The 115,343-nt window shown below is 68.0% G+C and carries 92 protein-coding genes (2 of these 92 cut by a window edge); 35 read left to right on the top strand and 57 right to left on the bottom strand.

The features are described 5' to 3' along the window. The 4 genes in view from GWI72_RS15545 to GWI72_RS15530 are tightly spaced (at most 11 nt apart) and all read right to left on the bottom strand, a layout consistent with a single transcriptional unit that may run on beyond the window. Positions 1 to 1,016: the 5' portion of a branched-chain amino acid ABC transporter permease gene (locus GWI72_RS15545; protein ID WP_161709286.1), read on the bottom strand. It extends 61 nt beyond the left edge of the window; the window shows 1,016 of its 1,077 coding nt (coding positions 1-1,016); it begins with the start codon at positions 1,014 to 1,016; its stop codon lies off the left edge, out of view. 10 nt (positions 1,017 to 1,026) lie between these two features. Further along, entirely contained in the window at positions 1,027 to 1,980 is a 954-nt protein-coding gene (locus tag GWI72_RS15540; protein WP_161677309.1) for a branched-chain amino acid ABC transporter permease, read from the bottom strand. Between the two features lie 11 nt (positions 1,981 to 1,991). Next, a complete protein-coding gene (locus GWI72_RS15535) occupies positions 1,992 to 2,822 on the bottom strand; it encodes an ABC transporter ATP-binding protein (protein ID WP_161677310.1) in 831 nt (276 codons plus the stop codon). Next, positions 2,819 to 4,801: an AMP-binding protein gene (locus GWI72_RS15530; RefSeq protein ID WP_161709285.1), complete on the bottom strand. Its 1,983-nt coding sequence runs from the start codon at positions 4,799 to 4,801 to the stop codon at positions 2,819 to 2,821. Before GWI72_RS15530 ends, GWI72_RS15535 begins: the two co-directional genes overlap by 4 nt. Positions 4,802 to 5,104: 303 nt before the next feature. Between GWI72_RS15530 and GWI72_RS15525 the strand changes: the two genes are divergently transcribed. Together GWI72_RS15525 and GWI72_RS15520 are read left to right on the top strand one after the other, a co-directional pair. Continuing rightward, positions 5,105 to 7,078: a PAS-domain containing protein gene (locus GWI72_RS15525; RefSeq protein ID WP_161709284.1), complete on the top strand. Its 1,974-nt coding sequence runs from the start codon at positions 5,105 to 5,107 to the stop codon at positions 7,076 to 7,078. Next, positions 7,075 to 7,803 carry a response regulator transcription factor gene (locus GWI72_RS15520; protein WP_161677313.1) on the top strand — a complete coding sequence of 243 codons (729 nt, stop codon included), beginning with the start codon at positions 7,075 to 7,077 and terminating at the stop codon, positions 7,801 to 7,803. Before GWI72_RS15525 ends, GWI72_RS15520 begins: the two co-directional genes overlap by 4 nt. Before the next feature lie 346 nt (positions 7,804 to 8,149). Here GWI72_RS15520 and GWI72_RS15515 read toward each other — a convergent pair whose 3' ends face one another. From GWI72_RS15515 to GWI72_RS15490, 6 genes are all read right to left on the bottom strand, one after another. Beyond that, positions 8,150 to 11,629: an indolepyruvate ferredoxin oxidoreductase family protein gene (locus GWI72_RS15515; RefSeq protein WP_161709283.1), complete on the bottom strand. Its 3,480-nt coding sequence runs from the start codon at positions 11,627 to 11,629 to the stop codon at positions 8,150 to 8,152. Positions 11,630 to 11,832: 203 nt separating this feature from the next. After that, a complete protein-coding gene (locus GWI72_RS15510; protein ID WP_161709282.1) occupies positions 11,833 to 13,410 on the bottom strand; it encodes a TRAP transporter large permease in 1,578 nt (525 codons plus the stop codon). Between the two features lie 11 nt (positions 13,411 to 13,421). Continuing rightward, positions 13,422 to 13,955 (bottom strand): TRAP transporter small permease subunit, encoded by a 534-nt coding sequence (locus GWI72_RS15505; protein ID WP_161709281.1) that lies wholly within the window; start codon positions 13,953 to 13,955, stop codon positions 13,422 to 13,424. 81 nt (positions 13,956 to 14,036) lie between these two features. Beyond that, on the bottom strand, positions 14,037 to 16,703 hold the full coding sequence (locus tag GWI72_RS15500; RefSeq protein ID WP_161709280.1) for a TRAP transporter large permease subunit: 2,667 nt from the start codon (positions 16,701 to 16,703) through the stop codon (positions 14,037 to 14,039). A gap of 19 nt (positions 16,704 to 16,722) precedes the next feature. Further along, the gene (locus GWI72_RS15495) at positions 16,723 to 17,730 is read right to left on the bottom strand and encodes a TRAP transporter small permease subunit (protein WP_161709279.1); all 1,008 of its coding nucleotides are present in this window, start codon (positions 17,728 to 17,730) and stop codon (positions 16,723 to 16,725) included. Positions 17,731 to 17,815: 85 nt separating this feature from the next. Next, on the bottom strand, positions 17,816 to 18,916 hold the full coding sequence (locus GWI72_RS15490) for a TRAP transporter substrate-binding protein (protein ID WP_161677319.1): 1,101 nt from the start codon (positions 18,914 to 18,916) through the stop codon (positions 17,816 to 17,818). A 200-nt stretch (positions 18,917 to 19,116) separates the two neighbouring features. Between GWI72_RS15490 and GWI72_RS15485 the strand changes: the two genes are divergently transcribed. The 8 genes from GWI72_RS15485 to GWI72_RS15450 all read left to right on the top strand — a co-directional run bounded on the left by GWI72_RS15485 (position 19,117) and on the right by GWI72_RS15450 (position 24,643). Further along, the gene (locus GWI72_RS15485) at positions 19,117 to 20,490 is read left to right on the top strand and encodes a cache domain-containing protein (RefSeq protein WP_161677320.1); all 1,374 of its coding nucleotides are present in this window, start codon (positions 19,117 to 19,119) and stop codon (positions 20,488 to 20,490) included. Between the two features lie 116 nt (positions 20,491 to 20,606). Next, entirely contained in the window at positions 20,607 to 21,257 is a 651-nt protein-coding gene (locus tag GWI72_RS15480; RefSeq protein ID WP_161677321.1) for a response regulator, read from the top strand. A gap of 90 nt (positions 21,258 to 21,347) precedes the next feature. Next, the gene (locus GWI72_RS15475; RefSeq protein WP_161677322.1) at positions 21,348 to 21,629 is read left to right on the top strand and encodes a type II toxin-antitoxin system RelE/ParE family toxin; all 282 of its coding nucleotides are present in this window, start codon (positions 21,348 to 21,350) and stop codon (positions 21,627 to 21,629) included. 18 nt (positions 21,630 to 21,647) lie between these two features. Beyond that, positions 21,648 to 21,962 carry a HigA family addiction module antitoxin gene (locus GWI72_RS15470; RefSeq protein WP_161709278.1) on the top strand — a complete coding sequence of 105 codons (315 nt, stop codon included), beginning with the start codon at positions 21,648 to 21,650 and terminating at the stop codon, positions 21,960 to 21,962. 116 nt (positions 21,963 to 22,078) lie between these two features. Beyond that, entirely contained in the window at positions 22,079 to 22,849 is a 771-nt protein-coding gene (locus GWI72_RS15465; RefSeq protein ID WP_161677324.1) for a gamma-glutamyl-gamma-aminobutyrate hydrolase family protein, read from the top strand. Between the two features lie 24 nt (positions 22,850 to 22,873). Then, positions 22,874 to 23,605 (top strand): nitrile hydratase subunit alpha, encoded by a 732-nt coding sequence (gene nthA, locus GWI72_RS15460; protein ID WP_161709277.1) that lies wholly within the window; start codon positions 22,874 to 22,876, stop codon positions 23,603 to 23,605. Further along, positions 23,602 to 24,261: a nitrile hydratase subunit beta gene (gene nthB, locus GWI72_RS20215; RefSeq protein WP_161677326.1), complete on the top strand. Its 660-nt coding sequence runs from the start codon at positions 23,602 to 23,604 to the stop codon at positions 24,259 to 24,261. The genes nthA and nthB overlap by 4 nt, the downstream gene beginning before the upstream one ends. Further along, positions 24,248 to 24,643 carry a nitrile hydratase accessory protein gene (locus tag GWI72_RS15450; protein ID WP_244314366.1) on the top strand — a complete coding sequence of 132 codons (396 nt, stop codon included), beginning with the start codon at positions 24,248 to 24,250 and terminating at the stop codon, positions 24,641 to 24,643. The genes nthB and GWI72_RS15450 overlap by 14 nt, the downstream gene beginning before the upstream one ends. 96 nt (positions 24,644 to 24,739) lie before the next feature. On the opposite strand, the gene GWI72_RS15445 is transcribed toward GWI72_RS15450, so the two are convergent. Then, positions 24,740 to 26,551: a HoxN/HupN/NixA family nickel/cobalt transporter gene (locus tag GWI72_RS15445; protein ID WP_161709275.1), complete on the bottom strand. Its 1,812-nt coding sequence runs from the start codon at positions 26,549 to 26,551 to the stop codon at positions 24,740 to 24,742. Between the two features lie 295 nt (positions 26,552 to 26,846). On the opposite strand from GWI72_RS15445, the gene GWI72_RS15440 reads away from it, so the two are divergent. Next, positions 26,847 to 27,923, top strand: coding sequence for a Glu/Leu/Phe/Val dehydrogenase (locus GWI72_RS15440; RefSeq protein WP_161709274.1), 1,077 nt, complete (start codon positions 26,847 to 26,849; stop codon positions 27,921 to 27,923). Positions 27,924 to 28,012: 89 nt separating this feature from the next. Here GWI72_RS15440 and GWI72_RS15435 read toward each other — a convergent pair whose 3' ends face one another. The 5 genes from GWI72_RS15435 to GWI72_RS15415 are packed head-to-tail and all read right to left on the bottom strand — an operon-like array spanning position 28,013 to position 33,337. Beyond that, positions 28,013 to 28,921 (bottom strand): LysR family transcriptional regulator, encoded by a 909-nt coding sequence (locus GWI72_RS15435; RefSeq protein ID WP_161677329.1) that lies wholly within the window; start codon positions 28,919 to 28,921, stop codon positions 28,013 to 28,015. Positions 28,922 to 28,965: 44 nt separating this feature from the next. Further along, positions 28,966 to 30,555 (bottom strand): gamma-glutamyltransferase family protein, encoded by a 1,590-nt coding sequence (locus tag GWI72_RS15430; RefSeq protein WP_161709273.1) that lies wholly within the window; start codon positions 30,553 to 30,555, stop codon positions 28,966 to 28,968. 55 nt (positions 30,556 to 30,610) lie between these two features. Continuing rightward, positions 30,611 to 31,117: a DUF2937 family protein gene (locus GWI72_RS15425; protein ID WP_161677331.1), complete on the bottom strand. Its 507-nt coding sequence runs from the start codon at positions 31,115 to 31,117 to the stop codon at positions 30,611 to 30,613. 10 nt (positions 31,118 to 31,127) lie between these two features. After that, positions 31,128 to 32,102 carry a WD40 domain-containing protein gene (locus tag GWI72_RS15420; RefSeq protein WP_161709272.1) on the bottom strand — a complete coding sequence of 325 codons (975 nt, stop codon included), beginning with the start codon at positions 32,100 to 32,102 and terminating at the stop codon, positions 31,128 to 31,130. 14 nt (positions 32,103 to 32,116) lie between these two features. Further along, positions 32,117 to 33,337: a CobW family GTP-binding protein gene (locus GWI72_RS15415; protein ID WP_161709271.1), complete on the bottom strand. Its 1,221-nt coding sequence runs from the start codon at positions 33,335 to 33,337 to the stop codon at positions 32,117 to 32,119. Between the two features lie 252 nt (positions 33,338 to 33,589). Here GWI72_RS15415 and GWI72_RS15410 point away from each other — a divergent pair, with 252 nt between their 5' ends. Beyond that, complete coding sequence (locus GWI72_RS15410; RefSeq protein ID WP_209000151.1) at positions 33,590 to 35,341, top strand: vWA domain-containing protein; 1,752 nt, start codon at positions 33,590 to 33,592, stop codon at positions 35,339 to 35,341. A 9-nt stretch (positions 35,342 to 35,350) separates the two neighbouring features. Here GWI72_RS15410 and GWI72_RS15405 read toward each other — a convergent pair whose 3' ends face one another. The 11 genes from GWI72_RS15405 to GWI72_RS15355 all read right to left on the bottom strand — a co-directional run bounded on the left by GWI72_RS15405 (position 35,351) and on the right by GWI72_RS15355 (position 45,847). Next, complete coding sequence (locus tag GWI72_RS15405) at positions 35,351 to 36,439, bottom strand: LacI family DNA-binding transcriptional regulator (protein ID WP_161709269.1); 1,089 nt, start codon at positions 36,437 to 36,439, stop codon at positions 35,351 to 35,353. A 122-nt stretch (positions 36,440 to 36,561) separates the two neighbouring features. After that, entirely contained in the window at positions 36,562 to 37,098 is a 537-nt protein-coding gene (locus GWI72_RS15400; RefSeq protein ID WP_161709268.1) for an OmpA family protein, read from the bottom strand. Between the two features lie 107 nt (positions 37,099 to 37,205). After that, positions 37,206 to 38,129 (bottom strand): DMT family transporter, encoded by a 924-nt coding sequence (locus tag GWI72_RS15395; RefSeq protein WP_161677337.1) that lies wholly within the window; start codon positions 38,127 to 38,129, stop codon positions 37,206 to 37,208. 168 nt (positions 38,130 to 38,297) lie between these two features. Continuing rightward, positions 38,298 to 38,819, bottom strand: coding sequence for a MarR family winged helix-turn-helix transcriptional regulator (locus tag GWI72_RS15390; protein WP_161677338.1), 522 nt, complete (start codon positions 38,817 to 38,819; stop codon positions 38,298 to 38,300). A gap of 125 nt (positions 38,820 to 38,944) precedes the next feature. Beyond that, positions 38,945 to 39,532, bottom strand: coding sequence for an NAD(P)H-dependent oxidoreductase (locus tag GWI72_RS15385; protein WP_161677339.1), 588 nt, complete (start codon positions 39,530 to 39,532; stop codon positions 38,945 to 38,947). A gap of 2 nt (positions 39,533 to 39,534) precedes the next feature. Further along, positions 39,535 to 40,116 carry an NAD(P)H-dependent oxidoreductase gene (locus GWI72_RS15380; RefSeq protein WP_161709267.1) on the bottom strand — a complete coding sequence of 194 codons (582 nt, stop codon included), beginning with the start codon at positions 40,114 to 40,116 and terminating at the stop codon, positions 39,535 to 39,537. 153 nt (positions 40,117 to 40,269) lie between these two features. After that, positions 40,270 to 41,676 (bottom strand): FAD-binding oxidoreductase, encoded by a 1,407-nt coding sequence (locus GWI72_RS15375; RefSeq protein WP_161709266.1) that lies wholly within the window; start codon positions 41,674 to 41,676, stop codon positions 40,270 to 40,272. Beyond that, entirely contained in the window at positions 41,676 to 43,025 is a 1,350-nt protein-coding gene (locus tag GWI72_RS15370; protein WP_161709265.1) for a cytosine deaminase, read from the bottom strand. The genes GWI72_RS15375 and GWI72_RS15370 overlap by 1 nt, the downstream gene beginning before the upstream one ends. 4 nt (positions 43,026 to 43,029) lie before the next feature. Next, a complete protein-coding gene (locus GWI72_RS15365; protein ID WP_161709264.1) occupies positions 43,030 to 43,926 on the bottom strand; it encodes an ABC transporter permease in 897 nt (298 codons plus the stop codon). Next, entirely contained in the window at positions 43,923 to 44,759 is an 837-nt protein-coding gene (locus tag GWI72_RS15360) for an ABC transporter ATP-binding protein (RefSeq protein ID WP_161709263.1), read from the bottom strand. The genes GWI72_RS15365 and GWI72_RS15360 overlap by 4 nt, the downstream gene beginning before the upstream one ends. Before the next feature lie 83 nt (positions 44,760 to 44,842). Then, entirely contained in the window at positions 44,843 to 45,847 is a 1,005-nt protein-coding gene (locus tag GWI72_RS15355) for an ABC transporter substrate-binding protein (RefSeq protein WP_390806844.1), read from the bottom strand. 365 nt (positions 45,848 to 46,212) lie between these two features. On the opposite strand from GWI72_RS15355, the gene GWI72_RS15350 reads away from it, so the two are divergent. Beyond that, positions 46,213 to 46,602, top strand: a complete 390-nt coding sequence (locus GWI72_RS15350) for a RidA family protein (RefSeq protein WP_161677346.1) — start codon at positions 46,213 to 46,215, stop codon at positions 46,600 to 46,602. Between the two features lie 66 nt (positions 46,603 to 46,668). Here the strand turns inward: GWI72_RS15350 and GWI72_RS15345 are convergent, their stop codons facing one another. Genes GWI72_RS15345 through GWI72_RS20020 form a run of 3 tightly spaced genes read right to left on the bottom strand, consistent with a single transcriptional unit; the run spans position 46,669 to position 52,422 of the window. Further along, on the bottom strand, positions 46,669 to 50,115 hold the full coding sequence (locus tag GWI72_RS15345; protein WP_161709262.1) for an error-prone DNA polymerase: 3,447 nt from the start codon (positions 50,113 to 50,115) through the stop codon (positions 46,669 to 46,671). After that, entirely contained in the window at positions 50,112 to 51,602 is a 1,491-nt protein-coding gene (locus GWI72_RS15340) for a Y-family DNA polymerase (protein ID WP_348272707.1), read from the bottom strand. The genes GWI72_RS15345 and GWI72_RS15340 overlap by 4 nt, the downstream gene beginning before the upstream one ends. Before the next feature lie 13 nt (positions 51,603 to 51,615). Continuing rightward, positions 51,616 to 52,422 carry an ImuA family protein gene (locus tag GWI72_RS20020; RefSeq protein WP_161709261.1) on the bottom strand — a complete coding sequence of 269 codons (807 nt, stop codon included), beginning with the start codon at positions 52,420 to 52,422 and terminating at the stop codon, positions 51,616 to 51,618. Positions 52,423 to 52,793: 371 nt separating this feature from the next. Here GWI72_RS20020 and GWI72_RS15330 point away from each other — a divergent pair, with 371 nt between their 5' ends. Continuing rightward, the gene (locus GWI72_RS15330; RefSeq protein ID WP_161709260.1) at positions 52,794 to 54,137 is read left to right on the top strand and encodes an 8-oxoguanine deaminase; all 1,344 of its coding nucleotides are present in this window, start codon (positions 52,794 to 52,796) and stop codon (positions 54,135 to 54,137) included. A 33-nt stretch (positions 54,138 to 54,170) separates the two neighbouring features. Here GWI72_RS15330 and GWI72_RS15325 read toward each other — a convergent pair whose 3' ends face one another. Together GWI72_RS15325 and GWI72_RS15320 are read right to left on the bottom strand one after the other, a co-directional pair. Continuing rightward, complete coding sequence (locus GWI72_RS15325) at positions 54,171 to 55,325, bottom strand: MFS transporter (RefSeq protein WP_161677351.1); 1,155 nt, start codon at positions 55,323 to 55,325, stop codon at positions 54,171 to 54,173. Positions 55,326 to 55,439: 114 nt separating this feature from the next. Further along, positions 55,440 to 56,435, bottom strand: a complete 996-nt coding sequence (locus GWI72_RS15320; RefSeq protein WP_161709259.1) for a putative metalloprotease CJM1_0395 family protein — start codon at positions 56,433 to 56,435, stop codon at positions 55,440 to 55,442. Positions 56,436 to 56,607: 172 nt separating this feature from the next. Here GWI72_RS15320 and GWI72_RS15315 point away from each other — a divergent pair, with 172 nt between their 5' ends. Further along, complete coding sequence (locus GWI72_RS15315) at positions 56,608 to 57,414, top strand: creatininase family protein (protein ID WP_161709258.1); 807 nt, start codon at positions 56,608 to 56,610, stop codon at positions 57,412 to 57,414. A gap of 437 nt (positions 57,415 to 57,851) precedes the next feature. On the opposite strand, the gene GWI72_RS15310 is transcribed toward GWI72_RS15315, so the two are convergent. Together GWI72_RS15310 and GWI72_RS15305 are read right to left on the bottom strand one after the other, a co-directional pair. Then, positions 57,852 to 59,156 carry a TRAP transporter large permease subunit gene (locus tag GWI72_RS15310; RefSeq protein ID WP_161677353.1) on the bottom strand — a complete coding sequence of 435 codons (1,305 nt, stop codon included), beginning with the start codon at positions 59,154 to 59,156 and terminating at the stop codon, positions 57,852 to 57,854. Further along, positions 59,153 to 59,656: a hypothetical protein gene (locus tag GWI72_RS15305; RefSeq protein WP_161677354.1), complete on the bottom strand. Its 504-nt coding sequence runs from the start codon at positions 59,654 to 59,656 to the stop codon at positions 59,153 to 59,155. Before GWI72_RS15305 ends, GWI72_RS15310 begins: the two co-directional genes overlap by 4 nt. Before the next feature lie 198 nt (positions 59,657 to 59,854). Between GWI72_RS15305 and GWI72_RS15300 the strand changes: the two genes are divergently transcribed. The 4 genes from GWI72_RS15300 (at position 59,855) to GWI72_RS15285 (ending at position 62,873) form a co-directional block, all read left to right on the top strand. Beyond that, entirely contained in the window at positions 59,855 to 60,838 is a 984-nt protein-coding gene (locus GWI72_RS15300; protein ID WP_161677355.1) for a 2-hydroxyacid dehydrogenase, read from the top strand. A 163-nt stretch (positions 60,839 to 61,001) separates the two neighbouring features. Further along, positions 61,002 to 61,358 carry a PilZ domain-containing protein gene (locus GWI72_RS15295; RefSeq protein WP_161677356.1) on the top strand — a complete coding sequence of 119 codons (357 nt, stop codon included), beginning with the start codon at positions 61,002 to 61,004 and terminating at the stop codon, positions 61,356 to 61,358. Positions 61,359 to 61,449: 91 nt separating this feature from the next. Further along, positions 61,450 to 62,211 carry an FKBP-type peptidyl-prolyl cis-trans isomerase gene (locus tag GWI72_RS20340; protein ID WP_161709257.1) on the top strand — a complete coding sequence of 254 codons (762 nt, stop codon included), beginning with the start codon at positions 61,450 to 61,452 and terminating at the stop codon, positions 62,209 to 62,211. Between the two features lie 242 nt (positions 62,212 to 62,453). Further along, a complete protein-coding gene (locus GWI72_RS15285) occupies positions 62,454 to 62,873 on the top strand; it encodes a D-Ala-D-Ala carboxypeptidase family metallohydrolase (RefSeq protein ID WP_161677358.1) in 420 nt (139 codons plus the stop codon). A 93-nt stretch (positions 62,874 to 62,966) separates the two neighbouring features. On the opposite strand, the gene GWI72_RS15280 is transcribed toward GWI72_RS15285, so the two are convergent. Further along, on the bottom strand, positions 62,967 to 63,326 hold the full coding sequence (locus GWI72_RS15280; RefSeq protein ID WP_161677359.1) for an ArsC family reductase: 360 nt from the start codon (positions 63,324 to 63,326) through the stop codon (positions 62,967 to 62,969). Between the two features lie 170 nt (positions 63,327 to 63,496). Here GWI72_RS15280 and GWI72_RS15275 point away from each other — a divergent pair, with 170 nt between their 5' ends. From GWI72_RS15275 to GWI72_RS15240, 8 genes are all read left to right on the top strand, one after another. After that, positions 63,497 to 65,194 (top strand): adenylate/guanylate cyclase domain-containing protein, encoded by a 1,698-nt coding sequence (locus GWI72_RS15275; protein WP_209000149.1) that lies wholly within the window; start codon positions 63,497 to 63,499, stop codon positions 65,192 to 65,194. A gap of 342 nt (positions 65,195 to 65,536) precedes the next feature. After that, on the top strand, positions 65,537 to 67,075 hold the full coding sequence (locus tag GWI72_RS15270) for an ABC transporter substrate-binding protein (protein ID WP_161709436.1): 1,539 nt from the start codon (positions 65,537 to 65,539) through the stop codon (positions 67,073 to 67,075). Between the two features lie 55 nt (positions 67,076 to 67,130). Continuing rightward, positions 67,131 to 68,102, top strand: a complete 972-nt coding sequence (locus tag GWI72_RS15265) for an ABC transporter permease (protein ID WP_161677361.1) — start codon at positions 67,131 to 67,133, stop codon at positions 68,100 to 68,102. Continuing rightward, the gene (locus GWI72_RS15260; protein WP_161709256.1) at positions 68,099 to 69,040 is read left to right on the top strand and encodes an ABC transporter permease; all 942 of its coding nucleotides are present in this window, start codon (positions 68,099 to 68,101) and stop codon (positions 69,038 to 69,040) included. The genes GWI72_RS15265 and GWI72_RS15260 overlap by 4 nt, the downstream gene beginning before the upstream one ends. A 4-nt stretch (positions 69,041 to 69,044) precedes the next feature. Beyond that, the gene (locus tag GWI72_RS15255) at positions 69,045 to 70,835 is read left to right on the top strand and encodes a dipeptide ABC transporter ATP-binding protein (protein ID WP_161709255.1); all 1,791 of its coding nucleotides are present in this window, start codon (positions 69,045 to 69,047) and stop codon (positions 70,833 to 70,835) included. 344 nt (positions 70,836 to 71,179) lie between these two features. After that, a complete protein-coding gene (locus GWI72_RS15250; protein ID WP_161709254.1) occupies positions 71,180 to 73,396 on the top strand; it encodes a heavy metal translocating P-type ATPase in 2,217 nt (738 codons plus the stop codon). A 114-nt stretch (positions 73,397 to 73,510) separates the two neighbouring features. Beyond that, a complete protein-coding gene (locus tag GWI72_RS15245) occupies positions 73,511 to 75,130 on the top strand; it encodes a GMC family oxidoreductase (protein ID WP_161709253.1) in 1,620 nt (539 codons plus the stop codon). 120 nt (positions 75,131 to 75,250) lie between these two features. After that, a complete protein-coding gene (locus GWI72_RS15240) occupies positions 75,251 to 76,243 on the top strand; it encodes a DctP family TRAP transporter solute-binding subunit (protein ID WP_179956196.1) in 993 nt (330 codons plus the stop codon). Positions 76,244 to 76,600: 357 nt separating this feature from the next. On the opposite strand, the gene GWI72_RS15235 is transcribed toward GWI72_RS15240, so the two are convergent. The 5 genes from GWI72_RS15235 to GWI72_RS15215 form a co-directional block, all read right to left on the bottom strand. Then, entirely contained in the window at positions 76,601 to 76,882 is a 282-nt protein-coding gene (locus GWI72_RS15235; RefSeq protein ID WP_161677367.1) for an SCP2 sterol-binding domain-containing protein, read from the bottom strand. A gap of 289 nt (positions 76,883 to 77,171) precedes the next feature. Beyond that, positions 77,172 to 78,971, bottom strand: coding sequence for an IlvD/Edd family dehydratase (locus tag GWI72_RS15230; RefSeq protein ID WP_161709251.1), 1,800 nt, complete (start codon positions 78,969 to 78,971; stop codon positions 77,172 to 77,174). Positions 78,972 to 79,037: 66 nt separating this feature from the next. Next, complete coding sequence (locus GWI72_RS15225; RefSeq protein WP_348272701.1) at positions 79,038 to 79,736, bottom strand: FadR/GntR family transcriptional regulator; 699 nt, start codon at positions 79,734 to 79,736, stop codon at positions 79,038 to 79,040. 289 nt (positions 79,737 to 80,025) lie between these two features. Continuing rightward, on the bottom strand, positions 80,026 to 80,844 hold the full coding sequence (locus GWI72_RS15220; RefSeq protein WP_161709250.1) for a tellurite resistance TerB family protein: 819 nt from the start codon (positions 80,842 to 80,844) through the stop codon (positions 80,026 to 80,028). Positions 80,845 to 80,972: 128 nt separating this feature from the next. Further along, positions 80,973 to 81,446, bottom strand: coding sequence for an Lrp/AsnC family transcriptional regulator (locus tag GWI72_RS15215; protein WP_161677370.1), 474 nt, complete (start codon positions 81,444 to 81,446; stop codon positions 80,973 to 80,975). A gap of 126 nt (positions 81,447 to 81,572) precedes the next feature. Here GWI72_RS15215 and hppD point away from each other — a divergent pair, with 126 nt between their 5' ends. Together hppD and GWI72_RS15205 are read left to right on the top strand one after the other, a co-directional pair. Beyond that, complete coding sequence (gene hppD / locus GWI72_RS15210) at positions 81,573 to 82,685, top strand: 4-hydroxyphenylpyruvate dioxygenase (RefSeq protein ID WP_161677371.1); 1,113 nt, start codon at positions 81,573 to 81,575, stop codon at positions 82,683 to 82,685. Between the two features lie 194 nt (positions 82,686 to 82,879). Continuing rightward, positions 82,880 to 85,210, top strand: coding sequence for a putative bifunctional diguanylate cyclase/phosphodiesterase (locus GWI72_RS15205; RefSeq protein ID WP_161709249.1), 2,331 nt, complete (start codon positions 82,880 to 82,882; stop codon positions 85,208 to 85,210). A gap of 487 nt (positions 85,211 to 85,697) precedes the next feature. Here GWI72_RS15205 and preA read toward each other — a convergent pair whose 3' ends face one another. The 5 genes from preA to GWI72_RS15180 form a co-directional block, all read right to left on the bottom strand. After that, positions 85,698 to 87,008 carry an NAD-dependent dihydropyrimidine dehydrogenase subunit PreA gene (gene preA / locus GWI72_RS15200; RefSeq protein ID WP_161677373.1) on the bottom strand — a complete coding sequence of 437 codons (1,311 nt, stop codon included), beginning with the start codon at positions 87,006 to 87,008 and terminating at the stop codon, positions 85,698 to 85,700. Between the two features lie 31 nt (positions 87,009 to 87,039). Continuing rightward, on the bottom strand, positions 87,040 to 88,398 hold the full coding sequence (locus tag GWI72_RS15195) for an NAD(P)-dependent oxidoreductase (protein WP_161709248.1): 1,359 nt from the start codon (positions 88,396 to 88,398) through the stop codon (positions 87,040 to 87,042). A 300-nt stretch (positions 88,399 to 88,698) separates the two neighbouring features. Continuing rightward, the gene (locus GWI72_RS15190) at positions 88,699 to 90,345 is read right to left on the bottom strand and encodes a CRTAC1 family protein (RefSeq protein WP_161709247.1); all 1,647 of its coding nucleotides are present in this window, start codon (positions 90,343 to 90,345) and stop codon (positions 88,699 to 88,701) included. Beyond that, positions 90,342 to 91,874 (bottom strand): di-heme oxidoredictase family protein, encoded by a 1,533-nt coding sequence (locus tag GWI72_RS15185; RefSeq protein ID WP_161709246.1) that lies wholly within the window; start codon positions 91,872 to 91,874, stop codon positions 90,342 to 90,344. Before GWI72_RS15185 ends, GWI72_RS15190 begins: the two co-directional genes overlap by 4 nt. An 83-nt stretch (positions 91,875 to 91,957) precedes the next feature. Next, positions 91,958 to 93,103: an ROK family protein gene (locus GWI72_RS15180; protein ID WP_208995917.1), complete on the bottom strand. Its 1,146-nt coding sequence runs from the start codon at positions 93,101 to 93,103 to the stop codon at positions 91,958 to 91,960. Positions 93,104 to 93,437: 334 nt separating this feature from the next. Here GWI72_RS15180 and xylF point away from each other — a divergent pair, with 334 nt between their 5' ends. From xylF to xylA, 5 genes are all read left to right on the top strand, one after another. Beyond that, positions 93,438 to 94,469 (top strand): D-xylose ABC transporter substrate-binding protein, encoded by a 1,032-nt coding sequence (gene xylF / locus GWI72_RS15175; RefSeq protein ID WP_161677378.1) that lies wholly within the window; start codon positions 93,438 to 93,440, stop codon positions 94,467 to 94,469. Positions 94,470 to 94,610: 141 nt separating this feature from the next. After that, positions 94,611 to 95,906 (top strand): sugar ABC transporter permease, encoded by a 1,296-nt coding sequence (locus GWI72_RS15170; RefSeq protein WP_161677379.1) that lies wholly within the window; start codon positions 94,611 to 94,613, stop codon positions 95,904 to 95,906. 24 nt (positions 95,907 to 95,930) lie between these two features. Continuing rightward, entirely contained in the window at positions 95,931 to 96,731 is an 801-nt protein-coding gene (locus tag GWI72_RS15165; RefSeq protein WP_208995936.1) for an ATP-binding cassette domain-containing protein, read from the top strand. A gap of 174 nt (positions 96,732 to 96,905) precedes the next feature. Beyond that, positions 96,906 to 98,351: a xylulokinase gene (gene xylB / locus GWI72_RS15160; protein ID WP_161709245.1), complete on the top strand. Its 1,446-nt coding sequence runs from the start codon at positions 96,906 to 96,908 to the stop codon at positions 98,349 to 98,351. Position 98,352: 1 nt separating this feature from the next. Continuing rightward, positions 98,353 to 99,669: a xylose isomerase gene (gene xylA / locus GWI72_RS15155; RefSeq protein ID WP_161677381.1), complete on the top strand. Its 1,317-nt coding sequence runs from the start codon at positions 98,353 to 98,355 to the stop codon at positions 99,667 to 99,669. A 59-nt stretch (positions 99,670 to 99,728) separates the two neighbouring features. Here the strand turns inward: xylA and GWI72_RS15150 are convergent, their stop codons facing one another. Further along, complete coding sequence (locus tag GWI72_RS15150; RefSeq protein WP_161677382.1) at positions 99,729 to 100,724, bottom strand: ABC transporter substrate-binding protein; 996 nt, start codon at positions 100,722 to 100,724, stop codon at positions 99,729 to 99,731. Positions 100,725 to 101,282: 558 nt separating this feature from the next. Here GWI72_RS15150 and GWI72_RS15145 point away from each other — a divergent pair. Beyond that, the gene (locus GWI72_RS15145; protein WP_179956207.1) at positions 101,283 to 102,074 is read left to right on the top strand and encodes a DeoR/GlpR family DNA-binding transcription regulator; all 792 of its coding nucleotides are present in this window, start codon (positions 101,283 to 101,285) and stop codon (positions 102,072 to 102,074) included. 136 nt (positions 102,075 to 102,210) lie between these two features. On the opposite strand, the gene GWI72_RS15140 is transcribed toward GWI72_RS15145, so the two are convergent. The 11 genes from GWI72_RS15140 to GWI72_RS15090 form a co-directional block, all read right to left on the bottom strand. Further along, positions 102,211 to 103,188 carry an NAD(P)/FAD-dependent oxidoreductase gene (locus GWI72_RS15140; RefSeq protein ID WP_161709244.1) on the bottom strand — a complete coding sequence of 326 codons (978 nt, stop codon included), beginning with the start codon at positions 103,186 to 103,188 and terminating at the stop codon, positions 102,211 to 102,213. A gap of 56 nt (positions 103,189 to 103,244) precedes the next feature. Then, on the bottom strand, positions 103,245 to 103,952 hold the full coding sequence (locus GWI72_RS15135) for an ABC transporter ATP-binding protein (protein ID WP_161709243.1): 708 nt from the start codon (positions 103,950 to 103,952) through the stop codon (positions 103,245 to 103,247). Next, a complete protein-coding gene (locus GWI72_RS15130) occupies positions 103,949 to 105,685 on the bottom strand; it encodes a branched-chain amino acid ABC transporter ATP-binding protein/permease (RefSeq protein WP_161709242.1) in 1,737 nt (578 codons plus the stop codon). Before GWI72_RS15130 ends, GWI72_RS15135 begins: the two co-directional genes overlap by 4 nt. Continuing rightward, positions 105,672 to 106,541: a branched-chain amino acid ABC transporter permease gene (locus GWI72_RS15125; RefSeq protein WP_161709241.1), complete on the bottom strand. Its 870-nt coding sequence runs from the start codon at positions 106,539 to 106,541 to the stop codon at positions 105,672 to 105,674. The genes GWI72_RS15130 and GWI72_RS15125 overlap by 14 nt, the downstream gene beginning before the upstream one ends. A gap of 57 nt (positions 106,542 to 106,598) precedes the next feature. Beyond that, positions 106,599 to 107,786 carry an ABC transporter substrate-binding protein gene (locus GWI72_RS15120; RefSeq protein WP_161709240.1) on the bottom strand — a complete coding sequence of 396 codons (1,188 nt, stop codon included), beginning with the start codon at positions 107,784 to 107,786 and terminating at the stop codon, positions 106,599 to 106,601. 50 nt (positions 107,787 to 107,836) lie between these two features. Then, positions 107,837 to 108,979 (bottom strand): CobW family GTP-binding protein, encoded by a 1,143-nt coding sequence (locus tag GWI72_RS15115; protein ID WP_161709239.1) that lies wholly within the window; start codon positions 108,977 to 108,979, stop codon positions 107,837 to 107,839. Further along, positions 108,976 to 110,655, bottom strand: a complete 1,680-nt coding sequence (locus GWI72_RS15110; protein ID WP_161709238.1) for an amidohydrolase — start codon at positions 110,653 to 110,655, stop codon at positions 108,976 to 108,978. The genes GWI72_RS15115 and GWI72_RS15110 overlap by 4 nt, the downstream gene beginning before the upstream one ends. 289 nt (positions 110,656 to 110,944) lie before the next feature. Next, complete coding sequence (locus GWI72_RS15105) at positions 110,945 to 111,718, bottom strand: SDR family NAD(P)-dependent oxidoreductase (protein WP_161709237.1); 774 nt, start codon at positions 111,716 to 111,718, stop codon at positions 110,945 to 110,947. Then, complete coding sequence (locus GWI72_RS15100) at positions 111,715 to 112,527, bottom strand: SDR family NAD(P)-dependent oxidoreductase (RefSeq protein ID WP_161709236.1); 813 nt, start codon at positions 112,525 to 112,527, stop codon at positions 111,715 to 111,717. Before GWI72_RS15100 ends, GWI72_RS15105 begins: the two co-directional genes overlap by 4 nt. Then, positions 112,524 to 113,933 carry a transaminase gene (locus tag GWI72_RS15095; RefSeq protein ID WP_161709235.1) on the bottom strand — a complete coding sequence of 470 codons (1,410 nt, stop codon included), beginning with the start codon at positions 113,931 to 113,933 and terminating at the stop codon, positions 112,524 to 112,526. Before GWI72_RS15095 ends, GWI72_RS15100 begins: the two co-directional genes overlap by 4 nt. After that, positions 113,930 to 115,343: the 3' portion of an aldehyde dehydrogenase gene (locus GWI72_RS15090; protein WP_161709234.1), read on the bottom strand. The gene runs 77 nt beyond the window's last position; the window shows 1,414 of its 1,491 coding nt (coding positions 78-1,491); its start codon lies off the right edge, out of view — the gene reads right to left on this strand; the stop codon is at positions 113,930 to 113,932. Before GWI72_RS15090 ends, GWI72_RS15095 begins: the two co-directional genes overlap by 4 nt.

Below are 115,343 nucleotides of genomic sequence, written 5' to 3'. Positions count from 1 at the left end.
CCATGCGGCTCGACAATCAGGAAGAAGATGATCAGCGCGCCGACGATCATGAACTGGACGTGGTGCACGGCCTCCGCCGCCACGTCGATGCCCACGAGACCCGGCAGGAAGCGCAGGATCAGCGGCAGGATCCAGATGAAGGCAGCCCCCAGGAAGGCGCCCGAGATGGAGCCGAGGCCGCCGAGGATCACCATGAACAGGATCTGGAACGACAGGGTGATCGAATAGGATGAGGGTTCGGCCGCGTTGAGCCAGAAGAACACCATCATCGCACCGGCCACGCCGCAGATGTAGGACGACACGGCGAAGGCCAGCAGCTTGGCGCGGAGCGGACGGATGCCCATCAGCTCGGCCGCGATGTCCATGTCGCGGATCATCATCCAGGAGCGGCCGATGCGGCCACGGATGACGTTGGCGACGAGGAAGGCGATGGCCACGACAATCGTGAGCACGATGAAGTAGCGGGTGATCGGTGCGGCCTCCGCGCCGGAGACGATGATCCCGAACATCTCGCGCTGCGGGATCTCGATCGCACCCGAGGCGTTGTAGTTGTAGAGCCACGGAATGCGGATGAAGCACCACTCGAGGAAGAACTGCGCGGCGAGCGTCGTCACGGCCAGGTAGAGGCCCTTGATGCGCAGCGACGGCAGACCGAAGATCGCGCCGATGCCGGCCGAGAAGAACCCGGACAGCAGGACCAGCAGGATCACGTTCACATCGGGGAAGATGGAGGTGAGCTTGTAGGCCGCATAGGCGCCTACCCCCATGAAGGCACCGGTGCCAAGGGACAGCTGTCCGCAGAACCCCGTCAGGACGTTCAGGCCGATGGCAGCCAGGGAGAACACCAGGAACGGGATCATGATCGAGGTCAGGAAGAAGTCGTTCGCCAGGGCCGGGATGCCGATGAAGGCAACGGCCAGGATGAGACCCATGGCGATCCGGTCCTGACGGATCGGGAACAGCGCCTGATCCGCCTCGTAGCTCGTCTTGAACTGGCCTGCTTCGCGGTAGAACATGGATCTTTCCTCACACGCGCTCGATGATGCGTTCGCCGAACAGGCCCTGCGGACGGAACAGCAGGAAGATCAGCGCGATGATGTAGGCGAGCCAGCTCTCGATGCCGCCGCCGACAAGCGGACCCCAGTAGATCTCGCCGAGCTTCTCGCCGAAGCCGATGATGAGACCGCCGATGATGGCGCCGGGGATCGAGGTGAAGCCGCCGAGGATCAGCACGGGCAACGCCTTGAAGGCGACGATCTCCAGCGCGAAGGACACGTCCGACCGCGCGCCCCACATGATGCCGGTGGCCAGCGCCACGATGCCGGCGGCGAACCAGACGATGGCCCAGATCTGGTGCAGCGAGATGCCGACCGACAGCGCCGCCTGGTGGTCGTCGGCGACGGCGCGCAGGGCCCGGCCGATGCGCGTCTTGTTGAAGAACAGCGCCAGCGCGCCGACCATCAGGATGGCGATGACGGCCGCGGCAATGTCGATGTGCTGCAGGATGATCAGGCCGCGCTCGCCGAACTCGATCGCGGTGGAGCCGGTCGGCAGCCACAGTTCCTCGGTGATCATGCGCTTGGGCTCGCCGCCGAAGACGAACTCGCCGAAGCCGATAAGGAAATAGGTCAGGCCGATGGTCGCCATCAGCAGGATGATGTCGGGCTGGTTGACCAGCGGCCGCATCACCACCCGCTCGATGCCATAGGCCAGCACGCCCATGACGCCGATGGTCAGGATCAGCGCGACGAAGGCCGGGATGCCCTGCTCGTGCAGGCCGACCAGCGTCAGGCCGGCAAACACCACCATGATGCCCTGCGCGAAGTTGAAGACGCCGGACGCCTTGAAGATCAGCACGAAGCCCAGCGCGATCAGCGCGTAGAGAATGCCGGAGACGAAGCCTTCCCAGAGCACCTGGATGAGGAAGTCCGGCTGGGATCCCATCTGCACGAAGGGATCAACGAAGATGTCGTAGAGCATGACGGGACCCCCTAGTGCGACACGCCGAGATAGGCGTCGATGACTTCCTGGCTGGCCTGCACTTCGGCCGGGGGGCCGTCGGCGATCTTCTTGCCGTAGTCGAGCACGACGACCCGGTCGGAGAGGTCCATGACGACGCCCATGTCATGCTCGATGAGGGCGATGGTCGTGCCGAACTCCTGGTTCACGTCGAGGATGAAGCGGCTCATGTCCTCCTTTTCCTCGAGGTTCATGCCGGCCATCGGCTCGTCGAGCAGCAGCAGCTCCGGCTCCATGGCGAGCGCCCGGCCCAGCTCGACGCGCTTCTGCAGGCCGTAGGGCAGCTTGCCCACCGGCGTCTTGCGGATCGCCTGGATCTCGAGGAAGTCGATGATGTCCTCGACCTTGCGCCGATGCTCGATCTCCTCGGCCCGGGCCGGTCCGTAGTGCAGCAGCTGCCAGAAGAAGTTGCGGTGCATCTTCAGCGACCGGCCGGACATGATGTTGTCGAGCGTGGTCATGCCCTTGAACAGCGCCACGTTCTGGAAGGTGCGGGCGATGCCCTGGCTGGCCGCCTCGTAGGGCCGCATCTTGCGGCGCACTTCGCCGCGCCAGGTAATGGTGCCTTCCTGCGGGTGGTAGAAGCCGTTGATGACATTGAGCATCGACGTCTTGCCCGCGCCGTTCGGACCGATGATCGCGCGGATCTCGCCCTTGCGGATGTCGAAGGAAATGTTGGTGATCGCCTTCACGCCGCCGAAAGCCAGCGACACGTTGTCGACCTTGAGCAGCACCTCGCGCCGGGGTTCGGGCGCGGCGACCGGTTCGGCCGGAAGGACCCTTGCAGACGTCACGGCGTTCATTCGGCGGCCTCCCGGAGCTGGTGTCGCGGTGCGTGGGGTGTCATGTCGCGGATTTCCACCGTGCCTTCGATGATGCCGGTGCGGCCGTCCTCGAAGGTCACTTCGGTGCGCACATGGCGCGAGGTGGAGCCGTCGTAGAGCGCCTCGATCAGCGGCGCGTAGCGGTCGGCGATGAAGGAGCGGCGGACCTTCTGCGTGCGCGTCAGCTCGCCGTCGTCGGCATCCAGCTCCTTGTGCAGGATCAGGAAGCGGCGAATCTGCGCCCCGGCCATCATCGGTTCGGCGGCGAGATCCCGGTTCACCTGGTCGACGTGGTCGCGGATCATGTCATAGACCTGCGGATTGGCCGCCAGCTCCTGGTAGGAGGCATAGTTGACGTTGTTGCGCTCCGCCCAGCTGCCGACCGAGGTCAGGTCGATGTTGATGAAGACGGTGGCATAGTCGCGCCCGTTGCCGAAGGCCACGGCCTCCTTGATGTTGGGGAAGAACTTGAGCTTGTTCTCGATGTATTTCGGCGCAAACAGCGCACCATCGTTGAGCTTGCCCACGTCCTTGGCGCGGTCGATGATCTTGAGGTGGCCGTTGTCCGCGATGAAGCCGGCGTCGCCGGTCATCACCCAGCCGTCCTCGGTCTTGGTCGAGCGGGTGGCCTCGTCATTCTTGTAGTAGGCGACGAAGACGCCCGGCGAGCGGTAGAGCACCTCGCCGTTGTCGGCGATCTTCAGCTCGACCTGGGGCGCCGGCTTGCCGACCGTATCACCGTAGATCTCGCCGTCCGGCTGCAGCGTGATGTAGACGCTGGCTTCCGTCTGGCCGTAGAGCTGCTTCAGGTTGAGCCCGAGCGAGCGGTAGAAGCGGAAGATTTCCGGACCGATCGCCTCGCCGGCCGTGTAGCCCACCTTGAGCCGGGTGAAGCCGATGCGGTTCTTGAGCGGCCCGTAGACGAAAAGCTCGCCCAGCCGGTACAGCAGCCGGTCGGAGAACGGCACGCTCTCGCCGTTGAGGATCTTCTCGCCCGACCGGCGCGCCACGCCCATGAAGAAGTCGAACATCTTCTTCTTGAGGCGGCCGGCGTCCTCCATGCGCACCATGATGCGCGTCAGCATGCCCTCGAAGACGCGCGGCGGGGCGAAGAAATAGGTCGGCGCGATCTCCAGACGGTCGAGATCGACGGTCTCGAGGCTCTCCGGGCAGTTGACGCAGTAGCCGGCGGTATAGGCCTGGGCCAGCGAGAAGACGTGGTCGCCGATCCAGGCCATCGGCAGGTAGGCGAGCACTTCCTCGGTCTCGTCGAGCCGGTCGAAGGCATTGCCGTTGCGGGCCGAGATGACGAGATTGTCGAAGGACAGCATGACGCCCTTGGGCCGGCCGGTGGTGCCGGACGTGTAGAGCATCACCGCGATATCGGAGCCCTTGTGCCCGGCAAAACCCGCTTCCCAGGCGCGGGCCGCCGACGGATCCTGCGCCAGCAGGCCGCGCCCCAGGTCCTGCACGGCGGCGAAATGGCTGAGATGGGTGTGGTCGTAGTCGCGCAGGCCCCGCGGCTCGTCATAGACGATGTGGCGGAGACAGGTCAGCTCCTCCATCGACTGGAGCTTGTCGACCTGCTCCTGGTCCTCGACGATGGCGAAGCGCACCTCGGCATGGCCCAGCACGTAGGCCATCTCTTCCGCCACCGAATCCGCATAGACCGGAACGGGAATGGCCCCGAGCGCCTGCGCGGCGACCATCGACCAGTAGAGATGCGGCCGGTTCGCCCCGACGATGGCGACCTTGTCGCCCGCCTGGAGCCCCAGCTTGCGCAGCCCGAGGGAAAAGGCGCGGGTCTCTTCAAGGACTTCGGCCCAGGTCCAGCTCTGCCAGATCCCGAAAGCCTTCTCCCGCACCGCGGTCCGCTCCCCGAGATCCCGCGCGTTGCGCAAAAGGATCTTCGGGAAGGTGTCCACGTCGCCTCCCGCGACGTCGGCCAGCCTTGCCATAGCGTGTTCCACCCTTGATGTGCGCCCCGTTGGTCGGGGTCGCGCTTGTTCACGCATGGAACGACGGCTCCTCCCCGCTGTACAGCCCCCCAATCGAGGGAGGGGTGCAGCGGGCCGTCCCCACACGCAGGACAGACGCTAGGGCAGGCAGATTTCGCCAGTATGTGCAGATTGTGACGAAATGTTTCGTTAACCCTGGAAACCTGTTGCAGGGCAGCATGACCCTGCCGCCCGCCCCACCGCAGTGCGGTCCGCCGCATGGGTGACTGGCGCCGGCGCGCAGGCTTGCCTACAGTCGACAGCATGAGCGAGACCTCGTCCCAGCAGGCCCAGATCGACCTGATGCAGGCTGCCCTTGACCATATCAGTCAGGGCTTCTCGGTGTTTGACGCGGACCTGCGGCTGGTGGCCTGGAACCGGGGCCTCTACGAGATGCTGGACCTGCCGCACGCACTGGCGCGGCGCGGGACGCATCTCGAGGCCTTCCTGCGGGTGAATGCGGAGCGGGGCGAATACGGCCCCGGCGACATCGAGGGCAAGATCCAGCGGCGGCTGGAGCGCGCCGCGCGATTCGAGCCGCACTACTTCGAGCGCGTGCGCCCCAACGGACAGGTGATCGCGGTCAGCGGCACACCGCTGCCGCAGGGCGGCTTTGTCACCACCTACACCGACATCACCGCCGAGCGGCGGCGGCAGGAAAAGCTCGAGCGCACCGTCGCGGAGCGCTCGCGCGCGCTGCAGCAGAGCGAGGACTGGCTGCGGCTGGTCACCGACAACGTGCCGGCCCTGATCGCCTATGTCGGTTCGGGGCCGGTGTTCCGGTTTGCCAACCGGCGCTATGCCGACTGGTTCGGACAGTCGGTCGCCTCGATCGTCGGCCGCTCGCCGGCGGAAGTGCTGGGACCGGATCTCTATGCCGAGCTGAGGCCCTACATCGAATGGGCCTTCGAGGGCAACGCGGTCTCCTACGAGTACAGCCGCGCCAAGCCCGATGGCGAGCTGGCCTACATGCGCTCGACCCTGATCCCCGACATGACCGCCGACGGCCGGACGCTCGGCATCTTCGTGCTGTCGCTGGACGCCAGCGACCAGAAGCGCAGCGAGGCCGCGCTGGTGCAGTCGCAGCGCATGGACGCCGTCGGGCAGCTGACAGGCGGACTGGCGCATGACTTCAACAACCTGCTGGCGATCCTGACGGGCAACCTGCTGAGCCTGAAACGCAAGGGCGCCGCCGTCAGCGCGTCGGACGTGGAGGCACATCTGGCCCCCATGCTGCAGGCGGCACAGCGCGGCGCGGACCTGACCCAGCGCCTGCTCGCCTTCAGCCGGGGCAAGGCCCAGGACGTGATCGACACCTCGCTGAACAAGGTGCTCGACAACACGGCGACGCTGCTGGCCGGCTCGCTGCCGCCGACCATCCGCCTGCGCTTCGAGGCCTGCACCGACCCGCTGACGGCGCGGCTGGACCCCTCGCAGCTCGAAACGGCACTGGTGAACCTCGTTTTCAACGCCCGGGACGCGCTGCCCGACGGCGGCGAGATCAGCGTCAGCCTGACGCCGGCCACCCTGGCCGCCAAGCACGCGGTCGCGGCCGGCGTGACGCCGGGCACCTACGCCCGGATCGTCGTGCGCGACACCGGCCATGGCATGGACGACGACACGCGGATGCGGGTCTTCGAGCCGTTCTTCACCACCAAGCCCTTCGGCACCGGATCCGGCCTCGGCCTGTCGATGGTCTATGGCCTCGCTAAGCAGGTCCGCGGCTCGGTGCGGATCGAATCGGCGCCCGGCGAGGGGACCGCCGTGATCCTGCTGCTGCCGGCGCGCCTGAGCGCCAGCGGCACCGGCAGCCGGGCAGCGGACGCGGGCGGACCGCTGCCGCATGGCGCCGGCGAACTGGTGCTGCTAGTGGAGGATGACCCGGCGGTGGCCGAAACGGTGGCGCAGCAGATCAAGGATCTGGGCTACACCGTGCTGACGGCAGAAGGCGCGGCCGACGCCGCCGATCTGGCCGCAGACGTGGGCGAGATCCGGGCCATGCTGAGCGACATCGTCATGCCCGGGCAGATGAATGGCCTTGCGCTGGCCCGCAAGGTGCGCGGCCTGCGCCCCGACATTGGCATTGCCCTGATGACCGGCTATGCCGATCTGGGCGAGGGCGGCGCGGGCGAGACCGGGGCGTGCAGCGCGGGCGGCGACACCGGCTTTCCCGTGCTGGCCAAGCCCTTCGACAGCCGCAAGCTGGCCGAAACCCTGAAAGCCATCGTGAGCCCATGAGCCAGCAGATCCCGAGCCCCGCCCCCACCGCCGGTCTGGTCTATGTGGTCGACGACGAAGCCGCGATCTGCGCGCTGCTGGCGGAAACGCTGGCGCAGTTCGGGTTCAGGACGGAGAGTTTCGCAACCGCCGCCGACATGCTGAAAGCGCTGGACCGGCAGGTGCCGGAAGCCTGCCTGATCGACCTGGGCCTGCCGGACATGGAGGGCATGGTGCTGATCAACGAGATCCGCCGCCGGACCTTCGTCCCGATCCTGGTGTTGTCGGCCCGCAGCCATTCCTCCGACCGGGTGATGGGACTGGAACTGGGCGCCGACGACTATGTGGTGAAGCCCTTCGACCCGCGCGAGGTGGTGGCCCGGCTGCGCTCGGTGCTGCGGCGCGCCGCCGACCGGCCGAAGCCGGCCGGGAACGGTCGCGTGGCGCGGTTCTCCGGCCATGTGTTCGACCCCTCGTCCCACCGGCTGGTGAGCCCGAACGGCGAGGAGAGCTTCCTGTCCACCGGCGAGGCAACGCTGCTGGAGGCGCTGCTCAAGGCTCCGAAACGGGTGCTGTCGCGCGACTATCTCCTCGAACACGGCGGCCGGGACGAAAGCCTCGACCGGTCGATCGACGTCCGCGTGTCACGCCTGCGCAAGAAACTGTCCGGCGAGGGCGGAACGCCGCTGATCCGCACGATCTACGGCTCCGGCTACATGCTGACCTCGACCGTCGACTGGACCTGAGGCGCCTGTCCAGCCGGGCATCCTGTGAAGGAGGCGGCTATTCAGCCGGGCATCCTGTGAAGGAGGCGGCTATTCAGCCGCCTCGCAGACTGCTGACAAACCCACTCACAGTCATCCCGGCCCAGCTGAGCGTGAGCGAAGCGCCGAGCCGGGATCCAGACATCAGCCGCGCGAAGCGCGACAAGCTTGTCAGTCACAAGTCTTGTCGCATTGATTTGTCTACGAGCTCGCTTGCGCTCGCACAGACATGCTGGTTTCCGGATCTGCGGTTCGCTGAACGCTCACCTTGTCCGGAATGACGGCAAACTGACGAAACGCCGAAGTTTGTCAGCAGTCTGGGAGGCGGCTATTCAGCCGCCTCGGGAACACGTCCGGCGGTGCGGAAGGCCGCGAGTGCTGCCGCCTGCCGGCTGCGGGCGGCCGGCACACTGGCCTCCTTCACCGGGCCGAAGCCGCGGATCTGTTCCGGCCAGGCGACCAGTGCCCGGGCCGCCTCGGCCCGGTCAGCGGTCAGGTCCGCCGCGATCTCGTCGAGGGTTGCCTCGTAATCGGCCAGCAGCCCCCGCTCCATCCGCCGCTCGGCCGTGCGGCCGAACAGATCCAGCACCGTGCCGCGCAGCCGCTTGCCCTTCGCAAGCAGCCGCAACAGCGGCAGGATCCAGGGACCGAAGGCGCGTTTGGCCGGACGACCGGTGCGGGGATCGACGCGCGACAAGAGCGGCGGGGCCAGATGCAGCACCATCCGCCCCGGCGTCTCGAACCCGGCCGCAAGACGCGCGGCAAACTGGCCATCGGTGTAGAGCCGCGCGACCTCGTACTCGTCCTTGATCGCCATCAGGCGGAAGAGCTGCTGTGCGGCCACCCGGGCAATGCCGGCCTCCGCCCCGCCTGTCGTCCCGAGCACCGCCGCCTCCCGGGCGGCGAGCGTCTCGATCCGGCGGCGGTAGCGCTCCGCATAGGCGGGATCCTGATAGGCGGTCAGAAACGCGACGCGACGCGCAAGGAGGGTCTCGAGGCTCTGCTGCGCCGGATCGTTGCTGCCGACGGCTTGCGGGACGCCGGCACCGGCCAGCGCCCGCTGCAGCGCCGCGGGATCGGCAACCGCAACCCGGCCCCAGCGGAAGGCGGCGAGATTCATGGCAACAGCCACGCCATTGAGCCGGATCGCGGCTTCGAGACTGTCCGGCGACAGGGGCACGGCCCCGGTCTGGCAGGCTGCGCCGAGCATCATCAGGTTGGCGGCGATGCTGTCGCCGAACAGGCGTTCGGCCGCCGCATGCGCATCGAGGAACAGCGCCTGCCCGGGACGGCAGCGCGCCCGCAGCGCCCGTTCCAGCCGGCGACCCGGCAGCGAGAAGTCGGCATTGCGGGCGAAATCGCCCGGCATGACCTCATGGGTGTTGACGACCGCCACCGTGCGGGCGGGATCGCAGGCGGCCAGCACCCGGGCGCTGCCCGCGACCACGATGTCACAGCCGATCAGCACATCGGCACCGCCGGCCGCGATCCGCAGCGTGGAGATGTCCTCCGGTCGCGGCGCAAGCTTGAGATGGGTCGTCACCGCGCCGCCCTTCTGCGCCAGGCCGGCCATGTCGATGAGGCCGCAGCCCCGCCCCTCCAGATGGGCAGCCATGCCGAGGATCGCGCCAACCGTGACCACGCCCGTCCCGCCGACGCCGGTGATCAGGATGCCGCGCACGCCGTCGAGCGCGGACGTCTCGGGCGCCGCAACGGCCGGCGGTTCGGGGATCGCCCGCGCGCCCCTGAGCACCGCGCCCTCCAGCGTGACGAAGCTGGGACAGAAGCCCTTGAGACAGGAGAAGTCCTTGTTGCAGGCCGACTGGTCGATGCGCCGCTTGCGGCCCCATTCGGTCTCCAGCGGCTGGATCGCGACGCAGTTGGACTGGACGCCGCAGTCGCCGCAGCCCTCGCAGACCAGGTCGTTGATGACGACGCGACGGTCAGGGTCGGGCATGGCACCGCGCTTGCGGCGGCGACGCTTCTCGGCCGCGCAGGTCTGGTCGTAGATCAGCACCGACAGGCCCGGATGGGCAGCCAGCTCCCGCTCGACGGCCAGGAGATCGTCGCGGTGGTCGATGGTCGTGCCCTGCGGCCAGGCGGTGGCGGACGGGTACTTGGCCGGCTCATCGGTGACCACGGCAATGCGGCCGACGCCTTCGGCGGCGACCTGGGCCGCGATCTGCGGCACCGTCAGGCCACCGTCGTTGCGCTGTCCGCCGGTCATGGCGACGGCATCGTTGAACAGGATCTTGTAGGTCATGGTGACGCCGGCGGCCCGGGCCGCGCGGATCGCCATGGAGCCGGAGTGATTGTAGGTGCCGTCGCCAAGGTTCTGGAACACATGCGCGCGGGTGGAGAAGGGGGCCTCGCCGATCCAGTTGGCGCCCTCCCCGCCCATCTGGGTGTAGCCCTCGGTGTTGCGGTCCATCCACTGCACCATGTAGTGGCAGCCGATGCCGGCATAGGCGCGGCTGCCCTCCGGAATCGGGGTGGAGGAATTGTGCGGGCAGCCCGGACAGAAATAGGGGATGCGCGTGGCCACATCGCTGCTGGCGGCCAGCGCCTGCTGCAGCCGGTCCACCTCCGCCAGCCGGGCGGCAAGGCGCTCGTCCGGCCGGCGGGCGAGAAGACGCCGGCCGATGGCCAGCGCGATCCGGTTGCTGTCGAGCGCGCCGTGGCTCTGGAACAGGCTCTCCTGCGCCTCGTCGCGCTTGCCGATCACCACGGGCGCGTTGGCCCGGCCGTAGAGCGCCTCCTTCACCTGAGGCTCGATGAGGGCGCGTTTCTCCTCGATGACCAGCACCAGCTCCAGCCCCTCGGCGAAGTGGCGCACGGCCTCGGCATCGAGTGGCCAGGGGCAGCCGATCTTCAGGAGCCGCAGGCCGTGACGCGCTGCCTCTCCCTCGTCGAGACCGAGATCGGCAAGCGCCTGCAGCGTGTCCAGGTGGCTCTTGCCGGTGGTGAGAAGGCCGATGCGCGGCGACGGCCCGCCGGCGAGCACCAGCCGGTCCACCGCGTTGGCGGACAGGAAGGCCCGCGCCGCCGGCAGCTTCACCTGGTGCAGCCGCGCCTCCTGGGCGAGGGGATGGTCGCGCGGACGGATGCTGACGCCCTCGGGCGGCAGGACGAACTCCGGAAGCCTAAGGATGACGCGGTCGGGACGGCCGTCGACGGTGGCCGTGGATTCGACCGTATCCTTGACGCATTTCAGCCCGGCCCACACGCCGGCATAGCGTGACAGGGCAAGGCCGATGAGGCCGAAGTCGAGGATCTCCTGCACCCCGGCCGGATTGAGGATCGGCATCATCGCGTCGACGAAGGCAAACTCGCTCTGGTGCGCGGTGGTCGAGCTTTCGCAGGTGTGATCGTCGCCCATCAGCGCGAGCACGCCGCCGAGCGGAGCGGTGCCGGCCAGATTGGCGTGGCGGAAGGCATCGCCGCTGCGGTCGACGCCCGGCCCCTTGCCGTACCAGAAGCCGAAGACCCCCTCGAACCGGCCCTCGCCGCGCATCGCGGCCTGCTGTGTGCCCCAGAGCGCGGTGGCGGCAAGATCCTCGTTGATGGCCGTCCGGAACAGGATGTCCTCGGCGGCAAGCTGACGCGCGGCGCGCTCGAACTGCTGGTCGAGACCGCCGAGCGGTGAGCCGCGGTAACCGGTGACATAGCCGGCGGTGTGGTGGCCGGCGGCGCGGTCGCGTGCCTTCTGCATCAGCGCCAGGCGGATCAGCGCCTGGGTGCCGGACACATAAATGCGCCCGGCCGTCAGGTCATACTTGTCGTCAAGGGCCACCGTCTTGCGTGCCATGCCGCCTCCTCCACAGGCGAGGCCACCGACACGCGGCAGGGCGCCCCTCCGGCCGCCCCGCGCATCCGCCCTCCTCCCTGATGCTGGTCCCTGACCCTGCTGCGCCGGTCAGGGGACCCGTGTGGCGGCCAGTGTGACCGGCAGGGACGGGGCCGATCAAGCCGTCCGGCATGACGCAGCGCAACAACCGTCGCGCCGCCGCGTCAGCCGTAGATCGCCCGCGGCAGCCAGGTGGCAAGCGCGGGGACGTACCAGAGGATCACCAGCATCAGGAGCTGCAGGATCACGAAGGGAATGATGCCGCGGTAGATGTCGGAACTCTTCACCTCCGGCGGGGCGACGCCGCGCAGGTAGAAGAGGGCAAAACCGAAGGGCGGCGTGAGGAACGAGGTCTGCAGGTTCACCGCCATCATCACCCCGAGCCAGGCCGGATGCATGGCCGAGCCGTCCGGCATCGGCAGCTGCAGCAGCACCGGCGCGACCAGCGGCACGACGATGAAGACGATCTCGAGAAAGTCGAGGAAGAAGCCCATGAGGAACATCACGGCCATCACCACCAGCATCGCCCCGACGGCCCCGCCCGGAAGGTCCTTCAGCAGGGCGTGGACCAGCTCGTCGCCGCCAAGATCACGGAAGACGAGGGAGAAGAAGGTGGCGCCGATCATGATGGTGAAGACCATCGCCGTGATCTGGGTGGACGACCGCAGCACGGCCCTGAGCACGCCGCCGCGCGCCACGCTGCGCAGCGCCAGCCCGAGACAGACCGAGCCAACCAGCGTGAGGACCGCTGCCGCACCGATGGCAATCCAGTCGGACAGCGGGATCTCGAGCCGGGCGACGCGCAGGTCGAACAGGCGCGACAGGACGAGCGCGCCAAGAAGCGACAGGGCAGCGCCGGGAACGACCCAGGGCCGGGCCCCCTCCGCCCGCTGCGCCGCCAGAAGCGCGGCACCGACCGCGCCGACCGCCGCAGCCTCCGTCGGCGTCGCGACGCCGGCGAGGATCGAGCCGAGCACGGCGACGATCAGCGCAAGCGGCGGGATGAGCACCCGGACCAGGGCAGAGAGCGACACGCGCTCGCCGGAGGCCATCTGCATCGGCGGCGCGTCCTGGGGCCGCACGACCGCGATCACCAGCTGGTAGAGGATGTAGAGGCCGACAAGGCACAGGCCGGGAATGAGGGCGGCGGCGAAAAGGTCCCCGACGGAAAAGGGATCGGGTGACCAGTTGCCCAGCTCGCGCTGCGCGGTCTGGTAGGCATTCGACAGCTGGTCGGCCAGGAACACCAGCACGATGGAGGGCGGGATGATCTGGCCGAGCGTGCCGGATGCGGCAATCGCCCCGGTCGCCAGGCGCGGATTGTAGCCGTTGCGCAGCATGGTCGGCAGCGACAACAGGCCCATGGTGACGACCGTGGCGCCGACGATGCCGGTCGAGGCAGCCAGCAGGCCGCCGACGAGGAACACCGACAGGCCAAGCCCGCCCGGCATCTTGCCGAACATCCGCGCCATGGTCTCGAGCAGGTCCTCGGCCACGCGCGAGCGTTCGAGCATCACCCCCATGAAGACAAACAGCGGCACCGCCAGAAGCGTCTCGTTGGTCATGATGCCGAAGATGCGCAAGGGGATCGCCCCGAGCGACAGCGACGCGCCGGCCAGATGGCCCAGCAGCGCGAAGACCAGCGCCACGCCGGCAAGCGTGAAGGCAACGGGAAAGCCGGACATCAGGCAGGCCACGACCGCCACGAACATCAGGACGTCAAGCAGGGGAACGAGCTCCATGGCCGGGCCCTTCAGCTCTGGTGGGTCGGGAAGGTGGCCAGCGCCTCGCGGTCGCCGCGCAGCGCCGCGATGGCCCTGAGCATCAGCGCCACGCCCTGCAGCGCCAGCAGGCCGGCGTAGAGCAGGATCGCCGCCTTGAGCAGGTAGAGCGCCGGCAGACCCGAGGTCTCGCGGGAGCCTTCGCGGATCATCCAGGACATCATGAAGAAGGGCCAGGACTGCCAGAGGATGACCGCACACATCGGCAGCAGGAAGAGGATCGAGCCGGCGCAGTCGACCAGCGCCTTGGTCCGTGGCGCCGCATCCCGATAGAAGATGTCGACCCGCACGTGACCGTCAAGGGCAAGGGAATAGCCGGCCGACAGCAGGAACAGGAAGCCGAACATGTAGATGATCCCCTCCTGCACCCAGATCGAGCCGGTGCCGAAGACATAGCGCAGGATCACCACCCCGAACTGCACGAGGACGATGGCCAGCATCAGCCAGGACACGGCATGGCCGACTGCATGGTTGAGCCCGGACAGGGCACGCGCGACCCTCAGCATGGACGGGTTCCCTTCGAAAAAACGAAAACGGCGGGGAGAACATCAGTTCTACCCCGCCGCCTTCAGGTCAAGTATCGCCGATCAGAAGTTCAGCGAAATATCCCGGTGCTGCGACAGGCAGCCCACGAGGCCGGTGGCCACATGATCCGGCAGACGCGGCAGCTGACGCAGGCCGATGGTGTCGCCGGTGACCTTGTCATAGGCATCCAGCTGCGGCAGCAGCTCGGCCGCGCCCTTCTGGCGCCAGACCAGATCCGCCTTGAGCGCCGCAATCGACTTGTCGATCTCGGCAATGGCGGCCTGGGCATCCGGCGTCGACGTGCGCAGGATCTTGCGGGCCTCGTTGATGCCCTTGCGGATCTCGGCCGTCCCCTCGATCGCCGTCACGTCGGTGCGCAGCAGCTCGAGCTGGGCCTGAACCGCAGCGTTGTCCTTGGACAGGATCGCATCCTTGAGGTCGTTGAACCGCGGCTCCATGGCAGCCAGCGGTGCAGCCCCGGTCAGGACGGCACGGACCTTGGCCAGGGGTTCGCCGGCGTCATCGACGGTGCGACGGTACAGGTTGCGTGCCTTGTTCTCGGCATCCTGGATCTTGGCGAAGGCATCATGCTTGGCCGTCCATTCTGCCGGGATCTGGGCGAGCAGGGCCGCCTTCTCCGCCCGCAGCTCCTCGATCCGGGCCTTGGCGGCCGCGCCGCGGGCCTCGGAATAGATGCCGCCCGGACCGGAGCGCTGCACGATGACTTCCAGCTCCTTGAGCTGTTCGTCGATCTTGCGGGCATCACGCTCGAGGGCCCGGACGAGGCTGTGCATCGGCCGGTAGTCGACCGCCGCAGCCGCAACGGCAGCCTTGGTTGCCTCGATGTCCTGCATCAGCGGGATCACCTTGCCGGCCGCCGTCCAGGCAGACTTGATTTCCTTCTGCAGGTCATCCGGCAGGTAGGAGACATCCAGTTGCGAGGCCGTCTCGATGGCGGCGAGGATGCCCGGGCCTTCCGCCTTGAAGCGTTCGCCGACATAGGTGTCGAGGCAGTACTGCAGGCGCGGGTTCTTCGGCGGCGGCGCGGTCTCGGCCAGAAGCGCGGTGCGGTTCGGCAGATAGTTGGCAAGGATCGGGTTGAGGCCAACGATGGCCAGGGCGATCAGCTGAAGGCAGATGAAGGCGATGACACCCTTGTAGATCTGGATGGTCTTGACCGTCGCCGGCGCGACACCACGCAGATAGAAGAGGGCAAAGCCGAAGGGCGGGGTGAGGAACGAGGTCTGCAGGTTCACGCCCATCATCACGCCGAGCCAGACGGCGGTGACGTTGGCCGACGGATCGGCGAGCAGGATCGGGGCCACGATCGGCACGACCACCACGGCGATCTCGATGAAGTCGAGGAAGAAGCCGAGGATGAACATGACGAGCATGACCATGAAGAACTGGGCCCAGAACCCGCCGGGCAGACCCTGCAGGAAGTCGCGAACCAGGTCTTCACCGCCAAAGGCGCGGAAGGCCGAGGTCAGCATGGCCGCACCGATGAGGATGATGAACACCAGGCACGAGCCCTTGGCGGTCTCCATCATCACTTCGCGCAGCGTGTTCTGCATCTTCAGGGTGCGCCAGCCGCTCCAGATCGAGGCAATGAGCAGCAGCGAGACGGCGATACCGGCAAAGGTCAGGCCGATCACGTCGTCCGAGGTGGTGATGCGCTTGATGTTGAGGTCATAGAAGCTGAGCACCACACCCAGGCCAAGCAGGGCGATGATCGCCAGAATGGCCGGCGTGTACTTGCCCCGCTCCTCGCCCTCGCGCAGACGGTAGCCGGCCATGATCATGGCACCGATGGCACCCACCGCACCGGCCTGGTTCACCGTGGCCACGCCCATCATGATCGACCCGAGCACCAGCACGATGAGCGCCAGCGGCGGAACCAGGGTGACGAAGACCTCGGCCAGGAACTTGCGGTCGAACTTGCCTTCCTGCGGAACGGCCGGGGCCGCCTTGGGATTGATCAGGGCAAAGCCGAGGATGAAGAGGATGTAGAGACCGACGAGCAGAAGACCCGGGATCAGCGCCCCGAGGAACAGCTCGCCCGCGCTGGTGGAGGCAATGGCGAAATCCGACGGCATCTGACCCGAGCCGGTCGTCTCGCGGTACAGCGCCTGGCGGATGTTGCCGGCCTGGTCAACACCGCCCGACAGCTGGTCGGCGAGGATGATCAGCACGATCGACGGCGGAATGATCTGCCCGAGCGTCCCCGAGGCCGCAATCGTGCCGGTGGCCAGCGGCACCGAATAGTTGTTGCGCATCATCGCCGGCAGCGAGATGAGGCCCATGGCCACGACGGTCGCACCGACGATGCCGGTGGTGGCTGCCAGAAGGGCACCCACCAGAACGACCGAGATGCCGAGACCACCCGGCACGGGGCCGAACAGCTTGGCCATCGTCACGAGCAGATCCTCGGCGATCTTCGACCGCTGCAGCATGATGCCCATGAAGATGAACAGGGGGATCGCGATCAGCGTGTCGCGATCCGCCTCCCAGTACACCCCTCGGAAGTTGGTCACGCCGGCGCTGAGCCACTGGCCCGGCCCGCCATGGGTGAAATAGGCGTCGACATCACCGGCAAAGAGATAGCCGGCGCCGGCCGCAAGGCCGATGGAGATGATCGCGGAGCCGGGCAGGGCGAAGGCCACCGGGAACCCGGAGCCAAGCGCTGCCGCCATCAGCACGATCAGCAGAATGAGGAAAAACAGTTCCATGATGCGTATCCTGCGGGGGTCAGTGCTGCGCGGTACCGGACAGATCGCGGCCACCCGGATCGCCGCGCATGTCGGCGACGGCGGCAAACAGATAGGCGACGAACTGGATCATCATCGTCACGGCGAAGACGCCGAGGAAGCCGGCCATGAGATACTTGACGTAGAGACCGAAGCCGGCCTGCGTCGTCTCATAGGCGAGCATGGGGCTGTTGATGATCGACTGACGGTTTCCGAGGCCGACGATCAGGATCGTCCAGCAGAAGATCAGGCCGAAGAAGATGCAGCCAAAGGCGTTGGCAAAGCCCTTCCAGGTGGTGCTGAAGCCGGCATAGAGCACGTCGACGCGCACGTGACCTTCCTCGAGCAGCGTGTAGGCCGCGGCGAAGAGGAACAGGGCCGCATACCAGAAGCGCACCAGATCCGAGAGGAACGCCTGCTCATAGGAGAACACGAAGCGGCCGAGCACGATCAGGAACTGCGAGATGACGACGAGCAGGCCGAGCCAGTGAAAGCCGAGGGTGCGCGTCACGGCGGCCAGCAGCAACGACAGACCGATCAGCGGCATGTGCACATAGGCACCCCGGAACTGCGACCGGCCGAGGTCGGAGGCGAGCTGGGTGCCGACGACGGTCTCCAGCATCCCCTCGACACGCAGGAACGAGATCGCGCTGTCGACAAGACCGACGAGGACGACGGCCCAGAAGGCCCAGCGGATCAGATACGTGTTGATCGCCGTGACCCGGTCGCTGTCGACGCGCAGCGCAAGGCCGCGGCTGCTGAGCACCAGCGCCACGGCCAGCAGCACGAGCACGCCGTAAAGCGCCGTCTGCGCCATGGCCAGCGGCGAACCGGTGCCGGCCCCGGGCAGGCCCTGCCAGTTGGTCAGGTAGTTGTTGAGCAGATAGGCGGCCATCACCGCCAGGTTGATCCATCCGAACAGGCGGATGGCGAGAACACCACCAGATTGGGCTTCCAGCGCGCGCGCGCCAATAGGCGCGGCGCCCTGACCCGGAGTCATGGCCATCATGTTGAAGCGCCCCGTCGTCTTGGTTCTTGTTTGCCAAAAAAAGGGATGGGGCCGTGCCCCATCCCTGGTCCGGACGCGCCTGGCGTCAGACCTTGATGCCGAGCACGCGGTTGCGCTGGATCGTGTAGCCGGTGTCGGCGAGCAGCATCCAGCGGCCGACTTCCGAGCGGGCCTTCACGAAGCTCTCGTGGACGCGCTTGGTCAGGTCGGAGTGCTGGATCGTCTCCTCGAACACGGCGGCCGAGGCATCACCGAAGGCATCATAGACCTCGTCGGAGAACTGACGCAGTTCCACGCCGTGATCGGTCATGAGCTTGTTGAGGTACAGGCCGTTGTTGCCGTTGGCTTCCGCCATCGAGAAGGCGTTCTCCTCGTTGCAGGCCGCCTCGATGATCAGCTGGTCGATCTTCGAGAGCTTGGAGAACCAGGACTTGTTCAGGCCCATCGACAGCATCGCGCCCGGCTCATGCATGCCCGGGTAGTAGTAGTACTTGGCGGCTTCGTAGAACTTCATGAAGTAGTCGTTCCACGGACCGACCCACTCGGTGGCGTCAACCGCGCCCGACACGAGGTTTTCGTAGATCTGGCCGCCCGGAAGGGCCACCGGAGACGCGCCCAGCTTGGCCATGACGTCGCCGCCGAGGCCCGGGATGCGAATCTTCAGACCCTTGAGGTCGTCAGCGGTCTCGATTTCCTTGTTGAACCAGCCGCCCATCTGCACGCCGGTGTTGCCGGCGTTGAAGTTCTTCATGCCGAAGCCATCCGCAAGCTCGTCCCAGAGCTGCTGGCCACCGCCGACCTTGATCCAGGCGTCGATCTCGGCATAGGTCAGGCCGAACGGCACGGCCGTGAAATAGGCCCAGGCCGGGTGCTTGCCCTTCCAGTAGTAGTCGGCGCTGAGATAGGCCTGCGCATTGCCCGACGACACTTCGTCAAACACGTCGAAGGCGCCCACGCGCTCGCCGGCCGCGAAGTACTGGACCTTGATGCGGCCCTCGGTCAGCGTCTCGATGCGGGCAGCAAGACGCTGTGCGGACACGCCGAGACCAGGCATGTCGCGCGGCCAGGACGACACGATCACCATGTCGGTTGTGGACTGGGCGATCGCCGGAGCTGCAAGAGCAGTCGCAGCAACGGCACCGCCAGCACCAAGGCCAGCAGTCTTGATAAACGAACGACGATCCATGCTTTATCCTCCCAGATATGGACCTTGGTCCATCGGCGCCAACAGTTGCACCGATCAGCACTTGTGTCTAGGTGATCCTTTGTGGGAGGCGCTAGTCGTGTTTCTGCGCAGTTTCTCAGTAGTAGTACGGAAACCGCGCATGAATTGCGCGTAACCGCCGCATCAGAGCGTAAGGAACGACAAGGGAAGGTGGTCGAAACGTGCCATTCAAGACAAAACTGTTCCTGATCACGGTGCTGCCCCTGGTTGCGGTGTCGCTGCTGATCGGCGGGATCACCTTCCTGCAGGCCTCCCGCCTGATCGAGGAACAGACCCGGGCGGTGGAGGAGCGGATCCTGGCCTCGAAGCGGCAGGAGATCCAGAACATCGTCAGCCTGACGCTGACCAGCATCGGCAACCTGATCGAGGAGGAGCCGGGCGGCCGGGAGGCGGCACAGGCGGAGGTCAAGCGCATCCTGACGCAGATCAACTTCGGGGATGACGGCTACTTCTTCGTCTACAGCCGCGACGGCACCAACCTGGTGCATCCCAAGCTGCCCCACCTCATCGGTCACAAGTGGTGGGACCTGCAGGATCCGGAGGGCGACTTCGTCATCCGCAATCTGATGGCGGCCGCCGAGGCCGGCGGGGCCTTCCACCGCTATGTCTGGAACAAGCCCAGCGCCAACGAGGATGCCGAGAAGCTCGGCTATGCGGTGATGCTGGAGAAGTGGGGCTGGATGCTGGGCACGGGCGTCTACATCGACGACATTGCCCGCGAGGTCGCCATGGTCCGCGCCGACTTCACCGAGAACGTCGGCCAGACGCTGCTCGTCATCTTCCTCATCACCATGATCGCCATCCTGCTCAGCCTGACCGCGGTGGCCACCGTCAGCTTCTCGGAACAGAAGTTCGCCGACAGCAAGCTGAAGGACCTCACCAACCGCATCGTCGACATCCAGGAACAGGAGCGCAAGCGCGTCTCCAGCGAGCTGCACGACAGCATCTCGCAGCTGCTGGTCTCGGTCCGCTACGGCATCGAGATGATCCACTCGCGCGCCGGCGGCAGCGTGCTGCTGCAGCAGCAGGCAGAGAAATGCCTGCGCGTCCTCGACGACGCCATTGCAGAGGTGCGGCGCATCTCCAAGGACCTGCGCCCAAGCGTTCTCGACGACATGGGCCTGTCGGCCGCCCTCGTGAGCCTCGCCAAGGATTTCGAGAGCCAGTCCGGCATTCACGTGCGCATCTCGGCCGACCGCTGCCGCCGGCGGCTGTCGGACAAGGCCAAGACCGCCCTCTACCGGGTGGTGCAGGAGGCCCTGACCAATGTGGCGCGCCACGCCCAGGCCGACGAGGTCATCATCGACCTGAAGGCGGGAACGCACACCCTGTCGCTGACCATCCAGGACAATGGCGTCGGCATCCCGGTGCCCTTGCGGGCCGGCGGTGGACTTGGCATCCGCAACATGCTGGAACGGATCGCCGCCCACGGCGGCACCATGACCATGTCACGCCTGGCGATGCGCGGAACGCTGATCCGGGTGTCGATGCCGCTCGGCCCGGACGAGGACATCCTCGACGGGACGGCGGCCTGAGCGGCACTGGCGCCGGGAGCGGCACGCAGGCAAGGGTCGCAGGACCCGAGGACAGGACCAGAAGACAGGACACGGGACCGGCCCCGAGGACCGGTGATGAGCAGGAGACAGGACAAGTGAGCGAACGCGACCCGAACAAGCCCATCCGCCTGCTGCTGGCCGACGACCACGAACTGGTGCGCGCCGGCATCCGGGCCCGGCTGGAAGGCGTCTCGCCGCTGGAGGTGGTGGGCGAGGCCACGGATGGCCGGCAGGCGGTGCAGATGGCCGAGACGCTGGAGCCCGACATCCTGATGATGGACATTTCCATGCCGGAGATGAACGGCCTGCAGGCCACGGCCGAAGTCCGCCGCCGCTTTCCGAAGATCAACGTGCTGATCCTGTCGATCTACGACAATCCGGAGTATGTCCGCGGTGTCATGCAGGCCGGCGCGCGGGGATATCTGCTCAAGGACATTTCGGCCAAGGAGATGATCAACGCGATCCTGGCCGTCGCCAATGGCGGCTACTACTTCTCCTCCCGCGTCGGGCCGAGCCTGATGGACAACCGGCCGGCCCCGCCGCCCAGCGACCCTTACGGCCTGACGGACCGCGAGCGCGAGGTGCTGCAGGGCGTGGCGCGCGGCCAGACCAACAAGGAGATCGCGCAGGCGCTCGGCATCAGCGTGCGCACGGTGGAATCGCACCGCCTCAACATCCGCGACAAGGCCGGCAGCGGCAACGCCGCCCACCTTTACCGCATAGCCCAGGAGCTGCGGCTCATCTGAGGCTTGATGGCGGGATGTATCATGATATGATACACGCTGTACAAAACTCGACAAGTCTGGCCTGTCCGGCTCGATGACGGGTGAAGCTGGATGATCCAGAGCTACCGGAACAAGCAGACCGAAGCCGTCGCCCGCGGGAAAGCGGGCAAGGGCTTTCCGCCTGATCTGGTCAATCGGGCGCAGAAGCTGCTTGCGGTCCTCAATGCGGCCGTGCGGCTCGAAGACCTGAGACTGCCGCCGGGCAACCGGCTGCATCGTCTGTCCGGAGATCGCCAGGGTCAGCACGCGCTGGCAATCAACGACCAGTGGCGCATCTGCTTTGTCTGGACAGAAATCGGGCCGTCTGACGTCGAGATCTGTGACTATCATTAAGGCTGGAGGAAAACCGTCATGTCCGTTCATGTCCCGGCTTTTCACCCGGGGGAGTTGCTCAAGGAGCTGTATCTTGAGCCCGCAGGCTTGACGGCCGGTCGGCTTGCCAAGCTGCTGAACCTCCCAAGGACCCGGATTGAACGCCTGATCAAGGGCGAGACCGCAATGACGGTCGACACGGCCATGCGGCTGGCCGCGTTCTTCGAGACAACGCCCCAGTACTGGCTCAACCTTCAGACGAACTTTGATCTGGAGCAGTTCGTGGCCAAGCTGGACGGGCCTCTGGACGTGCCGACGACCTTCTCCACCCTGCGCGACCAGTCTGCGGCGTGAAGGCAGCCTGAAGACGGTCCGCCGCCTCCTCTTGGCGCGGGCGCCGGATCGTGGCAGGGTCAGACCAGTTGCGCCGGCCGGGCCGGCGCGCCTGCCAAGAGTTCAAGACCCGATCCATGTCGAAATCCGTTGTCCTCGTCACCGCCGACGTGAAGCCGATCGACGGCTACCGCTGGCATGCCGCCCCCTCCACCTATCTGGAAGCCGCGCTGAACGGCGCCAATGCCATTCCGCTGATCCTGCCGTCGCTCGGCGGCGCCATCGACCTCGACGCCGTGCTGGACCGGGTCGACGGCGTGCTGGCGACCGGGTCGCGTTCCAACGTCAATCCGGATCTCTACGGCGCAGAGGCCACCGAGGCCAATGGCCCCTATGACCCCGACCGCGACGCCACCTCGCTGCCCTTGCTGCGGCGGGCGCTGGAGCGCGGCATTCCGGTCCTGGCCATCTGCCGCGGCATGCAGGAGCTGAACGTCGCCCTCGGCGGCACGCTGCTGACGGAAATCCAGGAGCTGGAGGGCCGCAAGGATCACCGCGCCCCCGTCTCAGAGCGCCAGGAAGAGCGCTTCGCCATCGCCCACCCCATCGACGTGCGCGCCGGCGGCGCCTTGCACCAGGCGGTCGGCAACACCTCGTTCGAGGTGAACTCGCTGCACCGGCAGGCCCTCGGCGACCTCGGCAACCGGCTCGTGGTCGAGGCCGTGGCCGAGGATGGCACCATCGAGGCCGTGTCGGTGGAGGGCGCCAAGGCCTTTGCCCTCGGCACCCAGTGGCACCCGGAGTACTGGGTCTCCTGCGATGTGCCGTCGCAAAAGATCTTTGCCGCCTTCGGTGCCGATGTGGCCCGTTACCGGAACGCCCGGCACGGCGCCGTCGCCGCCGAATAGGGCACGACACGAGGAGGGACCCCGATGACGTCTTCAACCGGTCATCCGCAGGGCGGCGGGGGCCACCATGATCACGGGCATGACCATGGGCATGGGCACGACCATGACCATGACCATCACCATGACCATCACCACGGTGACCACTCGGACCTGTCGCCGATCGAGCTGCGCGTCCGGGCCCTCGAGACCCTGCTGACGGACAAGGGCTACATCGACCCGGCCGCGCTGGACGTGCTGATCGAAACCTACGAGACCCGCGTCGGCCCCCGCAACGGCGCCCGGGTGGTGGCCCGGGCTTGGACAGACCCGGCCTACCGCGCGCGCCTGCTGCAGGACGCGACCGCGGCCATTGCAGAACTGGGCTACACCGGCCGGCAGGGCGAGCACATGGTGGTGGTCGAGAACACGCCCGACCGGCACAATCTCGTCGTCTGCACCCTGTGCTCCTGCTATCCGTGGACCGTGCTGGGCCTGCCGCCGGTCTGGTACAAGTCGCCCCCCTACCGCTCCCGGGCGGTGCGCGATCCGCGCGGCGTCCTGGCCGAATTCGGCCTGACCCTGCCTGCGGAGACCGAGATCCGGGTCTGGGATTCCACCGCCGAAATGCGCTACCTGGTCCTGCCGATGCGCCCTGCCGGCACCGAGGGCTGGAGCGCGGAGGCGCTGGCGGATCTGGTCAACCGGGACAGCATGATCGGCACGGCGCTCGCCACCTCGCCCGGTGCCGGCCCGCAACCGGACGGAGCCGGAGCATGAACGGCGGCGCGGATCTGGGCGGCATGATGGGCTTCGGCCCGATCGGCATCGAGGCGGACGAGCCGCTGTTCCATGCCCCCTGGGAGCGGCGGGCCTTTGCCATCACGCTCGCCATGGGGGCGACCGGCAGCTGGACGCTGGACACCTCGCGCTTCACCCGCGAGAGCCTGCATCCCGTCGACTACCTCTCCTCCAGCTACTACGAGATCTGGACCAAGGGTCTGGAACGCCTGTGCCTCACCGCAGGCCTCATCAGCCCGGAGGAACTGGCCGGCGGCCATGCGACCGGCCCGGGCAAGCCGCTGAAGCGGGTGCTGAAGGCTGCCGATGTGGCAGCCGTCCTGGCGAAGGGCAGCTCGGTGGAACGGCCGGCAACGGCTCCGGCGGCGTTTGCCGTCGGCGACCGGGTGCGCGCCCGTATCCGGCATCCGGAAGGGCATACCCGCTTGCCGCGCTATCTGCGGGGCGTGTCCGGCACCATCGAGGCGATCCACGGCTGCCACGTCTTTGCCGACGACAATGCCATGGGCAAGGGCGAGAACCCGACGTGGCTCTACGGCGTCGCCTTCCGGGGGCTGGACGTGTGGGGCGCGGACAGCGATCCGACGCTGGTGCTTCGAGCTGATCTCTGGGAGCCGCATCTTGAGCGCCTCTGACCTCGTGACGGCCTCGCCGGCCATTCCGGTGGCCGACGCGGGACCGGTGTTCCGCGCGCCCTGGGAGGCGCGGGTCTTTGCCATGACGCTGGCCGCGCATGAGGCCGGACTGTTCAGCTGGAGCGACTGGGCCGAGACGCTCGGGGCGGAGCTGAGGCGGCAGGAGGCAGGGGCGACGGCATCCGGCACGGCCGCCTGCCGGGCTGACGACGGCAGCGACTATTACCTTGCCTGGCTGGCCGCCTTCGAGACGATCCTGACGCGGCAGGGCCATGCCTCGCCCGAGGCACTGGCGAGGCTGCAGGACGCCTGGGATCAGGCGGCCCGCGCAACGCCGCACGGCCAGCCGATCGAACTCCGCCGCCGCGACGATCATACCTGACGCAGGCACACCTGACGCGGGCACACCTGACGCAGGCATACCTGACGTGGGCACACCTGGCGCGGGCCGGCCGGGCCAGCCGGCGCAGGCGTCGCCTCAGGCCCAGCCCAGATTGGCGATGAGCAGCGTCGCGCCGACGACGAACACCGTCACCGCCGCGGCGATCTCGATGCCGCGATGGATCCGGTCCGGCCAGACCCCCTCGCTGCCGGCCAGACGCGCGGCCAGACCCTTGGCGCCGACGGCAATGAAGGCCAGCAGCGCGACCGTGATGCCGGTTCCAAGCGACATGGCAAGGGTGGATGCCACGCCGGCCAGCACCATGCCCTGCGACAGGGCGAAGACCAGAACGATCAGCGCGCCGGAACAGGGCCTGAGGCCGATGGCCAGGATGATGGACAAGGCCCGCGCCGGCGTCAGCGGCTCGGCCAGCATGGCCGGCGTCGGCGCATGGACATGGCCGCAGGCATCGCAGCCGGCCTCGTCGCCAGCAACATGCACATGCCCCGGGGCCCCGTGGGGAATGGCGGCCCGGCCCGGCAGGTAGGGCCGGATCGCCTTGACCCAGACCAGCCACACACCCAGCCCCGTGACCAGCGCGAAAGACAGGGTCTCGAAGGTTCGGGCGGTTTCCTGCAGCGCGAGCGAGGTGAGGTTGAAGATCCACGCCGCTCCGCCGACCAGCAGGATCGCCGTCAGGGCCTGGGCAAAGGCGGAGACGAAGGACAGCATGACGCCCTTGCGCAGCGTGTCGCCGCTGGCGAGCACATAGGACGAGATGATCGCCTTGCCGTGGCCCGGACCCACGGCGTGGAACACCCCGTAAAGAAACGAGATGCCGGCAAGCAGCCAGGCGGCCTCCGGGTTGGTGCGGAAGCCGCGCAGGGCCGCAATGAGCTTCTGGTAGAACTCCGTCTGCAGCAGCGCGACATGGCCGAAGAAGGTCGAGACAAGCGAGCCGGCCCCGGCGGCGGGCGGGGCGGGCGAGGCCACCGGCTCGACGCCGACGGCCGCCACGTCCGGCGCCCCCGCATCGACATTGGCCGCCTCTTCGGCCGCCGCAGCCCGATCGCGGTTGAGCGGCGTCACATCGGGGAAGGGCGGGGTTGCGGCCACGCTGGCCGCCTCGCCGCAGGTGACGATCATCTGGTTGACCAGCTGGGCGGCGGCCTCCTCCAGCTCCGGCGGCAGGTCGCGCTGATCCGGGCCGATGGCGGCAAGGGCGGCGGCGGTGGCGGCATCCAGCGACGGCGGATCGCGCCGCTCGACCCGGCAGGTGTCGGGCGCGCCGTCGATGCCGATCGCCCCGTCGACGCGCGAGAAACGGAAGTCGACATAATAGGTCGGGTCATAGACATCGAGTGTGACCGGCGCCGACAGGTCGGTCGGTTCCTTCAGCGGCAGCAGGAAATGCAGCTCCAGCAGCTGCGCGGTCTCCGGCATGGGCCGGCCGAGCCGGACGCTGTCCTGGCGGATCGCCTCGATATCCTCCGGCTTCATCGCCCAGTAGTCGGCGAGCGGCACGTCGACGACCTCGAGCCAGTAGGTCTGCGGCAGGGTGAAGTCGAGTTCGACCCGGCTGTTGTCGCCGAAGGTGAAGAAGCCGAACTCCTCCATGCTCTCGACATTGACCTTGGCCAGTTCCGCCAGTTCCTCCCGGCTGTAGCGGCCGTCATTGTCGGCATCGAAGCCCTGGATGGCGAACGCCGTGTAGGCATCGTCGAAGCGGAAGACCTGGCGCACGGCCGTGACCTTGCCGGTCTCGTCGACCACGAGACGGCTGCGGGCCTCGACGAAGATGTGCGGGTGGGCCAGCGCCGGACCGGCCACGACCAGCCCGGCCAGCGCGACGACCAGCCCCCACAGCGCGGCAAGCGCAAGCGCCACCCGGCGCGAACGCTGCGTCATCCGGGCGTTCGGCAACGGGGACGGGAAAGAAGCGATGGAGGCGCGCATCGGCAGATCGGATCCGGACGAGGTGATTCTTGCAGGATTGGCAATGACCCCAGAAGGCGGCAGGAACATGACTGCCGCAAGCCCGTTTCGCACCGCACCCGGACGACACGCCGGATTGTTCTCAATTTCAAGGCATTGAAGGAGAAGTTTCCCGATTCCGTGAAAGATACCGGAAGATTGATCATCTCTTTCCGCCGAAGACGGGCAATTTCTGGTGCGCATTTTCCCTCAGGACGCGAGAGTGCCCATGAATGCCCTGACCCGTCCCGCAGCCCCTCTGGCAGGCGCGGCCTTCGATCATCCGGAATTCGACGCCCACGAGCAGGTGGTCTTCGCCCACGACCGGGACACCGGCCTGATGGCGATCCTCTGCGTGCATGACACCCGGCTCGGACCTGCGCTCGGCGGCTGCCGGGTGTGGCCCTACGCCAGCGCAGCCGACGCCCTGACGGACGCCCTGCGCCTGTCGCGCGGAATGACCTACAAGAACGCGCTCGCCGGCCTCGACCTCGGCGGCGGCAAGGCAGTGATCATCGCCGATCCGCGCAAGGACAAGACCGCCGACCTGATGCGCGCCTTCGGCCATCATGTGGAGCGCATGAATGGCTCCTACATCACCGCCGAGGACGTGGGCGTCTCGCCGGCCGACATGGAAGCGGTCGCCGAGCGCACCGACCACGTGCGCGGCACGGCCCGCACCGGTCTCGGGGATCCCTCGCCCTACACCGCACTCGGCGTCTTTGTCGGCATCCGCGCCGCGCTGGCGCATGTCTACGGCAGCGACACGCTGGCGGGCCGCACCGTGTCCGTGCAGGGTCTTGGCCATGTCGGCTTCGACCTGGCCAGCCAGCTGCACGCGGCCGGCGCGAAGCTGATCGTCTCCGACATCCACGCCCCGGCGGTGGACCGGGCGGTGGCCGCCTTCGGGGCCATTGCCGTCGATCCGGGCGAGGCGCATGCGGTCGAGGCGGACGTGTTTGCCCCCTGCGCGCTTGGCGCCGGGCTCAATGCCACGACCATCCCTGCCATCCGCGCCCGCATCGTCGCCGGTGCCGCCAACAACCAGCTCGCCACTCCGGCAGACGGCGAGGCACTGAAGGCACGCGGCATCCTCTATGCGCCCGACTATGCGATCAACGCCGGCGGCGTGATCTCCATCGCGCTGGCCCGCCCGGGCGGCGACGACGCGCTGGTCCGGGAAAAGACGCTGGCCATTGCCGCGACGCTGACGCGCATCTTCGAGCGCGCCCGCGCCGAAGACGTCACGCCCGAGCGGATTGCCGACCGCATGGCCGAGGAGCGACTGGCCGCCGCCGGCCGCTGACCCGCACCACGGACCCGGAGCGGGGGCAGAGCCCGGCGCGACGGTGCCGTCCCGACAGGACATTCCCGGCCCTCGCGGGCCCGGGGATGTCAGCACATCTCGCCGGCCTTGCGCCGGTCGGCAAACCATACGGCGAGAAAATCGACGAAGGAGCGGACCTTGCCGGACAGGTGCCGCCGATGCGGATAGACCGCATAAATGGCCGGACCATCATGCTCGAAGCCCTGCAGCAGCGGGACCAGACGGCCCGACTGGATGTCCTGGTGCACGAACATGCGCGGCGTGCGCAGGAAGCCGAGTCCGCAGAGCGCCGCATCGCGGGCCGCAGAGGCGCTGTTCACCTCGATCCGGCCGCGCACGGACACGGCAAAACGCTCACCGTTCTCGGCGAAGTGCCAGTTGGTCTTGTGCCGATAGTTGGTGTCGACAATGCAGGGCCGGCTGGCAAGCTCGGAGGGATGCTGCGGCGTGCCGTGACGGGCGAGCACCTCGGGCGTGGCACAGACCACCGTGCTGAAGGGCGCGATCTTGCGGGCGATCAGGCTGGAATCCTCCAGATCCGTGACGCGGATGGCCACGTCGAAGCCTTCTTCCACCAGATCGACGAAGCGGTCGTCGAGGCGCAGGTCGATGGTGATCTCGGGTTCGGCGACGAGGAACTCCATGATCGCCCGGTTGATCAGGCCGTCGCCCATCGACCGCGGCGCGGACACCCGCAGGCGACCGCGGGCCTCGTGATGGGTGGACTGGACGGAGGCCTGCAGGTCGTCGATCCGCTGCAGGATGTCGGAGGCTTCCTTGTAATAGGCCTCCCCCACCTCGGTCAGCGAGATCTGGCGCGTGGTGCGGTTGAGAAGCCGCACGCCGAGCTCATCCTCCAGCTCGCCGATGTATTTCGAGACAAGCGCCTTCGAGCGGCCCATCTCCCGGGCTGCGGCGGAAAAGCCGTTGCTGTCCACCACCTGGATGAAGCAGCGCATGCGCGTGATGGCGTCCATCGCCGTGTCTCCCCCTGCCCGGTCAGCTCGTCATCGGGCCGTCCTCAGGCCGTCGCCGCGCCGCCGTCGGCGCGCGGATCATGCGCGCCCTCAAGCCCGCCCCGCACGTTGCGGATGATCATGCCCGCGTGGCCCATCGTATCGGAATAGTCCTCGCCGAGCACCACCACCTCGTGCCCGGCCCGCTCCAGCGCGCGCACCAGATCGGGATCGAACCGCGCCTCGAGCCTGAGCGCCGTCGTCGCATCGCCCCAGGTGCGGCCAAGCAGCCAGCGCGGCGCGTCGATCGCCTCGCCGACCGGCAGGCCGTTGAGAATGGCGCGGGTGAAGATGGCCGCCTGGGTCTGCGGCTGCCCCTCCCCGCCCATGGTGCCGTAGGTGACGACGCGGCCATCGGACAGGCGGGCCAGCGCGGGGTTGAGGGTGTGGAACGGCAAGCGTCCCGGCTCCAGAACGTTCAGCGCCTCCGGGTGCAGCGAGAAACTCGCCCCGCGGTTCTGCCACAGGATGCCGGTCTTCGGCAGCAGGCAGCCCGAGCCGAACTCCCAGTAGATCGACTGGATGAAGGAGACGGCGCAGCCCCTGGCATCGACCGCCCCCATCCAGATGGTGTCGCCGAGGCTGGACCTGACCGGCCAGTCCAGCGCGCGGCCCGGCGAAATGCCGGCCGCTTCCGCATCGAGCCAGCCGGCCTCGAGGAATCTGGACGGCGGTTCCGGCAGGCGGTCCGGGTCGGTGACGATGCGGTCCCGGACGAGGAAGGCACGCTTCGTCGCCTCGACAAGACCATGCAGCATCGGGAACCCTTCCCGCGCCGGGACGGTCAGCCGGTCGTAGAGGCCAAGGATGATCAGCGAGGCCAGCCCCTGCGTCGGTGGCGGGGCGTTGTAGATCGTGCCTGCCCTTGTCTGCAGCTTGAGCGCATGACGGATGCGGGCCTCGTAGCGCTCCAGATCGCCCTTGGTGACCGGCGCGCCGATGCGCTCCAGATCGTCGGCAATCGAGGCGCCGACATCGCCGCGATAGAAGTCGTCGAAGCCGGCAACGGCGAGATGGTCGAGCGTGTCGGCCAGCCGCTCCTGGCGGATCACGTCGCCGGTCTCAGGTGGCTTGCCGTCCTTGAGGAACACCGAGGCAAAGCCCGGCTGGGCCTCGAGCTCGGCCAGCTTCGCCGCCGTCAGATATGCCTGGCTGCGCGAGACGGGGATGCCGTCCTTGGCATGGGCGATGGCGGCAGAGAGCAGCTCGCGGCGCGGCATGCGGCCGCCGAGGCTGGCGGCGGCCTCATGGGCCTTCTGCCAACCGCCGACGGTGCCGGCAACCGTGAGCGCGGCAAGCGGTCCGCGCGTCGGCACCGTGCCGTGACCGGCGCGATTGTAGGCAGCAAGGGTGGCTTTCGCGCCGGCCGGACCGCAGGCAGCGATCACCTTGGGGTCCTCTCCCGGCGGCGCGATCAGCCAGAAACCGTCGCCGCCGATGCCATTCATGTGCGGATAGACCACCGCGATGGTGGCAGCCGCCGCGATCATGGCCTCGATGGCAGAGCCCCCCTCGGCGAGGATCTCCGCCCCCGCCCGCGCGGCAGCCATGTGCGGGGCGACAACCATGCCGCCCGTCGAGGTGACCGTGTCCATGCACTCCTCCAGGACCGAATGAAAGCTCCCCGACGACGGGGGCATGACGTGAGGCTCAGCCGGGGCGGACCGCCAGCACGCGCCAGAGACCGCGCAGGACAGCGCCGATCAGCCGCAGCGCCCCGACGCCGGCAAGCCCTCCGAGCAGCGCCGTGACGAAGCCTTCGGCGGTCGCGGGAACGGCCGGCCTGAACTCCTCGTACGTGCCGCGGACCACGTCCGGATCGGAGGTGGTGAGGAAAAGAAGCATCTGGCCGAAGGCGTCGGACCGTTCATAGGCATCGCGTTCCGCCCGCATGCCTGCCAGCTTCTCGCGCATCTCCTCCAGCGACCGCCCCTGCGCGGCCACGAGCGGGTCCGGGTTGCGCTTGAGATGCTCCAGCGCCCCGTCGACATCAAGGCCATTGCGGGCCGCATCCTCGGCCGTTGCGGCCATCACGAGCTGCAGCGCGTCAATCGCCCCGCCGAGGCGCTGGCGATACTGCTGGGCGAACTCAGGCAGCTGCGAGGAGACGACGCCCGCCATCAGGCCCACGGCAAGCGCGAAGGGTCTGGCGAGCATGGCGGTCTCCCTATTCGAGCGCGATCACGCCAGCTTCCCCGTCTTCGGTGCCGAAGGCAAGGCGCAGACCGTGCCTGTCCCAGGCAAGACTCGAGACGGGGGCCTTGCCGGGCCGGCGCATCAGCACTTCCGCATTGTCGGAGAAGCGGCAGAGGATGATCATGCCGTCCTGATAGCCGACGACCGCCACATCCTCCTTCGGATGGCAGGCGACCGCCGTCACGAGCGAATCCGACCGGGCGCCAAGCTGGAGCGGCGCCTGCCCCATCGGGCCGGTCTTGCCGAAGAAGGGCCAGACGATGGCGGCGTTGGCGCCGGAGGTCGCCAGATACTTGCCCTTCACGGACCAGCTCACGGACTTCACCTTGGCCGGATAGCCGGTCATGCGCATGTCCTGTCCGTCGGAGAGGCGCCAGCCGTGCAGCGCCGTCTCCTGCATGGTGGTGACGACATACTTGCCATCCGGCGAGAAGGTGACGGCATGATGGGCACCCGGCCAGTCAAGCTGCTGCGGCGCGCCCTGGGTGTTGACCCACCACAGCGTCACGCCCTCGTAGCGCGCCACCGCCAGACGCAGCCCCTTGGGCGCGAAGGCAAGGCCGCCGACGGCGCGGGCATGGGCAAACTCCTTCTCCTTGCCATCGGAGAGGCGCACGAAGGCCGTGCGGCCACTGGCGAAGGCAACGGCCCCGGAGGGACCGCAGGCCACGAGGTCGATCCACTTGCGCGGACGCTCCGACAGGACCGCGACGGACCCGTCGGGCCGGACCTCGGCGACGCGACCATCGTCGCCACCGGTGACGAGCGCCGAGCCATCCGGCCGCTCGTCGGCGGCAAGCAGGCCGCCGCGATGCGCCGCCGCCCGGATCTGGGTTCCGGCAAGGAACACGACCTCGCCGCCGCCGAGGGCGAAATAGGGCGTGTCGTGGAGGAAGCCGGCCCGGACCACGAAGCCCGAGACATCGGCCGCTGCAAGCGTCGGCACGTCGAGGTCTCCCGTCAGACCGCGCAGGCGGCAAAGCCCTGCTTCAGGGCGTCGAAATCCAGCTCGCGGCCAATGAAGACGAGGCGGCTTTCATGCGGCTCGCCCTCCTTCCAGTCACGCTGGTGATCGCCCTCGACGATCATGTGCACGCCCTGCAGCACGTAGCGCTGCGGATCATCCCTGAAGGCCAGGATGCCCTTCAGGCGCAGGATCCTGGCGCCGTCTTCCTGGGTCACGCGGTTGATCCAGGGGAAGAAGGTGTCCGGATCCAGCTCGCCGGCGCGCAGGGAAATGCTGCGGACGGAATGCGGGTCGTCATGATCATGGTGGTGATGGTCGTGATCGCAATCCGGGCCGCAGACGTGATCATGGCCGTGATCATGGTCGTGGTGATGATCATGGTCATGCGCGTGATGCCCGTGATCATGGTCATGATCGTGGTGGTGGTGATGCTCATGCGTGCAGTCCGGACCGCAGGCATGGTCATGGTCATGATGGTGATGATCATGATCATGGTGGTGATCGTGGTCGTGGTCGTGGCCGTGATGATGATGGTCATGGCCATGACCAGTGTTCAGGAACTGCGGGTCGAGCGACAGGATGCGGTCAAGGTCGAAGGCACCACGGTCCAGCACCTTGGCGATGTCGATGGCGCAGCGCTCGGTGCGGTGACGCACGGCATAGGGGTTGATCTTGTGGATCCGCGCCTCGACGGCGGCAAGCTCCTCCGGCGACACGAGGTCGGTCTTGTTGAGGAGGATCACGTCGGCAAAGGCGATCTGGTCCTCGGCCTCGCGCGTGTCGGCGAGGCGCTGCAGCACGTGGCGGGCGTCGACCACGGCGACAACGGCATCAAGCCGCGAGGCGGCGCGCACGTCGTCATCCATGAAGAAGGTCTGGGCCACCGGGGCCGGATCGGCAACGCCGGTGGTCTCGACGATGATGGCATCGAAGCTGCCACGGCGCTTCATCAGGTTCTGCACGGTGCGGATCAGGTCACCGCGCACGGTGCAGCAGATGCAGCCGTTGTTCATCTCGAAGATCTCCTCGTCGGACTCGACGAGCAGGTCGTTGTCGATGCCGATCTCGCCGAACTCGTTGACGATCACGGCATAGCGCTGGCCGTGGTTCTCCGAGAGGATGCGGTTGAGCAGCGTCGTCTTGCCGGCGCCCAGATAACCGGTCAGCACGGTCACCGGAATCTGCTTGGTCGGCTCGGTAGCGGCAGAGGTCATGAGATGGGGTCCTGAGAATGGGCCTGAACGGGTGTCCCGGGCCGGCGGCGGAATGCCGGTCCGATTCGCACCGTGCAGGCTGAGGTCGAATTTGGACGCAATATAGGGTGTCGCGCCACGAAGTTCACGCCTTTCGCATCAATCGCCGGCCGCCTTTGAAAAAACACAGACACACGACCAAGCTTGTCGCTGCCGACCCTGTCGGCCCAGTTGGGCAGGAACTGGGAAACCGCTTGCGCGAGGATGCCTGGCATGACCCTTCACCCCACCCCGTCGGAGCCCCGCAACGCCGGCTGGCTGCGGCTTGCCGGCGCCGGCCTTGCGGCCGGAACCGTCGGCCTGATCGTGCTGCTCGCCCCCTGGCAGCACAGCGAGCCAGAGGCCACCTCGCAGACGACGGCCCAGAATACGGCCCAGACGACGACACCGCAGGCGGACACGCAGGCAGCGGCCACCGATGCCCTGCCCCCGCCGAGCCCCCAGCCTCTGCCCCAGGCGATCCCCCGACCGGTTGTGCTGCATGGCAAGCCCGCCGTCCCGGCAGCGGACCTTGCCTACGAGGCCCAGGGCCGCGACCGGTTTCCGCAGGCCGACGACAATCCGGTGCACCGCGTGACGGACACGCCCGTCTCGACCTTCTCCGCCGATGTGGACACGGCCTCGTATGGCGTGATGCGCGCGGCGCTGATGGACGGCGTGCTGCCGGTGCCGGACGCGATCCGGCCCGAGGAACTGATCAATTATTTCAGCTACGGCTATCCGGCACCGGCGAAGGACGCAGCGCCCTTTGCCACCCGCCTCTCCATCGCCCCCACGCCCTGGAACAAGGACACGCGGCTGTTGCGCATCGGGCTGAAGACGGCGCTGCCCGAGCGCGGCGCGATGCCGCCGGCGCGGCTGGTGTTCCTGATCGACACCTCCGGCTCGATGGACGCCCCCGACAAGCTGCCGCTCCTGAAGAACGCCTTCCGCCTGCTGCTGACGACGCTGAAGCCGAAGGACACGGTGGCGATTGTTGCCTATGCCGGCAGCGCAGGCACGGTGCTGGAGCCCACGCCGGCGACAGAGGGCGCCCGGATCCTCGAGGCACTGGAGCGGCTGCACGCCGGTGGCTCCACGGCCGGCGGCGAAGGCCTGCGCCAGGCCTATGCGCTGGCGGAGGCCGGCAGGACGGACGGCAGCGTCAGCCGGGTCATCCTGGCGACCGACGGCGACTTCAACGTCGGCTTCACCGACGTCGCCGACCTGACCGCCTTCGTGGAACGGCAGCGGGCGAGCGGCGTGACCCTGTCGGTGCTGGGCTTCGGCCAGGGCAACTACAATGACGCGCTGATGCAGGCGCTGGCGCAGAACGGCAACGGCAACGCTGCCTACATCGACAGCCTGACCGAGGCCCGCAAGGTTCTGGTGGAAGAGGTCGGCGCGACGCTGTTCACGGTGGCAAGCGACGTCAAGCTGCAGGTCGAGTTCAACCCGGCCGAAGTGAAGGACTACCGGCTGATCGGCTACGAGACACGCGCCCTGCGCCAGGAGGATTTCAGCAACGACAAGGTGGATGCCGGCGACATCGGCGCGGGCCACACGGTGACGGCGCTGTATGAGTTCACGCCCGCAGGCGTGACCGGCGGGCTGAGCGAGCCCCTGCGCTATCAGGGGACGCCGCCCGCAGCGCCTGCGACCAGCCCGGGCGAACTGGCGTTCCTGCGCATCCGCTACAAGACGCCCGGCGAAAGCGACAGCAAGCTGATCGAACAGCCGGTGACACAGGCAATGGCGGTCGAGAGCTTCGAGGCGGCCGACGCGGACTTCCGCTTTGCCACGGCCGTGGCGGCCTTCGGCGACATCCTGAAAGGGGGACGGTTCACCGGGGACTACAGGCTGGAGGACGTGGCCGCCCTGGCCCGCAGCGCGAAGGGCGAGGACAGCGCCGGCCACCGGGCAGCCTTCATCGGCCTCGTCGAGCTGGCCAGGACCGCAAGGCCCCTGGCGCCCTTGCCGCAGTAGGAGGGAGCCTCACGCCCCGAGGCGGCGGCCGTGGCGGACGCCGGGGGGCGGAGAGGAATCGCGGATCTTCACGTCCGGCTCGATCAGGTGGCGCGTCGCCGGCACGTCCTCGCCGCCGACCTGACGCAGCATCAGCGAGGCGGCCATGGAGCCGATGCGGTCCGGATGGCTGGCGACCGTGGTGAGCGAAGGCGTGCGGGCGGCCGCGCCATCGACATCGTCATAGCCGGTGACGGCCATGCCGGGCCCGGGCTCGACACCGGCCCAGCGCAAGGCCGGCATCATGCCGAGCGCCACCATGTCGTTGAAGCACATGACCGCCGAAGGCCGCTCGGGCGCCGCCAGCAGACGCGGCACCACCGACTGGCCGTCGGTCTGGCTCATCAGTTCGGGGATGTCGAGCTGGCTGGCCGGGTCGATCCCAGCCGTCTCCAGCGCCCGCCGCCAGCCGGCGTTGCGGTCACGGCCTGTCGAGGTTTCCCGCCGTCCGCCCGCCATGGCAATGCGCCGGTGGCCCTGGCGGATCAGATGCTGGGTGACAAGAAAGGCCCCCTTCTCGTCATCGCCGCGCACCGTCGGCGCCCGCGCCCCGTCCAGATCACGGCAGATCAGCGTGACCGGAATGCCCTGGTCGGTCAGGCGGTTGATCTCCTCGGCCCGGGTGCCGACCGAGGCGCAGAGGATGAGGCCGTCGGCACGGTGCTGCAGCAGCGTGTCGATGAAGACGCGCTGGCGCTCGACGTTGTCGCGGTGATTGCAGATGAAGACCATCTGCCCCTGCCGCTCCAGCTCATCCTCCAGGGTGGAGAAGATCTCGGCGAAATAGGGGTTCATGATGTCGTGGACCGCGACGCCGACGATCTGCGTGCGCGAGGTGCGCAGCGAGGCGGCAGAGCGGTTGTAGATGTAGCCCACCTGCCGCGCCATGTCCTTGACCTTGTCGCGGGTGGTCTTGGCGACGAGCGGGGAATCGCGCAGGGCAAGCGAGACCGTGGCGGTGGAGATGCCGAGCCGTTCGGCGATGTCGCCCAGCGTCAGGCGGCGGCCGCGCGGTTCGTCGGGGTGCGCCCCAGACCCAGACCCCGGATTGTCGCTCATGCGCGCCACCTCAAACGTTACCCCTGCGGAGACGGAGGCCGGCGCAGAACGCCGCGCCGACGTGATTCCCGCAAGCTTTCAGTTTGCCGCGCGATCGTTGCCAGCGCAACCGACGTGGGGGCTCAGCGCTGCGGCGCGGTGTCGTCATACTCCTCGCGCAGGTTGACCACCACGCGGCGGTTCATGCGCGGACAGTCGGCCGGGTCGCAGTCGGTTTCCGGCCGTTCGATGCCGTAGCCCTTGGTCCAGATGCGTCTGGGATCGACGCCCTGGGCGACGAGCAGGTCATAGACGGCCTGCGCCCGGCGCTCCGACAGGCGCTTGTTTGCCGCCTCGCCACCCGGCTCCTGCGCATGGCCCTGGATCTTGGCAAGCCAGCGGGTGTTGGTGTTGAGCCACTGTGCCTGGCGCAGCACGATCTGCCGGCTTTCCGCGTCAAGCTCGGCCGAGCCCTCGGCGAAATAGATGCGGCGCCCCACGTCCAGCATGAAGGCTTCCTCGGTGCCGGGTGCAAAGCCGGCCGCCTGGGACGGCGACTGGGGCCGCTCCGCCTCGCCGATCGCCTGGCATCCGGAGAGACATCCGGCGAGCAGGACGAGCGCGGCGACAAGGCCGGCTCCGGCCTGCGAAAATTCCCGGACCTTGCGAACCGCCTGCATGTGTTCCCCCCGAAAGCGCACGCCTGAACTGCGGCGTCATTTGGCAAGGCGAACGCGGTCGCGTCAACTGCCGAACGGACGGCGGACGCAGCCGGCCCGACCTGCGCTCAGCGTTTCTTCACCACCTGCTCGCGGTAGAGGATGTAGAGACCCGAGGCCACGACGATGCTGGCGCCGATCAGCGTCGAACTGCCGGGCACGTCGCCGAAGACAAGAAAGCCCAGCCCGATCATCCAGATGATCTGCAGATAGGTGAAAGGCGCAAGCAGCGGCGCCGGCGCCCGGCGATGCGCGGCGATGAAGATCCAGTGGCCAAGCCCGCCCCAGACGCCGGTCGACAGCAGCAGCACCCAGTGGAACAGGTCCGGCGGCGCGACCCAGACGGCAAGCCCCGGCCCGGTCATGGCAATGGACGAGATCACCGCCGGGATGACCAGCATGCCGATGGTGGAATTGGTGGCCGTGAGCATGCGGGTCATCAGCGCATAGAGCGCGTAGCACAGCATCGACAGGATCGAGTAGATCACCGCCCAGTGCATCGCCCCGCTGCCCGGCTGCACGATGATCAGCACGCCGATGAAGCCGACGAAGATCGCCGCCCAGCGCCGGATGCCGGCCCATTCGCCAAGCAGCGGCCCCGCCAGCGCGGTGACGACAATGGGTCCGGCGAAGAAGATCGACATGGTCTCGGCCAGCTGCAGGTGCTGCACGGCGAGAAAGTTGAACGAGGTGGTGCCAAGCATCGTCAGGCCGCGGACGAACTGCAGCCAGGGCCGGTCGGTGCGGAACACCTCCGGATGGGCCCAGAGGCGGAACAGGAAGAAGGCAATCACCAGATGGCTGACGAACCGCATCCAGACGATCTGAAGCGGCGGCAGATGGCTGTAGGTGGTCAGATACTTGGCCGTGGCATCAAGGATGGAGAAGCACAGGCAGGTCAGCAGGATCATGCCGATGGCGATGAGCTGCGACCGCCGTTCTGCCGCCGCCTCGCGTTCGGGCTGCGACAGCGGCGTGATGGGCTCGGTCATGGTCTGGTGTCCGCAGGCGGGAGGGCATGTCATCCGGCGACGCAGGCCCGCCACCGGATGACCAGACTAGACGTCTCCCCGCCTGGCTGAAAGATCTTGCCGGGCGAAAGCGGTACGCCACGCCCGGAACCTGTCTCAGGCCGTGATCAGGCCGCGATCAGCCCGCGATCAGGCCTCGACGGCGAGCGGCACCACGGTGGCCGTCGGCGTCTCGTCGTCGAGATCGTCGGTGTCGTTGTCGAGCTCGGGATCGATCTCGGTGGTCAGCGACAGGTTCTTCTCGATCTGGCGCAGCAGCTTGCGCAGCTTCTTGCGGTCCTTATCGTCAAGGCCGGCAATCGCTTCCTTCTCGAGCCGCTTCCAGGCCTTGTCCACGTCCTGCACGCGGTTGCGGCCCTCGTCGGTGAGGAACACGCGGGCGAGACGGCCGTCGGTTTCGGAAACCTGGCGGCGCACCAGACCCTGGGCGGACAGCCGGGTCACCATCTTGGTGACGGTGGGCGGCTGCACGCCGAGCGCCAGGGCCAGCTGGCTCATGGTCCGACCGTCCGCATCGGCGAGCACCTTGAGCACGAGTTCCTGACCGGGATGCAGACCAATGCGCATCAAATGACCGCCTGAGCGAGCCCGCTGGGCCTTGGCCGCCTGCAGCAGGCGGAAAGTCACGCTCTTCTTGTAACTGAATGCCATCGTCGATCACTCCACTGCCGGTTGGCACAGCCTAGCCTGTGACCGCCGGAGACACGAGCCCCGGCGATTCGACGCGACACTAGCGGCGTTCCTTAACCGTCAAATGACACTCGCGTGGCGGCTGCTCAAAAACGGGCGAGCTTGCGACGCACCTTGTCCAGATATTGCCGCCGGCTGTCGGGGGTTGAGCTGTCCATCTTGTAATGAGCCAGATAAAGGGTCTTGCAGCGCGGCGCGCAGAGGACGCGCATGCCCCTGAGCAATGTCTTGCGGCCAGGCTCGCCCATCAGCTTCGACACCCACCAGGTGGCCCCACAGGTGGTGATGACCGCGATCTTGCGGATGTGCTGCATCTTGGGCCGCATGCCGGTGGTCTCGGTCGGCACCTCGAAGGTCACGTGCGGCACCCAGACCCGATCCAGCCACCCCTTCAGCATGGCCGGCAGACCGAACCACCAGGTCGGATAGATGAAGGTGATCATCTCGCACCACAGGATGGCTTCCACGTGACGCTCCACGGGACGGACATTGCTGCCCTGCGCGTGGTATCCCCGCCGCTCGTCCGCGCCCATCGCCGGCTGGAAGTTCTCGCCGTAAAGGTCAATGACCCGGAGCTCGTGGCCTGCCGACACCAGCGTCGACAGCACGGTTTCCTTTACGGCGGCGTTGAAACTTTCCGGGCAGGGATGGCAGTAGACGACCAGCACCCGCATGTTCAGAAGACCTCCATTGTCTTGCGGACCTTATCGAGAAAGGCGGAACGGGTCGCATCGCTGACCCGGTTCATGTCGTAGAGCGCCAGATAGCGCAGGCGTGCGAGGGGATGGATGACGGCCCTGAGCACGCGGGTCCCGACCTTGCGCGGCGGATCACCGACAAGGAAGGCCCGCAGCCGCGAGCCCCCATAGGTGGTGACGATGGCCAGCTTGCGGATGTTGGCGAGCGCCGGGACGACCTTGCCGTCCTGCAGCCGGAACGACACGCCCGGCAGGAACACCCGGTCGAAGAAGCCCTTGAGAATGGCGGGATAGCCGAAGTTCCACACCGGATGCACGATGACCAGCGCCTCGGCCGACAGCAGCCGCTCCACATAGGGGCTGACGGTGGCGCGGTTGCGGTCGAGATCGTGATAGGCCAGCCGCTCCTCGCGCGTCAGCCGCGGATCGAAGCCCTCGGCGTAGAGATCGCAATCATCGACACTGTGCCCGGCCTTCTCGAGCGTCTCGCGCACGGTTGCATGCAGCGCCGCGGCGAAACTGGTCTCGACGGGATGGGCATAGAGCAGCAGGATCTTCATGGCGCATCACCGGCAGGAGGAGGTTGCCCCGGACCGGGGCCTTGCCCAGCCGTCAGGGACGGCCCGGGCGCGGTGGCATCGGGCGGTCTCTTCCGGAGCAGGACATGTGGAGGGGCCTGAGCGCGTGAGCACGGGTTCAGGCCAGAGCCAGGGTCAGGCGGGCGTGAGGCCCGAGAACAGGAACACCTTGCTGGAACTGAAATCATAGTCCGGATCTTCCCAGGCGATCATCTTGCCCGGGTTCAGAAGCCCCTTGGGATCGGCCTCGCGCTTGAAGGCGAGCTGCAGCGCGTCGGTCTGCTTCATGCCGCCCTCCTCCAGCGTGTAGCGATGCGGATTGAAGATCGGACAGCCCGCCTCCTCGTGCAGGCGGATGATCTCGTCCAGCCGCGCCTCGGTGGTGTAACGCACCACCGGCAGGCCGAAGCAGGTGATCTTGCCGTCAAAGCGCACGAATTCCAGATGGCCCGGCACCTCGTCGCCGAACAGCTCGGTCATGCGGCGGACCTTCTCGACCTGGTCCGGATAGGGATAGAGAACCTGCAGATAGGTAATGGTCGGATCGACGCGCAGGCCGCGCAGGGTGGTGTGGTTCCAGGCCAGCTCATAGGCCGGCGGCAGGGTCTTCAGCGTTGCCTCGTCGGCCTGGTCCGACCGGTAGAGGATCGAGGCCCGGCCCTGCGAGGCGGTGAAGGTGGCGAAGGCGTCCATGGCGAAGGGGGCCACCATGATCACCACCACGGACTGGTCGCGGCGGATGTACTTCTGGTGGCGCAGGAAATAGTCGTGCGGCAGCGGTGCGACGACAGGGGCGAGCTGCTTCAGCAGGATGCCGTCCTGGTTGGCCAGCGCATCGGCATAGACGACGCTGTCCATGAAGTCGTCGAAGCCGACCAGCACGTCGACCCAGTCATAGGCCGCCGTCAGCGGCATCTCGACCTCGGTGATGACCCCGTTGGTGCCGTAGGCGTGCATGACGCGGGACAGGTCCGCGCCCTTGAGATGCAGGACGCGCGGCTCGGCCTCCATGGTGACGACCTTGAGGCTGAGCACATTGCCGAGGTCGCGCAGGCCGCCCCAGGAAATGGAGCCGACGCCGCCCGACCCGCCGGCGATGAAGCCGCCGATGGTCGCGGTGCGATAGGTCGAGGGATGCAGGCGCAGTTCCTGGCCCGAATGGGCGCGGGTTTCCTCGTCGATCTTCGAGATGATCGCCCCGGCCTCCGCCACGACGACACCGGGCCGGATGGAGAGGACACGGTTCATGTCGGCCAGATTGAGGATGACACCCCCCGACAGGGGCATTGCCTGGCCGTAGTTGCCCGTGCCGGCCCCGCGCGTGGTGACCGGAATGTCGAGCGCGTAGCAGGCCCTGAGCACCCGGATGACCTCGGCCTCGGTGCGGGGCGTGACGACGAGGTCGGCGGTGACATGGTCAAGCTGCTGCTTGAGCACGGGCGAGTACCAGAAGAAGTCGCGGCTCTTCTGCCTGACGATCTGCGGATTGTCCTCGAGGGCAAGGCCGGCCAGTTCGGACTTGAGGGTTTCGATCGCGCTCATCAGGCTACTCCCGCAAGGACTTTCGGCCGGACCGCCAGAAGGGCGTCCAGCTCGCGGTAATCAGGAAGGGTCCGGTCGATGGACCGGCCGGCACGGAGAACGGTGCGGGGCCCGGACGGACGCGCCAGCAGCTCGCTCCAGTCACGCGCCCGGAAGACAACGAGATTGGCCGGCGCCCCCTCGCGCAGGCGGCCATGCGCCGGCCGGCCGAGCAGCTCGGCCGGCGTGGTGGTGACGGTGCGGATCCAGTCGCCGACCGGATGATCCAGCTGCAGGATGCGGGTGGCCTGGGTGTAGACCTCGACGAGATCGAGATCGCCATAGGCATAGAACGGATCGCGCGTGTTGTCGGAGGAGACGGCGACGGGGATGCCGCGCGCCTTCATCTCGTGCAGCAGCGTGACGCCCCGCCAGCGCGGGGTGCGGCCGGCCTGCCGGTCCTGCAGATACATGTTGCACATGGGCAGGGACACGATGCCGAGCCCGGCGCGCGCGACCAGATCGAGCGTGCGGTCGATCTCCTCCGGCTCCTGCCGGGCGAGCGAGCAGCAGTGACCGACGACAATGCGCCCCTCGAAGCCGGTGCGGATGGCCGCCTCGGCAATGTGGCGCAGGCTGCGGGCCGTGCTGTCCCCGGTCTCGTCGGCGTGGAAGTCCAGATCAAGGCCGCGGTCCGAGGCGGCCCTCATCATGGCATCGAGATGCTCGTCCAGCCGCGGCACCATGTAGGTGACGGCACCGAGCACCCCCTGCGCGGACGCCACGCGGTCGGCTATGGCGGTCAGGAAGCCGTCATCCGCATCGAGCCGGTCGATGCCGAAAAGACAGGCGGCCTGCAGGTCGATCCGCTCGCGCCAGTCGGCCCGGACCTCCTGGAACACCGGCCAGGAGATGCTCTCCTGCGGCGGGATGCTGTCGAGATGGGTGCGGATCAGCGAGGTGCCGTGGGCGAAGGCACAGCGGAGCGAGAACTCCATCCGCGCCCGGACATCCTCCGCCGTCCAGTTGGCGGCGCGATCCGCACCGACGGCAGTGAGCGCCCCCATGAAGGTGCCATCCGGATTGGGCTGGCGCGGGCTGATATGCCCCTTGTCGAGATGGGTGTGCATGTCGACGAGGGTGGGCAGCACCAGCCCGCCATCGAGATCGTAACTGTAATCGCCACAGGTCGGGGGCTGGCTGCCGGCCGGCGTGATCGACAGGAGCGTGCCGTTCTCGAACTCGATGTCGACGGGGACCAGAGCCGACAGATCGGTGCCGGCGAGCGACGGCGGCAGCAGGGCAGCCGGCACGCGGGCCCGGCGCAGGCAGGCCGTGCCCCGGATGGGAACCGTGAAGACCTCGCTCATGGATTCAGTTCTCCCGGCGGATGGCACTCTCGTGCCACCGGCGCAACAGAAGGTGGGACACCGCGCTGGTCAGCGCGAAGATGACGACGCCCGTCAGGGACAAGAGCAGCAGGGCCGCAAACAGGCGGGGAATGTTGAGGCGGAACTGCGATTCCAGCAACCGGTAGGCCAGGCCCGACTGGGCTCCGGCGGACCCGGCGGCAAACTCGGCCACCACCGCGGCAATGAGCGCCAGGCCGCCGGCGATCTTCAGCCCGGCGAGAAAGTAGGGCAAGGCGGCCGGGAGCTTGAGATAACGCAGGGTCTGCCAGCGGCTGGCCCCGTACATCTCGAACAGGTTGAGCAGGTTGTGGTCGGTCGACTTCAGCCCCTGCGTTGTGTTGGAGAGAACGGGAAAGAAGGCGACAATGAAGGCGCAGATGAGCAGGGCCGCCTGCGTCGTCGGGGCATAGATGAGGATCAGCGGCGCGATGGCCACGATCGGTGTCACCTGCAGGATCACGGCATAGGGGTAGATGGCCAGCTCGACCCAGCGCGACTGGGTCATGAGGATGGCGAGGCCAACGCCGCCGATGAGCGCAAGGCCCAGCGCCAGAAAGGTGATCTTCAGCGTCACCAGGAGCGCCGCCGACAGGATCGGCCAGTCGGTGACCAGAGACCGGACCACCCGCTCCGGGCTCGGCAGGATGTAGTGCGGCACGTCATAGGCCGCGACATACCAGGCCCAGAGCAGCACGAGCAGCCCGAGCATGACCACGGGAATGGCGATGCGCAGCAGCCGGTCCGCCAGATCCTCGGACCGCCCGGTCAGTGGCGCGCCCCCGGCGGCAGAAGCGCCGGACGAGACCCCGGCGGGAGCGACTTTGGCGGCCGTGGCCTTTGCGGGATCGAGCAAGGTCATAGATGGTCCCTCGCATCCATGGCGGCGTGCAGCGCGGCCGACGCCTGCCGGCAATAGTCGTTGTAGACGGTCGAGGTGCGGAAGTCCTCGTCGCGGGGATAGGGCGCGTCGATCGGCAGGTCGCTGACGACCCGGCCCGGACGCGCCGCCATGACGACGATCCGGCTGGAGAGATAGACGCTCTCGTAGACCGAGTGGGTGACGAACAGGACGGTCCAGCCAAAGCGTTCCCACAGGCGCAAGAGATCGTTGTTGAGCTTGAAGCGGGTGATCTCGTCGAGGGCGGCGAAGGGCTCGTCCATCAGGAGCAGCTTCGGCCGGGTGACCAGCGCGCGGGCGATGGAGACGCGCATCTTCATGCCGCCCGACAGCTCGCGCGGATAGGCATCGCGGAACTGGTCGAGACCGACCATCGACAAGGCCTCCATCACCGGCTCGTCCGCGGCCTTGCGCGAGACGCCCTTGAGGCGCAGCGGCAGCCAGACATTCTCGAACACGGTGGCCCAGGGCATCAGCGTCGGCTCCTGGAAGACAAAGCTGATTTCGGGCTCGGCCTGACCGGCGGCATTGTGCTCCGACGTGGGCCAGTCGAGGCGTCCGGAAGAGGTCTCGCCCAGACCGGCGATGATGCGCAGGGCCGTGGACTTGCCGCAGCCGGAGGGGCCGAGCAGGCTGATGAATTCGCCCTGCCCCACGTCAAGGGTCATGTCCTTGAGGGCGATGGTGCCATTGGAGAAGGTCTTCGACACGCCGCTCAGCCGGACGAGCGGACGGGAGACGGCCGTCACCGGCCCGGCGGCAACCGGACGGGAGGCTTCGGGAACTGCGGACATGGGACGCACGGGCTCCGTTGGACCAGAAGAAGAGAGCAGGCAGCGGCCCCGGCGGATCGAATCCCCGCCGGAGCCGCATCATCTCACTTCTTCAGGTTCATGCCGACGCCCTTGCACACGAACTCGGTCGTGTAGACCTGCTTCACGTCGATGCCGGCCTTGAGCACGCCGGACTTGACCATGGCGTCATAGAAGGCCTGCTGCTTGGCATCGGTCATGCAGCCGATGCCCTTTTCCAGCGCCTCGCCGGATTCCACCAGGCCGAAGGACTTCATCGTGGCGATCGAGAAGGCGATCTGGTCATCCGTCATTTCCGGATTGTCCTTCTTGATCAGTTCGTTGGCAGCCTTGTTGTCGCCGTAGAGATAGTTGTACCAGCCCTCGATGGTGGCATCGACGAAGCGCTGGGTGAGATCCTTGTTGGCCTCGACGAAGTCCTTGCGGGCCTCGATCAGCGTGGAATAGGTCTCGAAGCCCGCGTCGGCGAGCAGGAACAGCTTCGGCTTGAACCCGCCTTCCTTCTCGATCGCGAAGGGCTCGGACGTGATGTAGCCCTGCTGCGCCGACTGCTTGTCGGCGAGGAACGGACCCGGGTTGAAGGCATAGGGCTTGTACTGCTCGTCCCGGAAGCCCGGGTAGGCGGACTTCATCCACTGGAAGTAGGAGGAAAAGCCGTCAGCCCCCATGAAGATGGTCGGCAGCTTGGCAAGATCCTCGAACTTCTCGATGCCGGTGTCCGGATGGGCGATGAGGACCTGCGGGTCCTTCTGGAAGATCGCCGCGACCTCAACGACCGGGATGTCTTCCGCCAGCGCGCTGAGCGGCTGCAGCATGTTGCCGGCCATGTAGAACTGGATCTTGCCGGCGAGCAGCAGCGCCCGGTTGGCCGCCTGCGGCCCGCCCTGCACGATCTCGACCTTGAGGCCATATTTCTCGTAAGTGCCGTCGGCAACAGCCTGGTAGTAGCCGCCGTGCTCGGCCTGGGCGAGCCAGTTCGTGCCGAACTTTACTTCGTCAAGAGCAAGGGCACTGGCGGTCAGGCCAGCGGTGAAAGCCAGGCTGGCGCCCAGGCCTGCAAGAGAAGTCATGATACGCATGTTGTCTTCCGCCTCCGTTTGCTTTTGTCAAAGCTCTGCCGCTGTGCCTCCTCAGGCCCTGGGAGCGGTTCAGGCAATCACGCTGAACATGTCTAGCAAGCGACGTGCCAGTCCGGCTCCAGCCTGACCTTTCGTCACGTGCCTGCCGCCCCGGCCGGGATCTGCCGATGACGTCCGACCGCCCCTGCGTCAACTGTGCATAATTTCCGGTCACATGCCACTCACTTCGGCATGCCCACGTCTTGCGCAGTGCAGCAGCGGTTTCTAGGCTTGGACCGGGCCTGAAGCATCGGCCCGTCCGCACGAGACGACAAGCGCCCTTGCGCCCCGTCGTCTCGACCCCGACAGGAGCCAGCATGACCCGCGCCGTGACACCGACGACGATCCGACCGCCCTTTGCCCGCTACAGCCACGCCGTGGAGGTGCCGGCCGGACACAGGCTGGTGTTCTGCTCCGGACAGCTCGGCATCGGCCCCGATGACGTGATCCCCGAGGGCGTCGAAGCCCAGACCCGGCTGTGTTTCGGCAACATCCGGCACATCCTGGAGGCGGCCGGCATGACGCTGGCCGACATCGTGCGGATCAACGCCTATGTCACCGCCCGCGACCACATGGCCGGCTACATGAAGACCCGGGACGAGTTCACCGCCCTGCCCCCGCCCGCCTCGACGCTGATGATCGTCGGTGGCTTCACGCGCGAGGAGTTCGTCGTCGAGGTCGAGGTCATCGCGGCCAGCGCGGAGTGAGAAACGCCGCATGTTCAACGAAAATTATTTTTGTTGAACATGGAGAGCGGCTGCTTCCCTCCCCCGCTAATGGAAGTCCCGGCTTTTCGGCAGGATGCGGACATCGCGGGGGTGGACGTGGCGGGGCGGGACGGCGAGCGTCGAGGTCGGGTGGGCAGCGGGACGGACCGGCTGGCCTGCCCCCTGCGACCGCTGCGGCTGCGGCGGGATCACCTCCGAGCCGGGGGCTTCGGCCGTCCACAGCGCGCCGAGCAGGGCGCTGCGGTCGATGACATTGCTCAGCATGAGATGGATCACCCCCTCGGCGGAGCGCTGCACCCGGCCCTCCACCAGCATCAGCCGTGAGCCCATGACGGCCCCGCGCAGGGCCTCGAACCGGCGCGCCCAGAGCACGCAGTTGACGATGCCGGTCTCGTCCTCCAGCGTGATGAAGATGGCATTGCCCTTGCCCGGGCGCTGGCGCACCAGCACGAGCCCGGCCATGCGCGTGAAGCGCCCTTCGGCCCGGCGGCAGGTCTCGGCCGCGCTGCAGACCCCCTCCCGCGTCAGCCGCTCGCGCAGGAGCAGCATGGGATGCGCCTTCAGCGACAGGCGCAGGGTCTGGTAGTCGGTCGCCACCTGCTCGCCCAGCGCCATGCGCGGCAAGGCGGCATCGGCTTCCGCGCCCAGCTCGCGCGCATCGACGGCGGCAAAGAGCGGCAGCGGGTCATCCTGCGGCAGGCGGCGGACCTCCCACAGGGCCGAGCGCCGGTCGAGCCCGATCGAGCCGAAGGCATCGGCATCGGCCAGCGCGCGCATCGGCCGGCCATAGAGCCGGGCCCGCCGCGCCACGTCCTCCACCACGGCAAAACCATTCTGCCGCGCGGCGACGAGACGACGGGCCTCCGCCTCGTGAATGCCCTCCGCCTGGCGGAAGCCGAGACGCAGGGCGAGCCGGCCGTCGCGGCCGCGCTCCAGCGTGTTGTCCCAGTAGCTCTCGTTGACATCGACGGCCCGCACCTCGACGCCGTGCTCCTGCGCGTCGCGCACGATCTGCGCCGGGGCGTAAAAGCCCATCGGCTGGGAATTGAGCAGGGCGCAGGCAAAGATCGCGGGGTGATGGCACTTCAGCCAGGACGAGACATAGACCAGCTTGGCGAAGGAGGCCGCGTGGCTTTCGGGAAAGCCGTAGGAGCCGAAGCCCTGGATCTGGCGGAAGCAGTTTTCGGCGAACTCCCGGTCATAGCCGCGCGCCACCATGCGCTCGACCATCAGCCCCTCGAACTCGCCGATGGTGCCGACATTGCGGAACGTCGCCATGGCGCGGCGCAGCTGGTTGGCCTCCACGTCGGAGAATTTCGCCGCGACCATGGCGAGCTGCATCGCCTGTTCCTGGAACAGCGGCACGCCCCTGGTCTTGCCCAGCACCTGATGCAGCTCGTCCGCCGGCCCGTGCTCGGGTGCGGGCGAGGGAAAGACCACGGCCTCCTCGCCGGAGCGCCGCTTGAGATAGGGATGCACCATGTTGCCCTGGATCGGCCCGGGCCGGACGATGGCGACCTGGATGACGAGATCGTAGAACTCGCGCGGCTTCAGGCGCGGCAGCATGTTGATCTGCGCCCGGCTCTCCACCTGGAAGACGCCGATGGAATCGCCCTTGCACAGCATGTCATAGGTGGCCCGGTCGTCCTGCGGCACATCGGCGAGCGTCATGTCGAGGCGCTCGTGATCCTTGAGCAGCTCGAAGGCCTTGCGGATGCAGGTCAGCATGCCGAGGGCCAGCACGTCGACCTTCATCAGGCCGAGCATGTCGATGTCGTCCTTGTCCCACTCGATGAAGGTGCGGTCCGCCATGGCGGCGTTGCCGACGGGCACCATCTCGTCGAGCCGGTCACGCGTCAGCACGAAGCCGCCAACATGCTGCGACAGGTGGCGGGGAAAGCCGATGAGGCGGCGGGCAAAATCCACCGCCCGGGCGATGAGCGGATTGTCGGGATCAAGCCCGGCCTGACGCACCTGGTTGCGCGTGATGTCGGAGCCCCAGCTGCCCCACTGGGTGCCGGACAGGGCCGTGGTCACGTCCTCCGGCAGCCCCAGCACCTTGCCGACCTCGCGGATGGCGCTCTTCGGCCGGTAGTGGATGACGGTGGCGGCCAGACCCGCGCGCTCGCGGCCATAGCGGGCATAGATGTGCTGGATCACCTCCTCGCGCCGCTCGTGCTCGAAGTCCACGTCGATGTCCGGCGGCTCCTTGCGCTCCTCGGAGATGAAGCGGGCGAAGAGGACATTGTGCTCGGCCGGATCGACCGAGGTGATGCCCAGCACGTAGCAGACGGCGGAATTGGCCGCCGAGCCGCGGCCCTGGCAGAGGATGCCCTTCTCGCGCGCCACCTGGACGATGTCGTGGATGGTGAGGAAATACGGCGCATAGTTGAGCTTGGCGATGAGCGCCAGCTCCTGATGCAGCAGCCGCTCGACCTTGGGCGGAATTCCCGCCGGGTAGCGCCCGGCCGCATGGCGGAAGGTCAGCTCCTCCAGCCAGGACTGTGCCTGCCAGCCGGCCGGCACCGGCTCGTCGGGATACTGGTAGCTGAGCTGGCCAAGATCGAACTCCACGCTGGCGAGAAGGCGCTGCGTTTCGAGGAGGGCGGACGGGTGGTCGGCAAAGAGACGGGCCATCTCGGCCGCGTGCTTGAGGTGGCGCTCGGCATTGGCCTCCAGCAGCCGGCCGGCATTTTCCAGCGTGCGGCCAAGGCGGATGCAGGTGAGGATGTCCTGCAGCGGGCGCTGCTGCGGATCGGCGTAGAGGACGTCATTGGTGGCCAGAAGCTTCACGCCGCCCTGGTCGGCAAGGGCGCCCAGGGCCGCCAGCCGGCGGCGGTCATCGCCCCGGCGCGGCATGGCCGCCCCGAGCCAGACAGCGCCCGGCGCGGCCGCCTCGAGCCGGCTCAGGACCCGCGCCAGCGCCGGCTCGAGCGGGCGGCCGGGCATGACAAGGAAGAGGAGGCCGGCGGGATCCTCGAGCAGATCGTTGAGCGTCAGGTGGCAGGAGCCCTTCACCGCGCGGCGGTTGCCGATGGTCAGGAGGCGGCAGAGCCGGGCCCAGCCGGCACGGTGCTGCGGATAGGTGACGATGTCCGGCGTGCCGTCGGCAAAGCAGAGCCGGGCCCCGGTCACGAGCCTGAAGCGCTGCGCGCGGGCCTGGACCTCTGCCCGCAGCGCCGCATCCTCACCGCCGGGAACGAGCGGCCGCAGCTCGATGCGGTAATCGCCCGGACTGCCGCCCTGGCGCAGCTTCAGCGGCGGCAGCGCGCCGCCCTCGCGCAGCTCGCGCAAGGTGCCCCAGGCCCGGACCACGCCGGCCACCGTGTTGCGATCGGCAATGCCAAGCCCGGTGTGGCCCAGCAGCAGGCTGGTCAGCACCAGATCCGCCGCCGGCGAGGCCCCTTGCAGGAAGGAGAAATTCGTCGCCGCCGCCAGTTCGGCATAGGCGCCGGGCAGCAGCGGGAGACGGGCCGGAGCGGAGCGGCTCATGCGAACAGCCCGTGCAGGAACCAGCGCGGCGGCGCGGCCGGATCCTCGTAGAAGCCTTCGCGGAACAGCCAGAAGCGCAGGCCGCGGGCATCCTCCACCCGGTAATAGTCCCGCGTCACGGGCACCGGCGCGAGGTGCTGCGCCCCCGGCAGCAGCGGCAGGCGCCACCAGTCCGGCGCGATCCGCTCCGGCCCTTCGGCCCGCGTCACCTCATGCAGCACATGGCGCCAGCGGAACCGGAGCGGCGGGCTGTCGGGCACCTCGGCCATGACCTCGATCGGCTGCGGCTGGCGGAACAGGGTGAGCGGGCGCAGAGGCACCTGCTCCTCCCCGCCTCCCGGCGCGACAAGCTCCCAGGAGGCACCGGCCGCCGCCGACAGGTAGGGCACCACGGCGGCGGCGAGCGCCGGGTCATGCGTGTCGCGGGCCACATGGCGTTGCACGGCCTCCCGGCCGAAGCGGGCCATCAGCCGGTCGACGAGGGCCGCGACCTCCGCCGCCTCGGCGGCAGCGGCGCTGGAGCCGTCGAGCTGCGCCTGCTGCGGGGTGAGCGGATCGCTGCGCAGGACGGCGAGGCGCAGGGCGTCGAAGCCGAAACCGGGGTCGAGCGGATCGGCGAGGGCATCGATGCGCAGTTCCAGCAGGCGCACCAGCCGGGCCGCATCGCGCAGGCCCTGCGCGGTTTCGAGACTGACCCGACGCACCTCGCCGTCGCTGCGGAAGAAGGCCGCCTCGAAGGCACGCCCGCCCGCCCCGCGCCGCTCCAGCGCGGCCATGGCATCGCCGGCCAGCGTGCGCAGCGCCTCAAGCAGCGCCTCGAGACCGGTGACCGGCTCGGGAAAATGCTTCTCCGCCATGATTTCGGGCGGCAGGCGCAAGGGCGTGAGGCGCAGGTCCTCGCGCCCCAGCACCCGGCGCAGCGCCGCCGGCAAGGCCTCCCCGAAGCGGGCGGACAGCATGTGCGAGGGCCGCTCGTCCAGATCTCCCAGACTGCGGAACCCGGCGCGCTGCAGCGCCAGCGCGGTCTCCGCATCCTGTTCGAGCACGGCGAGAGGCAGGCCGCGCAGCAGGGCCTCCTCCTCCGGACCGGGCCGGGTGACCGTTCCCGGCTTTTCCCGCGCCAGCGCCCAGGCCGCCTGCGGCGTGCCGGCAATGGCGGCGCGGACAGTGAGCCCCAGCCGCTGCAGCCGGCGCGTCGCCCGGGTGCCGAGCCCGACCTCGCCGCCGAAGAGATGGGCGCAGCCGGTGATGTCGAGCAAGAGCCCCTCGTTGCCCCTCAGGGCCAGGAGCGGGGTGAACATCTCGCAGGCCGAGGCGGCGGCAGCCAGAAGATCCGCATCCGCCTCCGGGGCCGCCTCGCCGGTGAGGAGACCCGGCAGGACGGCACGCGCCTCCGTCAGCGCCATGCCGGTGCGCAGGCCAAGCCGCGCGGCATTGGCGTCGAGCGCGGCAAGACGCAGCGCCCCGCGCGCCTTCTCGACCAGCACGAAGGGACGCGTGTCAACCGGCGCGCCGCTGCGGACCTGATGGCGGCGTGCCCTGTCGGTCGACAGGAAGGGAAACCACAGCGCCAGGTAGCGCCGCCCGGCGTCGGGCTGCGGCGCCGGAGCCGGTTTCGAGGTCGCGGTCCGGGGCAATGCCGGTGAGCGGCCGGGAGACGAGTTTTGAGAGAGCACGATCCCACTCCACATGATAGCGCAAGCCCTCCTGGCCGTTGCGGGCCCGCAGAAGGGTCAGGTCGAAGGCCGGACGTCCCGGCGCATTGGCCGCAAGGGCAACCGAGGGCAGCGCGCGCACCTGCCAGCGGGTTTCCGCAGCGCTTGCCACAGGGGCAGCCCCCACCCGCAGCACGAACACGGGCACGCCGGAATTGCGGGCGGCGAGCGCCAGACGGCGGCTGGCGGTCAGGTCATAGGCCCGGACCTCGCCCCACAGCTCGACGATCACCGCGTCCAGGGCCGCGCAGGCCGCCCCCTCCAGCGCGGCCTGCAGCACGGCCACGGGATCACGCAGGCGGACCGGCAAGAGGCGGGCCGGATCAAGGCCGAATTCGGCCAGACCCATGCCATGCAGCGGGCCGGTCTCGCCCTCGGACAGGCTGCGCCCGACATGCAGCAGCGGACGCCGGCGGCCGGACTGGGCCGCAAGCCCGAGCGCCAGCCCGGACAGGCTGACCGCATCGGCGGCGGCGGCATGAAACTCGTGCAGCCCCCGGGAGGGCAGCCCGGCGCTGGCGGGCCCGCTGCCTGCGGGCCTCGGCCCGGCATGCTGGCGCATCATCCGGGAGAGGGTCTCGAAGTCATGCATGGCGCAAAACCGGGTTGTTCCGGCCTTTCACGGGGAGCGTGAAGGCAGGTCTGTCAACGTCAATGTTCCTATTTTGTTCTTTATGCGCCTGCCCTCCCCGAGAGTCAACGCCGCCCCCGGGGACAAGGTGAAGATTCATTGAACCCCGACAAAAGCCGCCGTAAGCCCTTGAGAAACATGACAAGGATAAAGCGGGACGGAACCGAGAGGGCGGGTCGGCCCGCACTTCCCCCTTGCGCGGAAGCCTGTGGCAGACGAAGACTGGAGCCGCAGTCAGGTGACCCTGTGCGGAACTCGGGCGGTGAAATTGAGCGCCGCTATCAAAGCCTGCAGGTCCAGATCATATCCCGATCAGAAGGACCGGATTTGTCATGCGCTTGTGGATCAAGGACCCGATCGCCATCCTCAGTGAGGGCGCGGAACGGGGGATTGTCATTGAGGACGGCGTCATCGCCGAGCTGGTTGCGCGCGGCCGCACGCCGATGCTGCCGGTGGACGGCACCTTCGACGCCGGACGGCATGTCATCGTGCCCGGCCTCGTCAACACGCATCATCACTTCTACCAGACCCTGACCCGGGCTCACCCTGAGGCGATCAACAAGGAGCTGTTTCCCTGGCTGCAGGCGCTCTATCCGATCTGGGCGCGGGCCGTGACGCCGGAGACCTTCCGCCTGGCCACCCGTCTCGCCCTGACGGAGCTGATGATGTCGGGCTGCACCACCGCCGCCGACCACCATTACCTCTATCCGGGCGGGCTGGAAGCGGCGATGGACATCCAGGCCGAGGAGGCCGAGCGGGTGGGCCTGCGCATGACGCTGACACGCGGGTCCATGAACCTCAGCCAGAAGGACGGCGGCCTGCCGCCGGACAGCGTGGTGCAGGACACGGACACGATCCTGGCCGACTGCGAAAGGGTGCTGGCGAAATACCATGACCGGTCGAAGGGCGCGAAGCTGCAGGTGGCGCTGTCACCCTGCTCGCCTTTCTCGGTGACACGGGAGCTGATGCGCGAGAGCGCGGTTCTGGCCGAGCGGCACGACTGCCGCCTGCACACGCATCTGGGCGAGACCCACGACGAGAACGCCTATTGCGAGGCGAAGTTCAACTGCCGCCCGGTGGATTACCTGGAGGACTGCGGCTGGCTGACCAGCCGGACCTGGCTGGCGCATGGCATCCATTTCAACGACGACGAGGTGCACCGGCTTGGTCATGCCTGCGTCGGCGTCTGCCATTGCCCGACCTCCAACATGGTGCTGGCGTCGGGCCAGTGCCGGACGAAGGAGCTGGAGGCGGCCGGCTCGCCGGTGGGCCTCGGCGTCGACGGCTCGGCCTCCAACGACAATTCCAACCTGATGGAAGGGCTGCGCCACGCGCTGATGATCAACCGGCTGACCTATGACGCGGCCTCGGTGACGCACCTGGATGCCTATCGCTGGGCCACGGAAGGCTCGGCCCGGTGTCTCGGCCGGGACGACATCGGCGCGATCGCCATCGGCAAGATGGCGGATCTGGCGTTCTACAGCCTCGACGAGCTGCGCTTCTCCGGTGCGGGAGATCCGCTGGCGGCGCTGATCCTGTGCGGCGCGCACCGGGCCGACCGGGTGATGGTGGGCGGGACCTGGACGGTGACCGACGGCGAGCCGGTGACCATCGACACCGCCCGGCTGCGCCACGAGCATGGCGAGGCCGCACGGCGGTTCCTCGAAAGCCTGTAAGGGCCGCCGGCGGGACCGCCGCTGGCCCCGGCCTCACAGCATGCGACGTTCCTGCCGGCGGCCGAGGAAGGCGAAGACGGCAATGAGGAACGACAGCACGGCGATGAACAGGAAGGACGCCCGCAGCGACGAGGCTTCGGCAATGAAGCCGATCAGCGGCGGGCCGAACAGGAAGGCGCCGTAGCCGAGGGTCGAGACGGCGGCCAGCGCCTCGCCCGGCGACATGTCCGGATCGGCGGCGGCGCGGGAGAAGGCGATGGGGAAGATGACCGCATTGCCGAGGCCCATGATGCCGCAGCCGAGCCAGATCACGTACGGATCGCTGCCGAGCACGAAGATCATGGCACCGATGCCGGCGGTGATGCCGCTGGCGATCGCGGTGTTCATCTGGCCAAAGCGGGCGATGATGTGATCGCCGGCAAAGCGCATGCCGACCATGGCCACGGAGAAGACCGAGAAGCCGATGGCCGCCATGGACGGCTCGATGCCGAGTTCCTTGATCTGGTAGAGCGCGGCCCAGTCAACGGCCGAGCCCTCGCTGACGGCGGCGCAGAAGGCCATGCCGCCGATGAAGATCAGGCCCCCGCGCGGCAGGGCAACGAGCGGCGGCCGCTTGCCGCTCGTCTCGTGGATCTGCGAGGTCCACGGCACCCGCAGGAAGACGACACAGGCTACGGCCAGCACGGCAACCACCACCCAGACATGGGTCGTGACGCTCCAGCCGAGCCAGATGGTGAACCCGCCGAACCCGGCCCCCACGCCCGCGCCCAAGCTGTACAGGCCGTGGAAGGAGGACATGATCGGCTTGGCCATGGCCTTTTCCACCTCGGCGGCCCAGGCGTTCATGGCCACGTCCGAGGCCCCGATGATGGCACCGAAGGCCGCAAGGATCGGCGCGATCACCCAGACGGAGCCGGCCAGCGGCACCAGGGCAAAGACAAGGAAGCAGACCGCGATGCCGATCCGCGCGCCCGTCACGCCGCCGAAGCGGTCGATTGCCCGGCCCGACAGCGGAAACGACAGGATGCCGCCGACGGCCATGATCAGCAGGAGAATGCCGAACCCGCCCTCCGACAGGCCGAGATAGGACTTGATGTCCGGGATGCGCGATGCCCACGTGCCGACCAGACTGCCGACACAGAAAAACACGATGGCCACGGCAAGCCGGGCGCGGGCAAGATGGGACATGACGGGAATCCGGTTGAGCGCAAAAGGAAGGCAAAACACATATCGATGCTAATTGCGGCCAAGGGGTGACAAACTCAAGCGCCAGATGGCAGAAACAACCGGAACCAGTTGATCTCAGGCGAAAATACCCGTGCCTGCCGCAAGCCGGCCGGCCTCCACCAGCCGGTCTGCCGCCTGCCGATAGGCGCTGGCCGTCTCCTTCGAGCGGCGCTCCGCAGCATCCGAAGTTGGCCGGCTTTCAGCGTCTGCGGACCTTTCGTTGTCCTCATTCGAAGACTGACGCGATCGGGAGGGCTCCGACTTGTCCGCAGGTGCAGTGGCTGAGGTCTGGCTGGTCTGCGCGGCCGCTTCCCCCTCCCCCTCTTCGCCGCGCAGCTCGGCGGCGGCCTCGGCCCGGGCCTGCGACTGGGCTTCCTGCAACTGCGAGCGGGCGAGCTGTGCCACGCGCAGATCCTGCGAAGACGGCTCGGCAGGGGCAAGCGCGGCACGGATGACAATCTGCATCTTGCGGACCGTGGCTTCCGGTTCGCTTTCCGGCGAGGTATCGATCTGGACCTCGCCACCGATGGCATAGCGGCCACCGTCCGGCCCTTGCTGGAACGTGTAACTGGGCGCACCCGCATAGGGGCCGCCGACCCGGGCATGCGCCTGCTCATGCGCCCGCACCTCGCGGTCGCGCTGCTTCAGCTTTTCGACCTGGTCCTCTTCTTCCTCGGTCAACCCGTCCTGGTTCGGGTCTTCCTCTTCTGACGAACTGCCGGTTTCCTCTGCCGACGCCTCCAGCCCGGAAGACTGTGCAGTCACGGTCTCGCCTTGCGGGCCGGATTGACTGGCAGACGCATCGGACGCGGGCGCGCTGGATTCCTTCGTCTTGCGATCCTCCTCCGGCTGCAGGGCGTCGCTGTCCTGCAGCGCCTGAAGCGCCGCAGCCGAGAAGGTGGCGACAGCGCCCGAGCGTTCAGCCTGGCGGACCGGATCGCTTGCACTTTGCCGGGCAGATACGACGGTGCCGTCCCGGTCACGCGGATCATGCGTGAGCGGTCCCGACTGGCCCTGGGTTCCACCCCGCTGGGTGGCCCCGACCGAAAGGGCAGACAATGCGGTCAGCATGCAGCTGACTTTGCGGAAGGTGCATTTCCAATCGGTTAACGGCGATTAACGGCTTTGATCAGTTTTGCGTGAGCCGCCGGGAGAGGCACGGACGCCGCAAGAACAGGCATGACGGCAGGGGATCAGGCAGCTAATCTCGGCGGACCTTCCGATTGCTCCAGCGAGGCCTTCCATGACCGCCCTGCCGCGCCGCTTCTGGCACGAGATGACCACGACCGATTTCTCCGGCTCCGACACCAGCGGCTGGATTGCCGTACTGCCGGTGGCCGCGATCGAACAGCACGGGCCGCATCTGCCGGTCTGGACGGACACGGCCATCGCCAAGGGGCAGATCCGCCGCACCCTCGAGCTGCTGCCTGACGACCTGCCGGTGACCTTCCTGCCGGTGCAGCAGATCGGCAAGTCGAACGAGCACATCTCCTCGCCCGGCACGCTGACCATCTCCTGGGAGACGTTGACGCGGGCGTGGATCGACATCGGCGAGAGCGTCGCCCGGGCCGGCATCCGCAAGCTGGTGCTGATCAATTCCCACGGCGGCAATGTGCCGATCATCGACATCGTGGCGCGGGAGCTGCGCATCAGCCACGAGATGCTGGTGACGGCCACGGCCTGGTCGCGCTTCGGCCAGCCGGAGGGCGTGTTCCCGGCCGAGGAATTCACCTATGGCATCCACGGCGGCGACATCGAGACCTCGATCATGCTGCATCTGCACCCGGAGCTGGTGCGCATGGACAAGGCCATCGACTTCCCATCGACACAGCAGGATTTCATAAAGGAATTCAAGTATCTGCGCGGACATGGCCAGCAGCAGTTCGGCTGGAAGGCGCAGGACCTCAACCCGGCCGGTGCCGTGGGCAATGCCGCCCGCGCCACGGCGGAAAAGGGCAAGGCCTCGCTGGACCATGCGGCCCGCGGCTTCGTCGAGCTGCTGAAGGACGTGCACGGCTTCGACCTCGGCCGCCTGTGGACGCCCGCCTGACCGCAGCGGCAGCCGCCCGCTTCAGCGGGCGCAGGGCCGGCAGGCCGGCCTGTTTCAACAGCAGAGCCGCCCGCTTCAGCGGGCGGCGCGGACTGCTCACAAACTTCGGAGTTTCGTCAGTTTGCCGTCATTCCGGACAAGGTGAGCGTTCAGCGAACCGCAGATCCGGAATCCAGCATGTCTGTGCGAGCGCAAGCGAGTCCATAAACAAGTCAACGGATATGATTTTCGACTGACACGTTTGTCGCGCTTCGCGCGGCTGATGTCTGGATCCCGGCTCGGCGCTTCGCTCACGCTCAGCTGGGCCGGGATGACTGTGAGCAGGTTTGTCAGCGGGCGCAGGGCCGGCAGGCCGGCCTGTTTCAACAGCAGAGCCGCCCGCTTCAGCGGGCGCAGGGCCGGCAAGCCGGCCTGATTCAACAGCAGAGCCGCCCGCTTCAGCGGGCGGCGGGCACCAGCACGAAGGACACCGGGTCGCCGAAGGGCAAGCCCGGCCACAGGCACCAGACCAGCGCGACGAGGGCAAGCGGCAGCAGGAACACGATGGCCCCTTCCACCACCTCGACGCGGGCGGCCCGGGCGAGCCCCTGGATGATCAGCAGATTGAGCCCCGACGGCGGCAACACCAGCGCCGCCTGCAGCAGCATGACGAAATAGACCGACAGCCAGACCGGATCGAGACCGAGCTGCACCGCCGCCGGCAGCAGGACCGGCAGCACGACCAGCAGCAGGCCGAGCCCGTCGAGCAGGAACGCCAGCACGATCACCAGCAGGCTGAGAAGCAGCAGGAAAGGCACGATGCCGGCGAGCGACATGGCGTGATCGGCCAGGCTGCCGGGGAAGCCGGTGACGGTGAGACCGAGCAGCAGCGCCTTCGCGCCGGCAGCAATGGCCAGGAGCGACGCGGCCCCCACCGCCGCCTCGAAGGCCGTGTCGGCCAGCTGGCGCAGCGACAGCCGGCGGTAGATGCCGCAAATCACGACCACCGCGAGAAGCGCCGCTGCCGCCGCCGTTTCGGCCACCGAGAGCGGGGCGACGAACAGGAGCCCGGCGAGCGCCCCGAGCAGGAGCAGCAGCGGCAGGGCCGCGACGAGCGCATCCAGCCGCACGGCCAGCGGCACGGCCGGCTGGAGCCGGCCATAGCGCGCGCCCAGCACAACGGACAGGGCGAGCAGCAGCCCCGCAAGCCCCAGCCCCGGCCACAGCCCGGCCGCCAGCATCTGGTGGGCCGGAATGTCGGTCACCAGCCCCAGAACCATGAGCGGCATCGAGGGCGGCAGCAGGAGGGTGAGCGTCCCGCTGCCGGCGAGGAGCCCGAGCACGAGCGGGCGCGGATAGCCGCTGGCCAGCAGCCCCGGCAGGGCGATCGCCCCGACTGCCGCCGTCGCGGCGACGCCGGAGGTGGTCAGGAACCCGAGCAGCAGGCTGGTCACGACCGCCGCCACGAGGGGACCGGCCGCCCGCTGCCCCGACAGGCTGCGCGCCAGCCGCCACAGGGTGTCGGCCGCCGCGCCCTTCACCAGCACATGGGAAAAGAAGAGGAAGAGCGGGATCGCGATGACGTCGTCCCGGTCCAGCGCCGCCAGGATCACCACCGGAATGCCGGCCAGGGGAACACCTGTGACCAGCAGCAACACCAGACCGATCAGCAGCAGCGCAATGGCTGCCGGCATCCGCAAGAGCAGCAGCGAGACCAGGCAGACGAGACCGCCCAGCCCGACGAGCGGGTCGGCGGGTGTCATGGCCGCGCCCCGGGCGACGGGCTGCGGCGGGGAACACGGCTGCGCAACAGCGTGTCGACAAGCGCCTGCACCGCCAGCAGCGCAAATCCGGCCGGCAGCGCCAGCGCCTCGAAAAAGGACCAGGCCCCGTCCCGGGTGGCAGGCCCGAGATGCAGGAAGCCCAGCCCGACCATGACCAGCGCCGTCGTGGCAACGCCCCCCTGAACCAGACGCGGCCCCGGCTTCAGTCCGCGCTGCGCCCCGCCACGCCGCCCGGCCGGACCGGCAAAATGCGCCGGCGCCCAGACGCGGCGGGCACTGCACAGGAAGGAGAGCGGCAGGAAGGCCCCCCAGAGCGCAAGGACACGGGCAAGATCGGAGGCGCCGGGCAGCGAGCGGTGGGACACGAACTCGAGCAGACCGTCCAGTCCGAGCAGGAGCCCGACCCCGGCAAATGCCGCGACAGCCATCCAGGCGGCCCCGACGGACATCCGGTCCACGATTTCTGGCAGGCTCGACATGTCTTCTCCCGCCCGGGAAGAGGCAGGCGAAACACCGGACTTCCCCCTCCAAGGATTGCGGCACTCTGTCAAAGCGGCCGCAGCCGGTCAACCTTCGCGCGAACACAGAGGCGGACGGACGCCTGCCAGGCCCTTGCCAGCGCCGGCAACGTGGTCTGATATGCCCGCCTTGCCTGTGATCTGCGGAAGGACACGCCGATGAGCCGCCCCGACATTCTGGTTCCCGCCCCGATGCGCGAGATGATTCTCGACGGGCTCGCCCCGCATTTCACCCTGCACAGGCTGTATGAGGCAGAGGACCGGGACGCCATGCTGGCTGCGGTCGCCGACCGGATCCGGGGCATCGCCATTTCCTTCCGCCCCGTGGACAAGGCCCTTGTCGACCGGCTGCCGAAGCTGGAGATCGTCGCCAACTTCGGCGTCGGCTACGACAATGTGGACGCCGCCTATTGCGGCACGAAGGGCGTGATCGTGACCAACACGCCGGACGTGCTGACGGATGAAGTGGCCGATACGGCGATCGCCCTGATGATCATGACCGTCCGGGAACTGCCGGCGGCCGAACGCTGGCTGCGCGAGGGCAGGTGGAAGAGCCAGGGCCCCTTCCCGCTGACACGCGGCACGCTGCGCGGGCGCACGCTCGGCATCCTGGGCCTCGGCCGCATCGGCAAGGCGATCGCCACCCGCGCCGAGGCCTTCGGCATGGCGATCCACTACCACAACCGCAGCCGGCAGGCGGACGTGCCCTATACCTATCATCCGAGTCTCGTCAGCCTGGCCGAGGCGGTCGACACGCTGATGCTGGTGGCGCCGGGCGGCGAGGAGACCCGCCACATGGTCGGGGAGCGCGTGCTCGAGGCGCTCGGGCCCGAGGGCGTGCTGATCAACATCGGTCGCGGCTCGGTGGTGAACGAGGCGGCACTAGCGGCCGCCTTGCGGCAGGGCACGATCCTCGCCGCCGGCCTGGATGTGTTCGAGAACGAGCCGCAGGTGCCGCAGGCGCTGCTCGACCTGCCGAATGCCGTGCTGCTGCCGCATGTCGGCTCCGCCTCCGTGGCAACCCGCAACGCGATGGGACAGCTGGTGGTGGACAATCTCGTTGGCTGGTTCCGCGACGGCCGGGTGCTGACGCCGGTGGCCGAGACACCGGTTCCGGCGATGTCGCCGCGACACGGCGCGTGACCTGACGCCGCATCATCAGGACGCAAGCCCCGGGCAAGCCTGCGGCGCGACCGTGTGCCGGACCCGGAGGACCGGGAGAGGCGGACGCCCGGGCGGCAGCCCCTTCGCCTTGAGCCGCCCCGCGGCACAGCCCGGTCGCCGCCCAGGTGCAAAGGAGCCCCGCATGCGTGCAACCGTCGGCCACGGCCCCGCCGGCCCGGACCTGCGCCGCCACCCGCGGCAGCGCACCCGGCTGAGGGCCGGCCGCCTCGCCGACCCGGACAACCGGTTTCTCTGCGACTGCGGCATCTATGACGTCTCGCGGGGCGGCGCGCGGCTGACCGTCCCCGAAGACACGCTGCTGCCGGATGAACTGGTGCTTTATGACGAGCTGACCAACACAGTGGCGCTGGCAACGGTCCGCTGGCGCGCGGGATCCCGGGTGGGGATCTCCTACGACGTGCCGCCGGCCAAGCTGAAATACTTCTCCTCCCCGCGCCTGCGCGCCTTGTCGCAGCGCTACTATGCGCTGGCCGACTGACGCGCCGCTTGACTCGCGTCCCCGCCTGCCCCCAAGTCGGCAGGATGAAGACCGTCTGGCCGCCCGGCCAGCGACACAAAGAGGCGCGTTGATGTTAAAGCGAATTGCGGCAGCCCTGCTGTCGATCTTCCTGGCGCTTCCGGCCGCAGCAGAGGAGTTGCAGATGAAGGATCTGACCGTGGGCACGGGAGAGGAAGCCGATGTCGGCATGACCGTGACCGTGCATTACACCGGTTGGCTGATGGACGGCACCAAGTTCGATTCCAGCCTCGACCGGGGCCAGCCGTTCAGCTTCACCCTGGGCGAGCGCCGGGTGATCGCGGGCTGGGAACAGGGCGTGGTCGGCATGAAGGTCGGCGGCAAGCGCGAGCTGATCATTCCGCCGGAGCTGGCCTATGGCGAGCGCGGCGCCGGTGGCGTCATCCCGCCGAATGCGACGCTGAAGTTCGAGGTCGAGCTGCTGGGCGTCAAGAGCAAGAGCTTTTCCGAGCTGACCAACGACAAGCTCAAGGAACGAATGGCCGCCGGTGCCACCGTCATCGACATCCGCACGCCGCAGGAGTGGCAGGAGACCGGCGTGATCGCCGGGGTCAACCTGGTCACCTTCTTCGACCCGGCCGGACAGGTGAACCCGGGCTTCGGGGCCGAACTGCAGAAGCTGGTCGATGACCCGTCGAAGGAACTGATCCTGATCTGCCGTTCGGGCAACCGCAGCTCGGTGCTGGCCAAGTACCTGGCTGACAACATCGGCTTCACCAATGTCGGTCACGTCACCGAAGGCATGATCGGCTGGACCCAGGCCGGTGGCCCGGTCGAGGCGCCGAAGCTGCCCGAGAACTGCTGGCTCTGCTGACAGGAGCGGGGAAGAGGGGCTCCGGCCAGACGGCGCAATCCGCCGCGTGGCCGAAGCGCATCGCCGTCTGCCCCCCCTGCGCCCGACAGGGCGGCCGGGACGCAACGCACGCGCCCCGGCACGTCTTGGAGATTTGTCGGGACGGAACGAAGGTAAAGCGTTAACCCTCTTTCTCATGACAATCTTAAAGATTGTCGCCGACCCTTGGGGCCTGTGTCCGTGCCCAGAACGAGGGTCATGCCGTGCGTATCCGGCCTGTTGCCACAAGGGCCCTGCTCGTGTCGGTGCTGCTGCTCACCAGCGGCTGCGGCACCGTGTCCGGCATCACCGGCCTCGGATGGATGACCTCGTCCTCCGACCTCGTGGCCTACAACGACACGGAATGGTGTGTTCCCCGCAGCCTGAAGAAGGTCCTGAACCGGGTGGCCGACCGCTTCGGCCGCGTCACGGTGCATTCCACCAAGCGCTGGTGGCTGGAAAACTGGTGGAAGGGCGGAGCCAGCAATTCCTATCACCTGGAGTGCAAGGCCGTGGACTTCACCGTGCGCGGCGATCCGGCGGCGGTTGTCGCCTTCCTCAAGGCCCAGCCCGAAGTGGGGGGCTACAAGCGCTACGCCTACGGCCATTACCATATCGACACCGGTCCCCGCCGGACCTGGTAGCAGGGCTCCGGCAAGGCGGCCCGCGACGGGACCGCAGCGGGCGGGAGAGCACGGGGCGGGAGAGCACGGGGCCGGGCGACCCGGCCCGCCGTCTCAGGCGAACTCGCCCATCTCCAGCGCGGTTTCCCAGGACACCGGATCGAAGCCCAGCAGCGTGCGCCGGGCCGCGACGACGATCGGACGCTTGATCACCGACGGCTGGGCCAGCATCAGGGCGAGGGCCGAGGCCGCGTCGCGCACCCCCGCCTGCTCCTCCTCCGGCAGCTTGCGCCAGGTGGTGCCGCGGCGGTTGAGAACCTGCTCCCAGCCGAAGGTCTCCGTCACCTGCCGCAGGACCTCCGGATCGACGCCGTCCTTCTTGTAGTCGTGGAAGCGGTAAGCGACGCCGGCCGCGTCCAGAAAGGCGCGGGCCTTCTTCACCGTGTCGCAGTTCTTGATGCCGTAAACGATCATGTCACCCTCGTATGCGCTGCGTTCGTCGCCGCATGGCTCGCGCCCTAGATGCGCCAGCCCTGCAACAAAATCCACCCCCCGCGGCAGGGTTGCGCTTGGCCCGCCTGACCGGCATAGGTGACATCACGAGGCAGAGGCCGCCGCAGGCCGGAACAGAGGACACGCACGCCATGGCCAAGCCGGAGATGCGCACCCCGCCGGGCAAGGGCCCGCTGATCCAGCAGATCCGCCTGTGGTCAGGGCTGATCCTGTTCGTCTTTGCCACCGGCCATTTCCTCAACCATGCCCTCGGCAATGTCTCGGTCGACTGGGCCCAGACGATGCAGGACATGCGCCTTGCCATCTGGTGGACATGGCCCGGCACCGTCCTTCTCTACGGTGCGCTGCTCGTCCACGTCGGCCTTGCGCTGTACCGCATCGCCAGCCGCCGCACGTTCCGCATGCCGGCCTGGGAGGCTGTCCAGCTGCTTCTGGGGCTGGCCATCCCCTATCTCCTCATCCGCCACATCCTCATGACCCGTGGCGCCGTGGTCCGCTATGACGCGGTGATGGACTACCAGCACGAGCTGTCGGTGCTGTGGCCGGGGTCGGGCCTGACCCAGAGCCTGCTGCTGGTGATCGTCTGGCTGCACGGCTGCATCGGCATCCACTACTGGCTGCGGCTGAAGCCCTGGTATCCGAACTGGCGCGGCACGCTGCTGACCATCGCCGTTGCCGTTCCGATCCTGTCGGTGACCGGCTGGATCAACGGCGCCCGCCGCCTCGTGCTCGAAGGCCAGTACATGCTGAAGGTCACCCCGCAGCAGACGGCCGAGCTGCAGGTGCTGGCGGATGCCGGCCGCATTGTCTTCTTCGCGCTGGTGCTGCTGGCCATCGCCATCTCGCTGCTGCGCCAGTTCGGGGGCCTTGGCCGCCGTCCGATCACGGTGCATTACCTCGGCGAGAAATCCGTGCGCGCCCGCCCCGGCCCGACCCTGCTCGAAATCAGCCGGATGAAGGGCGTGCCGCACATGTCGGTATGCGGCGGGCGGGCCCGCTGCTCCACCTGCCGGACGCTGATCGTCTCCGGCGCCAGCGACCTTCCGGCCCCCGGCACGACCGAGCAGCAGGTGCTGCAGCGCATCCACGCCGGCAAGAACGTGCGCCTCGCCTGCCAGGTGCGCCCGGCGGCCGACCTGGTGGTGCGGCCGCTGCTGCATGGCGGCACGATGGTGCCCCGCGAAGGCCTGCAGGACCGCTATCGCTGGGGCACGGAACAGCCGGTCGTGGTGATGTTCGTCGACCTGCGCGGCTTCACCTCGCTGAGCGAGGGACGCCTGCCCTTCGACGTCGTGTTCATCCTCAACCGCTATGTCGACAGCGTGGTGCGGGTGATCCGCAAGCACGACGGCATGATCGACAAGGTGATGGGCGACGGCATCATGGCGCTGTTCGGGGTCGAGAGCGGCATGGCCGCAGGATCACGCTCGGCCCTGGCGGCAATCGTCGATCTCGCCGATGAACTCAAGCGGGTCAACCGCGACCTCGCGGCACAGCTGTCGGCGCCGTTGCGCATCGCTGTCGGGCTGCACGGCGGTGCCGCCATCCTCGGGCGGATCGGCCTCGACGGACGCAACGGCGTGGCTTCCGGCCTGACGGCGCTGGGGGATGTGGTCAACGTGGCCAGCCGGCTGGAGGGCGTCGCCAAGGAGCAGAACGCCCTGGCCGCGATCTCGCTGGATGTGCTCACGGCCTCCGGCGCGGCCCTGGATCCCTTCCTGCCCCTGCTCAAGGTGCCGATCCGGGGACGCACGGCACCACTTGACGTTGCCTGCCCGGCCAGTCCCGGACCGATCCTGGCCGCGCTCGACCGTGCCTCGGCCGCCTGACCGGCACAGGCACGTGAAGCAATTCAATTCCAAATTGCAACGGGAGCGCAGCTGCAACAGGGTGAATTTGTCATATAAGACAAAAATTTAGCTCTGGACTGATCCGGCACGCCCCTGCCATGATGGTCAAATGATCTTCGCAAGATTGCAAGATCTTCCAGACACTTGACCCTGCGACCCTCAGGTTGCAGGGGTCCGGAGCACGGGCCCATGCTGAAGCGCACTGACCGTCCGGCCCGCCCAGAGGCGGGTCATCTTTCTTCTGCCCTCGGCAAGGCGGCGCGCCACCTGCGCCAGGCGGGATGTCTTGCCGCCGGCGCGCTCGCGCTGGCACTGCCGCTCATGGTCTCCGCGCCCGCCCGGGCGGAAACGCTGAAATATGCCTATCAGGGACCGCTGAACCAGCTTGACCCCTACAGCCTCAACGAGACCTTCACGCTCGCCACGCTGAGCAATGTCTACGAGGGCCTGGTCCGGCGGAACGAGCGGCTGGAGATCGAGCCGGCCCTGGCCGAACGCTGGGAGCTGATCAGCCCGACCCACTGGCGGTTCCACCTGCGCAAGGGCGTGAAGTTCCACAACGGCAACGACTTCACCGCCGACGACGTGGTGTTCTCGGCCGAGCGGGTGCGGGCCAAGGGCTCGGACCTCGCCACCCGGCTCGGACCGACGGTCCGGGTCGAGGCGGTGGACGCGCACACGGTCGACTTCCTGCTCGATGCCCCCAACCCCATCCTGCATTCGGAGTGGGAAACCTGGCTGATCATGGACCGGGAGTGGACCGAGGCGAACAACGCCGTGGCGGTCACCTCCGCCTCCGACACGGTCGCCAACCACGCCGCGCTCGCCGCCAACGGAACGGGACCGTTCCGCATCGTCAGCCACGAACCCGGGGTGCGGACCGTGTTCGAGCCCCATTCCGGCTGGTGGGACGTGGCCCTGCACAACCTGACCCGCGTCGAGTTCACGCCGGTCGCCTCCGACGCGACCCGCGTGGCAGCGCTGCTGTCCGGCGAGCTCGACATGATCTTTCCCGTGCCGGTGCAGGACGTGAAGCGGGTCGAGGAAACCGACGGCACCCGGGCCCTGATCGGGCCGGAGCTGCGGACCATCTACATCGGCATGGACCAGCGGCGCGCGGAACTCGGCCATGCCAGCGTGAAGGGCAAGAACCCGTTCAGGGACGTGCGCGTGCGCAAGGCGGTCTACCAGGCAATCGACATCGAGGCGATCCGTTCAAAGATCATGCGCGGCATGTCGACCCCGGCCGCCCTGCTGATCTCGCCCTACCTGTTCAGCCGCGCGGGCGAGTTCGAGCGCTGGCCCCATGATCCGGCAGCCGCCCGGGCGCTGCTGGCCGAGGCCGGCTATCCGGAGGGCTTCGAGCTGGTGATGGACTGCTCCAACGACCGCTATGTCAATGACGAGGCGATCTGCCAGGCCGTTGCCCAGATGCTGACCAAGGTCGGCATCCGCACGCGGGTCAATGCCGAGCCGAAGGCAAAGTACTTCGGCCGGGTGCTGGCCTCCGGCGGCTTCGACACCTCGTTCTTCATGCTGGGCTGGACGCCCGGCTCCTTCGACAGCTGGAACGTGCTGGCCAACCTGGCCACCTGCCGCGATGATGCCGGCAAGGGCGGCGCCTTCAATGTCGGCGGCTATTGCAACGAGACCGTCGACGCCCTGGCCACGCAGATCCTGTCGGAAAACGACAAGGCCACCCGCGACGAGCTGATCGCCAAGGCCTTCCGCATCCTGCATGAGGACGTCGCCTACATCCCGCTGCACCAGCAGGGCCTGGCCTGGGGCGTGACGGACCGGCTGAGCGTCGCCCAGCGGGCCGACGACCAGTTCCTGTTCCGCTTCGTCACCAAGAACTGATCCGGCCGGTGCAAGGGACGGGCTTGAGCAGACGGACGAGGCGCGGAGGGCTGGAATGATCGGGTTTGCGCTCCGGCGGCTGGCGCAGGGCCTCGGCGTGATGCTGGCCGTGGCGCTGATCGCCTTCACGCTGTTCCGCTTCGTCGGCGATCCGGTGCACCAGATGACCGGGATCGAGACCTCGGCAGCCGACAAGGCAGCGCTGCGGACCGAACTGGGCCTGGATGATCCCGTGGTGGTCCAGTTCGGCCGTTTCGTCGTCCGTGCGGCCACATTCGATTTCGGCACCTCCTACCAGTTCCGGCAGCCCGTCGCCGACCTCTTCGCCAAGCGCCTGCCTGCAACCCTGGAACTGGCCTTCACCTCGGCGCTGCTGGCCCTCGCCCTCGGCATTCCGATGGGCATCTACACGGCGCTGCGGCCGCAGACCTGGCTGGCCCGGCTGATCCTTTCGCTGTCGCTTGCCGGGATCTCGTTGCCGACCTTCTTCATCGGCATGCTGCTGATCTTCGTCTTCGCCGTCAGCCTGCAGTGGCTGCCAAGCTTCGGCCGGGGCGAGGTGGTGGCGCTGGGAAGCTGGTGGACCACCGGCTTCCTGACCTCCTCGGGGCTCAAGGCCCTGGTGCTGCCCGCGGTGACGCTGGCGCTCTACCAGATGACGCTGGTCACCCGGCTGATCCGGGCCGAAATGCTGGAGGTGATCCGCGCCGACTACATCCGCTTCGCGCAGGCCCGCGGCCTGCCCGACCGGCTGGTGCATTTCCGCCATGCGCTGAAGAACACCCTGGTGCCCGTGGTCACCATCACCGGCCTGCAGCTCGGCTCGATCATCGCCTTCGCCACCATCACCGAGACCGTGTTCCAGTGGCCCGGCATGGGCCTGCTGTTCCTGCAGGCGGTGCAGAACGCGGACATCCCGATCATGGCCGCCTACCTGATGCTGACGGCGCTCATCTTCGTCACCATCAACATGATCGTCGACCTGCTCTATGCGCTGATCGACCCGCGCCTGAGGGTGCCGGCATGACGGCCCGGAAGATCCGCGCCGGGCTGGCAGAGCGGCTGCAGCGTCTGACCGCAAGCGACGTCTGGTCGGCGGTGCGCCGTTCGCCGACCGCCCTCCTGGCGGCCACCGTGACGCTGCTGTTCGTGGCCGCCGCCCTGTTCGCCCCGCTGATCGCGCCGCAGGACCCCTTCGACCTGGCAACGATCAGCGTGCTCGACGCGCGCCTGCCCCCCCTCTGGATGGACGGCGGCGATGCCCGCTTCCTGCTCGGCACCGACGATCAGGGCCGCGACATCCTCTCGGCCATCCTCTACGGCCTCAGGGTCTCGCTCGCCGTCGGGCTGACGGCCGTGGCCATCGCCGCGACTGCCGGTATCGCCATCGGCCTTGCGGCCGGCTATGCCGGCGGCTGGGCCGACGCGGCGCTGATGCGCCTCGCCGACGTGCAGCTGACCTTCCCGGCCATCCTGATCGCCCTGCTCATCGACGGCGCGCTGCACGGGCTCGTTGGCCGGCCGGATGACGCGACCCCGGCCTTTGTCGTGCTGGTCCTGGCGCTGTCGCTGTCCTTCTGGGTGCAGTATGCCCGCACGGTGCGCGGGGCGACGATGGTGGAGAAGACCAAGGACTATGTGCTTGCCGCCCGGATCATGGGCCTGCCGGCACCGCTGATCCTGCTGCGCCACATCCTGCCGAACGTGCTCGGCCCGGTGCTGGTGATCGCCACGATCAACCTGGCCGTCGCCATCCTGACAGAGGCCACCCTCTCCTTCCTCGGCGTCGGCATGCCGCCGACCGAACCCTCGCTCGGCACGCTGATCGCCACCGGCAATGACTTCCTCTATGGCGGCGAATGGTGGATCGCGCTGTTTCCGGGCGGCGCGCTGGCGCTCCTCGTGCTGGCGGTCAACCTGCTCGGCGACGTCCTGCGCGACGCGCTCAATCCGAAACTGAGGTAGGCCGGTGGCACTGCTCGAGATCGACGCCCTGCGCATCGAGTTTCCCACCCGCGACGGCGTGTTCGTGGCCGTGGACGGGGTGAGCCTGTCTCTGCAGCCGGGCGAGATCCTGGGTCTTGTCGGCGAAAGCGGTGCCGGCAAGTCGACGGTCGGCAGCGCGGTGATCGGGCTTCTTCCCGCCCCGGGGCACATCGCCGGCGGCCGCATCCACCTGTCCGGCACACGCATCGACACCTTGCCCGACCCCGAGCGCAAGGCGCTCAGGGGCCGGCGCATCGGCATGATCTTCCAGGACCCGCAGACCGCGCTGAACCCGCTGGAGACCGTCGGGGCGCAGCTGGTCGAGACGATCCGCGTGCACCTGCCGCTCGGTCGCGCCGAGGCCCGCACACGCGCGGCCGACCTGATGACGGCGGTCGGAATCCCCGATCCGCAGACCCGGCTGGACCAGTATCCGCACCAGTTCTCCGGCGGCCTGCGGCAGCGCGCGGTGATCGCGCTGGCGCTCGCCGCCGGTCCGGACGTCATCATCGCCGACGAGCCGACCACGGCCCTGGACGTGTCGATCCAGGCGCAGATCCTGGCGCTCCTGAAGGACCTCTGCGCGCAGCGCCGCATGGGCATGCTGCTGATCACCCACGACATGGGCGTCATCGCCGGCACCACAGACCGTGTCGCCATCCTGCATCATGGCCGCCTCGTCGAGGAGGGGCCGACCGCCGAGGTGCTCGGGCGGCCGCGTCATCCTTACACGCGCAGTCTCGTGGCCGCCGTGCCCCGCACCGACCTGCGGCTGGCGCGGTTTCCCGTGCCCGGGAGCAGTGCGTCTGATGCAGGGGCAGCCCGGCGGATCGACCTGAGCACCCACTGGCTCGGTCAGGGGAGCAGCAGGGCAGCCCGAGGGGCAGGCGAGACAGGCGTAACGGGAAAGACGGGCGAGACGGGAAAGACGGGCGAGACCGGGGAAACGCCGCTTCTGGAGGTCGACGCGGTGTCGCTGGACTTCGCTGCCCGGGCACGGCTGTTCGGACGCCGGGGCGCGTCGATCACGGCGGTCAGGTCGGTCTCGCTGCGCATCGCACCGGGAGAAAGCTACGGACTGGTGGGCGAGAGCGGGTCCGGCAAGTCGACACTGGCCCGCCTGATCGCGGGGCTGCATCGCCCGGACACCGGGCGGATCCGTCTGGCCGGAGAGGACCTGCATGCCCCGCGCAGCCGGCCGGCGCAGCTTGCGCTGCAGCGACAGATGCAGATGATCTTCCAGGACCCCTATTCGTCGCTGAACGGGCGCATGCGCGTCCGCGACATCATCGCCGAGCCGATCCGCTTCCACCGCCTTGCGGCCAGCGGCGCCGAGACGGACCGGATCGTCGACGACCTGCTCGACCATGTCGGGCTGGGCGCAGCGGCCGGGCGGCGCTTCCCGCACTCCTTTTCCGGAGGCCAGCGCCAGCGAATCTCCATCGCCCGTGCGCTCGCCTCCCGCCCGCGGTTCCTGATCTGCGACGAACCGACCTCGGCGCTGGACGTGTCGATCCAGGCGCAGATCCTGAACCTGCTGAAGGACCTGCAGGCCGAACTGGGCCTGACGCTGCTGTTCATCAGTCACAATCTGGCCGTCGTCCGGCAGATGTGCGACCGCGTCGGGGTGTTGCGCCAGGGGGAGCTGTGCGAAGAGGGGCCGGTCGACCAGATCTTCAGCCGGCCTCAGCATGCCTATACACAGCACCTCCTGTCACTGATGCCGCCGCTGACGCTGCTGGCAAGACCGGAGACGCTCACCGGACCGGAATGACCGGACTCATCTGCGCGACAAAAAAGAAGAGGGGAGAGACGCCCCCGTCTCTCCCCTCACTACTACGCCCGGTGAAATCATCAAAACATCAATTTGATCCCTCAATACGTCGGATCAACTCAAATTCCTCAAGGGTAGAATACCGCATTGCAGCATGATGAAAAGGGGGGATCTGCACAAATTGGCGGCAATTCGCTGCCTTCCGCGCCAAAATGTCGTGCAGTGCGGAAGGGGCTTGACCTGACCACGGCAGGAAGCCCTATCTGGGGGTGGACTGAGGAGCGACGCGCTGCTTCGGCGCCGCTCCTGCCCCAACAAGCATCCCGTCCTGAAGGGTCACCACCATGGCTTCGCACCGCGCGACGACTGCTCCGACCGTAACGCTCGACATCACCGGCATGACCTGCGGCGGCTGCGCTGCCCGCCTGCAGCGCGCGCTGGCGGCCGCAGACGGGGTGAGCGGGGCAACGGTCAACCTGGCGCTCGAGCGCGCGACCATCACGCTGCGCCGTCAGATGTCCCCTGCACCGCTGATCGAGCTGGTGGAAAAGGCCGGCTTCCAGGCCCGCCTGCATGACGCGCCGGGCAAGGCCGCGCGCGAGGACCGGGAACGCGTCGAAGCGGCCCAGCGCGCGGACGAACGCAGGACCCTGCTGCTGCTGGTGCTCGCCACCCTGCTGACCCTGCCGCTGGTGCTGCCGATGGTGCTGATGCCCTTCGGGCTGCACTGGATGCCGTCGCCGCTTGTCCAGTTGCTCCTCGCCACGCCCGTGCAGGTCCTTGTCGGTGCCCGGTTCTACCGGGGCGCCGCGCGGGCCCTGGCGAGCGGAGGCGCCAACATGGACGTGCTCGTGGCCCTCGGCACCTCGGCCGCCTTCGGCTACAGCCTCTACCGCGTCTTCGTGCCGGGCGGCGCAGGTCACCTCTACTTCGAGGCCTCGGCCGTCATCCTGACGCTGGTCCTCATGGGCAAGCTGCTGGAGGTGCGCGCCAAGCGCTCGACCTCGGCAGCCGTGCGGGCCCTGGCGGCGCTGCGGCCCGAGACGGCCAACCGCATGGTCGGCGAGGACGTGGAGACGGTGCCCCTGGCCGACCTGCGGCTCGGCGACCGCGTGCTGGTCCGCCCGGGCGAACGCGTGCCGGTGGACGGCACCATCCTGGCCGGCACCAGCGAACTGGACGAGGCGCTGATCACCGGCGAGAGCCTGCCCGTGACCCGGACCGTGGGCGACTGGGCCACCGCCGGCACCGTCAACGGGTCCGGCGCGCTGCAGCTGGATGTCGGCGCGCTGGGCGAGGACACGATGCTTGCCCGCATCATCCGCCTCGTCGAAGGCGCACAGGCCTCCCGCGCGCCCGTGCAGAAGCTGGTCGACCAGGTCTCGGCGATCTTCGTCCCGGTCGTGCTGCTGCTCGCCGCCCTCACCTTCGCAGGCTGGTGGGCGATGGCCGGCGATGTCGATGCGGCGCTGTCGAGCGCGGTCGCCGTGCTGGTGATCGCCTGCCCCTGCGCGCTCGGTCTTGCCACGCCGACCGCCCTCGTTGCCGGCACCGGGGCTGCCGCCCGCGCCGGGATCCTCATCCGCGACATCGAGGCGCTGGAAGTGGCGCATCGGCTGAAGGTGGTGGCCTTCGACAAGACCGGCACCCTGACCGAGGGGAGACCGGTGGTGACCGACATCGTCGCCTTCGACAAGGACAGCAACCGCCTGCTCTCGGTGGCCGCATCCGCCCAGCTCGCGAGCGAACACCCGCTGGCCCATGCCATGGTCGCCGCGGCGCGCGCGCGCAACCTGCCGCTGGCGGCGCCGAAGGAGTTCGAGGCCGTGCCGGGCCAGGGTCTGGTTGCGGTGATCGGCGGCCACGCCCTCGCCATCGGCAACGAGGCCCTGATGGACCAGCTCAGGATCGACCGGTTCACCGCAGACCAGCTGCGACGCACCTTCGAGGCGGATGGCAAGACCAGCGTGATCGTCGCGCTGGACGGCCGCGCCGTCGGGGTCATCGCCATGGCCGACGAGCTGCGTCCGACCGCCAGGGGGGCGCTGGACGCGCTGAAGGCCCAGGGCATCCGCACCGCAATGGTGACCGGCGACACGGAGGCCGTTGCCCGGACGGTCGCCGCCCGGCTCGGCCTCGATGACGTGCGCGCAAGCGTCCGCCCCGAAGGGAAGGCGGCGGCGATCGCAAGCCTGCGCGAGGCGGCCGGCGGCCCGGTGGCGATGGTTGGCGACGGCGTCAACGATGCACCGGCCCTGGCCGCTGCCGACATCGGCATCGCCATGGGATCGGGCGCGGACGTGGCCATGGAGGCGGCCGGCATCACGCTCATGCGCTCCGATCCGCTGATGGTGGCGGAGGCGATCTCGGTCTCGCGCGCGACCTTCGCCAAGATCCGGCAGAACCTGTTCTGGGCCTTTGCCTACAATGTCATCGGCATTCCGCTGGCCGCCTTCGGGCTGCTCTCACCGGCGCTGGCCGGCGCGGCGATGGCGCTGAGCTCGGTCTCGGTCGTCACCAACGCCAGCCTGCTGCGACGCTGGCGCCCCGGTGCGGGCTGACGGGGCTGTGCAGGCGTTGAAGGACAGATGTGCGACACTGCGCCTTGACCGGCCCCGCCGGCGGTAGTCTGCTCCGGAGACGGACAGGTTGCGACGCGCGTGTTGGGAGGCACCATGCAGGATCTGGGCACGTGGGACTACATCATCGTCGGCGCCGGATCGGCCGGCTGCGTGCTGGCCAACCGGCTGTCCGCCGATCCGGACGTGAAGGTCCTGCTGCTGGAAGCCGGCGGACGTGACAGCTACCACTGGATCCACATCCCGGTCGGCTATCTCTACTGCATGGGCAACCCGCGCACCGACTGGTGCTTCCGGACCGCAGCCGAGCCGGGGCTGAACGGCCGGTCGCTCAACTATCCGCGCGGCAAGGTTCTGGGCGGCTGCTCCTCGATCAACGGCATGATCTACATGCGCGGTCAGGCCCGCGACTATGACGGCTGGCGCCAGCTCGGCCTGACCGGCTGGGGCTGGGACGACGTGCTGCCGCATTTCCGCGCCTCCGAGGACCACTATGCGCTGGACGACGACCTGCACGGACAGGGCGGCGGCCTGCGCGTCGAACCGCAGCGCCTGTCCTGGGCCGTGCTGGACGCCTTCCGCGAGGCCTGTGCCGAAACCGGCATCCCGAAGGTCGACGACTTCAACCGGGGCGACAATTTCGGGGCGTCCTACTTCCAGGTGAACCAGAAGCGCGGCATCCGCTGGAACACCGCCAAGGGCTTCCTGCGCCCGGCGATGAAGCGCCCGAACCTGCGCGTGCTCACCGGGGCCGAGGTGCAGTCGCTGGAGATGTCCGGCCGGCAGGTGACCGGCGTGACGCTGCGGCTGAAGGGGCAGCCCGCGCGGGCCCAGGCGGCCGGGGAGGTCATCCTGGCGGCCGGCGCGATCAAGTCGCCGCATCTCCTGGAACTGTCGGGCATCGGCAACCCGGACGTGCTGGACCGAATCGGCGTCGAGGTGCGGCACGAAAGCCCGGACGTGGGGGAAAACCTGCAGGACCATCTGCAGCTGCGCACGATCTTCAAGGTCGAAGGGGTGGTGACGCTCAACCAGATGGCCGGTTCGCTGGCGGGCAAGGCGAGGATCGCGCTGGAGTATGCCCTGCGGCGCTCCGGCCCCATGTCGATGGCGCCAAGCCAGCTCGGCGTCTTCGCGCGGTCCGACCCCTCCTTCGAGACGGCCAACATCGAGTATCACGTCCAGCCCTTGTCGCTGGACCGGTTCGGCGAGCCGCTGCATTCCTTCCCGGCGATCACCGCCAGCGTCTGCAACCTGCGCCCGGACAGCCGCGGCCACGTCCACGCCCTGAACCGGGACCCGGCCGACCAGCCGGAAATCCGCCCGAACTATCTCTCCGCCCAGTCGGACCGGAAGGTGGCGGCCGACAGCATCCGCCTGACCCGGCGGATCATGCAGGCCCCGGCCATGGCCCGCTACCGGCCGAGCGAGCATCTGCCCGGCGCCCGGATCGAGACCGACGAGGATCTGGTGCGTGCGGCCGGCGACATCGGCACCACCATCTTCCACCCCACCAGCACGTGTCGCATGGGGGCGGACGAGCGGGCGGTGGTGGACGAGCGGCTGCGGCTGCGCGGTCTTGCGGGGCTCAGGGTGATCGACGCCTCGGTCATGCCGACCATCACCTCCGGCAACACGAACGCCCCGACGGTGATGATCGCCGACAAGGGCGCGGCCATGATCCGCGAGGACCGCCGCAGCGCCCGGCGAGCGTGACGCCGCGCCACCGCCGGCTTATCCGGACCTTAACGAAACCGCGTCGATAGTGCCGGCGTTCGGGAATCGGGGAAGGCACGGATGATGGCAGACCTGTCTTGGCGGACATGGGCAAGGCGGATGGCACTGGCTGCAACGGCGGCCGGCATGCTGTTCGGTGCCCCGGCCCATGCCGACCCCTGCCAGAGCGGGGAGACGGTCATCCGCTTCAGCCATGTGGTCACGCCGGCCGGCAATCCGAAGGGCGACGCGGCGGCGCGTCTGGCCGCGCGCATCAACGCGGAGATGGACGGTCGGGCCTGCATGCAGGTCTTTGCCAATGCGCAGCTGTTCGACGACGACGCGGTCATGGAGGCGCTGCTGCTGGGCAGGGTCGAACTGGCCGCCCCGTCGCTGGCCAAGCTGGAAGCCTACACGCTGAAATATCGGCTCTTCGACCTGCCCTTCCTGTTCAAGGACGCCGCCGCCGTCGACCGCTTTCTCGGCAGCGAGGCCGGCGGCACCCTGCTTGGCGCCATGCGGGACCTCGGCTTCCGTGGCCTCGCCTACTGGAACTCGGGCCTCAAGCAATTCTCCGCCAACCGCCCCCTGCTGCTGCCGGCCGACGCGGCCGGACTGAAGTTCCGGATCCAGCCGTCGGACGTGGCGGAGGCGATGATCTCGGCACTTGGCGGAACGGCGCTGCGGTTGCCCTTCCGCGAGACCCGCGATGCCCTCGCCTCCGGCCAGGTGGACGGGCAGGAGAACACCTGGTCCAACATCTACACGCAGCGCTTCTTCGCCGCGCAGGACGGCATCACGGAGACCAATCACCAGCTTCTGGCCTATCTGCTCGTCACCTCGGAGAGCTGGCTGAACAGCCTGCCCGGCGCAACCCGCGACCAGTTCCTGGCCATCGTCGCCGAGGTGAGTGCCGAGGCGAATGCCAGCGTCCAGCGCATCGAGCGGGAAAACAGGGACCGCATCGTCGCAGCCGGCGTCCCGATCCGCGCGCTGACGAGCGAGCAGCGGCAGGTCTGGGTGGAAGCCATGCGGCCGGTCTGGGAGCGCTTTGAGGGCGACATCGGCCGGGAGCTGATCGACGCGGCCCTCGACGCCAACCGGGAGCGCTGATCGGCACCACGGCTCGGGACCGAAGGGGCCGGCCAGACTGCTGCCGAACTTCGGAGTTTCGTCAGTTTGCCGTCATTCCGGACAAGGTGAGCGTTCAGCGAACCGCAGATCCGGGGCCTGTCCCGGGCCTGACCCGGGATCCAGCATGTCTGTGCGAGCGCACGCGAGCCCATTACCAAGTCACCTCGATACGACTTGCGACCTGCTGGTTTGTCGCGCTTCGCGCGGCTGATATCTGGATCCCGGCTCGGCGCTTCGCTGACGCTCAGCTGGGCCGGGATGACCGTGAGTAGGTTTGCCAGCAGTCTGCCGGCCCGAAGGGGCCGGCGTTTCAGGACAGGTCCTGAGGGCTGCGTCTCAGAGAACGCTGCTGAGCTTCATGGCGACGCCCATGGCGCCCGCCACCTTGATCTTGCCGGACATGAAGGCCATCGTCGGGTTCAGCTCGCCCGCCAGCAGCTCGCCGAGATTGTCGGCAGAGATGGTGATGGTGCAGTCGGCGTCCTTGTCCTCGTTGGTGACGGTGGAGCCTTCCATGAAGATGACGCCGGCGTCGCCCAGATCGAACTTCACGCTGTCATCAATGCCGCCACCGGCCACCTTGCCCCGCACGGCTTCCGTCAGTTGTTCCAGCGTCATGTCTCATCTCCCGATTGCCCGGCGCCTCTCGCCGGTTTGCACGGACCCAAGCATACCCTTTACGTAATCGTCAAGTCTGCTTTGGGCGTCGCGGACAGTTTAGCGGGGATGTGTAAGAAGGGGATTACCAGGGCACAGAGGGAGCCACAGCGGGGGGCCACAGAGGGGGCCACCGCAGGAGGACACAGCGGAGGGAGCCCCGCAGGGACAGGCCGGACCCGGCACCGGATGGCGGTGCCGGGTCCGATGCCATGTCTGGGGCCAGGTCAGGGGCCAGGTCTGGGGCCGGTCAATGGTTGTGACGCGGCAGCCCCTTGCTGTTCGCCACATCCTGATAGGCCACGGCCGGCTTCAGCACCATGCCTGCGTCGAACTGGGCGATCATGCTGCGCTGGATCTCCTGCCAGGGCGTCTGGCTGGGCGCATAGGGGAAGCCGCCCCTGGCCAGAAGGTCGGCCTTGCGCCGCGCCAGCTCCTCGTCGGACACCAGCATGTTGGCCGTGCCCTTGCGCAGGTCGATGCGGACCCGGTCACCGGTCTGGATCAAGGCCAGGCCACCCATGGCGGCGGCCTCCGGCGCGGCGTTGAGGATTGACGGGGAGCCGGACGTGCCGGACTGGCGGCCATCGCCGATGCAGGGCAACGCCGTGATGCCACGCTTGATGAGGGCTGCCGGCGGCTGCATGTTGACCACTTCCGCCCCGCCCGGATAGCCGATCGGGCCCGTGCCCCGGATGAAGAGCATGCAGTGCTCGTCGATCTCGAGCGCCGGATCGTCGATGCGGTGGTGGTAGTCCTCCGGCCCCTCGAACACGATGGCGCGGCCCTCGAAAGCCTCCGGATCATCCGGGTTGGAGAGATAGCGGTCGCGGAATTCCTTCGAGATCACGCTGGTCTTCATGATCGCGCTGTCGAAGAGATTGCCCTTCAGGTTGATGAAGCCCGCCTTCTCCTTCATCGGCCTGTCGAAGCTGCGGATCACGTCCGGCAGGTCGGTGGTGACATGAGCGCAATTCTCGCCGATGGAGCGACCGTTGGCGGTCAGCGCATCGGGATGCGGCAGCTTGCCGTTGCGCATCAGCTCGGCAACAACGGCCGGCACGCCGCCGGCATGGTGATAGTCCTCGCCGAGATAGGCGCCGGCGGGCTGCAGGTTGACGAGCAGCGGCACGTCATAGCCGATGGCCTGCCAGTCGTCATTGGCGAGCGGCACGCCGAGATGCGCGGCGATGGCGTTGAGGTGGATCGGCGCGTTGGTGGAGCCGCCAATGGCCGAGTTGACGACGATGGCGTTCTCGAAGGCCTTGCGGGTCATGATGTCGGAGGGCTTGAGGTCCTCCCAGACCATGTCGACGATGCGCCGGCCGGTCTCGTAGGCGATCTGGCCGCGCTCGCGGTAGGGGGCGGGAATGGCGGCCGAGCCGGGCAGCTGCATCCCGAGCGCCTCGGCGAGCGAGTTCATCGTCGTGGCCGTGCCCATGGTGTTGCAATAGCCGACGGAGGGCGCAGACGAGGCGACCAGATCCATGAAGCCGTCATAGTCGATCTCGCCGGCGGCAAGCTGCTGGCGTGCCTTCCAGACGATGGTGCCGGAGCCGGTGCGCTCGCCCTTGTGCCAGCCGTTGAGCATCGGGCCGACCGACAGGGCGATGGCCGGGATGTTGACGGTCGCCGCGGCCATCAGGCAGGCCGGGGTGGTCTTGTCGCAGCCGATGGTCAGCACGACACCATCGAGGGGATAGCCGTAGAGCAGCTCGACGAGGCCGAGATAGGCAAGGTTGCGGTCGAGCGTGGCGGTCGGACGCTTGCCGGTCTCCTGGATCGGATGGACCGGAAACTCGAAGCAGATGCCGCCGGCCGCGACGATGCCCTCGCGCACGCGCTTGGCGAGCTCGAGATGATGCCGGTTGCAGGGCGACAGGTCCGAGCCCGTCTGGGCGATGCCGATGATCGGCTTGCCGGACTGCAGCTCCGCGCGGGTGATGCCGAAGTTCAGATAGCGCTCGATGTAGAGCGCGGTCATGCCCGGGTCGGCCGGATTGTCGAACCAGGCGCTGGAGCGCAGGGGGCGGCGCTTGCCGTCAGTCATCTCGTGTCTCCCTCATGATTGCCCGGACAGGTGCATTGGCCGGGCAGGATTGGCGAATGCGCGGGGTCAGGACGGCGGTGCCGTCCCGCGTTGCAGGGCGGTGGCGATGTCACGGGCCCCGAGGTCCAGGATGTGGCCGGAGGCAAGGCGGGCGGCGGCGGCATCGCGCAGGCGCAGCGCCTCCACGAGCGCGCCATGGGCGGCAATGGCCTCGCCCGGCAGCTCGGCCACCGCATTGGAGGCCCGCAGCGCATGGCGCATGGCCGCCTCGATCAGGCCGGCAAACTGCATGAACACGCGGTTGCGGCTGGCCTTGAGCAAGGCAACATGAAAGGCGACATCGGCATGGGTGAACCGGTCGACATCGCCTTGCGCCGCCCGCATGGCCTCGAAGGCCTGCTCCACCTCGGCCAGGTCCTGCAGGGTGGCGCGGCTGGCCGCAAGGCTGGCGGCCTCGGGCTCGATCACCCGCCGCGCCTCGAGCACGCCTGTCAGCAGATCGGCGTCGAGGAGATGCGGCCCGACCCAGTCGAGCACCTGCGGATCGAGGATGTTCCAGGCCTCGCGCGGCGCCACCTGCGTGCCGACGCGGGAGCGGATGATGACAAGCCCCTTGGATTCCAGCGTCTTCAGCGCCTCGCGGATGACGGTGCGGCTGACGCCATGGGCAAGGCACAGCTCGTTCTCGGTCGGCAGCGTCTCTCCTGGCCGGTGCAGGCCGCGGCAGATGTCCCCGGCAAGGGCCCGGGTGACGTTGCGCTGCACGCGTGGGCGCCGGACCCCGTCCGAGCCCCCCGTCGCCCCACCCGGGGAGGCGGGAGCGGAGGCCGGCAACGGCTCTGACGTCGGCTGCGGGGCAGCCGCAAGAGGCGGAACGGCCGGTCGGGTCGGCAAGGGCAGGCTCCGGATCAGGTTGAGACCGCGATCATAGCGGCAATCGCATTCATCATACAAGAGATGTCAACAGTATGATGATTGGGATCGGGACAAAAAAAATCCCGCCGTGCACGGCACGGCGGGACGGTCGGTCGGGCGGTCGGGCGGGCGGCAGGTCTCAGGCCAGTTCGGCCTCGCGCACCGCATGCTCGATCTCGGTGATGAGACCGGGCTCGAGGTTGAGCCGCGCTGCCAGCATCTGCAGATAGGCCTGCTCGGCCGGATGATCCGGGTCGATCGCCAGACGCGAGGCGGCATAGATCTCGGCCGCCGTTTCCGGCGTGGTGGCAAGGCGGACGATCCGGTCAATGTCCAGCGGCGCGCGCAACTCGTCCATCAGGAACGCCTTGGCGGCCGTGTCGAGCCCGGCCTCGTCCATCTTGTCGAAGATGCGGCCCTGCTCCTCGGCATCGATGTGACCGTCGGCCTTGGCGGCCGCAATCATGGCGCTGAGCAGGGTCACGGCCACCTGCTGGCTGCCGCCCGGGGCGCGGTCGGGATCGAAGGCCGTGCCGCGCGGGGCGTCAAGCTCCAGCGGTGCCCGGCTCCAGGGTTGCGGCTGGGTCCTCGGCTGGGGCTGGGACTGGGACGCGGTCGGATACGGCGGCTGGTACTGGTAGGGCGGCTCCGCGCCGCCGGCCGGATAGGCGCCGCCACCGGCCTGCTGGCCGGCCTTGTAGTCGCGGTAGGCCTTGTAGGCCAGGCCGGCCACGAGGGCGAGCCCCCCGTAGGTCAGGGCCTTGCCGCCGAGCTTGCGCCCCTTCTTGCTGCCGAGGATGAGCCCGGCGAGACCGCCCGCGGCCAGGCCACCGGAATTGGAGGACAGGAAGTCCTTGCCCTTCTGCATCAGGTCGCCGTTGCCCCCGCGCTTGCGCGGATCCAGCTGTCCACGGCCAGAACCGAGAAACTGGTCAAGAAGCGACTTGGCATCAAACATCGGGCGTACTCCGGATAGGGCAGAACCAGACTGGCAGATGGGATGCGACAGGCAGGACCGCAAGCAAGGGTGACGAATTTGTAATTCCGGCAAGCAGCCGAACCGGCCCGGCCGACCGCGGGAGACCGTCAGCGCGCGCTGGCGAGCGGCAGCAGGTTGTCGTCCTTCAGCGTCTCCATGGCAATGGAGGAGCGTACATGCTGCACGGCCTCGTGCGGCAGCAGGTCATCGTTGATCACCCGGCTCAGCGCCTTCAGGTCCGGCACCACGATCTTCAGCATGTAGTCGACATCGCCGGTCAGCGTGTGCGCCTCCTGCACCTCGGGCATGGCCTGCACCATGGCGCGGAAACGGCGCGCATTGTCGCGGCTGTGGGCCCCGAGGGTCACACCGACAAAGGCCGTGACCGAGAAGCCCAGCCGCTCGGTCGCCAGATCCGCCCGGTAGCGGCGGATGATGCCCTCCGCCTCCAGCGCCTGGCGGCGGCGCGACACCTGGCTGGCCGAGAGCCCGATCCGGTCCCCGAGCTGCTGGTTGGTGAGTGCGGCGTTCTCCTGCAACGCAGCAAGAAGACGCAGATCAAAGCTGTCAAGTTCCATCATCGTGCACCAATGAGCCCATACTTGCGCATTCTGTGCGAAGGACGCGCCCCTGTCACGCCCTTTGCACACACCTTGCACGCGGCTGGGCGCACTCTCGACCTACGTGAATGTCCAGAGGAGGAAATCATGGGTCCCTTTCCGCACGACGCGCCCCCGGCGGTGATCAGCGACGCCAACCCGGCCGGCACGGACGGCTTCGAGTTCGTGGAATTCGCCCATCCGGAGCCGGAGAAGCTGGACGAGCTGTTCCGCAAGATGGGCTATGTTCCGGTCGCCAAGCACAAGACCAAGAACATCACGCTCTACCGCCAGGGCGACGTGACCTATATCCTCAACGCCGAACCCGGCTCCTTCGGCATGCGCTTCGTCGAGGCGCACGGTCCCTGCGCCCCGTCGATGGCCTGGCGTGTCGTCGATGCCCGCAAGGCCTTCGAGCATGCCGTCCGCATGGGCGCGACGCCGTATGAGGGCGACGACAAGTCGCTCGACGTGCCGGCGATCGTCGGAATCGGCGGGTCGCTGCTCTATTTCGTCGACAAGTACGGCGACAAGGGGTCGGCCTATTCGGCCGAGTTCACGTGGCTCGGCGAGGAGAACCCGCGGCCGCAGGGCGTCGGCTTCTATTATCTCGACCACCTGACCCATAACGTCTACCGCGGCAACATGGACAAGTGGTGGGACTTCTACCGGACCCTGTTCGGCTTCAGGCAGATCCACTTCTTCGACATCGACGGCCGCATCACCGGCCTGGTCAGCCGCGCCATCACCTCGCCCTGCGGCAAGATCCGCATCCCGCTGAACGAGTCCAAGGACGACACCAGCCAGATCGAGGAATACCTGCGCAAGTACAAGGGCGAAGGCATCCAGCACATCGCCGTCGGCAGCGACGACATCTACGATGCCACGGACAAGCTGGCCGACAACGGCCTGAAGTTCATGCCGGGCCCGCCGGAGACCTATTACGAGCGCTCCCATGCCCGGGTGAACGGCCATGACGAGCCGATCGACCGGATGAAGAAGCACGGCATCCTGATCGACGGCGAAGGCGTCGTGAACGGCGGCATGACCAAGATCCTGCTGCAGATCTTCTCCAAGACCGTGATCGGCCCGATCTTCTTCGAGTTCATCCAGCGCAAGGGTGACGAGGGCTTTGGCGAGGGCAACTTCCGCGCCCTGTTCGAATCGATCGAGGAAGACCAGATCCGCCGCGGCGTGATCAAGGTCGACGCGGCCGAGTAACAGGCCACAACTCTTGCAGGTTTTCCCGAGGGTGCGCAGAGCATCTGCGCCCCCTTTTCCGTGCGCGATGGCCCGCAAGCCTCGCGCAAGGCCCTCAGCCCACAGCAGACGCCGGAGGCGCCAGAGAAAATTAAGCCTTTGCGGCGACCTTTCTCTGGCATGCCAATCAGGAGCTGCAGGACCTGCAGGGCCGCATGAGAGTGACAAGTGAGACGAATGCCCGGCGCTCGGCCGGGACCGGGGCCCTGGACCTCAGGCCAGCGCGGCTGGGCAACGTCTCCTTTGTTGCCCTGCTCGTCGGCATGTTCGTGGCCATCGTCGCCGCCTTCGTCTTCGTTCTCTCCGCCATCCTGATCTACGAGCGCGAATCGGCAGCGCGCGAGGTCGGCTCGGTCGAACGGGCCTACGAGAACCACAAGACGGCCCTGCTCACGCAGATCGCGCGCTATGCCGCCTCGAATGCAGCCTATGTGAACACGGACATGGCCTTCTCGGCCGAATGGGTCCGCTCGCGCTTCGGCCGTGGCCTGGCGATCCGCGAGGGCTACGATTTCGTCGTGATCCTCGACCGGGCGCTCGAGCCGGCCTTTTCGTTCCGTCCCGAGACGGCAGCCAGCGACCTCGACCTGCCCGCGATCCTGACGCCGCAGGTGGTCCGCATGATCACCTCGATCCGCGAGCGCTACGTGGATGGCCTCGTCACGGCGCGCAATGGCGACACCTATTTCACCGGCAGCGTGGCAGATGTCTCCGGCGTCACCGAGGTGATGACCGGCGACCGGGTGGCGATCGTCACGGCCATGGCGATCTTCCCCGATCCGGGCGGGATCCCGATGCGCCGGGACCTGCCGATGGTGCTGCTGGCGGTGAAGCAGATCGACGCGCAGGCGCTTGCCGACATGCTGGCATCCCTGTCGCTGAGCAGCCTGTTTCTCGACACGACGATCCCGCGTGGCATGAACGGGACGCCGATCCGTGACAGCGACGGGGTGGCCCTCGCCTATCTGACCTGGGATCCGATGGCGCGGGCCTCGCACATCATCCTGACGTCGGCGCCTGTCCTGGCGATTGCCCTCTTTGTCATCCTGCTGATCTCGCTGATGATCCTCCGGCGCAACACCGCGGCCCAGCAGGAGCTGGAGCGGCGCAAGCGCGACTTCATCGAAGCAGCCCGGCACGACGGACTGACCGGCCTGCTGCGGCGTGACTTCTTCCTGGCGGCTGCGGACGACCTGCTCGACCGGCCGGCAGCGGAGACCGGGACGCTCGGCGTTCTCTATCTCGACATCGACGGCCTGTCGCAGATCAACGACGCCTTCGGCCACGTGGTCGGCGACCGGCTGATCCAGCATGTGGTCAGCGTGCTGCAGACCCATTGCCGCTCCTGCGACGTGATCGGCCGGATGGGCGGCGACGAGATCGTGCTGATCCTGTGCCGGCGCGAAACGCCGGCCGCGCTGATGCGCGACGTGGACACGCTTGCGCGGGCGCTGAACCGCCAGGCCATGCTGGAGGATCACGCCATCGAGGTCTCCTGCTCGCTCGGCGTGGCCCTGCGCCCCGAGCACGGCACCCGGATGCCCTCGCTGCTGCGCGCCGCCGATGTTGCCCTGCAGCGCAGCCGGTCCGACGGCCGCAGCCGCTACAAGCTGTTCGACACGGCCATGGACGAGGCGATCCGCGAACGGCGACGGCTGCGCGATGGTCTCCGCCAGGCGCTGGAGCGCGACGAGTTCGACCTGTTCTACCAGCCGATCATTGACGCGCGGACCGGGCAGGTCTGTCATCTGGAGGCGCTGCTGCGCTGGCACCACCCGGAGCGCGGGTTGCTGGCCCCCGGGGCCTTTCTCGACGTGGCGGAAGAAACCGGACTGATCGACCCGATCGGCAGCTGGGTGCTGCAGCGGGCCGTGCACGACGCCTGCGGCTGGGACGGCATCGGTGTCTCGGTCAATGTCTGCGCCACGCAGGTCAGCTCCGGCACCTTGCCGCAGGAGGTGGAAAGCCTGCTGGCCGAAACCGGCCTCGCACCGTCCCGCCTCATGCTGGAAATCACCGAGACGGTGATGATGGAACGCTCAGACAGCATCGATGCGGTCATCAGCCGGCTCTCGGCCCTGGGCGTCAGCCTGGCGATCGACGATTTCGGCACCGGCTATTCCAGCCTGAGCTCGTTGCATCACCACCGCTTCCAGACGCTCAAGATCGACCGCAGCTTCGTCGGCCGTCTCGACACCGATCCGAAGGCGCAGGCCATCATCGGATCGCTCGTCGGTCTCGCCCGGACCCTCGACATGACCGTCGTGGCGGAGGGCGTGGAGACCGAAGACCAGAAGGCGATGCTGGTGAACAGCGGCTGCCAGATGTTGCAGGGCTACCTGTTCAGCCGGCCGAAACCGGTGCTCGACCTGGCAAGCGAAGGCTTCGTCCGGCTGGTGTCCAGACAGGAGGCCGGGCCCGAGGTTTCGGCAGGCGCCCCGGGACGCGCCCCGGGAGGTGCCCCGGGCGACGCGCTGGCAGGCTGACTGGCGCAGAAACGGGACCCTGCCGACGCGGGGCGTCTGTCGCGCTTGAGAATGTGCAGCCAGCGGCATCATCGCGGTTCGGCGGTTCGCTTCGCTCACCTTGTCCGGACTGACGGCTCGGGATGGAACATGCCGTGTGAGCACAAAGGAAAAGGGCGCACCGACACGCGGTGCGCCCTCAGACGGCTGACAAACTTACTCAAAGTCATCCCGGCCCAGCTGAGCGTCAGCGAAGCGCCGAGCCGGGATCCAGATATCAGCCGCGCGAAGCGCGACACACCTGTCGGTCTCAAGTCGTATCGAGGTGACGTGTTTTTGGGCTCGCCTGCGCTCGCACAGACATGCTGGATTCCGGATCTGCGGTTCGCTGAACGCTCACCTTGTCCGGAATGACGGCAAACTGACGAAATTCCGAAATTTGTCAGCAGTCTGAAGGACGCACCGACACGCGGTGCGCCCTTCGTGGTCCACGGTCTGGCCGACCCGCTTACTCCGCCGCCTGCAGGGCACGCGGATTGTTCGGATGGGTCGTCCAGTTGGCGTAGTCGGGCTCGACGGTCTTGCCGGTGCGCGGATCGACGCTGCCGGCCGGCATCTGCTCCATGGTGATGCAGTTCTCGACCGGGCAGACCGAGACGCAGAGGTTGCAGCCGACGCATTCCTCGTCGATGACCTCGAACTTGCGCACGCCGTCCACCAGATTGGTGATGGCCTGGTGCGAGGTGTCCTCGCAGGCGATGTGGCAACGGCCGCACTTGATGCAGAGATCCTGGTCGATCTTCGCCTTGGCGATGTAGTTCAGGTTCAGGTACTGCCAGTCGGTGACATTCGGCACGGCCATGCCCGAGAAATCGGAAATGCGCTCGTAGCCGGCCTCCCCCATCCAGTCCTTCAGGCCCTCGATCATCTCCTCGACGATCTTGAAGCCGTAGGTCATGGCAGCCGTGCAGACCTGGACGTTGCCGGCGCCAAGGGCGATGAACTCGGCCGCATCCCGCCAGGTCGTCACCCCGCCGATGCCGGAGATCGGCAGGCCGCGGGTCTCCGGATCACGGGCGATCTCGGCCACCATGTTGAGGGCGATCGGCTTCACCGCAGGACCGCAGTAGCCGCCATGCGACCCCTTGCCGTCGATGGTGGGGGTCGGTGCCATGCGGTCGAGATCAACGCCGACGATGGAGTTGATGGTGTTGATCAGCGACACCGCATCCGCACCGCCGCGCTTGGCTGCCTGGGCCGGCTTGCGCACGTCGGTGATGTTGGGGGTCAGCTTCACGATCACCGGCATGCGGGTGTGCTTCTTCACCCAGCGCGTGACCATCTCGATGTATTCCGGCACCTGGCCGACGGCAGAGCCCATGCCACGCTCGCTCATGCCGTGCGGGCAGCCGAAGTTCAGCTCGACGCCATCGGCTTCCGTCTCCTCGACGCGCTTCAGGATCGCCGCCCAGCTCGCCTCCTCGCAGGGCACCATGAGCGAGACGATCAGCGCGCGGTCCTTCCAGTCGCGCTTGACCCGCTTGATTTCCTGCAGGTTCACCTCGAGCGGCCGGTCGGTGATCAGCTCGATGTTGTTGAGGCCGATGAGCTGGCGGTCCTTGCCGTGGATCGCGCCGTAGCGCGGGCCGTTGACGTTGACCACGTTCGGGTCCTCGCCGAGGGTCTTCCAGACGACGCCGCCCCAGCCCGCCTTGTAGGCGCGGACGACGTTGTATTCCTTGTCGGTCGGCGGGGCCGAAGCCAGCCAGAACGGGTTCGGGGACTTGATGCCGACGAAATCTGATCTCAGATCAACCATGGTGGGATCTCCGGAAAAAAACGGCTGCGGCTCAGGCGCTGAGCGCCCGGTGAATGGCTTCGGCGGCGATCTTGCCGTCCTCGACGGCGGCAACCGTCAGGTCCTGACCGCCGGCGACGCAGTCGCCGCCGGCCCAGACCCGGGCCAGCGAGGTGGCGCGGTCCGCGTCCACCACGATGCGACCCTTGTCGAGGGTCAGCCCTGCCGCCGACCCGTTCAGGCCGGAGGGATCGAGTTTCTGGCCGACGGCCTTGAACACCATGTCGGCGGCCAGCGTGACCGTTTCGCCGGTGGAGACGAGCTTGCCGGCCGGGTCGAGGCGCGTGCGCTCAAGCGCGATGCCCGTCACCTTGCCATCGGCCCCGAGGATTTCCTTCGGCGCGACCCAGTGCAGGATGCGCACGCCGTTGGTCTTGGCCAGATCCTGCTCGTAATCGCTGGCGTTCATGTGCTCCTGGCCGCGGCGATAGGCGATGGTCACCTCGTCCGCACCAAGCCGCTTGCTCTGCACGGCGATGTCGATTGCCGTCATGCCGCCGCCGATGACGACGACACGGCGGCCGACCGGCAGCGCCGACAGGTCGCTGGCCTGACGCAGGTCGGCAATGTAGCTGACGGCATCGACGACGCCCGACAGATCTTCACCGGGAACGGACAGCCCGTTCACACCGGCAAGGCCGATGGCCAGGAACACCGCGTCATATTCCTGCTGCAGCTGATGCAGCGACAGGTCCTCGCCGAGGGTTTTGCCGTTGACGACCGAGATGCCGCCGATGGACAGGATGAAGCGCACTTCCCGGGCGGCAAAGTCGTCCACCGACTTGTAGGCCGCAATGCCGTACTCGTTCAGGCCGCCGGCCTTCGGACGGGCGTCGTAGAGCACGACGTCATGGCCGTGGACGGCCAGACGGTGGGCGCAGGAGAGACCCGCCGGCCCGGCCCCGACAACGGCGATCCGGCGCAGCGTCGGCGCGGCGCGGGTGAAGGGCGTCGTGTCATGGGTGTCCATGTAATGGTCGGTGGCGAAGCGCTGCAGCTCGCCGATGCGCACCGGCTGCTCCTCCGCATCGTTGCGCACGCAGGCCTGTTCGCACAGCGTCTCGGTCGGGCAGACGCGGGCGCACATGCCACCGAGGATGTTCTGGTCGAAGATCGTCCGTGCCGCACCCGTGGTGTTGCCGGTGGAGATCTGGCGGATGAACAGCGGGATGTCGATGCTGGTCGGGCAGGCCTTCACGCAGGGCGCGTCATAGCAGAAGTAGCAGCGGTCCGACTCGACCCTCGCCTCATGCGGATCGAGCCGCGGGTGAAGATCACAGAAGTTCTTGGCGTACTGGTCCAGCGACAGACGCGCGGGGGCAATGTCAGGACCTGGCTTGGTCTGAGTCATGAAAGGATCTCCGGAAGGTGGCGACCTATGTCTGGTGCCCGTTTCTTGTCCCGAACAGGCTTTCCGGTCAGCATTGAAGGAAAATTTGTCCAAACAGTCAAATATTTTTCGAAAGGATAATTACATGAAAGAGATAGTCAGGATTTCTTTTGCGCTAAGACCCTGAATTTCCTCAAGGGACGGATGACAGACGGGCGGTGGCCCGGCCGGCCAGGCCACGCGTCCGCGCTCCGGTCCGACCGGGCCACCGCCCGTTGCGTCACGTCCTGGGGTCCGGCTGGCCGGACCGGTGGCCCGGCCCTACTCCGGGAACCAGAGCTTCGCGGCCTCCGCGCCGCGCTCGATGACGACATGGTTGTTGGCGAAGACGCGGTAGGAATGGCTCCATTCGCCGTCCGGCCAGCGCACGCGGACCTGGGCGCGTTCGGAGACGCCGAGGCCGATGTGCAGGAAGCCGAGCTGGCCGGAGGCATGGCCGCCACCGACAAGCACATCGCGCTCGATTGACCTGGTGCCGACGCGGACGCTGACCTTGGCTCCGACCGCGTTGCGGTTCGGCTTGCCCGGCTGCACCAGCTCGATGGCGAGCCAGTTGCCGAGCGGGCGCGGCGTGGCGGCATCGCCCTTGCCGACATTGCGGAAGAGGCTGGCCGGCTCGCCCCGGTTGACGACCACGAGGTCGAGCAGGCCATCGGCATTGAGATCCGCAAGGCCGGCCCCGCGCCCGCGCCGCGCCAAGGCGATGCCGGCGGCGTCGCCCGTCTCCACGAACTTGCCGTCCCACTGGCCGAGGAGCAGGTTGTCGGGGTCGAAGGCAGCGAAATCCGGCATGGATTCCACGTTGCCCTTGGCGATGTAGAGGTCCCAGAGCGTGTCGTTGTTCACGTCCTGGAATTCGGAATGCCAGCCGGTGGAGGGACGCAGGTCCTCGCCCGTGTAGGGCCGGTGCGCCGTCACCCCCTTGTCGAAGGCGATGTCGGCATAGACCGGGACCAGATCGTCCCCCTCCTGCTCCAGCACCTGCAGCTTGGTGTCGCCCATGCTGGTGAGCGCATATTCGGGCAGGCCGTCGACATTGAGGTCGATGCTGGCGATGCCCATGCCCCAGATCGTCAGCTTGCGCCAGCCGTCGGCGCGGCGATAGGCTTGGGCCGGGCGGCCCGGAGGCACGGCCCAGAGCTGTTCCTCGCCGCCGCGGTAGTACTGCCGGTCGTTGGAAATGCGCAGCGCCGGCTCGCCGGAACGGTTCCAGTCGGTGAAGAGCATCGACAGGCTGCAGTAGCCCGGCGACAGCCGCTCCGGCTGGCTGTAATCCGGCTTAAGGCCCGGAGCCGGCCGGTGCAGCATGTTGTCGTGGCAGGTCCCCCAGGGGGCGCCGGGCTGGGAGCGGTCAACGTAATTGCCGAAGGCCAGGGTCGGATAGGCAGCCCCCGGCTCCCAGGTGGCGGCAAAGGCGGTGGTCCAGGCGTTGCCGCCGTCGAGACCGACCTGGCGGTTGGCAACCTCGAAGCGACAGGCGCCGAGCCCGCGCAGGAGCAGGTTCTCCCCGACCCGCAGGACGGCCAGGTCCATCAGGCCGTCATTGTCATAGTCGAGCGGATAGGCGCCGGTGACGCGCGCCAGCTCCTTCTCGCCCAGTCCGGTGTCGGCCTTGCGGAAAACCAGCGCCCCGCCGGTCGGACTGTCGTTGACATAGAGCGCCGCCGGCCCCTTGCCTCCGGCCAGGAACAGGTCGGGCCGGCGGTCGCCGTTGCAGTCGGACACGGCGACACCGCCGCCAACGAAATACTCCCAGGGCCCGTCATAGCGGTGGTCGATGCCGGCGGATGCCGCCTCCTCGACGAAATGCGGCACCGGCGCCAGCGAGGTGGTCCGTTCACCGGCCAGTCCGGCACCGGGCAGAAGCGTCATCGCCGCAAGCGGCAGAAGCAGGAGGCGACGGGTCATTTCGGCACCTCCAGTGTCCGCAGGAAAGCGATGATGGACTGTTGCCGCTCGTCCGGCAGGGCGGCATAGGCGTCCCGGGCCGACGCGGCGCTGCCGCCATGGGCGAGGATCACCTCGCCAAGCGTGGTGATATCCCCGCGATGACCATAGGGCGCGGTGTTGCCGACGCCCCAGAGCTCCGCCGTGATGAACACGTCGCGGGCGACGAAGCGCTGCGCCTGCAGTTCATTGCCGAGCCGGTCGATGCGGGCATCGGAAATGCGGTGGCGCTTGAGGTCGCCGAACAGCGGCACCAGCACGCGGCCCCGCTCGTCGCGCGGCAGCGCCTGAACCCAGGGCAGCGCCGCCATGTTCAGCACGAGCGGGTCGGAGACATCGCCCGGCCGCAGCGTGCCGGCGTTTTCCACCGGGCTGGGATCGGCAAAGCTCAGGCTCTCCAGTGGCAGCGAGGGGCGGTGACAGAAGGCGCAGCCGATGTCGGCAAAGGCCTTCTCGCCATCGGCGGCCGCCTCCGCCCAGTCGGCCGGCAACCCGGTCCTGCGGCCGGGCGCAGGCAAGGTCGCCTGGAAGGCGACCAGCGCGGAGACATGGCCGGCGTCGATCTCGTCGGCAACGCCGTCCATGTCGAAGTCGGCACTGCCGGTCCAGTCCTGCCCGAAGCGCTCGGTCGCCTGGATGCCGTGATGCACGTTGAGCGCATTCACCGTGAACTGGCGCAGGCTGGCAAACACGCCCTTCTGGCTGAAGGGACGCAGCACCAGATCCGCATCGACGCCGTCGAGCCCGGTCACGTCAAGGGTGCCGTCGGGATGGGCGGTCAGCTTGCCGAAGCCGACATCCTTCGTCGTCAGGTCGACGGTCACCGGCTGGCCAGACTTGCGCGCGGCCGCCAGCGCCGCACGGCGCTGCCCCTGAAGGTCGACCGTCATCTCGCGGGCCAGCAGCTCGATCAGCCCGGACCCGTGCAGGATGTTGGTGCCCCGCTCATTGGAGAATTGCGGATCGGTGGTGTCGAAATCCGCACTCTCGAAGCCTTCCGAGACGAAGACATTGGCGACAAAATCCCCGGCCCCACCGGTGACAGGCTGGTTGTGGCAGCCGGAACAGGCGCTGGCATCGGGGCCGGGCAACCGGTTGAAGGCAACCTCGGAGGGGCGCTTGCGCCGCGTCGGCACGATCGCCTGCGTGGCCATCGGCCGGCCGGCGCCCTCCTCGGTGATGAAGCGGGCCTCGAACAGGCGCTGACCCTCGGCAATCAACGCCTCGAGATCGGCCGACTGCCCCTTGTCCGCCTCGGCCTTGAGGGTCTCCCTCAGGCTGTCGAAGGACAGTGGCCGGTCGAGATTGCGCTCGCTCCAGCTCTGCGCCTGCGCCGGTGCGCAAAGCCCCAGCGCCAGCCCCAGTCCGAGGGCGGGGGCAACGGCCAGCAGCGGGCCGAACCCGGCTGCGGCGCGGCTCAGCCCGCCCCTCGCGGCGGCAGGCCGAAGCCGCGCCCGCACGCGTCGTGTCAACGTCCCAACCCCATTCATGGCTGCAGTCTCCTCCCCTGCGGCCGCGCGGCGCTTTTCCGGCGGACACGGCCCGGCCGTGCCCCCCCTCGGTTCCAGGTGCCTCAGCGTCCGCGGCGTGTCGAAAGCACCAGGGTTTCGTCCAGCCGCCGCATGGCCTGGGCAATCAGGCCGCGGCGGATGAAATCCTCGTTCCAGGGCACCACATCGACCTTGAGCGAGCGGCGCAGGTCCTCCACCAGCGCGGCATCAAGGGCCCGATGCATGGCCCCTTCCATGAAGGGAAAGGCACGGATGCCCGCACCCGTCAGGACCACGCGCGCCGGGTCGATCAGCGCCAGCAGACGGGCAATGCCGTAGCCCAGCGCCACGCCGGCCTTCTCCAGAACGGCAATGACCTGCTGGTCGCCGGCCTCGGCCCGGTCGTGCAGATCCTCGAAGGTCTGGGCCGTCACGGCCATCGTGGCCGGATCCGTATCCTCCGGCAATCCCTGCGTCATGCGCAGAAGCGCGTAGTCGGCGAGATAGGCCTCCAGGCACCCCTGCCGGCCGCAGCGACAGCGCGCGCCGCCAGGGATGTGGTTGGCATGACCGATTTCGGCCGCCGCACCGCTTGCCCCGACAAACAGGTGATCGTCGAGGAACAGCCCCATGCCGACACCGTAGTCCACCATGACCACGGCGAAGGTGCCGCTGTAGCGGGCCGGGTCCGACCAGTGCAGGGCCTCGGTGATCATGTTGGTGTCGTTGGACAGGGTCACCCGGGCCGAGAAGGTCTCCTGCAGCGGCGCCACGACGGGAATGTCCCGGCCGGCAAAGGCCGGGCTCCAGACCACCACGCCGCGATTGGTATCGACGATACCCTGCGAGGCAACGCCGACCTCCAGCACGCTGGCGGGCTCGACGCCGGCCTCGACGACGAAGCTGCGGACCGCATCGGTGAGCGTGGCCGGGAACGTCCCGGCATTGGCCGTCAGCGCGTCGTAATGCACCTTCCGGCTGTGGAAGATCCGGCCGGTGAAGTCCGCCATGGCCAGGTCGATTCGGCTGACGGAGATGCGCACGCTGATGACATTGGCCGCGCCGCCGTCGATCGCCAGCAGGCTGCGCGGACGCCCTCGCGCCAGTGGCGCCTTGGGTTCCTCGGCGTCGATGCCGACGATCAGCCCCTCATCGAGCATGTCGGAGGTGATGGCCGTGATGGTCGCCGGACTGAGCTGTGTCGCCCTGCCAAGATCGATCCGGGCCATCTGCCCTTCCCGTCGCAGGGTCTGCAGGATCAAGCTCCGGTTGCGCAACCGGACCTGATCCCTGTTCGCTGTCTGCGTCATGAGATGACGTTTCTTCCCTCGTGTTTCCGCCCAAGGCCTGCCGATTCTGGATGTCGGCATGGTCGCCCGGATTTGAAACGCGTCTACCGTTTCGAAAAGCATGTTGACAGGAGCAACGAGATGGAGCAACTTTTTTTCGGGCGTCGAAAAAAATAGATGCGACGGCCGAGCACAGGAGGGTGCTCTCAATCCCTCTGGGAAAAATGGAGGGGCTGCCAGGAGAAGGGCGGCACCTTTTGGAGGAAACACCGCAATGCGCAAGATTGCCGTACTCGTCGCGGGAGCGCTTCTGTCCGCGACCGCCCTGACTGCCGCCAACGCCCAGGATCTCGTGGTCGGCGTGAGCTGGTCGAACTTCCAGGAAGAACGCTGGAAGACCGACGAAGCCGCGATCAAGGCTGCCCTGGAAGCCGCTGGCGCCAAGTACATTTCCGCTGACGCGCAGAGCTCGTCCGCCAAGCAGCTCTCCGACGTCGAGGCCCTGATCGCCCAGGGTGCCAACGCCCTCATCATCCTCGCCCAGGACGCCCAGGCCATCGGCCCGGCCGTGCAGGCCGCTGCCGACGAAGGCATTCCGGTCGTCGGCTATGACCGTCTGATCGACGACCCGCGCGCCTTCTACCTGACCTTCGACAACGTCGAGGTCGGTCGCATGCAGGCCCGCGAGATCCTGAAGGTGAAGCCGGAAGGCAACTACGTCATGATCAAGGGCTCGGCCACCGACCCGAACGCAGACTTCCTGCGTGGCGGCCAGCAGGAAGTCCTGCAGGCGGCAATCGACGCCGGCAAGATCAAGATCGTGGGCGAGGCCTACACCGACGGCTGGCTCCCGGCCAACGCCCAGCGCAACATGGAGCAGATCCTCACCGCCAACGACAACAAGGTCGACGCGGTGGTGGCCTCCAACGACGGCACCGCTGGTGGCGCCGTGGCTGCTCTCGCTGCCCAGGGCATGGAAGGCACCCCGGTGTCCGGCCAGGACGGTGACGCGGCTGCGCTGAACCGCATCGCCAAGGGCACCCAGACCGTGTCCGTGTGGAAGGACGCCCGCGAGCTCGGCAAGACGGCCGGCGAAGTGGCCGTGGCTCTGGCCAAGGGCGCCAAGCTCACCGACGTGGCCGGTGCCGGCACCTGGAAGTCGCCCGGCGGCAACGAGCTGACGGCCAAGTTCCTCACCCCGATCGCCATCACCAAGGACAATCTGAACGTCGTCGTCGACGCCGGCTGGATTTCCAAGGACGCCCTCTGCCAGGGCGTGTCGGGTGGCCCGGCCCCCTGCAACTAAGACCGTCCGGTCCTCTTTCCGCTGCCCCGGCGCGTCCGGGGCAGCGTGACATCCCGGTGTTCCTGCAGCGCCTTGTTGACTGCCCTAACGGCACGCGCTCTTAATCAGGCTCCGGCGACCGGTTATTTCAGGAGCATTCCGATGTCCGATGCTGCCCTGTCCGGGTCCAAGACCCCGACAGCCCGATCCCTTGTATCCGCATTGCAACTCGACACGCGCCTGCTTGGCATGATCGGCGCGTTCATCGTGCTCTGCATCGCCTTCAATGTGTTCACGGATGGGCGCTTCCTCACTCCGCGCAACATCTTCAACCTGACGATCCAGACCGTCTCCGTCGCCATCATGGCCACCGGCATGGTCTTCATCATCGTCACCCGTCACATCGACCTGTCGGTCGGCTCGCTTCTGGCCACCGTGGCAGCCGTGATGGCCGTCGTGCAGACCCAGGTCCTTCCGGTCACGATGGGTCTCGGCCTCGGTCACCCGGCCATCTGGATCATCGCCCTTGTCGTCGGCCTGATCGTCGGCGCTGCGATCGGCGCCTTCCAGGGCTGGATGGTGGGCTATCTCGGCATCCCGGCCTTCATCGTCACGCTCGGCGGCCTGCTGGTCTGGCGCAACGCGGCCTGGTTCATCACGAATGGCCAGACGATCGGCCCGCTGGACGAAACCTTCGCGATGATGGGCGGCGCCGGCGGCACGCTCGGCGAAACCTGGTCGTGGGTGTTCGGCGTCCTCGCCGTGGCCGCCTCCATGTGGCTGCTGGTCTCGGCCCGGCGCCGGCGCGCGGCCCATGGCTTCCCGGTGAAGCCGGTCTGGGCCGAAGTGACCATGGGCGTGATCATCAGCGGCGCAATCCTGGGCTTCGTGGCCGTCCTGAATGCGGCCGAGATCCCGGCGCAGCGCCTGCAGCGGATCTTCGCCGACCAGGGCCAGACCATGCCGGAAGGCCTGGTGATGGGCTATGGCATCCCGATCTCGGTGCTGCTGCTGATCGTCGTGGCCGTCGCCATGACCGTCATCGCCCGCCGCACCCGCTTTGGTCGCTACATCTTCGCCACCGGCGGCAACCCGGATGCAGCCGAGCTGTCGGGCATCAACACGCGTCTGCTGACGGTCAAGGTCTTCGCCCTGATGGGTGGCCTCTGCGCCCTCTCGGCCGCCGTCGCCGCTGCCCGTCTCGGCTTCTCGACCAACGACATCGGCACGCTCGACGAACTGCGCGTCATCGCCGCAGCCGTCATCGGCGGAACGGCGCTGTCCGGCGGCATCGGCACCATCTATGGCGCCATCCTCGGCGCGCTGATCATGCAGTCGCTGCAGTCGGGCATGGCCATGGTGGGCGTCGATGCGCCGCTCCAGAACATCGTCGTCGGCATCGTGCTGGTTCTCGCCGTTCTCGTCGACATCCTCTATCGCAAGCGTACGGGAGACTGAGCCATGGCAACGCCTCTTGGTGGAATGGCCAACCAGGGCAAGACGCCGCTGGTGGATATGAAGGACATCTGCATCTCGTTCGGCGGGGTGCATGCGGTGGACCACGCCTATGTGGATCTCTATCCCGGCGAAGTGGTCGGTCTGCTCGGTCACAATGGTGCCGGCAAGTCGACGCTGATCAAGATCCTGTCCGGCGCCTACCGTCCGGACAGCGGCGAGATCCGCATCGACGGCAAGCCGGCAACGATCAACAGCCCGCGCGATGCCCGTTCGTACAACATCGAGACGATCTACCAGACGCTGGCGCTGGCGGACAATCTCGACGCCGCCTCGAACCTGTTCCTGGGTCGCGAGCTGGTGACGCCGCTCGGCTTCGTCGATGACGACCGGATGGAAGCCGAAACGCGCAAGATCATGAGCCGGCTCAACCCGAACTTCAAGAAGTTCAAGGTTCCGGTGAAGGCCCTCTCCGGTGGCCAGCGCCAGTCGGTCGCCATTGCCCGGGCGGTGTATTTCAACGCCCGCATCCTGATCATGGACGAGCCGACCGCCGCACTCGGCGTGCACGAGACCCAGATGGTGGGCGAGCTGATCCAGGAGCTGAAGCGCCAGGGCCTCGGCATCTTCCTCATCAGCCACGACATCGAGGACGTGTTCGAGCTGTGCGACCGTCTGACCGTCATGAAGAACGGCCGGGTCGTCGGCACCGCGCGCACCGAGGACGTGACCAAGGACGAGGTGCTCGGCATGATCATCCTCGGCAAGTGCCCCCCGGGCGCAAAGCCCGGTCCCGGCGCCATGGCCGAGGATCTGGAAGCCGCCTGATCCGGACAGGGCCCCATCCCGCTGTCGCCAGTCCCCGGCGGACTGGCGACACCATCCGGCCGACCGCCCTTTGCGGCCGTCTCCAAACCCGCTAAGACAAGGCTCCCCGGTGCCGGAACCCCCGTGGTTCGCAGGCCCGGGGTTCTCTTGGACCCGTTTTGAGGAACGCACCTCATGTTCATCGGCCTCGATATCGGCACCAGCTCCGTCAAGGCGGTGCTGCTGGACGACGACCAGCAGCCCGTTGCCTCCGCCAGTGCCCATCTCGATGTCTCGCGCCCCCATCCCGGCTGGTCGGAACAGGATCCGGACAGCTGGTGGCGCGGCATCGAGGCCACTCTCGAGGACCTCGGCCGGCGTCATCCGCGCGAGATGGCCGCCGTGCGCGGCATCGGCCTTTCAGGCCACATGCATGGCGCGACCCTGCTCGATGCCGCCGACCGGCCGCTGCGCCCCTGCATCCTGTGGAACGACGGCCGCTCGGCCAGCCAGTGCACCGGGCTGGAGGCGCGCGAGCCCCGCTTCCTCACCCTCGGCGGCAACCGGGTCATGCCCGGCTTCACCGCGCCCAAGCTGCAATGGGTGCGCGAGAACGAGCCGGACATCTTCGCGAAAGTCGCCAAGGTGCTGCTGCCCAAGGACTACGTGCGGCTGCGCCTCACCGGCGACCATGTCGGCGACATGTCGGACAGTGCCGGCACCCTGTGGCTGGATGTGGCGGCCCGCGACTGGTCGGAGCCGCTGCTGGCGGCAACCGGCCTGACCCGGGAGCACATGCCCCGGCTGGTCGAGGGGTCGGATGCCGGCGGCCGCCTGCGACCGGAGCTCGCCGCGCGCTGGGGCATGACGCAGGCCCCGGTGGTGGCAGGGGGCGGCGGCGACAATGCTGCGTCTGCTTGCGGCGTCGGCGCCGTCCAGCCGGGCTCGGCCTTCGTCTCGCTCGGCACCTCCGGCGTGCTGTTTGTCACCAATGACCGCTTCTCGCCGAATGTCGCCAGCGCGGTGCATGCCTTCTGCCATGCCGTGCCGGACACCTGGCACCAGATGGGCGTGATCCTGTCGGCGACGGACAGCCTCAACTGGCTGTCGAAGATCCTGCGCCGGCCGGCGGCCGAGCTGACGGGGATGGTCACCGACCTCAAAGGACCGTCGGCGGTCCAGTTCATGCCTTATCTTGGCGGCGAACGCACCCCGCACAATGACGTGGCAATCCGCGGCGGCTTCCTGGGTCTGGCGCATGAGACCGGCGAGGCGGAGCTGGCCCATGCGGTGCTCGACGGTGTCGCCTTCGCCCTGATGGATTGCCTCGGCGCCCTCACAGCGGCCGGCAGCAGCGTCACGCGCGTGACGGCTGTTGGCGGTGGCTCACGCTCGCGCACGTGGCTTGAGATCATTGCCACCGTGCTGGGCGTCACCGTGGATGTGCCGCAGGATGGCGATTTCGGCGCGGCCCTGGGCGCGGCCCGCCTCGGACAGGCGGCGGCCGACGGCTACGACCCGGCCACCTTCTTCGCGCCGCCGCTGGCGGCCAGCATCGACCCCAATCCCACCCTCCAGTCCGCCTATGCCGACGCCTACCGGCACTGGCGGACCCTCTATCCTGCAATGAAGGAGATCTGACGTGGCCACTGGATTTTTCGACGGCCTTGAGCCGGTCCGTTATGTCGGGCCGGACGCCCGCGAGCCCTACGGGTACCGCTACTACGACAAGGACCGGGTGGTCCTCGGCAAGCGCATGGAAGACCACCTGCGCCTCGCCATCTGCTACTGGCATTCCTTCTGCTGGCCGGGCGGTGACCCGTTCGGTGGCGACACGTTCCAGCGCACGTGGATGGCCGCCGGGGATCCGATGCAGCAGGCGAAGCTCAAGGCGGATGTCGCCTTCGAGATGTTCCAGCTGCTGGACATGCCGTTCTTCACGTTCCACGACCGCGACATCGCACCGGAAGGCGCGACGCTGGCCGAGAGCAACGCCAATGTGAACGCCATTGCCGACATCTTCGAGCGCAAGATGGCCGACAGCGGCGTCCGCCTGCTGTGGGGCACGGCGAACCTGTTCTCCAACCGCCGCTTCATGGCCGGCGCGGCCACCAACCCGGACCCGGACGTCTTCGCCTATGCAGGCGCGCAGGTGAAGCACGCGATGGACGTGACCCACCGGCTTGGCGGCGCGAACTACGTGCTCTGGGGCGGCCGCGAGGGCTACGAGACCCTGCTCAACACCGACCTGAAGCGCGAGCTGGACCAGCTCGGCCGCTTCCTGACGATGGTGGTGGAGTACAAGCACCGCATCGGCTTCAAGGGCACGATCCTGATCGAGCCGAAGCCGCAGGAGCCGACCAAGCACCAGTATGACTTCGACGTCGCCACGGTCTTCGGCTTCCTCAAGGCCTATGGCCTGGAGAACGAGGTGAAGGTCAACATCGAGCAGGGCCACGCCATCCTCGCCGGTCATTCCTTCGAGCACGAGCTGGCAATGGCCAATGCCCTCGGCATCTTCGGCTCGGTGGACATGAACCGGAACGACTACCAGTCGGGCTGGGATACGGACCAGTTCGCCATGAACGTGCCGGAGATGGCGCTGGCCTATTACGAGATCCTGAAAGGCGGCGGCTTCACCACCGGCGGCACCAACTTCGACAGCAAGATCCGCCGGCAGTCGATCGACGCCGTCGACCTGATCCAGGCCCACGTCGGCTCGGCCGACGCCATCGCACGCGGCCTGCTGGCGGCGGCCGCGATGATCGAGGACGGCCGTCTCGGCGGCTTCGTCAAGGACCGCTACGCCGGCTGGAGCGCGCCGGAGAATGCCGCGATCCTGACGGGGACCGTGACGCTGGAGGCGCTGGCCGACCGGGTGCACGGCGCGAGCCTCGAGCCGCAGCCGAAGTCGGGCCGTCAGGAATACCTGGAAAGCCTCGTCAACCTGTTCGTCTGACGCAAGTCGCAAGACGGAACGCCCCGCCCGGAACCCGGGCGGGGCTTTGGTGTGTCAGCTCAGAGCTTGTCGGTGACGACCGTGGTCGTGGCGCCGACCGGCTCCTTGGTGATGACCGGATCGGAGCCGCCGGAGAGCAGCGACTTCACCGTCCGCTCGTAGGCCGCCTTGTCGAGCTTGCCGTCGGAGCCGTCCACCAGCTTCACGATCTCGCCGACCATGCGCTTCTGGTGGGTCTCGGTCTGCGCGCCGGATGCATCATTTTCGAGCACGATCTCGGCCGCCTCGTCCGGATTCTCGGCCGCATACGCCCAGCCCTTCATCGAGGCGCGCACGAAACGGACGTACTTGTCGACCTTGGCCGGGTCCTTCAGGCTGTCCTCGAGCACATAGAGACCGTCCTCGAGCGTGGCGACGCCCTGGTCCTCATACTTGAAGACGACCAGATCCTCCGCCGGAATGCCCGCGTCGATCACCTGCCAGTACTCGTTGTAGGTCATCGTCGAGATGCAGTCGGCCTGCTTCTGCAGCAGCGGATCCACGTTGAAGCCCTGCTTGAGCACCGTCACGCCATCCGGGCCACCGCTCGTCGGGATGCCGAGCTGGCTCATCCAGGACAGGAAGGGATACTCGTTGCCGAAGAACCAGACGCCGAGGGTCTTGCCCTTGAAGTCGGCCGGCGAGGTGATGCCGGTTTCCTTCCGGCAGGTCAGCATCATGCCCGACTTCTTGAACGGCTGGGCGATGTTGACGAGCGGCACGCCCTTCTCGCGCGAGGCCAGGGCGGACGGCATCCAGTCGATGATCACGTCGGCCCCGCCACCGGCAATGACCTGCGGCGGCGCGATGTCCGGGCCACCCGGCTTGATGGTCACGTCAAGGCCTTCGGCTTCGTAGAAGCCCTTGTCCTTGGCGACGTAGTACCCGGCGAACTGGCCCTGGGTCACCCATTTCAGCTGCAGGGTGAGCTGGTCAGCCGCCGAGGCTGCGCCGGCGGACAGGACGCCTGCAAGCATCGTGGCGGCGGCCAGAGCCTTTACTGCGATATTCGCCATTCCCCTTCTCCTCTTGGTCTGCCGGGGGCTTTTGCCTCCGGTTCTGGAAAGCGAGGGGATCAGGGTGCACAAGCCACCGGCACAGCTCCGGACCTGCCCGGAGCACGGGCCTGTCCCGGAGGCGCGCTTGCGCGGCTCTCCACCTGCCATTCCCCTTCCGGCCCGGTTTGTCCGGGTCCATTGTCTTGACTGTGCCGCGGAACGCGGTATCCATCGTCAGCCTGCCACGGCGCGCCGGTCTGCGCCAGACGCCTCACAGGCTGACCAAATGGTCAAAAAAACGTAGGGAAAGCTTGCCCTTCCGGTCAAGGTGATTGTTTACGCAGCCGCGTCCAGTTTTGCGGCATCCGATGTCGCTTAAGGAACAGTCCGCGCCTTGGCGGGGCGGAAACGGACATGGCAACGGCCGTCATTTTATGTTCATATGAACGTCGCCATAGTTTCATATGAGCCGATTAAGTCCGTCTCCACACTGGCAGGATCAAGCGAGTCGCCGGCCCACCGACAGGGTGGCTTCGCGACCGCTGCAGACGGAAGACGCGGCGATCAGGAATGATGATGCTGTTGCTCGAGCAAGGGGACATCACGGAGCGCCAGGCGGAGATCACCGATCTGGTTCAGGCCAACGGCTTCATGTCGGTGGAGAGCCTGGCCGAGCGCTTTGATGTGACCACCCAGACCATCCGGCGGGATGTGAACCGCCTGTGCGAACTGGGCATCCTCCGCCGGACCCATGGCGGCGTCGAGCCGCCCGCACCGACCGGCAATGTCCACTACAGCACCCGCCGCATCCTCAACCTGCCCGCCAAGCGCATCATCGCCGGCCATGTGGCCTCGCTGATCCCCGAAGGCGCCTCGCTTGCCTTTTCCATCGGCACGACGCCGGAAATCGTGATGCAGGCCCTGATCCGCCACAGCGGGCTGAAGGTCTTCACCAACAACCTGAACGTGGCCTTCACCGCATCGGAAAACCCCAGCGTCGACGTGACGATTGCCGGCGGCCGGCTGCGCTCCGGCGACCGGGACATCCTGGGAGCGGGCACGCAGGAGTTCTTTGCCAGCTACAAGGTCGACTTCGGAATCTTCGGTGTGGCCGGCGTCGACGAGGACGGCACGCTGCTCGACTTCCACGAGGAGGAAGTGGCCGCCCGGCAGGCGATCCTCGCCAATTGCCGCCAGTCGCTGCTGGTGCTCGACCACAGCAAGTTCGGCCGCGCCGCCCATGTGCGCGGGGGCCACATCAGCGATGTCAGCCACGTCGTCTGCGACGCGCCGATCCCGCCGGCCCTGAACAGGCTGCTGCAGGCGCGCGGCACGAAAGTGCTGATCGGCCCGGCCCCGGACGCCTGACACAAGGGCGCCCGATCGCATGGCGCCAGATGACAGGCCTGAAGACGAGAAGGCTGGAAACGACAAGGCAGGAAATGCGGGGGCACGCTGCCGCAAGCCCGTGTCCGGCGGCCATGGGCATGGCAAGCGCTGCGGATCACTCCGCGGCGCTGGACGCCCGCGACAGGCTGCTGGCGACAATCATGCCCAGGCCATCGCCGCTGTCGAAAGCCGCTTCGACGCGCGGGCCCAGCCCCCAGTCGCCGCAGGCTCCGATGCGCGCATCGGCGTTCCAGAGGAAGGGTTTGGGCGCGGTCTGTTCGACCCGGGCGTAACGCCAGCGGTGCGCCGCCAGGAACCCGGGTGTGGCATCGGTGTCAAGAACGGTCCGCGCCAGATCCCACAGCAGCGGCGTCACCTCGTCCGGGGACAGTTCCAGATGGGCGCGGCTCCAGGCCGGAGAGGCGTGGATGACCCAGGTTTCCGGCGACGGATCGCGGCCGGGCTTGGCCGAGTTGCGCGCCAGCCAGGACAGGGCCCCCTCCGGAGAGGCATGGCGGTCGGGACCCGGCAGCGGTTCCTCGAAGGCGGCCATCAGCGTCCAGCAAGGCGCGTAGCGCACATCGTCGAGGCCCGGCATCGGCACGCCGGCGGTTTCGGCGAGCGGCAGCACCTGCGGCGCAGGCAGGGCGAGGATCACGGCGGAAAAGGCCCCGTGGCCGGCGTCATGGACACGACCCTGGGCATCGACAAGACGCCAGCCCCCCTCGACCGACTGCAGCGACGTGATCTGGGTCTCGAGCTGCACCTCGAACCGGTTGGCCATGGCCCGCACCGGTGCACCGATGGCCGGCACGCCGACATGGGTGTCGTCGAACCAGGGGGCCACGATGCCCTCGGCGGTCCACTCCGCCAGCGCCTTGCGGAAGGCGTTGCCGCGCGCGGTGAAGAACTGCGCGCCGTGGTCGAACCGCAGGTCGCCGGCACGGCGGGTGGCGAGGCGTCCGCCGACGCCTCGGCTCTTTTCAAAGATACGGCAGGTATGGCCATTTGCCCGCAGGCGGCGCGCTGCGGCAAGTCCGGCCATACCGGCACCGATGATGGCAATGTCGGAACGGGGGCTTGCTGTGCTCATGGTCGTCTTACGGCGGCGCGGTGACGCTGGACCACCGCGACGACGGGATTTCCGCATCATGCCGCCTGCACATCCCCGAGATAGAGGTGATGCAACCGGTCGGGATCGGCGAGCAGCGGCTGCGGCGGGCCATCATGCACCAGCTCGCCCCGGCGCATGACATAGGCATGATCGGCGATGCGGAGCGCCAGCGCCGCGAACTGTTCCACCAGCAGGATGGCAAGACCGGCATCCGCCAGCCGGCGCACCGCCGCCATCAGCCGCTGCACCACCACCGGCGCAAGGCCGGCCGACATCTCGTCGATGAGGATCACCTCCGGCCGGGTGAGCAGCGAACGGGCAATGACGAGCATCTGCTGCTCGCCGCCGGACAGGAGCCCGGCCCGGACACCGCGCCGGTTGAGCAACTCGGGAAAGAGGTCATAGGCATCGGCGAGATCGGCCCCCGGCGCCATGCCGACAAGCAGGTTTTCCTCCGTCGACAGCTGGCGGAACACGGTCCGCCCCTGTTCGACATGGGACAGGCCCGCCCGGGCCCGCTCGCCGGCGCGGGCAGCGGTGACGCTCCGCCCGTTGAGGGCAATGTCGCCCCCGCTGGTCGGGATGATCCCGGAGAGCCCCTCCAGCAGCGTCGTCTTGCCGGCCCCGTTGGCGCCGAGCAGGACGCTGATCTGCCCCTTCTGCGCCGACAGGCTGACCCCGCGCACCACAGGCAGACCGGCCCGGTTGATGACGAGGCCGGAGACATCAAGTGTTCTGGTCATGCCGCATCCTCCTCCAGCGCTATGCCGAGATAGGCCTTCTTCACCACGGGTTCCTCCAGCACGCGCATCGGCGGCCCGGAGGCAATGACCTGGCCGAAGTCGCAGACCGTGATCTGCGAGCAGGCGCCGCGCACCAGATCCATGTCATGTTCCACCAGAAGCACGGACGAGCCGAACAGCCTCGGGATCTCGGCAATGCGCCGGGCAAGCCGCAGCGCCTGGTCATAGGACTGGCCGGCCGCCGGCTCGTCGAGCAGCACCACCGCCGGCCGCGCGGCAACAACCCCGGCCACGTCCAGCAGCCGCCGGGTGCCGGCATCCACCGCCTGCACCAGGGTGTCAGGCGACGGACAGCCGATCCAGGTGAGCACGGCGGCGCTTTCCTCGGGGCTCAGACCGGGAGCGGCGAGGTCGAGATAGGCCCCCACCGAGAGATCGGGCGGAATGCGGGTGGTCTGCCAGGTGCGGCGGACGCCGAGGCGCGCGCGCTCATGGGCCGGCAGCCCTTCGAGTGGCCGGCCTTCCAGCCGCACCGACCCCTCGTAGGCCGGGAGGAACCCGGTGACCGCGTCGATGAAGGTCGACTTGCCGGCGCCGTTGGGACCGATCAGCCCGACGACGGTTCCGGCCGGCACGCTCAGGCTGACATTCGACAGCGCGACGACCTGCCCGTAGCGCACGCCGAGCCGGTCGATGACCAGCGTTGGCCCGGCGGCCGCCGGATCACGCCGGTTCCGGGGCGGCGGCAGCACGGTGCCGACGGGTGCCGAGGGAGCAAAGCGCGGCAGTCCCAGCTTTACGGTCAGGCTCGCGAGATTGCGCCGCAAGGTCTCGGCCATGGTCTCGCCGCTGGCCAGCGCCTGGACGGCGCCGAGGGCAAAGAGCACGTTGCCGACATCCTGCGGCAGGCCAAGGCGGCGCAGCAGCTCGGGGAAGAGCGTCACCAGCATGCCGCCGATGATCGCCCCCTCGGCGAGCTGGGCCCCGGCCATGGTGGCGACCGCAAACAGCGCCAGCGACTGCATCATCGAGAAGTTTTCGGAGACGAGCGTGCCGAGATAGCCCGCCAGAAGCCCCCCGGACAGGCCCGCGATGAAGGCCGAGATGGCAAAGGCCGACAGCTTGGTCAGCGGGATCGACACGCCGAGCGCCGCCGCGGCCCGCTCGGAGTGACGGATGGCGAGGAAGGCGCTGCCGAGCCGGGACCGCGACAGCACCGAGAGGCCGAGCGCGACCGCCAGATAGAACAGCAGCGCGAAGACAAAATAGCCCTCGTCGCTGTCGAACAGGTCCGGCCGGGCAACCGACAGGAAGCTGGTCTGTCCGGGGAAGGTGATCGTCGCCAGGATCACGTCGAAGGCCGCCGCAAAGGCCAGCGTCACGATGGCGAGGTTGATGCCGCGCAGGCGCAGGGCCGGCAGGCCGATGGCGACGCCAAACGGCACGGCCGCCAGACCGCCAAGCACGACCCAGACCGGCAGGCCGCCCGGAGCCTCAATGACATTGAGCCAGCCGACGGTCCAGGCGCCGACCCCGGCAAAGGACATCTGGCACAGGGCGATCATGCCCGCGCGGCCCGTCACCAGACCGAGGCCCTGCAGCGAGATCGCCGTGATGACGACGGCAGTGGCGAGGAACACCCAGTAGGCCGGCAGCAGCCCGTAGACCGCAAGGCCCGCCACGGCGGTGACGACGACAAGGGCGAGACAGGAGGTAAGATCAGCGCGCTTCATCCCAGCGGGCTCCACGTTGCGACCACAGAAGAACGGCCAGGATGACGAAGAAGGGCAGGATGCCCCGGTACTGGCTGATGCCGTCGATGGCACTGCTCATGCCTTCGACGATGCCGATCGTGAGGCCGCCGGCCAGCGCCAGCGGGAAGGAGCGGAACGCGCCCACCAGCGCCGCCGCAAGGGCGGGAACCACCAGCAGCGACAGCGACATGAAGTCGGGCGAGCGCTGCGGCGCGATGATCATCAGCGCGAAGGTCGTGAAGGCCCCCGTCACCGCCCAGACCAGCAGGGCGAGGATGCGCACGCGCACGCCCAGCAGTTCGGCGGCCATGGGCCGTTCCGACAAGGCGCGCAGGTGCAGGCCCGTGCGGGTGCGGTTGAGGAAGGCGTCGGCAAGCAGGGTGAACACCAGCGCCAGCACGACGGTGAGGACAGAGGCCACCGTCACCTCGACCCCCGCGAGACGGAAGGCGGAGCCGGGGAACAGGGTCGGAAACTCCTGCGGGCTCTGGCCACCAGTAAGGCGCAGCCCCAGCGCGACCAGGCCGACCAGCAGCGCCGCCGTGACCGCCGCCTTGGTGGTCGCGGTGGCTTCCGAGAACCACTGCGTCATGACGAGGCCGATGAGCGCGCCGGCCAGCGTGCCGACGAGAATGCCGAGCACCACGGCCGGCCACAGCGGCACGCCGAGGGAGATGAAGCCGATCATGGAAAAGGTGCCGGCGGTGCCGATGGCCGCGCCGGTGAAGTTGACCACGGCGACAAGGCGGTAGGTGAAGACCGCGCAGACCCCGAGCAGCGCATAGGCGCCGGCGGCAGTCAGCCCGGCCACGGCCGAGGTGAGAAGCGCATTCATGGCAGGTGTTCCCGCTGCAGGACGGTGGCACGGCGGACGCCGTGCCACCGGTGTCGGTCAGTTGGCGGACGGGAGAACGACCCACTCCGGCGTCTCGACGGTCCAGGTGCCCTTCTCGAGCTTCATCACCTTGGTCGCCTGCATCGGGGCATGACGATCGCCCTCGCCGAAGACGTAGGGCGTGCCGGCGAGGTCATAGGACTTCGGCTGCATCGTCAGCAGGGCCTCGGTCACGCTCTCGCGGGTCACCTCGCCGTTGATGCCGGAGAGGACATCCAGCATCACCGTGGCGGCGAGATAGCCGCCCTGGGAGAAGGCGGTCAGCGGCTTGCCGGCCGCCGTCATGGTGGCGATCCAGTCCTTGTTGGCCGCAGATCCGGTTTCCGTGAAGGGCTCCCACTCGGTGCCGACATAGACCGGCTGGGTGCTGTCGGCCAGCGCCCTGGCGACTTCCTGGGTGTAGCCCGGGGCCAGGAACAGCCAGTTGATGCCGGTGATCTTCTGCGCGTCCGCGGTTTTCACCCACTGCACCACGCCCGGCTCGACCGCGTTCTGGATCACCGCATCGCAGCCCGCATCGCGCGCCTTGATGACATAGGGCGTGAGATCCCCCTGGAACGGCAGGGTCATGTCGAGCAGGTGGATCTTCTTGCCCGTGATCTTTTCCCAGGTCTCGATGGCGCCCTTGTAGGCTTCCTGGGTGCCGCCGATGATGATGAAGAAGGCGCAGACCTTTTCGGCCTTGAGCTGGTTGGTGGCGTAATAGGCCATCGCCGTCGACAGCGTGTAGGGCCCGACGTTGACCGGGGCGACCGACGGGGCGTTGAAGCAGGCGGCGTCGACGCCAAGGCCCTGCACCGACAGGACGCCCTTGCGCTTGTAGGTGGTGGCGTTGACGGCGCAGTCGAGCAGGCTGCCCGAGCCGACCAGGGCCACCACTTCCTTGTTGTCGATGAGATCGCGCGCGGCCTGGGCCGCCACGGCCGGGTCGGCCTTGTCGTCGGAGATCGTGTACTCGATCTTGCAGCCGTTGAGACCGCCCTTGGCATTGACCGCGTCGAAGACGGCCGCGGCAGCCTCGGGAACCTCGCTGAAGTCGGCCGGGCCGGTGATTGTGGAGACGGCGCCCAGACGGATCACCCCGTCCTTGCAGGTGGGACCGGCCGCCTCTGCAGCGGTCGTTGCGGACAGGCCGGCGAGGCCGGCAAGGGCGACGCCGCCCAGAAGCATCGAAATGGACTTCATGTGATAACCCTCCCAATCGCGTTGATCGCGGTTGATCCAGAAACAGCAGTTCAGGCGGCCATGTTCCCCGATGCGGCCATCACGTCCCTTGCCGGGTTCTTGATGGCGGCCGCATCCACGTCGGCGAACCGGGCCAGGGTTCGCTCGATCACATCGCGCGGAATGCCGCGCACGATGAAGACGAGGCGGGTGCCTCGGGTCTGGTCCGGCCAGGCCGGAAGGCGGACGGGCGGATGCAGCACATGCTGCACGCCCTGCACCAGCAGCGGACGGTCGCGGTCGTCGTCCAGTTCGACGAGCCCCTTCATCCGCAACAGGCTCTCGCCCTTGAGCAGGGTCAGATACTCCAGCCAGCGGGAGAAGGCGGGCGACGACAACGGCTGGTCGATGACGAAGGCATGGGTCTCGATGCCGGCATGTCCGCCGCCGGCAACGGCAGCCGGGAGATGATGGCCGCAGCCGGGGCCATGCACGTGGCCCGGGTCGCTTGCCTGCGGATCGCTGCAGACGAAGCCGGCCGGCGCTGTGGCGGACGCGAACCAGTCGGCTGCAGCCCGGCCGAGCGCATCCGGATCGAAACCCGTGCCGAGGAGACGCGCGGCCGCGACATGCCCCATGTCGGCTTCCAGCACCCGCGCGGCCGGGTTGATGAGGCCCAGCGCAATGCGCAGACGCTCCAGCTCGGCGTCGCTCGCCAGGTCCGTCTTGGTGATGACGATGCGCTCGGCAAGGCCCACCTGTTTCACGGCTTCCGGATGGGCGTTGAGGGTGGCAAGGCCGTTGACGGCGTCAACGGCGGTCACGACCCCCTCCACCGCCAGCCGGCCCGACAGCGCGGGGGCAACCAGCAGCGTATGCAGCACGGGCACCGGATCGGCGAGACCCGTGGTCTCGATCAGGATGCGGCTGACGGACGCCAGCTCGCCCGTGTCGCGCCGGGCGAGGATTTCGGTCAGGGTGGTGACGAGATCATCCCGCACGGTGCAGCAGATGCAGCCGTTGTCGAGCAGGGCGAAACGCTCCTCGCTCGTCTCCACCAGCAGGTGGTCAAGGCCGATGGCACCGAATTCGTTGATGATCGCCAGCGTGCCGTCCAGCGCCGGCTGGCGCAGCAGCCGGTTGAGGAGCGTCGTCTTGCCGGCCCCGAGAAAGCCGGTCAGGACCGTGAGGGGAAGAGGCGTGGCACCGGTCATGCCAGTCCCTCCGCGCCATGCACCAGCCGCCCCTCGAACCAGGTCTGCAGCACCCGGGTCTTGCCGATCGCACCGGCCGGGCAGGTCAGCACGTCCTGGTCGAGGACGATGATGTCGGCGGACTTGCCGATCTCCAGCGAGCCGACCACATCGCCCAGACCCATCATGCGGGCCGAGTTGATGGTGAAGATCTCGAGCACGGTGGCGATATCGAGCGCCTGTTCCGGCCACAGGCTCTCGCCCGGGAAATCGCCATGCGGGTTCTGGCGCGTCACCAGCCCCTCGATGCCGGTCCAGGGGTTCGGGTTCGGGATCACCGGCCAGTCGCTGCCGCCGGCCATCAGGGCACCGGCATCGAGCAGGTCGCGGTTGGGCCAGAAGCGGGTGGCGCGTTCGACGCCCATGGTCTGCTTGTGGCCCTCGAGGAAGGCGGTCGGGAACCAGATGAAGGGCGACAGGTCGGCTCCCATGCCCAGCTCGCGGAAGCGGGGGATGTCCGCGTCCCGGATGTAGCTGGCATGGGCGATGTGATGCGTCAGCCGCGTCGGGCCGTTGAAGGAGCGCACCACGTCCAGCGCATCCAGCGCCATGGTCACGGCCGCATCGCCCGCGCAGTGGATCTTGACCGACAGGCCGAGGTCCTCGCAGCGGCCGATCCAGCGCACCAGTTCCGGTACGGTCGCCAGCGTCGTGCCACGGAAGCAGCAGCCGAAGACCGCATCGGGCGTGTAGGGTTCGTGGAAGGCAGCGGTGCGCGCGCCGGGCACGCCGTCGAGGAAGACCTTGGTGAAGTCGGGCCGCACGTGCCGGCTGCGGAACGTGTCGCGCAGGGCAAACAGTTCCTCGCCCGCCACGCCGAACAGGAAGGACGGTTCGGTGACCGGCATGGCGCCGCTGGCCCAGGCGGTCAGCAGGCCGCGATCATCCAGTCCCTTCAGCGCCGCCAGCACGGGCTGCATCGCCGCCGCATCGAGAAAGGCCGTCACGCCATGCTGGTTGAGCGTGGCGATGGAATGGGCGACGGCAGCCCGGTCCATGTCTTCGGTGTAATGGCCACTGGCGACGATGGTGCGCTCGATCAGACCGGCCGCGGCCTCGATCATGATGCCGGTGAGACGGCCGGACGACGGGTCGCGGCCGAAGCTGCCCTGGTCCGGATCGGGGGTGTCCTCGGTGATGCCGGCCAGCCGCAGGGCCGCCGTGTTGACCCAGCGGTTGTGATAGGTGTCGTCGCGCAGCATCACCGGACGGCCGAGGCTGGCCGCGTCCAGCAGGGCGAGGGACTCCTCGCTGTTGAACAGGGCAAGGAGATCGCTGCCCCATTGCGCGCCGATGATCCACTTGCCCTCGGGCGTCGTCTCCGCCGCTGCGCGCACCTGCTCCAGAATGGCCTCGCGGCGCAGCGTGTTGCCGAAGCGCAGCTCGAACAGATCCGCCTGCCCCCCCATCATCATGTGCGTGTGGATGTCGACGATGCCGGGCATCGCCAGCCGGCCGCCGAGATCGACGACCCGCGTCTCAGGTCCGATGTGCGGACGCACGTCCGCGTCGCTGCCGACGGCGATGATCCGGCCATTGCGCACGGCCAGCGCCTCGGCGCTGCTGCGCGCCGGGTCAACCGTGTAGATGCAGCCGTTGGTCAGAACCAGATCGGCGACGGCGTGAACTGCGGACATGGGTGATCCTCCCCCCACTTGAAGATGAAACAGGCCCGGACTGATCCCCGGGGCGGCAGCGGTGCCGCGACTTGGTCTTGATTTTGGAAGGCCAGCGTCAGTGGTGGCCTGGATGGTTTTCGCTTTTGGGGGCCGAGGGTAAGAGACCCCAGCCCAGCGGTATTTGCAGCGCCCGTCCAGCTCAAGGCAGGCTCGACTGACCTGCACGCTGGATCAAGCAAAAGTTCATCCGGCATCAAGGGCCGGAGCCGCCGCGTCTCCTCCAGCCGGAAGAGACGCGGCGGGCCCATCAGACCGCCCTGTTCTGGGTCGGCGAGCGCCCGCCGCCGTCCGCCACGAGCACGGTGCCCGTGACGAAGGAGGACTGGGCGCTGGCCAGGAACAGGCAGCAGGCCGCGATCTCCTCCGGCTCGGCAATGCGGCCAAGCGCAATCCGGCGGGTGAGCGCGGCAAATTCCTCCTCGCGCGTGGTCCCGGCGGCCCTGGCCGCAAGGTCCATCTCCATCTCGCTCATCGGCGTGCGCACCCAGCCGGGCGCGATGGCATTGACCCGGATGCCGTCACTGCCATGGGCATAGGCGAGCGACCGGGTCAGGGCGACAACGCCTGCCTTGCTGGCGGCATAGCTGGCGCTGTCCGGGCTGGCGTTGAAGGCTGCGACCGAGGCGATGTTAACGATGCTGCCGCCCTGTCGTTTCAGAAGGTGCAGCGCCGCGCGGCAGACCATCATGGTGCCGGTGAGATTGACCGAGAGTGTCCGCGCCCAGACGGCATCCTCGATGCTGTCGGGACGATCCGGGACGATGAGGCCGGCAGCATTGACGAGACAGTCGAGCCGCCCGTCACAGGCCGCAATCGCCCGGTCGATGTCGGCGGGGCTGGTCACGTCGCCATGCACGGCAACGCCACCGGTCGTCGCCGCCATCTGGTCGAGCGCCGCACCGCCGAGCCCGAACAGCACGAGCCGCGCACCCTCGGCGGCAAAGCGCTCGGCCGTCGCCGCGCCCATGCCGGTGGCCGCCCCCGTGATCAGGGCGGTGAGACCAGACAGTGCGCCGCTCATGCCGCGCCCTCCCCTGCCCCGAAATGGCTTGTCACCGCATAGCCGGTCTCCGGCAGGGTGGAGCCGCCGTCGACGACGATGGTCTGGCCGGTGATGTATTTCGCCTCGCGCGAGGCGAGGTAGAGCATGGCGCAGGCAATGTCGTCGGCCTCGCCCATCCGGCCCATGGGGATCGCGGCCCCGATCTCGGCCTGCTTTTCCGGGGTGCTCAGCGTGCCGCGCCCCGGCTTGGCGATGAAGCCCGGCTCGACGCCGTTGACCGTGATGCCGCTGCGCGCCAGCTCGAAGGCCGCGCCCCGGATGAAGGCGTTGAGCCCGGCCTTGGCCGCCGAGTAATGCGCCCCGCCGGCCATGGCCACCCGCGCCGACACGGACGAGGTGAACAGGAGCCGGCCATGGCCGGCCGCCCGCATCCCCGGCGCAGCCGCCTGGGTCAGCCACACAGCCGCCTTCAGGTTGATGTCGAGCGCTTCGTCCAGCTGATCCTCGGTCATCTCCTCGATGCCCGCCCAGGGACAACCGCCGGCATTGTGCACCAGGATGTCGAGCCGGCCCGCGCGCGCCATGGTCTCCTGCACCAGCCGGGCGAGCCCGGCGCGCGACAGGTCGGCGAGAGGCACGGCGGCGGCGGAAAGCCCTCGTCCACGGAGAGTCCGGGCGAGGTCTTCAGCAACATCAAGCGTGCGATTGGCAATGATGACAAGCGCACCGGCCTCGGCCAGCCGCGTGACGATGGCCGCGCCGATGCCGCGCGCGCCGCCGGTGACCAGCGCGACCTGTCCGTCGAGGCGGAAGGGGGGCGTCGTCATCCGGCAATGCCCTCCCGTTCAAGGAGCTCGATGAAGCGGGCGAACACCTCGGTGTGCCGCGCCACATCCTCTTCGGTGCTGGCCGGGCACATCAGGAACATGGTGTGGAACGGCGTCACCAGGATGCCCTCGTTCATGTAGAAGGCATGCAGCAGCGTCTCCAGATCGCCCTGCCGCGTGGCAATCACATCGGCGCCGGAGCGCGGCACCTTCGGCGTGAACATGATCTCCGCGCGCGCGCCGATCTGGGTGACGTGCCAGGGCCGGCGGCTGCGCGAGATCAGGGCCCGCGCCTCGTCGGCCAGCCGCGTCGCCAGCGCGATCATGCGGGCGTAGTTCGCCTCGGTGAGCACCTCCTCCAGCACCGCCTTCATGGTGGCGACGGTGAGCGCATTGCCGGCCAGCGTGCCGCCGATGCCCAGATGCGCCGACTGGCGCTGCTTCGGATTGGCATGGGGCACGATCTGCCACATGCGCTCGGCGACCGCCTGGCTCAGGCCGAAGATGCCCGCCGGAATGCCGCCGGCGATGGCCTTGCCGGCCACCAACATGTCGGGCTCGAGGCCATTGAGGGCCGTGTAGCCGCCGGGGCCGCAGGAGATGGTGTGCGTCTCGTCGATCACGAGCAGCGTGCCGGTCTCGCGCGTCAGCCGCCGCAGCGCGTCATGGAACCCGGGCTCGACCGGGATCATGCCGAAATTGGTCATCAGCGGCTCGGTGAGCACGCAGGCGACGTCACCGGCCTTCAGCGCCTGTTCCAGGGCCGCGACATCGTTGAACTCCACCACCCGTGACACGGCCGCATGGTCGACCGCATTCGGATGGATCATGTTGCGCATGCCGATCTTGCCGTTGCGGATCTCGACATGGGCTTCCTCGACGCCGCCGTGATAGCAACCGGAGAAGACCAGCACCTTGTCGCGGCCGGTGATCATGCGGGCGATGCGGATTGCGCCGCGGTTGGCATCGGTGGCCGAGGTGGTCAGCGTCCAGTAGGGCAGACCGAAGCGGCGGGTGAGTTCCTCGCCGACCCAGAGACTGTCCAGCGTCGGAAGCATCATCGTCGTACCGCGCTGCAGCTGGTGCAGGGCGGCCCGGGTCACCGGCTCCGGCGCATGGCCGCACATGCCGCCGGTGTCCCCGAGACAGAAGTCGACATAGTCGTGGCCGTCGATGTCCTGGATGTGCGCGCCGCTGGCCGCCTCGGCATAGATGGGAAAGCCGCCGGCCCAGCGGCGCATCCAGTGCGAGGGGCCGCCATAGAGATAATGCTCCCTCCCCCTGGCCCAGGCGGCGGCAGACTTCGGATGCCGGGAGGCAAACCGGGCCTGCTCCGCCTCGATCAGGCGGTCGATGGCAGCGGCGCGGTCGGTGGCCTTTTGCGTCGGGGCGTAGTCGATGGTCATGTCAGGGAAATCCAGGCGCTCTTGAGATCGGTGTAGCTGTCGAAGGCATGCAGCGACTTGTCCCGGCCGAAGCCGGACTGGCGGAAGCCGCCGAGCGGCACGGTCAGGTCCGAGCCGCCGTAGGTGTTCACATGCACGAGGCCGGCACGGACCCGGGCGATCATCCGGTGTGCCCGGCCGAGGTTGGCGGTCCAGACGCCGGCGGCGAGGCCATAGTCGGTCTCGTTGGCAAGGCGCACGGCCTCGTCCTCGCTGTCAAAGCCCTGCACGGCCAGCACGGGGCCGAAGACCTCCGCCCGCGCCAGGGACATCTCCGGCGTGACACCGGCAAACACCGCTGGGGACAGGAAATAGCCGCCCGTTTCCGTCCTGATGCGCGCGCCGCCGGTGAGGCATTCGGCGCCCTCCTGCCTGGCGCGGGCCAGATGCGCCTCGACGCGGGCGAGATGCTCGGCACTCGACAGGGCACCGATGTCGGTGGTCACGGCAAGCGGATCATCGACCCGCAGGGCCTCGGCCGCCTTCACCAGCTCGCCAAGGAAGGCCTCGCGCACGCTGTTCTCGACCAGAAGCCGCGAACCGGCGACGCAGACCTGGCCGGCATTGCGGAAGATCGCGTTGGCGGCCGCCTTCGCGGCCTTGCCGAGATCCGGCGCATCGGCAAAGACGATGTTGGGCGACTTGCCGCCCAGCTCCAGATGCACCCGCTTCAGGTTGGAGCGGGCTGCATAGTCGAGAAGCCTGCGGCCGACGCCGCCCGACCCGGTGAAGGCAAGCGCGTCCACGTCCATGCTGAGGCCGAGCGCCTCGCCGGCGACCGCGCCCTCGCCGGTGACGACATTGAGCACGCCCTCCGGCAGCCCGGCCTCGACGCAGATGCGGGCGAGACGGACCAGCGTCAGCGACGCGCTTTCGGCCGGCTTCAGCACGACGGAATTGCCGGCAGCAAGCGCAGGCGCCAGTTTCCAGGCCCCGATCATCATCGGGAAGTTCCAGGGCACGATGGCCCCGATGACGCCCAGCGCCTCCCGCCGGACGAGGCCCAGGACGCCTTCCGCCGTCGGCGCGATCTCGCCATAGACCTTGTCGATGGCCTCGCCGTAGTAGCGGAAGGTGGCGGCGGCCGACAGCGGCTCGGCCTTCAGCGCCATGGAAATCTCGGTGCCGTTGTCGCGCACGCCGAGGACGGCCAGCTCCAGCGCCTCGCGCTCGATGGCCTCCGCGATGCGCAGCATCACCTTCTTGCGCTCGGCCGGCGCCGCCCGCGACCAGCTGCCGCGCTCGAAGGCGGCGCGGGCGCTGGCGACGGCCCGGTTCACGTCGGCCGCGCCAGCCAGCGCCAGACTGGTGAAGACTTTTCCGTCGAGCGGAGACACCACATCCATCCGGCGGCCATCGGCGGCGGCTTCC

This window comes from Pannonibacter sp. XCT-53 (assembly GCF_009915765.1).
Taxonomy (GTDB): domain Bacteria; phylum Pseudomonadota; class Alphaproteobacteria; order Rhizobiales; family Stappiaceae; genus Pannonibacter; species Pannonibacter tanglangensis.
This window is presented reverse-complemented; position numbering and strand designations above follow the sequence as displayed.

What these genes read in the sequence shown, in the direction of transcription:
- GWI72_RS15540 (WP_161677309.1), bottom strand. Translation starts at nt 1,980, where the DNA reads ATGCTCTACGACATCTTCGTTGATCCCTTCGTGCAGATGGGATCCCAG.
- GWI72_RS15535 (WP_161677310.1), bottom strand. Translation starts at nt 2,822, where the DNA reads ATGAACGCCGTGACGTCTGCAAGGGTCCTTCCGGCCGAACCGGTCGCC.
- GWI72_RS15530 (WP_161709285.1), bottom strand. Translation starts at nt 4,801, where the DNA reads ATGGCAAGGCTGGCCGACGTCGCGGGAGGCGACGTGGACACCTTCCCG.
- GWI72_RS15525 (WP_161709284.1), top strand. Translation starts at nt 5,105, where the DNA reads ATGAGCGAGACCTCGTCCCAGCAGGCCCAGATCGACCTGATGCAGGCT.
- GWI72_RS15520 (WP_161677313.1), top strand. Translation starts at nt 7,075, where the DNA reads ATGAGCCAGCAGATCCCGAGCCCCGCCCCCACCGCCGGTCTGGTCTAT.
- GWI72_RS15515 (WP_161709283.1), bottom strand. Translation starts at nt 11,629, where the DNA reads ATGGCACGCAAGACGGTGGCCCTTGACGACAAGTATGACCTGACGGCC.
- GWI72_RS15510 (WP_161709282.1), bottom strand. Translation starts at nt 13,410, where the DNA reads ATGGAGCTCGTTCCCCTGCTTGACGTCCTGATGTTCGTGGCGGTCGTG.
- GWI72_RS15505 (WP_161709281.1), bottom strand. Translation starts at nt 13,955, where the DNA reads ATGCTGAGGGTCGCGCGTGCCCTGTCCGGGCTCAACCATGCAGTCGGC.
- GWI72_RS15500 (WP_161709280.1), bottom strand. Translation starts at nt 16,703, where the DNA reads ATGGAACTGTTTTTCCTCATTCTGCTGATCGTGCTGATGGCGGCAGCG.
- GWI72_RS15495 (WP_161709279.1), bottom strand. Translation starts at nt 17,730, where the DNA reads ATGATGGCCATGACTCCGGGTCAGGGCGCCGCGCCTATTGGCGCGCGC.
- GWI72_RS15490 (WP_161677319.1), bottom strand. Translation starts at nt 18,916, where the DNA reads ATGGATCGTCGTTCGTTTATCAAGACTGCTGGCCTTGGTGCTGGCGGT.
- GWI72_RS15475 (WP_161677322.1), top strand. Translation starts at nt 21,348, where the DNA reads ATGATCCAGAGCTACCGGAACAAGCAGACCGAAGCCGTCGCCCGCGGG.
- GWI72_RS15470 (WP_161709278.1), top strand. Translation starts at nt 21,648, where the DNA reads ATGTCCGTTCATGTCCCGGCTTTTCACCCGGGGGAGTTGCTCAAGGAG.
- GWI72_RS15465 (WP_161677324.1), top strand. Translation starts at nt 22,079, where the DNA reads ATGTCGAAATCCGTTGTCCTCGTCACCGCCGACGTGAAGCCGATCGAC.
- nthA (WP_161709277.1), top strand. Translation starts at nt 22,874, where the DNA reads ATGACGTCTTCAACCGGTCATCCGCAGGGCGGCGGGGGCCACCATGAT.
- nthB (WP_161677326.1), top strand. Translation starts at nt 23,602, where the DNA reads ATGAACGGCGGCGCGGATCTGGGCGGCATGATGGGCTTCGGCCCGATC.
- GWI72_RS15445 (WP_161709275.1), bottom strand. Translation starts at nt 26,551, where the DNA reads ATGACGCAGCGTTCGCGCCGGGTGGCGCTTGCGCTTGCCGCGCTGTGG.
- GWI72_RS15440 (WP_161709274.1), top strand. Translation starts at nt 26,847, where the DNA reads ATGAATGCCCTGACCCGTCCCGCAGCCCCTCTGGCAGGCGCGGCCTTC.
- GWI72_RS15435 (WP_161677329.1), bottom strand. Translation starts at nt 28,921, where the DNA reads ATGGACGCCATCACGCGCATGCGCTGCTTCATCCAGGTGGTGGACAGC.
- GWI72_RS15430 (WP_161709273.1), bottom strand. Translation starts at nt 30,555, where the DNA reads ATGGACACGGTCACCTCGACGGGCGGCATGGTTGTCGCCCCGCACATG.
- GWI72_RS15425 (WP_161677331.1), bottom strand. Translation starts at nt 31,117, where the DNA reads ATGCTCGCCAGACCCTTCGCGCTTGCCGTGGGCCTGATGGCGGGCGTC.
- GWI72_RS15415 (WP_161709271.1), bottom strand. Translation starts at nt 33,337, where the DNA reads ATGACCTCTGCCGCTACCGAGCCGACCAAGCAGATTCCGGTGACCGTG.
- GWI72_RS15410 (WP_209000151.1), top strand. Translation starts at nt 33,590, where the DNA reads ATGACCCTTCACCCCACCCCGTCGGAGCCCCGCAACGCCGGCTGGCTG.
- GWI72_RS15405 (WP_161709269.1), bottom strand. Translation starts at nt 36,439, where the DNA reads ATGAGCGACAATCCGGGGTCTGGGTCTGGGGCGCACCCCGACGAACCG.
- GWI72_RS15400 (WP_161709268.1), bottom strand. Translation starts at nt 37,098, where the DNA reads ATGCAGGCGGTTCGCAAGGTCCGGGAATTTTCGCAGGCCGGAGCCGGC.
- GWI72_RS15395 (WP_161677337.1), bottom strand. Translation starts at nt 38,129, where the DNA reads ATGACCGAGCCCATCACGCCGCTGTCGCAGCCCGAACGCGAGGCGGCG.
- GWI72_RS15390 (WP_161677338.1), bottom strand. Translation starts at nt 38,819, where the DNA reads ATGGCATTCAGTTACAAGAAGAGCGTGACTTTCCGCCTGCTGCAGGCG.
- GWI72_RS15385 (WP_161677339.1), bottom strand. Translation starts at nt 39,532, where the DNA reads ATGCGGGTGCTGGTCGTCTACTGCCATCCCTGCCCGGAAAGTTTCAAC.
- GWI72_RS15380 (WP_161709267.1), bottom strand. Translation starts at nt 40,116, where the DNA reads ATGAAGATCCTGCTGCTCTATGCCCATCCCGTCGAGACCAGTTTCGCC.
- GWI72_RS15375 (WP_161709266.1), bottom strand. Translation starts at nt 41,676, where the DNA reads ATGAGCGCGATCGAAACCCTCAAGTCCGAACTGGCCGGCCTTGCCCTC.
- GWI72_RS15370 (WP_161709265.1), bottom strand. Translation starts at nt 43,025, where the DNA reads ATGAGCGAGGTCTTCACGGTTCCCATCCGGGGCACGGCCTGCCTGCGC.
- GWI72_RS15365 (WP_161709264.1), bottom strand. Translation starts at nt 43,926, where the DNA reads ATGACCTTGCTCGATCCCGCAAAGGCCACGGCCGCCAAAGTCGCTCCC.
- GWI72_RS15360 (WP_161709263.1), bottom strand. Translation starts at nt 44,759, where the DNA reads ATGTCCGCAGTTCCCGAAGCCTCCCGTCCGGTTGCCGCCGGGCCGGTG.
- GWI72_RS15355 (WP_390806844.1), bottom strand. Translation starts at nt 45,847, where the DNA reads ATGACTTCTCTTGCAGGCCTGGGCGCCAGCCTGGCTTTCACCGCTGGC.
- GWI72_RS15350 (WP_161677346.1), top strand. Translation starts at nt 46,213, where the DNA reads ATGACCCGCGCCGTGACACCGACGACGATCCGACCGCCCTTTGCCCGC.
- GWI72_RS15345 (WP_161709262.1), bottom strand. Translation starts at nt 50,115, where the DNA reads ATGAGCCGCTCCGCTCCGGCCCGTCTCCCGCTGCTGCCCGGCGCCTAT.
- GWI72_RS20020 (WP_161709261.1), bottom strand. Translation starts at nt 52,422, where the DNA reads ATGCATGACTTCGAGACCCTCTCCCGGATGATGCGCCAGCATGCCGGG.
- GWI72_RS15330 (WP_161709260.1), top strand. Translation starts at nt 52,794, where the DNA reads ATGCGCTTGTGGATCAAGGACCCGATCGCCATCCTCAGTGAGGGCGCG.
- GWI72_RS15325 (WP_161677351.1), bottom strand. Translation starts at nt 55,325, where the DNA reads ATGTCCCATCTTGCCCGCGCCCGGCTTGCCGTGGCCATCGTGTTTTTC.
- GWI72_RS15320 (WP_161709259.1), bottom strand. Translation starts at nt 56,435, where the DNA reads ATGCTGACCGCATTGTCTGCCCTTTCGGTCGGGGCCACCCAGCGGGGT.
- GWI72_RS15315 (WP_161709258.1), top strand. Translation starts at nt 56,608, where the DNA reads ATGACCGCCCTGCCGCGCCGCTTCTGGCACGAGATGACCACGACCGAT.
- GWI72_RS15310 (WP_161677353.1), bottom strand. Translation starts at nt 59,156, where the DNA reads ATGACACCCGCCGACCCGCTCGTCGGGCTGGGCGGTCTCGTCTGCCTG.
- GWI72_RS15305 (WP_161677354.1), bottom strand. Translation starts at nt 59,656, where the DNA reads ATGTCGAGCCTGCCAGAAATCGTGGACCGGATGTCCGTCGGGGCCGCC.
- GWI72_RS15300 (WP_161677355.1), top strand. Translation starts at nt 59,855, where the DNA reads ATGAGCCGCCCCGACATTCTGGTTCCCGCCCCGATGCGCGAGATGATT.
- GWI72_RS15295 (WP_161677356.1), top strand. Translation starts at nt 61,002, where the DNA reads ATGCGTGCAACCGTCGGCCACGGCCCCGCCGGCCCGGACCTGCGCCGC.
- GWI72_RS20340 (WP_161709257.1), top strand. Translation starts at nt 61,450, where the DNA reads ATGTTAAAGCGAATTGCGGCAGCCCTGCTGTCGATCTTCCTGGCGCTT.
- GWI72_RS15280 (WP_161677359.1), bottom strand. Translation starts at nt 63,326, where the DNA reads ATGATCGTTTACGGCATCAAGAACTGCGACACGGTGAAGAAGGCCCGC.
- GWI72_RS15275 (WP_209000149.1), top strand. Translation starts at nt 63,497, where the DNA reads ATGGCCAAGCCGGAGATGCGCACCCCGCCGGGCAAGGGCCCGCTGATC.
- GWI72_RS15270 (WP_161709436.1), top strand. Translation starts at nt 65,537, where the DNA reads ATGGTCTCCGCGCCCGCCCGGGCGGAAACGCTGAAATATGCCTATCAG.
- GWI72_RS15265 (WP_161677361.1), top strand. Translation starts at nt 67,131, where the DNA reads ATGATCGGGTTTGCGCTCCGGCGGCTGGCGCAGGGCCTCGGCGTGATG.
- GWI72_RS15260 (WP_161709256.1), top strand. Translation starts at nt 68,099, where the DNA reads ATGACGGCCCGGAAGATCCGCGCCGGGCTGGCAGAGCGGCTGCAGCGT.
- GWI72_RS15250 (WP_161709254.1), top strand. Translation starts at nt 71,180, where the DNA reads ATGGCTTCGCACCGCGCGACGACTGCTCCGACCGTAACGCTCGACATC.
- GWI72_RS15245 (WP_161709253.1), top strand. Translation starts at nt 73,511, where the DNA reads ATGCAGGATCTGGGCACGTGGGACTACATCATCGTCGGCGCCGGATCG.
- GWI72_RS15240 (WP_179956196.1), top strand. Translation starts at nt 75,251, where the DNA reads ATGGCACTGGCTGCAACGGCGGCCGGCATGCTGTTCGGTGCCCCGGCC.
- GWI72_RS15235 (WP_161677367.1), bottom strand. Translation starts at nt 76,882, where the DNA reads ATGACGCTGGAACAACTGACGGAAGCCGTGCGGGGCAAGGTGGCCGGT.
- GWI72_RS15230 (WP_161709251.1), bottom strand. Translation starts at nt 78,971, where the DNA reads ATGACTGACGGCAAGCGCCGCCCCCTGCGCTCCAGCGCCTGGTTCGAC.
- GWI72_RS15220 (WP_161709250.1), bottom strand. Translation starts at nt 80,844, where the DNA reads ATGTTTGATGCCAAGTCGCTTCTTGACCAGTTTCTCGGTTCTGGCCGT.
- GWI72_RS15215 (WP_161677370.1), bottom strand. Translation starts at nt 81,446, where the DNA reads ATGATGGAACTTGACAGCTTTGATCTGCGTCTTCTTGCTGCGTTGCAG.
- hppD (WP_161677371.1), top strand. Translation starts at nt 81,573, where the DNA reads ATGGGTCCCTTTCCGCACGACGCGCCCCCGGCGGTGATCAGCGACGCC.
- GWI72_RS15205 (WP_161709249.1), top strand. Translation starts at nt 82,880, where the DNA reads ATGAGAGTGACAAGTGAGACGAATGCCCGGCGCTCGGCCGGGACCGGG.
- preA (WP_161677373.1), bottom strand. Translation starts at nt 87,008, where the DNA reads ATGGTTGATCTGAGATCAGATTTCGTCGGCATCAAGTCCCCGAACCCG.
- GWI72_RS15195 (WP_161709248.1), bottom strand. Translation starts at nt 88,398, where the DNA reads ATGACTCAGACCAAGCCAGGTCCTGACATTGCCCCCGCGCGTCTGTCG.
- GWI72_RS15190 (WP_161709247.1), bottom strand. Translation starts at nt 90,345, where the DNA reads ATGACCCGTCGCCTCCTGCTTCTGCCGCTTGCGGCGATGACGCTTCTG.
- GWI72_RS15185 (WP_161709246.1), bottom strand. Translation starts at nt 91,874, where the DNA reads ATGAATGGGGTTGGGACGTTGACACGACGCGTGCGGGCGCGGCTTCGG.
- GWI72_RS15180 (WP_208995917.1), bottom strand. Translation starts at nt 93,103, where the DNA reads ATGGCCCGGATCGATCTTGGCAGGGCGACACAGCTCAGTCCGGCGACC.
- xylF (WP_161677378.1), top strand. Translation starts at nt 93,438, where the DNA reads ATGCGCAAGATTGCCGTACTCGTCGCGGGAGCGCTTCTGTCCGCGACC.
- GWI72_RS15170 (WP_161677379.1), top strand. Translation starts at nt 94,611, where the DNA reads ATGTCCGATGCTGCCCTGTCCGGGTCCAAGACCCCGACAGCCCGATCC.
- GWI72_RS15165 (WP_208995936.1), top strand. Translation starts at nt 95,931, where the DNA reads ATGGCCAACCAGGGCAAGACGCCGCTGGTGGATATGAAGGACATCTGC.
- xylB (WP_161709245.1), top strand. Translation starts at nt 96,906, where the DNA reads ATGTTCATCGGCCTCGATATCGGCACCAGCTCCGTCAAGGCGGTGCTG.
- GWI72_RS15150 (WP_161677382.1), bottom strand. Translation starts at nt 100,724, where the DNA reads ATGGCGAATATCGCAGTAAAGGCTCTGGCCGCCGCCACGATGCTTGCA.
- GWI72_RS15145 (WP_179956207.1), top strand. Translation starts at nt 101,283, where the DNA reads ATGCTGTTGCTCGAGCAAGGGGACATCACGGAGCGCCAGGCGGAGATC.
- GWI72_RS15140 (WP_161709244.1), bottom strand. Translation starts at nt 103,188, where the DNA reads ATGAGCACAGCAAGCCCCCGTTCCGACATTGCCATCATCGGTGCCGGT.
- GWI72_RS15135 (WP_161709243.1), bottom strand. Translation starts at nt 103,952, where the DNA reads ATGACCAGAACACTTGATGTCTCCGGCCTCGTCATCAACCGGGCCGGT.
- GWI72_RS15130 (WP_161709242.1), bottom strand. Translation starts at nt 105,685, where the DNA reads ATGAAGCGCGCTGATCTTACCTCCTGTCTCGCCCTTGTCGTCGTCACC.
- GWI72_RS15125 (WP_161709241.1), bottom strand. Translation starts at nt 106,541, where the DNA reads ATGAATGCGCTTCTCACCTCGGCCGTGGCCGGGCTGACTGCCGCCGGC.
- GWI72_RS15120 (WP_161709240.1), bottom strand. Translation starts at nt 107,786, where the DNA reads ATGAAGTCCATTTCGATGCTTCTGGGCGGCGTCGCCCTTGCCGGCCTC.
- GWI72_RS15115 (WP_161709239.1), bottom strand. Translation starts at nt 108,979, where the DNA reads ATGACCGGTGCCACGCCTCTTCCCCTCACGGTCCTGACCGGCTTTCTC.
- GWI72_RS15110 (WP_161709238.1), bottom strand. Translation starts at nt 110,655, where the DNA reads ATGTCCGCAGTTCACGCCGTCGCCGATCTGGTTCTGACCAACGGCTGC.
- GWI72_RS15105 (WP_161709237.1), bottom strand. Translation starts at nt 111,718, where the DNA reads ATGAGCGGCGCACTGTCTGGTCTCACCGCCCTGATCACGGGGGCGGCC.
- GWI72_RS15100 (WP_161709236.1), bottom strand. Translation starts at nt 112,527, where the DNA reads ATGACGACGCCCCCCTTCCGCCTCGACGGACAGGTCGCGCTGGTCACC.
- GWI72_RS15095 (WP_161709235.1), bottom strand. Translation starts at nt 113,933, where the DNA reads ATGACCATCGACTACGCCCCGACGCAAAAGGCCACCGACCGCGCCGCT.